The 115,343-nt window shown below is 57.3% G+C and carries 85 protein-coding genes and 1 pseudogene (2 of these 86 cut by a window edge); 65 read left to right on the plus strand and 21 right to left on the minus strand.

What is annotated here, in order from left to right:
* Both CDO73_RS17395 and CDO73_RS17400 read left to right on the plus strand, forming a co-directional pair.
* A protein-coding gene (locus CDO73_RS17395) for a DUF5704 domain-containing protein (RefSeq protein ID WP_088489802.1) crosses the window boundary here: on the plus strand, positions 1-1,776 show its 3' portion. The gene continues 1,683 nt to the left of window position 1, outside the view; only the last 1,776 of its 3,459 coding nucleotides appear in the window; its start codon lies off the left edge, out of view; it ends in the stop codon at positions 1,774-1,776.
* A 79-nt stretch (positions 1,777-1,855) separates the two neighbouring features.
* Positions 1,856-2,770 carry an ATP-grasp domain-containing protein gene (locus CDO73_RS17400; RefSeq protein WP_088489803.1) on the plus strand — a complete coding sequence of 305 codons (915 nt, stop codon included), beginning with the start codon at positions 1,856-1,858 and terminating at the stop codon, positions 2,768-2,770.
* A 434-nt stretch (positions 2,771-3,204) separates the two neighbouring features.
* On the opposite strand, the gene galU is transcribed toward CDO73_RS17400, so the two are convergent.
* From galU to CDO73_RS17415, 3 genes and pseudogenes are all read right to left on the minus strand, one after another.
* The gene (galU, locus tag CDO73_RS17405) at positions 3,205-4,128 is read right to left on the minus strand and encodes a UTP--glucose-1-phosphate uridylyltransferase GalU (protein ID WP_088489804.1); all 924 of its coding nucleotides are present in this window, start codon (positions 4,126-4,128) and stop codon (positions 3,205-3,207) included.
* Positions 4,129-4,388: 260 nt separating this feature from the next.
* A pseudogene (locus tag CDO73_RS17410) lies at positions 4,389-5,378 on the minus strand (glycosyltransferase family 2 protein); the annotation flags it as partial.
* 142 nt (positions 5,379-5,520) lie between these two features.
* Positions 5,521-7,854 (minus strand): glycosyltransferase family 39 protein, encoded by a 2,334-nt coding sequence (locus tag CDO73_RS17415; RefSeq protein ID WP_088489806.1) that lies wholly within the window; start codon positions 7,852-7,854, stop codon positions 5,521-5,523.
* A gap of 193 nt (positions 7,855-8,047) precedes the next feature.
* On the opposite strand from CDO73_RS17415, the gene CDO73_RS17420 reads away from it, so the two are divergent.
* The 15 genes from CDO73_RS17420 (at position 8,048) to CDO73_RS17495 (ending at position 27,296) form a co-directional block, all read left to right on the plus strand.
* Positions 8,048-8,734, plus strand: a complete 687-nt coding sequence (locus tag CDO73_RS17420; RefSeq protein WP_088489807.1) for a response regulator transcription factor — start codon at positions 8,048-8,050, stop codon at positions 8,732-8,734.
* Positions 8,731-10,446 carry a sensor histidine kinase gene (locus CDO73_RS17425; protein ID WP_088489808.1) on the plus strand — a complete coding sequence of 572 codons (1,716 nt, stop codon included), beginning with the start codon at positions 8,731-8,733 and terminating at the stop codon, positions 10,444-10,446. Before CDO73_RS17420 ends, CDO73_RS17425 begins: the two co-directional genes overlap by 4 nt.
* A gap of 697 nt (positions 10,447-11,143) precedes the next feature.
* A complete protein-coding gene (locus tag CDO73_RS17435; protein WP_088489810.1) occupies positions 11,144-11,995 on the plus strand; it encodes a GNAT family N-acetyltransferase in 852 nt (283 codons plus the stop codon).
* Positions 11,996-12,141: 146 nt separating this feature from the next.
* Positions 12,142-14,418, plus strand: coding sequence for an S-layer homology domain-containing protein (locus CDO73_RS17440; protein WP_088489811.1), 2,277 nt, complete (start codon positions 12,142-12,144; stop codon positions 14,416-14,418).
* Between the two features lie 54 nt (positions 14,419-14,472).
* Positions 14,473-15,327 carry a GNAT family N-acetyltransferase gene (locus CDO73_RS17445; protein ID WP_088489812.1) on the plus strand — a complete coding sequence of 285 codons (855 nt, stop codon included), beginning with the start codon at positions 14,473-14,475 and terminating at the stop codon, positions 15,325-15,327.
* Positions 15,328-15,536: 209 nt separating this feature from the next.
* Positions 15,537-16,703 carry an ATP-grasp domain-containing protein gene (locus tag CDO73_RS17450; RefSeq protein ID WP_088489813.1) on the plus strand — a complete coding sequence of 389 codons (1,167 nt, stop codon included), beginning with the start codon at positions 15,537-15,539 and terminating at the stop codon, positions 16,701-16,703.
* A 27-nt stretch (positions 16,704-16,730) separates the two neighbouring features.
* Positions 16,731-17,483, plus strand: coding sequence for an esterase family protein (locus CDO73_RS17455; RefSeq protein ID WP_088489814.1), 753 nt, complete (start codon positions 16,731-16,733; stop codon positions 17,481-17,483).
* 193 nt (positions 17,484-17,676) lie between these two features.
* The gene (locus tag CDO73_RS17460) at positions 17,677-18,606 is read left to right on the plus strand and encodes a DUF4261 domain-containing protein (RefSeq protein ID WP_088489815.1); all 930 of its coding nucleotides are present in this window, start codon (positions 17,677-17,679) and stop codon (positions 18,604-18,606) included.
* Between the two features lie 658 nt (positions 18,607-19,264).
* Positions 19,265-19,510 (plus strand): glycine zipper domain-containing protein, encoded by a 246-nt coding sequence (locus CDO73_RS17465; protein WP_218821632.1) that lies wholly within the window; start codon positions 19,265-19,267, stop codon positions 19,508-19,510.
* A 57-nt stretch (positions 19,511-19,567) separates the two neighbouring features.
* On the plus strand, positions 19,568-20,800 hold the full coding sequence (locus CDO73_RS17470; RefSeq protein WP_179218733.1) for a serine hydrolase domain-containing protein: 1,233 nt from the start codon (positions 19,568-19,570) through the stop codon (positions 20,798-20,800).
* Positions 20,801-20,980: 180 nt separating this feature from the next.
* Positions 20,981-22,000 (plus strand): LacI family DNA-binding transcriptional regulator, encoded by a 1,020-nt coding sequence (locus CDO73_RS17475; protein WP_088489817.1) that lies wholly within the window; start codon positions 20,981-20,983, stop codon positions 21,998-22,000.
* Positions 22,001-22,188: 188 nt separating this feature from the next.
* Entirely contained in the window at positions 22,189-23,172 is a 984-nt protein-coding gene (locus CDO73_RS17480) for an ABC transporter permease (protein WP_088489818.1), read from the plus strand.
* 13 nt (positions 23,173-23,185) lie between these two features.
* Complete coding sequence (locus tag CDO73_RS17485) at positions 23,186-24,085, plus strand: carbohydrate ABC transporter permease (protein ID WP_088489819.1); 900 nt, start codon at positions 23,186-23,188, stop codon at positions 24,083-24,085.
* Positions 24,086-24,169: 84 nt separating this feature from the next.
* Positions 24,170-25,810: a type 2 periplasmic-binding domain-containing protein gene (locus CDO73_RS17490; protein ID WP_088489820.1), complete on the plus strand. Its 1,641-nt coding sequence runs from the start codon at positions 24,170-24,172 to the stop codon at positions 25,808-25,810.
* 70 nt (positions 25,811-25,880) lie between these two features.
* Positions 25,881-27,296 (plus strand): glycoside hydrolase family 30 protein, encoded by a 1,416-nt coding sequence (locus CDO73_RS17495; RefSeq protein ID WP_088489821.1) that lies wholly within the window; start codon positions 25,881-25,883, stop codon positions 27,294-27,296.
* A 112-nt stretch (positions 27,297-27,408) separates the two neighbouring features.
* Here CDO73_RS17495 and CDO73_RS17500 read toward each other — a convergent pair whose 3' ends face one another.
* Positions 27,409-28,416: a LysR family transcriptional regulator gene (locus CDO73_RS17500; protein WP_088489822.1), complete on the minus strand. Its 1,008-nt coding sequence runs from the start codon at positions 28,414-28,416 to the stop codon at positions 27,409-27,411.
* Between the two features lie 124 nt (positions 28,417-28,540).
* Here CDO73_RS17500 and CDO73_RS17505 point away from each other — a divergent pair, with 124 nt between their 5' ends.
* A complete protein-coding gene (locus CDO73_RS17505; RefSeq protein WP_256972743.1) occupies positions 28,541-29,671 on the plus strand; it encodes a YeiH family protein in 1,131 nt (376 codons plus the stop codon).
* Between the two features lie 89 nt (positions 29,672-29,760).
* Positions 29,761-30,807, plus strand: coding sequence for a hypothetical protein (locus tag CDO73_RS17510; protein ID WP_088489823.1), 1,047 nt, complete (start codon positions 29,761-29,763; stop codon positions 30,805-30,807).
* Positions 30,808-30,987: 180 nt separating this feature from the next.
* On the opposite strand, the gene CDO73_RS17515 is transcribed toward CDO73_RS17510, so the two are convergent.
* The 3 genes from CDO73_RS17515 to CDO73_RS17525 form a co-directional block, all read right to left on the minus strand.
* On the minus strand, positions 30,988-31,818 hold the full coding sequence (locus tag CDO73_RS17515) for a carbohydrate ABC transporter permease (RefSeq protein WP_088489824.1): 831 nt from the start codon (positions 31,816-31,818) through the stop codon (positions 30,988-30,990).
* Positions 31,815-32,690, minus strand: a complete 876-nt coding sequence (locus tag CDO73_RS17520) for a carbohydrate ABC transporter permease (RefSeq protein WP_088489825.1) — start codon at positions 32,688-32,690, stop codon at positions 31,815-31,817. The genes CDO73_RS17515 and CDO73_RS17520 overlap by 4 nt, the downstream gene beginning before the upstream one ends.
* 99 nt (positions 32,691-32,789) lie before the next feature.
* The gene (locus CDO73_RS17525) at positions 32,790-34,121 is read right to left on the minus strand and encodes an ABC transporter substrate-binding protein (RefSeq protein WP_088489826.1); all 1,332 of its coding nucleotides are present in this window, start codon (positions 34,119-34,121) and stop codon (positions 32,790-32,792) included.
* A 538-nt stretch (positions 34,122-34,659) separates the two neighbouring features.
* Between CDO73_RS17525 and CDO73_RS17530 the strand changes: the two genes are divergently transcribed.
* The 10 genes from CDO73_RS17530 (at position 34,660) to CDO73_RS26815 (ending at position 47,394) form a co-directional block, all read left to right on the plus strand.
* The gene (locus CDO73_RS17530) at positions 34,660-36,441 is read left to right on the plus strand and encodes a cache domain-containing sensor histidine kinase (protein ID WP_256972744.1); all 1,782 of its coding nucleotides are present in this window, start codon (positions 34,660-34,662) and stop codon (positions 36,439-36,441) included.
* A gap of 49 nt (positions 36,442-36,490) precedes the next feature.
* Positions 36,491-38,065 carry a response regulator gene (locus tag CDO73_RS17535; RefSeq protein WP_088489827.1) on the plus strand — a complete coding sequence of 525 codons (1,575 nt, stop codon included), beginning with the start codon at positions 36,491-36,493 and terminating at the stop codon, positions 38,063-38,065.
* 13 nt (positions 38,066-38,078) lie between these two features.
* Positions 38,079-38,306, plus strand: coding sequence for a hypothetical protein (locus CDO73_RS17540; protein WP_088489828.1), 228 nt, complete (start codon positions 38,079-38,081; stop codon positions 38,304-38,306).
* 196 nt (positions 38,307-38,502) lie between these two features.
* Entirely contained in the window at positions 38,503-38,706 is a 204-nt protein-coding gene (locus tag CDO73_RS17545) for a helix-turn-helix transcriptional regulator (protein WP_088489829.1), read from the plus strand.
* A 3-nt stretch (positions 38,707-38,709) separates the two neighbouring features.
* Positions 38,710-39,150, plus strand: a complete 441-nt coding sequence (locus CDO73_RS17550; RefSeq protein WP_143536148.1) for a hypothetical protein — start codon at positions 38,710-38,712, stop codon at positions 39,148-39,150.
* Between the two features lie 45 nt (positions 39,151-39,195).
* On the plus strand, positions 39,196-39,339 hold the full coding sequence (locus CDO73_RS26810) for a glycine zipper domain-containing protein (RefSeq protein ID WP_179218734.1): 144 nt from the start codon (positions 39,196-39,198) through the stop codon (positions 39,337-39,339).
* A 92-nt stretch (positions 39,340-39,431) separates the two neighbouring features.
* Positions 39,432-40,502, plus strand: coding sequence for a Kiwa anti-phage protein KwaB-like domain-containing protein (locus tag CDO73_RS17555; RefSeq protein ID WP_088489831.1), 1,071 nt, complete (start codon positions 39,432-39,434; stop codon positions 40,500-40,502).
* A 16-nt stretch (positions 40,503-40,518) separates the two neighbouring features.
* Positions 40,519-41,175 (plus strand): hypothetical protein, encoded by a 657-nt coding sequence (locus CDO73_RS17560; protein WP_088489832.1) that lies wholly within the window; start codon positions 40,519-40,521, stop codon positions 41,173-41,175.
* A gap of 83 nt (positions 41,176-41,258) precedes the next feature.
* The gene (locus tag CDO73_RS17565; protein WP_179218735.1) at positions 41,259-47,135 is read left to right on the plus strand and encodes a DUF4011 domain-containing protein; all 5,877 of its coding nucleotides are present in this window, start codon (positions 41,259-41,261) and stop codon (positions 47,133-47,135) included.
* A gap of 82 nt (positions 47,136-47,217) precedes the next feature.
* The gene (locus tag CDO73_RS26815; RefSeq protein ID WP_179218731.1) at positions 47,218-47,394 is read left to right on the plus strand and encodes a hypothetical protein; all 177 of its coding nucleotides are present in this window, start codon (positions 47,218-47,220) and stop codon (positions 47,392-47,394) included.
* 161 nt (positions 47,395-47,555) lie between these two features.
* Here CDO73_RS26815 and CDO73_RS17570 read toward each other — a convergent pair whose 3' ends face one another.
* Positions 47,556-47,945 carry a hypothetical protein gene (locus tag CDO73_RS17570; RefSeq protein ID WP_088489834.1) on the minus strand — a complete coding sequence of 130 codons (390 nt, stop codon included), beginning with the start codon at positions 47,943-47,945 and terminating at the stop codon, positions 47,556-47,558.
* A 130-nt stretch (positions 47,946-48,075) separates the two neighbouring features.
* On the minus strand, positions 48,076-48,498 hold the full coding sequence (locus CDO73_RS17575; protein ID WP_088489835.1) for a hypothetical protein: 423 nt from the start codon (positions 48,496-48,498) through the stop codon (positions 48,076-48,078).
* 129 nt (positions 48,499-48,627) lie between these two features.
* On the opposite strand from CDO73_RS17575, the gene CDO73_RS17580 reads away from it, so the two are divergent.
* The 3 genes from CDO73_RS17580 (at position 48,628) to CDO73_RS17590 (ending at position 52,709) form a co-directional block, all read left to right on the plus strand.
* Entirely contained in the window at positions 48,628-50,010 is a 1,383-nt protein-coding gene (locus tag CDO73_RS17580; protein WP_143536149.1) for a DNA-binding protein, read from the plus strand.
* A 110-nt stretch (positions 50,011-50,120) separates the two neighbouring features.
* The gene (locus tag CDO73_RS17585; protein WP_088489837.1) at positions 50,121-51,296 is read left to right on the plus strand and encodes a hypothetical protein; all 1,176 of its coding nucleotides are present in this window, start codon (positions 50,121-50,123) and stop codon (positions 51,294-51,296) included.
* A gap of 312 nt (positions 51,297-51,608) precedes the next feature.
* On the plus strand, positions 51,609-52,709 hold the full coding sequence (locus tag CDO73_RS17590) for a hypothetical protein (RefSeq protein ID WP_088489838.1): 1,101 nt from the start codon (positions 51,609-51,611) through the stop codon (positions 52,707-52,709).
* A gap of 113 nt (positions 52,710-52,822) precedes the next feature.
* Here the strand turns inward: CDO73_RS17590 and thrS are convergent, their stop codons facing one another.
* Positions 52,823-54,811, minus strand: coding sequence for a threonine--tRNA ligase (thrS, locus tag CDO73_RS17595; RefSeq protein ID WP_088489839.1), 1,989 nt, complete (start codon positions 54,809-54,811; stop codon positions 52,823-52,825).
* A 620-nt stretch (positions 54,812-55,431) separates the two neighbouring features.
* Between thrS and CDO73_RS17600 the strand changes: the two genes are divergently transcribed.
* Positions 55,432-57,264 (plus strand): coiled-coil domain-containing protein, encoded by a 1,833-nt coding sequence (locus tag CDO73_RS17600; protein ID WP_088489840.1) that lies wholly within the window; start codon positions 55,432-55,434, stop codon positions 57,262-57,264.
* Between the two features lie 193 nt (positions 57,265-57,457).
* Here the strand turns inward: CDO73_RS17600 and CDO73_RS17605 are convergent, their stop codons facing one another.
* Positions 57,458-59,083: a choice-of-anchor I domain-containing protein gene (locus tag CDO73_RS17605; protein WP_088489841.1), complete on the minus strand. Its 1,626-nt coding sequence runs from the start codon at positions 59,081-59,083 to the stop codon at positions 57,458-57,460.
* Positions 59,084-59,382: 299 nt separating this feature from the next.
* Between CDO73_RS17605 and CDO73_RS17610 the strand changes: the two genes are divergently transcribed.
* The 3 genes from CDO73_RS17610 (at position 59,383) to CDO73_RS17620 (ending at position 62,541) form a co-directional block, all read left to right on the plus strand.
* Positions 59,383-60,990, plus strand: coding sequence for an amidohydrolase (locus tag CDO73_RS17610; protein ID WP_088489842.1), 1,608 nt, complete (start codon positions 59,383-59,385; stop codon positions 60,988-60,990).
* A gap of 325 nt (positions 60,991-61,315) precedes the next feature.
* Positions 61,316-62,134, plus strand: coding sequence for an AAA family ATPase (locus CDO73_RS17615; protein WP_088489843.1), 819 nt, complete (start codon positions 61,316-61,318; stop codon positions 62,132-62,134).
* Positions 62,131-62,541, plus strand: a complete 411-nt coding sequence (locus CDO73_RS17620) for a NusG domain II-containing protein (protein ID WP_088489844.1) — start codon at positions 62,131-62,133, stop codon at positions 62,539-62,541. The genes CDO73_RS17615 and CDO73_RS17620 overlap by 4 nt, the downstream gene beginning before the upstream one ends.
* A 236-nt stretch (positions 62,542-62,777) precedes the next feature.
* On the opposite strand, the gene CDO73_RS17625 is transcribed toward CDO73_RS17620, so the two are convergent.
* Complete coding sequence (locus tag CDO73_RS17625) at positions 62,778-64,874, minus strand: DUF2325 domain-containing protein (protein WP_143536150.1); 2,097 nt, start codon at positions 64,872-64,874, stop codon at positions 62,778-62,780.
* A gap of 503 nt (positions 64,875-65,377) precedes the next feature.
* Here CDO73_RS17625 and CDO73_RS17630 point away from each other — a divergent pair.
* From CDO73_RS17630 to CDO73_RS17645, 4 genes are all read left to right on the plus strand, one after another.
* The gene (locus CDO73_RS17630) at positions 65,378-68,473 is read left to right on the plus strand and encodes a PAS domain S-box protein (protein ID WP_256972748.1); all 3,096 of its coding nucleotides are present in this window, start codon (positions 65,378-65,380) and stop codon (positions 68,471-68,473) included.
* Positions 68,474-68,895: 422 nt separating this feature from the next.
* On the plus strand, positions 68,896-70,029 hold the full coding sequence (locus CDO73_RS17635) for a serpin family protein (protein ID WP_088489847.1): 1,134 nt from the start codon (positions 68,896-68,898) through the stop codon (positions 70,027-70,029).
* A 60-nt stretch (positions 70,030-70,089) separates the two neighbouring features.
* Positions 70,090-71,376 (plus strand): serpin family protein, encoded by a 1,287-nt coding sequence (locus tag CDO73_RS17640; protein WP_088489848.1) that lies wholly within the window; start codon positions 70,090-70,092, stop codon positions 71,374-71,376.
* Between the two features lie 25 nt (positions 71,377-71,401).
* On the plus strand, positions 71,402-71,605 hold the full coding sequence (locus CDO73_RS17645; RefSeq protein ID WP_088489849.1) for a hypothetical protein: 204 nt from the start codon (positions 71,402-71,404) through the stop codon (positions 71,603-71,605).
* On the opposite strand, the gene CDO73_RS17650 is transcribed toward CDO73_RS17645, so the two are convergent.
* Positions 71,602-72,681 (minus strand): bifunctional 3-deoxy-7-phosphoheptulonate synthase/chorismate mutase, encoded by a 1,080-nt coding sequence (locus CDO73_RS17650; protein WP_088489850.1) that lies wholly within the window; start codon positions 72,679-72,681, stop codon positions 71,602-71,604. The genes CDO73_RS17645 and CDO73_RS17650 overlap by 4 nt on opposite strands.
* A 340-nt stretch (positions 72,682-73,021) precedes the next feature.
* Here CDO73_RS17650 and ald point away from each other — a divergent pair, with 340 nt between their 5' ends.
* From ald to CDO73_RS17695, 9 genes are all read left to right on the plus strand, one after another.
* Complete coding sequence (gene ald / locus CDO73_RS17655) at positions 73,022-74,158, plus strand: alanine dehydrogenase (RefSeq protein WP_088489851.1); 1,137 nt, start codon at positions 73,022-73,024, stop codon at positions 74,156-74,158.
* The gene (locus tag CDO73_RS17660; RefSeq protein ID WP_088489852.1) at positions 74,155-74,607 is read left to right on the plus strand and encodes an OsmC family protein; all 453 of its coding nucleotides are present in this window, start codon (positions 74,155-74,157) and stop codon (positions 74,605-74,607) included. Before ald ends, CDO73_RS17660 begins: the two co-directional genes overlap by 4 nt.
* Positions 74,608-74,789: 182 nt before the next feature.
* The gene (gene aspA, locus CDO73_RS17665) at positions 74,790-76,211 is read left to right on the plus strand and encodes an aspartate ammonia-lyase (protein WP_088489913.1); all 1,422 of its coding nucleotides are present in this window, start codon (positions 74,790-74,792) and stop codon (positions 76,209-76,211) included.
* A 302-nt stretch (positions 76,212-76,513) separates the two neighbouring features.
* Positions 76,514-78,832: a helix-turn-helix domain-containing protein gene (locus tag CDO73_RS17670; RefSeq protein ID WP_088489853.1), complete on the plus strand. Its 2,319-nt coding sequence runs from the start codon at positions 76,514-76,516 to the stop codon at positions 78,830-78,832.
* 382 nt (positions 78,833-79,214) lie between these two features.
* A complete protein-coding gene (locus CDO73_RS17675; RefSeq protein WP_088489854.1) occupies positions 79,215-80,201 on the plus strand; it encodes an ABC transporter permease in 987 nt (328 codons plus the stop codon).
* Positions 80,202-80,218: 17 nt separating this feature from the next.
* Positions 80,219-81,106 (plus strand): carbohydrate ABC transporter permease, encoded by an 888-nt coding sequence (locus CDO73_RS17680; protein WP_088489855.1) that lies wholly within the window; start codon positions 80,219-80,221, stop codon positions 81,104-81,106.
* Positions 81,107-81,163: 57 nt separating this feature from the next.
* Positions 81,164-82,681, plus strand: a complete 1,518-nt coding sequence (locus CDO73_RS17685; RefSeq protein WP_088489856.1) for an ABC transporter substrate-binding protein — start codon at positions 81,164-81,166, stop codon at positions 82,679-82,681.
* A 132-nt stretch (positions 82,682-82,813) separates the two neighbouring features.
* On the plus strand, positions 82,814-86,854 hold the full coding sequence (locus tag CDO73_RS17690) for an Ig-like domain-containing protein (protein ID WP_088489857.1): 4,041 nt from the start codon (positions 82,814-82,816) through the stop codon (positions 86,852-86,854).
* A gap of 126 nt (positions 86,855-86,980) precedes the next feature.
* Positions 86,981-91,222 carry a glycoside hydrolase family 2 protein gene (locus tag CDO73_RS17695; protein WP_088489858.1) on the plus strand — a complete coding sequence of 1,414 codons (4,242 nt, stop codon included), beginning with the start codon at positions 86,981-86,983 and terminating at the stop codon, positions 91,220-91,222.
* A gap of 214 nt (positions 91,223-91,436) precedes the next feature.
* Here CDO73_RS17695 and CDO73_RS17700 read toward each other — a convergent pair whose 3' ends face one another.
* The 3 genes from CDO73_RS17700 to CDO73_RS17710 all read right to left on the minus strand — a co-directional run bounded on the left by CDO73_RS17700 (position 91,437) and on the right by CDO73_RS17710 (position 94,939).
* Positions 91,437-92,354, minus strand: coding sequence for a helix-turn-helix transcriptional regulator (locus CDO73_RS17700; protein WP_088489859.1), 918 nt, complete (start codon positions 92,352-92,354; stop codon positions 91,437-91,439).
* 63 nt (positions 92,355-92,417) lie between these two features.
* On the minus strand, positions 92,418-93,557 hold the full coding sequence (locus tag CDO73_RS17705) for a glycoside hydrolase family 88 protein (RefSeq protein ID WP_088489860.1): 1,140 nt from the start codon (positions 93,555-93,557) through the stop codon (positions 92,418-92,420).
* A gap of 335 nt (positions 93,558-93,892) precedes the next feature.
* Positions 93,893-94,939: an LLM class flavin-dependent oxidoreductase gene (locus CDO73_RS17710; RefSeq protein ID WP_088489861.1), complete on the minus strand. Its 1,047-nt coding sequence runs from the start codon at positions 94,937-94,939 to the stop codon at positions 93,893-93,895.
* Positions 94,940-95,184: 245 nt separating this feature from the next.
* Between CDO73_RS17710 and CDO73_RS17715 the strand changes: the two genes are divergently transcribed.
* The gene (locus tag CDO73_RS17715; protein WP_179218737.1) at positions 95,185-96,615 is read left to right on the plus strand and encodes a serine hydrolase domain-containing protein; all 1,431 of its coding nucleotides are present in this window, start codon (positions 95,185-95,187) and stop codon (positions 96,613-96,615) included.
* A gap of 194 nt (positions 96,616-96,809) precedes the next feature.
* Here CDO73_RS17715 and CDO73_RS17720 read toward each other — a convergent pair whose 3' ends face one another.
* The gene (locus tag CDO73_RS17720) at positions 96,810-97,688 is read right to left on the minus strand and encodes an SDR family oxidoreductase (RefSeq protein WP_088489863.1); all 879 of its coding nucleotides are present in this window, start codon (positions 97,686-97,688) and stop codon (positions 96,810-96,812) included.
* A gap of 132 nt (positions 97,689-97,820) precedes the next feature.
* Between CDO73_RS17720 and CDO73_RS17725 the strand changes: the two genes are divergently transcribed.
* The 3 genes from CDO73_RS17725 to CDO73_RS17735 all read left to right on the plus strand — a co-directional run bounded on the left by CDO73_RS17725 (position 97,821) and on the right by CDO73_RS17735 (position 100,423).
* Positions 97,821-98,807, plus strand: a complete 987-nt coding sequence (locus CDO73_RS17725; protein WP_088489864.1) for a helix-turn-helix transcriptional regulator — start codon at positions 97,821-97,823, stop codon at positions 98,805-98,807.
* 10 nt (positions 98,808-98,817) lie between these two features.
* Positions 98,818-99,318, plus strand: coding sequence for a Crp/Fnr family transcriptional regulator (locus tag CDO73_RS17730; protein WP_179218738.1), 501 nt, complete (start codon positions 98,818-98,820; stop codon positions 99,316-99,318).
* 403 nt (positions 99,319-99,721) lie between these two features.
* The gene (locus CDO73_RS17735) at positions 99,722-100,423 is read left to right on the plus strand and encodes a YitT family protein (protein WP_088489866.1); all 702 of its coding nucleotides are present in this window, start codon (positions 99,722-99,724) and stop codon (positions 100,421-100,423) included.
* Between the two features lie 134 nt (positions 100,424-100,557).
* Here CDO73_RS17735 and CDO73_RS17740 read toward each other — a convergent pair whose 3' ends face one another.
* Entirely contained in the window at positions 100,558-100,743 is a 186-nt protein-coding gene (locus CDO73_RS17740) for a DUF2188 domain-containing protein (protein WP_088489867.1), read from the minus strand.
* Positions 100,744-100,944: 201 nt separating this feature from the next.
* Here CDO73_RS17740 and CDO73_RS17745 point away from each other — a divergent pair, with 201 nt between their 5' ends.
* Positions 100,945-101,484: an NADPH-dependent FMN reductase gene (locus CDO73_RS17745; protein WP_088489868.1), complete on the plus strand. Its 540-nt coding sequence runs from the start codon at positions 100,945-100,947 to the stop codon at positions 101,482-101,484.
* Between the two features lie 87 nt (positions 101,485-101,571).
* On the opposite strand, the gene msrA is transcribed toward CDO73_RS17745, so the two are convergent.
* A complete protein-coding gene (gene msrA, locus CDO73_RS17750; RefSeq protein ID WP_088489869.1) occupies positions 101,572-102,546 on the minus strand; it encodes a peptide-methionine (S)-S-oxide reductase MsrA in 975 nt (324 codons plus the stop codon).
* A gap of 277 nt (positions 102,547-102,823) precedes the next feature.
* Between msrA and CDO73_RS17755 the strand changes: the two genes are divergently transcribed.
* Complete coding sequence (locus tag CDO73_RS17755) at positions 102,824-103,783, plus strand: Gfo/Idh/MocA family protein (protein WP_088489870.1); 960 nt, start codon at positions 102,824-102,826, stop codon at positions 103,781-103,783.
* Positions 103,784-103,936: 153 nt separating this feature from the next.
* Positions 103,937-104,191 (plus strand): hypothetical protein, encoded by a 255-nt coding sequence (locus CDO73_RS17760; protein WP_256972749.1) that lies wholly within the window; start codon positions 103,937-103,939, stop codon positions 104,189-104,191.
* Positions 104,192-104,297: 106 nt separating this feature from the next.
* On the opposite strand, the gene CDO73_RS17765 is transcribed toward CDO73_RS17760, so the two are convergent.
* Complete coding sequence (locus CDO73_RS17765) at positions 104,298-105,122, minus strand: helix-turn-helix domain-containing protein (RefSeq protein ID WP_088489871.1); 825 nt, start codon at positions 105,120-105,122, stop codon at positions 104,298-104,300.
* 181 nt (positions 105,123-105,303) lie between these two features.
* Between CDO73_RS17765 and CDO73_RS17770 the strand changes: the two genes are divergently transcribed.
* The 8 genes from CDO73_RS17770 to CDO73_RS17805 all read left to right on the plus strand — a co-directional run bounded on the left by CDO73_RS17770 (position 105,304) and on the right by CDO73_RS17805 (position 112,412).
* A complete protein-coding gene (locus tag CDO73_RS17770; protein WP_088489872.1) occupies positions 105,304-106,395 on the plus strand; it encodes a Gfo/Idh/MocA family protein in 1,092 nt (363 codons plus the stop codon).
* Positions 106,396-106,419: 24 nt separating this feature from the next.
* On the plus strand, positions 106,420-107,190 hold the full coding sequence (locus CDO73_RS17775) for a sugar phosphate isomerase/epimerase family protein (protein ID WP_088489873.1): 771 nt from the start codon (positions 106,420-106,422) through the stop codon (positions 107,188-107,190).
* Positions 107,183-108,265, plus strand: coding sequence for a Gfo/Idh/MocA family protein (locus tag CDO73_RS17780; RefSeq protein ID WP_088489874.1), 1,083 nt, complete (start codon positions 107,183-107,185; stop codon positions 108,263-108,265). The genes CDO73_RS17775 and CDO73_RS17780 overlap by 8 nt, the downstream gene beginning before the upstream one ends.
* Positions 108,266-108,380: 115 nt before the next feature.
* The gene (locus tag CDO73_RS17785) at positions 108,381-109,349 is read left to right on the plus strand and encodes a sugar phosphate isomerase/epimerase family protein (RefSeq protein ID WP_088489875.1); all 969 of its coding nucleotides are present in this window, start codon (positions 108,381-108,383) and stop codon (positions 109,347-109,349) included.
* Positions 109,350-109,391: 42 nt separating this feature from the next.
* Positions 109,392-110,123: a ThuA domain-containing protein gene (locus CDO73_RS17790; RefSeq protein WP_088489876.1), complete on the plus strand. Its 732-nt coding sequence runs from the start codon at positions 109,392-109,394 to the stop codon at positions 110,121-110,123.
* A 227-nt stretch (positions 110,124-110,350) separates the two neighbouring features.
* The gene (locus CDO73_RS17795; protein WP_088489877.1) at positions 110,351-111,034 is read left to right on the plus strand and encodes a uracil-DNA glycosylase; all 684 of its coding nucleotides are present in this window, start codon (positions 110,351-110,353) and stop codon (positions 111,032-111,034) included.
* Between the two features lie 95 nt (positions 111,035-111,129).
* Positions 111,130-111,459 (plus strand): winged helix-turn-helix transcriptional regulator, encoded by a 330-nt coding sequence (locus CDO73_RS17800; protein ID WP_088489878.1) that lies wholly within the window; start codon positions 111,130-111,132, stop codon positions 111,457-111,459.
* Between the two features lie 200 nt (positions 111,460-111,659).
* A complete protein-coding gene (locus tag CDO73_RS17805) occupies positions 111,660-112,412 on the plus strand; it encodes a hypothetical protein (RefSeq protein ID WP_143536151.1) in 753 nt (250 codons plus the stop codon).
* Positions 112,413-112,471: 59 nt separating this feature from the next.
* Here the strand turns inward: CDO73_RS17805 and CDO73_RS17810 are convergent, their stop codons facing one another.
* Positions 112,472-113,188 carry a Crp/Fnr family transcriptional regulator gene (locus tag CDO73_RS17810; RefSeq protein WP_088489880.1) on the minus strand — a complete coding sequence of 239 codons (717 nt, stop codon included), beginning with the start codon at positions 113,186-113,188 and terminating at the stop codon, positions 112,472-112,474.
* Positions 113,189-113,774: 586 nt separating this feature from the next.
* On the opposite strand from CDO73_RS17810, the gene adhE reads away from it, so the two are divergent.
* Positions 113,775-115,343, plus strand: the 5' portion of a protein-coding gene (gene adhE, locus CDO73_RS17815; RefSeq protein ID WP_088489881.1) for a bifunctional acetaldehyde-CoA/alcohol dehydrogenase. It continues 1,047 nt past the right edge of the window; only the first 1,569 of its 2,616 coding nucleotides appear in the window; the start codon lies at positions 113,775-113,777; its stop codon lies off the right edge, out of view.

Genomic DNA, 115,343 nt, shown 5'->3' on the forward strand with positions numbered 1-115,343 from the left:
GTGGAAGAAAAGGTCGGCAAAATCAAAGGGAAGAACGACAAGGTCGTCTTTAAGGGCCAAACGCTCATGGATGATCGAGAAGTTGAAGCCCAGACCCCGGTACCGACGCCGATCCCAAACGGTACGCCAATCGGTCGAGACGTGCTGTACAGTCCGAATCACATGATCCCAAGCAGTAAAACGAATCGGTACGCCGCGCCAAGCATGGGAACGATCGCTTACTACGGTCTCGATGCCAATTACGAAGCGTCGGACGGCGACACCTACCCGATCGGCGGAATCAACTCCGTCACCGTACATACGCCAGTCGTCAATTATTCGTCCGCCACCGACGACCAAGCCCACAACCAGAAAACGACACCGAACGCGAGTCGAGCGGCTTTCATCTTGGATCGACCGTTTACGATTCGGATGCCGACGAGCGGCCAACACGCGAATTATCCGGGGTATGGCAATCGAGATTATCAGAAATATTTCCGCGCCAAGCAGGTTCGATTCCCGTTTGACACCTATACGGCTGATCGTTCGACTTTCTATCCGGCGCAGACGTGGATCGATATTCCAGTGAGCCGACTCGACACGACGTTCTTCCTGCCGGTGTGGGTGGACGAAGGCGACTATACCGTCGAGTTTCGCAACATCGCGGAAAATGCGCCCGACGTGCAGCCCGGTCAGCCGGACGCCAACTTGGATCTGACGTATCACGTTGCTTCCGATACGGTAGGCGTTGAGGTGATCGGGCGGCTGTACGATTTCCACCTGACGGATATCGTCGATTACAACTGGGAACTCGTTTTCCGCAAGCAAAAAGGCAGTCCGGTGCATACCGGAAATACCTACTGGACGGGACTGTCGGACTTGGACGGCGCGCCGCGCGGAAACGCCTCGCCGTTTACGCTCCCGATTCTGCCCGGCAGCAACCCGCTGCAAGGAATGAAGAACGTGTCGGTGAAGACCGGGTATCACGTGAAGTTCGATCTCAAGACCAAAGGCAATATGTTCGGTAAAACCGACGGAATACGCATCACGCCGAGTTTTACTTTTGTCAGCAAAGACGGCAAAACGAAAACCCCGGTCGATCTGTATTATCACGACGATCACCGGAGCTTCATTCAAGTCGGATCGGAGCAGGACACGGCCGAACGTTACGTGATCTTGAACGAGCGTCTGCGCAACGTACCGGAAGAAGAGCTGACCGATACGGCGCGGTACAAATACGATCACGATTATACGTTTGCCGAAGTCGGCGGCGTGAGCCGGGAGATGTTCGTGCAGGATTATATTCGACGCTTTACCAAGTTGAAAACGCCGGTCGGCGGCTATGATCTTCTTCTGCTGCCGGAGCAGGTGCGAACGTTGATCGGCCCGAAGACCGACCTGACGGCTTCGGTCGATTACAGCCGGGCGAATGCGGCGGTGCAGAAATGGTACGGCGAATACAATCTGCCGGTCGATCCGTATGTCGTCGCGCAGGGCACGAATCTAGCGGAATACGGACGAACGCACCGAGGACTCACCAAACGCGATCCGATCTTCCTGCGGGACGGCTATATCATCTTGAACTTCAATATCGAGAGCATCCGAGGTGGGGATCTGAAACGTCCGCATTTGCAGTATATGAACGCGCCGCTCATGAACCAATGGACGCTGGAAGGGTACAAGCGCAGCGTGAAAGACTCGTGGGGGAATTGGTTTAACCTGCGGGACGGGGATATCGCGTTTTACAACGGCGATAAGTCGTACAAAGACGATTTTCAAGCTCAGGTTCCGCATTAGACGATTTTGGCTTATCATTGGAAGTAGTCCTTGCCCTCAGACTTGAATTCAAATGAGTGTATTGAAGGAGCTTACCATGATGAACCTCTTATTTCCTGCTTCTCCGTTAGACGAGCGAACGCCGGACGAAAGTTATGCGAATGAATACGAAGCGGCCAAAAGCGCGGGGTTTGCAGTCGGATTGATCAATTTGGAAGAGCTTCTGCTGAATGATGATCCGGCTCGCGCGGTACGGCGGATTCGGGCGACAGATGAGCCTGTTCAAGCGATGTATCGGGGTTGGATGTTGAAGCCGAAAGATTACGAGCGTCTCCACGCTGCGCTGAATTCGCGCAATCTCCATCTGATCAACGATCCGCAGTCTTACAAACATACCCACCATTTGCCGGAATCCTACGCGAAGATCGCCTCTTGCACGCCGGATTCGGTATGGCTGCCGGTTGCGGAAATCGATTCATCGTTCGAAGCGGTTCATACGGCCGTTCGCCCATTCGGCGAGAACCCGATCATCGTGAAAGACTATGTCAAATCGCGCAAACATGAATGGTTGGAAGCTTGTTACATACCGAACGCCGCGGACCGGAATCATGTCGAGCAAGTCGTCCGGTTATTTTTGGAGCGGCAGGGTGACGACTTGAACGAAGGATTGGTATTTCGCGAATTCGCAGAGTTGGAGTTTCTGGAAATCCACGAGCGCAGCGGTATGCCGCTGTCTCGCGAAATGCGCGTATTCGTTCTGGACGGCCGTCCGGTCTATGTGTCCAACTACTGGTCCGCCGGACAAGATCAGGAGTTCGAACAGGTCCTGAACGGATTTCTCGAAGTGATCGCTTCCGTAGAGAGCCGATTCTTCACCATTGACTTCGCCAAACGAAAAAACGGCCAGTGGATCGTACTGGAATTGGGCGACGGACAAACGGCCGGATTGCCGGACGATACGGACGAGAAGATCTTTTATGATTGTTTGTATAAGGCCTTGAGTTATGAAAGGTAAAAAAAGAAAACGAGAACTAACCAGCCTCGGCACTATGTGCCGAGGCTGGTTAGTTTGGCTGTTGCTTTCTTAGTGGCAGTTGTTGTTTCAATCCACGCACCCGCACGGGGTGCGACCATGCAGCAGCAGCAACAAAACTGGTACGCTTCCCTGTTTCAATCCACGCACCCGCACGGGGTGCGACTGCTCCCACTTCCAACCCTTACGGGGCGAGGCCTGACGGCCCCAAAAGTGCGAACCTCAAAATCAGCCTATCGAAAACCGGACGAAAACGCAACTGAAAACGTCTAATCCTTTGTGCAGCGCGGGGCGCGAACCTCCCGGGAATTTCATGGGAGCTTGGGGTTCGCACTTTCGGCGGCGGCAAGACCATATGAAAAGCCCGCCGATGAACAAGAATTCTCTGTTCATCGGCGGGCTGAACCCGCAAACGCTTAATCGCCCGACATCTTGCGGAGAATCTCCGCCGGCTGCGGTCTGGCATACTCCGGCCGCGAGATCAGTTCATGCAGGTAATCGAGCAGCATCGGAGACAGTTCGCTGCGCCGAAGGCCGATCTCCAGGATGGCTTTCATATAGCCGAACTTGTCGCCGATATCGTAGCGCGCGCCTTCGAGTTCCAGTGCGAGCAGTCCGCCGTCCGCGCAGACGGCGTGCAGCGCATCGGTGAGTTGATATTCGCCTCCCGCGCCCGGAGCGATCGATTCGAGGACGTCGAAGATCGAAGAATCGAGAATGTAGCGGCCCATGACCGCCATATTGGACGGCGCGTTCTGCGGCGTCGGCTTTTCGATCAGTCCGGCCGCCGTATGCACTCGGCCGTCGACGAAGCCGGGCACGAGAATCCCGTATTTATTCACTTCCGAATACGGGACCGGCTGCACGCCGACGATCTGACGCTCGTTCTGTTCGTACAAATGCGTCATCTGCTTCAGAGCAGGCGGATCGGAGACCATGATATCGTCGCCGAGCAGCACGGCGAACGGTTCGTCTCCGATAAACTGCTTGGCGCACAAAATCGCATGGCCCAGACCGAGCGGTTCGCGTTGACGAATATAATGGATGCTCGCCATCGAGCCGATCGCCCGTACGTTTTCGAGCAGATCCAGCTTGCCTTTGGCTTCGAGCTGCTGTTCGAGTTCCACGGATTTGTCGAAGTGGTCTTCGATCGATTTCTTGTTGCGTCCCGTTACGATGATGATGCTTTCGATTCCTGCCGCGACCGCTTCTTCGACGATATATTGAATCGCGGGTTTATCCACGATCGGGAGCATTTCTTTCGGCTGCGCTTTGGTCGCGGGCAGGAACCGCGTGCCTAGCCCTGCTGCGGGAATGACGGCTTTGCGAATCTTGTTCATCTCGGGCCGTGCTCCTTTCCGAGCGAGTGATGGACCGCGGGACGCGGCGCGACGCTGCTGTTGGCCGAATAAGGAGTCTGCTCCCGAAGCGGTTCGTTTCTAAGCGCGGCAGCAGAAGAAACGGACAACGGAGAACGAACGGGGTTCGGCGAGAAAGGAGCATCTTGAACATGACCCGATTCTTTTTCGCGGTTTTCGCGCTCCGCATCGTGTTGTTCCGCATACGCAGCCGCTTGTTCGTCGGCGAATCTTGCCGAAGCGCTGCCCGGCCGATAAACGGCTGCCCGGCCGCGATCGGCCGCGTTCTGCCGCGCCGGAACATGCTGCATGTTCAGCGTCTCGCGCACGATATACAGCGGGCGGCCTTTAACTTCGTCGTAGATGCGGCCGATATATTCCCCGATCACGCCGAGCATGATCAGCGTGAATCCGTTGAAGATCAGCATTAGGCAGATCGTCGAAGCCCAGCCTCTAATCGTGCTGTCCGTAAACAACGCCATTCCGAGCACGTACAGCATATAGAGGAAGCCGATCGCCGACATGACGCCGCCTGCGTAGCCCGCCATTTTCAGCGGCTTGTGGGAGAAAGAGGTCAGGCCGTCCAAGCACAGTTTGATCATCTTTTTCAGCGGATATTTGGTCTCGCCGGCCAGCCGTTCGTCACGTTCGTATTCGATGGAAGTCTGGCGGAATCCGGTCCAACTGACGAGTCCGCGGACAAAAGGATTCCGTTCGCCGAGCCGGTTCATCTCGTCGCAGACTTTGCGGTCGATCAGGCGGAAATCGCCGGTATCGACAGGGATCGGCACATCGGTCGAAGCGCGCAGAATCCGGTAAAAGAGAGCGGCGGACCATTTTTTGAACAGCGTTTCGCCGTTTCGTTTGATACGCTGCGCATAGACGACGTCGTAGCCTTCCCGCCATTTGTCCAGCATGTCCAGAATCAGATGCGGAGGATCTTGCAGATCCGCGTCGATGATGATTACCGCGTCGCCGGACGCATAATCCATCCCGGCCGTAACGGCGATCTGGTGACCGAAGTTGCGTGAGAAATCGATCAGCTTGACGGATTCGTCTTGAGCGGACAATTCGCGGATGATCGCCGGGGAGCGGTCGACGCCTCCGTCGTTGACGAAGATCAGTTCGTAAGCGTCTCCGGTGCGCCGCATGACGTCCGTCAGTCGACGGTACGTCTCGGCAATCACCGCTTCTTCGTTGTACATAGGGATGATCACGGAAATTCGGGTCATCGTTTTCGCCTCCTCGTAAAATGAAACGGAGCTAGTACCCTTTCAACTCTTAATCACAGGTTTACGTTTCACTGAAACGCACACGCTTCTAGTGCGATTCAGGGTAACGTATTCCTACTTTTAGTGTTGATAAGGTACCCGCTTATTGCGCGGGCAGCGTCACTTCGTACAGCGTTTGGTTATCGTTGGAAAAAGCGTTCCCGGCATTCGTCGACGCGTCGCCTTGCCATTCGGAAGCCGGAATCTCGGTCCCGTTCTTTTTGATCCAGTTCGTGACGTCGGAGCTGCCTTCGCGGCCGCCGCCGCCCATGCCGCCGCCGAGCAGGAAGTATTTCACTTTGCCGCTTCGGACGAGCGCTTCGAGCGTCTGCGGCGTATAGACCTGGTCGGAAGCATTAAAACCGTTCAAGATCACGAGGCTCTCGCCTTCGTCGATCATGTAAGGGGCGGCCGTCGTATAGTTGGTAACCGCCATCAGATACTCTTCGCCGGTATTGTGTTCCCGGAGATAGGTAAGCAGGGTCTGATTAGCCGAAGCGGATTCGTTCATGCCGCCGAAGCCTCCCGTACCTCGGCCTGCGCCGCTCGGCAGGGTCGGCTCGGCATTCGAGAAATCGCCGTTTGTCGCTGTATTCGCGCCGTTTGTGTCTCCGGAAGCTTCCGAACGGTCGGAGCCGCCCGCATTGCCGCCAGGCATGCCGCCGCCCGGGAATCCGCCGTCGAAGCCGGCGCCGCCGGGAAAGCCGCCGCGTCCGCCGAAAGCGGAGTTTGCGCCGTCCGGACCGGCGGCCGGAAGCTGCGAATTCTGTCCGTAGACGATCGGAGTCAGCGACCAGTAGACGGGACCGACGAACATGGCCGCCATAGCGGCGATCAGCGAAGCTCGGCGCAGCGCGGAACGTTCTCCTTGCCTGAAGAGAACCAGCAATCCGGCCGAAACGATTCCGACCGCGAGCACCGCTGCGGACCAGAAACGGCCGATCGTGTCGTCGTAAGGATGAAGGATGAACCAGCCGAACCCGGCCGTCAGCAGCACCGCGATCGGCAGCAGCCATGTCCGGAAGCCGCTGCGGCTGCGGTAAGCGTCCCAGAGTTCGGTAATCGCCGCTGCGGCCAACGCGGATACGGGCGGAGCCAGCATGATCAGATAATATTGGTGGAAGAAGCCGGCGATGCTGAAGAAGCCCGCAACCGGAACCAGCCAAGCCAGCCAGAAAATGATCGCTTTATGCTTGTCCGTGAAATTTTTTCTGCGCCAAGTGGAAAGAATAGCGAACGCGCCGATTAGACCGAGCGGAATGAGCCAACTGGCTTGCCCGGACAGTTCGGATTGGAACAAACGCAGCGGGCCGGCCTCGCCGGTGTTGAACATGCCGCCTCCGCCGCCCGGGAATCCGCCGTTTTGGCCGCCGAAATTGGCGTTCCCGCCATCCGGCATGCCTTGACCGCCGAATCCGCCGTCCGTTCCGGGAGCGTTCGCTTCGCCGAAAGGATTCGTCGCGCCGAATCCGCCGCCGGTTCCGCCCGGAGCGGCGGCCGTCGGCCCGTTTGCGCCGTTCGTTCCGTTTGCGGCGTAGCGAGCACCGTCTCCGAACGGCGGTTGTTCGCTGCCGTTCGCACCGTTCGCGCCGTTCCCGAATCCGCCGAAGCCCGGCATGCCCGATCCGCCCGGCGCTCCGGTGCTGCGTTCCCCGGTCAGACGGGCGACCCCGTTATAGCCGAACGCAAGGTTCAATACGGAGTTGGTGCCGCTGCTGCCGATAAACGGACGTTCGCTTGCCGGAACCGAATCGACGACGACCGCCCAAGAGACGGACACGGCGGCGACGACGACCGTCGCGGCGACCAGCGAGAGGAGCTTCTTTTTCCACCCGTATTTGGCCGCCAATAGATAGAAGAGATAGAAAGCCGGCAGCACCATGTACGCTTGAAGCATCTTCATGTTGAAGCCGATGCCGATGACGGCGAACGCGCCGAGCAGGCTCCAGATTCCGCCTCGGTTTACCGCCCGGAACAGCAGCCAACTTGCCAGCAGCAGCGTGAACACCAGCAGACTGTCGATGTTGTTCGTGCGGCTGACGGCAACGGCGACGGGCGTGAACGCCATCGCGAAAGCGGCGATGCGGGCGGACCAGACTCCGAAAGTCGGTTTGATCAGCAGATAGATCAGGAACACGGAACCGACGCCGGCCAGAGTCTGGGGCAGAATGACGCTCCAACCGTGCAGGCCGAACAGCCAAGCGCTGATCGTCTGAATCCAGAACGCCACCGGCGGCTTATCGACGGTGACCGAACCGGCCGAGTCGAGCGAAGCATAGAAGAAATTGTGAAAACTCTCCAACATGCTGGCGACCGCGACGGTGTAATACGTATTGCCGTATTTCTCGCTCCAGATGTTCCAGCCGTTGAGGAACAGGGCGATCAACGCCGCAGCCAGCAGCCAGAAATCCGGGCGAAGTTTGGCTTGGGATTTCATGAAATCCAATCACTCCTTGCAAAAGGTTAAAAGCCTTAACGGCGCGGAATCCCGGCTGCCGGCCTTGTTGAGTCCCATTGTGCCCGATCTTCCTGAAATCATCCTGAGGCTCAACTGAATGTTTGCTGAAAGACTTTGAATTGGCATGCGGCGAACGATAAAATAGATCAGACAAGAAGCGGAGGAGATGGCTATGGCAGGGGAAAAAGGGATCAAGATTCTGCTGGCGGACGACGAGCCGCATATTCTGCAATTTCTGGAATTGGGGTTGGCGGGCGAAGGATACGAAGTTCGCACGGCGGAGAACGGCATGGAGGCGCTGCGGGAAGCGGAGACGTTCCGGCCGCATATCGTCATCTTGGACATCATGATGCCGGAGATGAACGGATTCGACGTCTGCCGAAGATTAAAAGAAAGCGGAGCGAACACGGCCGTCATCATGCTCAGCGCCAAAGACGCGGTCGACGATCGGGTGGCGGGGCTGACGCTGGGCGCCGACGATTACGTGGTCAAGCCGTTCAGTTTCGAAGAACTGCTGGCCCGGATTCAGGCGCGGCTGCGGAATCAGTTTCCGAATCTGCTCGGAGGCGTGGAACTCGGGCCTTTCCGGATCGACGAGCGGCGCGGCGAGATCTTGTATCGGGGAGAAGCGCTGGCGCTGTCGCCGACCGAGTACGAGCTGCTGAAGTTCCTCGTGCTGAACCACGGCATCGTGTTGAGCAAAATGAAGATTCTCGACAGCGTATGGGGGTATCAATTCGGCGGCGAAGAAAATATCGTCGAAGTCTATATCCGTTCCCTGCGCGAAAAACTCGGCGATAAAGAACATCGGCTGATCCGCACGCTGCGCGGCGCCGGGTATCGGATGGACCTGTCGTGAAGCGGCTTCGGGAGATCGGGGCCAAAGGAAGCAAAACGCTGTACGGACAGCTGCTGTCGCGTTCGTTGTTCGTGCTGGCGGCGCTGCTGCTGCTGATCGGGGCTTTTCAATATTTCTTGATGCGAGGCTTCCTATACCAAAATCAGGCGGAGACGCTGGAAGCGCAGTTTCGTTCGATTCCGCCTATCGAGATGAAATTCCTGCGGGAGGCGGCTGCGGCAAGCGGCAGCGTAAGTTCGAACGGCGCGAGCGGGGAAGCAGGCGGCTCGGAGCCGGACCAAGCGGGAAAAAATGCGGCGAACGTCGAGGACGACTTCGCGAGCGCGTTCGGCGCCGTCGACGACGGGACGTCGACGCCGGCGCCTGCGCCGCCCGCTTCCGGCGGCCCGGCTTCGGCAAGTTCGGATTCGAGCGGTTCTGGCGGCGGCGCTCGGCAGCCGGGCGACGCGGGAGCCGGGAACGCCGCGAAACGCAGGGCGTTCCTGTTCAACGGCTTGTCGCTGGCCGAGATCGGCGCCGACGGCGCGGCGATCGACCTGAACGCCGAATACGGCGTTCCCGCGCCGGTGCTGACGCCGGCGCGGTACGGCGAGCTGCGCGGCGAAGCGGCGCAGCCGGGAGGGCGCGTCCGCTACGTGCTGGCGGCGGACGCGAACGGGACGGAGCAGCTGCTGGTGCTCCGTCCGATCGGCGGCTTGGCCGCCGAAGGGCTGCCGATGCTTCAGATCGGCAGCCCGACCGGGCCGCTGACCGCCATTCTGTGGCGGCAGCTGGCGATCTTCGGCGCGCTGGCGGCGCTGGCGCTGGCCGGCGGACTGGCCTTGTACCGGCCGGTGCTGCGCCGGTCGCTGTCGCCGCTGTCCCGCATGGTCGGGACGGTCGCGGAGATCGATGCCGGCCGGCTCGGCGAGCGCTTTGCGGCGCAGCAGGGACAGGCGGAGATCGACCGTCTGGCGTCGTCGTTCAACGGAATGCTGGAGCGGCTGGAAGAAGCGTTCGCCGCCGAGCGGGAATCGCAGGAGCGGATGCGCCGCTTCATCGCGGACGCTTCGCACGAACTTCGGACGCCGCTGACGTCGATTCGCGGCTTTCTGGAAGTGCTGCTGCGCGGCAGCCGCATCAGCGAAGAGCAGCTTCGCGGCGCGCTGCGCAGCATGCACGGCGAGTCGCAGCGCATGACGAAGCTGGTGGAGGATCTGCTGTCGCTCGTCAAGCTCGACGGCGGTCCGGAACTGCATCTGACGCCGATCCGTCCGGCGGCCTTGCTGGCGGAGCTGGAAGACCATCTGCGCATGTTGGCGGGCGAACGCGAAGTGGCGCTGAATCTCGAAGCCGGCGAATCGGCCGAGGTCTCCGGAGACGCCGACAAACTCAAGCAGATCGTGCTGAACCTGTTCGGCAACGCCGTGCAGCATACGGATGCGCAAGCCGGACGGATCGCGTTGAATTTGTCCGCCGAGGACGGACGGTGCATTCTCGAAGTCCAAGATAACGGTCCCGGCATTCCGCCCGAGCTTCGGCAGAAAGTATTCGAACGTTTCTACCGCAGCGACGAATCGCGTTCGCGCCGCAGCGGCGGCGCGGGGTTGGGCCTCGCGATCTCGCTGGCGATCGCCGAAGCGCACGGCGGCACGATCGAACTGGACAGCGTGCCGGGTCAGGGCAGCTCGTTTCGGTTGGTGCTGCCTACTACGGCCGGTTCGCGTTTATGACCGGGCAGCAGGAGAAAAGATCAAGCAGACTTACGGAGGACGGGAAGCATGGATCATGCGCCTGTCCTTTTTGCCGTCATGGGGAGGTCGTTCCAAGACCGTTCGGACCGACCGGCAGCAGATTTCGACATCCGCCGCAGCCTGAATCGGCTCGCGGGAAGCCTTTCGCGGACGGACCGCCGCGAACCGGATCGATCGGTTTCGCGCTGATTACCGTTCGGAAAGAAAAATCCGTATTTTGACGTCGTTTTGGCATCCGTTCGCCGGAAAAGCTTTTCGCAGCGCCGGTTAAACGTTTAGATTTTCCTTACATTCCCTTACTAAATTTCTTTTTGTCGAACACGTCGAATCTCTATTGCATTTGTCGAAATTTTGTCTATGATGGATATCACAACGAGGGAAAATCAGGATCAAGAGTCCGTACATACAGCCGTCGTTTTTGCATGCCGCACGTTTTGCCGTTCCTCATGATCCGCTCCGAAAAAGCGGCTGCCGAAAGGCCCGATTTTCGTTTTTCCGCCGGGCCTGCTTCTCTGCTCCCGCGTCAGCCGTTTCGTCTAATTTTTGCTTTCCGAATAGGTTTCGTCCGTTCCGCGCAGATCCGGATATTCCGGTCTGCAGCCGTTTGTTTGGCAGAACCCGTGTTTTCGATTCGATACGGAAAACGATCTGCGGATCGCCAATCAGGAGGGACAACATGATCATCATCAAGCCGCTTCCGACGGAAGCCGGGCAGTTCCGGCAGTATCTGCCCGGTCTGCAAAATCCTTTGCCGCCCGGCGCGACCGCTTTGGCCGCCGAATTGAACGGCTTGTTCGCCGGCGCCGCGATCGTGATGGCGCATCCGCGCAGCCGGGCGGGCAGCATCAGCGTGCTGCATACGCCCGAGCTATTCCGCAATCGCGGCGTGGGAAGTCGGCTGCTGGAAGAAGCGGAACGCCTTTTGGCGGAAGCCGGCTGCTTATCCTGCCGCGTCACGCTGACGCTGAGGCTCGGCGTGCCTTCCCCCGAATACGAGTTTCTGAGCAGGCGCGGGTACGACGCGGAGACGCTGCTCCAACGCGATTACGTGATCCGTTCGGCTAGTCTGGCCGAAGCGCCGTGGATGAAGCGCTTGAAGCTGCCGCCGCGCGCGAAGCTCGAACCGCTGCTGCCTGCGGCGGAAGAAGAACGACGCGAGATCGAACGATTGGCGGCCGCGCTGCCGCCGGAGCAGCATCCGTTCGACGAAGAACGCGTGCTGGACGACGAACTCGGCGTCATGCTGAAGATCGGCGGCCGCGTCGCGGGCTGGCTCGGCGTTCAGAAGCTCGGATCGACGCTGCTGGCGATTCGCGCCGTACATGTCGATCCGAATGTCTCGTTGTTCGGCGGCGCTTTCGCGCTGTTCGCGGCGGCCGATCGGGAACTGGAGCTGACGCGCCGGTTCGCGCATCTGATGTTCAGCGTATCGGGGGAATACGCATCCACGCTGCGCGTATGCGCGCGCAAGCTCGGCCCGCACGCGTCGAGCATCAAATCGCTTGTGCGGTTGGAGAAAAAGCTCTGAGATCCCGTCAGGGCGCAGCTCCGTCGCCCGGCATCGCCGCGAAAGCCTCGGCCCGGCGGCTTTTCGAGCTGCAAAAGAACAAAAGCGATCGTCATACATTTTTGCCGTCTCGATATCTTACCAACTAAGGGGTTGCTACTTCTATTATGAAAAAATCTGTCTCTTCCGTTCTTTCCGTCAAAAACGCCGCCGTTTCGGCGATCGCGTTGACGTCTCTTGCCGCGCCGTTCTCCGCGCTGGCCGCTTCCGACGCCGCAGCGCCGGGCAAAGTTTCGTCCGCTCCGGCAGGCGACGTCGAGCGCGCGCAAGCCCGCGGCATTCTGCTCGGCGACGCGCAAGGCCGTCTAGGCGAGAACCAAGCGCTCACGCGCGCCGAATTCGCCGTGCTCATCGCGCGCGCGTTCGATCTCGATACGCCTCAGTTCCCGTACAGCTCGTACAAAGACGTCGCGGTCTCTTCTTGGGCTTCGCCCGCGGCCGAAGCGCTGCGCGCCAAAGGCTGGATGAGCGGCAGCGGCAGCGCTTTCCTGCCGAACGCGCCGGTCACGCAGGAGCAGATGGCGTCCGTGCTGGCCAAAGCATTGGGTCTGAGCGAATCGCCGCTGTCCGTGCCGGGTGCGGGCGTGACGGAAGAAGATCTGGCCGCAGCCAGCGGCTGGGCGCGCGGATCGCTGAAACAGGCCGCTTCGGCCGGACTGCTCGGCGTCTACGCGAACGGAATCAAACCGGGCCAAGCCGTCCTGCGCGGCGAAGCCGCTTCGGCCGTGCTCGCGGCGTCGAACCTGCGGCCGCAAGTCGTCGAAGCGGTCGGCGACGGAACGGTCAAACTGGGCGGAGTGACTTATGCCGCAACAGCCGAACTTGCGGGTCTGTTCTCGGCCGCCAACCAAGACGCGCTGATCGGAGCCAAAGTGCGCGGTTACGCAGCGAACGGCAGCCTTCGGTCCGTATACGGATTGGAATTGAACGCCTCGGGAAAAGAGGCAGCGCAAGGGCAGGCGGAATTCTCCGGCAACGTCGCGTTGAACGGCGGCGGCAGCAAGATCGCCGGCAGCGTGACCGTCAACGGCGACTTCTACACATTGAATAATCTGGCCGTCGCGGGCGACCTGACGATCGGATCGAAAGTCGAACAGGATTTCTCGGGTTCGGGCCTCGAAGTCGCCGGCGCGACGAACGTGCTCGGCGGAGACGAGAACACCGTGGCGTTCTCGGACTCCAAACTGCAAACGGTCGCGGTCGGCAAACCGAATGTGCGCGTGAAGTTCATGTCGGGTACGACGTTAACGGAAATCCATGTGAACGCGAACGCGAATATCGAAAGCGAAGCAGGCGTCCGGATTCCGAAGATGACGGTCGACGAACAGGTCTCGAACCTGAAGCTGAGCGCGGAGGTCGGTTCGCTGCTGTTGACGGGATCGCCTTCGGTAAATCTCGGGACTAACGCGAGCATCGTCAGCTTGAGCCTGCCGTCCGGCGTATCGCCGCTGTCGCTCATCTCGAACTTCTCGGCGTTCGTCGCGAAGATCGGCACCGTCAACGGGCAAACCGCGTCGTCGTTTATTCCTCAGCCTGTCGTCGCGTCGCCTCCGGTATCGAATCCGAATCCGCCGGCGCCGAGCATGCCTTCCGAACCGTCGGTTCCGGCCGATTCGACCGCGCTGAATGCGGCGATCGCCGACGCGGAGCTCGCGCTGACGGAGGCTGCCGGCAATTCGGACGCGATCGGCACTTATCCGCAGCTTAACGTGAAAAAAGCGCAGGCGGCGATTCGAACGGCTCGATCCACGCTTGCTGATCCGGCCGCGACCCAGCAGACGCTGAATCAAGCCGTCAATACGCTGACTGCGGAGACGGCGACGCTGCGCGCGTCGAAGAATTATACGCTTCTGACTCGCCGTCTGGCGCAGTATCAGGCCGATTACGGCCCCGTAACGCCGGGAGCCGGACCGAGACAAGCGGAATCGTCTTTGTATGAAGCGTATCAAGCCAAATTCCGCGAACTGTCCGCCTTGAACACCGATCCGTTCGTCGAACTGCCGGATCAATCCTCGAAGGTCAACGAGCTGGACGCTGTCGTCAACAGCCTGTACGCGAATATCGTCGCTTGGAATACCGCCGATCTGATCGCGGAAATCGCCCAATCGGAGAAAGCGCTGATTCAATACGCGGATACCCGGCATACTAAAGAGAACGTGCTCCGCGATCTGGAGGCGGCCAAAGCGGCGCTGCAAGCTTATCAGAAAGATCCGCTCGGTACGAAGCAGGAGGCGTTGGATACGGCGCGTTCCAACCTGAATATCAGCAACTATCTCTATATCTTGGCCAACGGCGGAGAAGACGACAAAAACGCGGACGCGAGTTCCGGCGGCGCCGACACCCAGCAGTTGGTCTACGACGAAAAAAGCGATTCGATCCGTTAAGGCAGGCCTGATGATGCGCGAAACGGCATTGCACAAAAACGGAGGGAACCTATCGTGATCACGATCCGATCGCTGCCGGCGTCCGACGAGCGCTTCCGAGCGATCCTGCCGGCTTCGCGCGGGCCGCTGCCGTCTGAATCGGCCGGGCTTGAAGCCGATCTGGACGGTTTGTTCGCAGGGCTGGCGCTGGTCGTTCCGGACTGTTCTACCGGAATCGGCCGGATCGAAGCGCTGCATACGCCCGAACTGTTCCGCAATCTCGGCGTGGGCAGCCGGCTGCTGCTGGAAGCCGAACGCCGGCTGCTCGATGCCGGCTGCCGCAGAAGCCGGATCGACGTGACGGTTCGCCGCGGCGGCCCGTCGCCGGAAATGGATTTTCTGCGCAAACGCGGTTACGGCGGCGATACGCTTCGCCGCCGGACGTACACCCTCCGCACGTCCGGCGTCGCAAACGAAGGCTGGTTCGATCGGCTTCGCCTGCCGGAGAGGGCGGCACTTATTCCGCTGCTTTCCGCCGGCGTCGACGAGCGCCGGCAGGTCGCCGAGCTGCTCATGTCCGGCGTTCCTTCGGATCTTGATCCGTTCCGCGAAGAGCGGCGGCTGCACGTCGAATTCAGCCTGCTGCTGAAGCTCGGCGGACAAGTCGCCGGATGGGCGAGCGTTCAGGAAACGGCGTCGAACCTGCTGCTGGTTCGGACGATGTACGCGCGTCCGGAGCTTCGCCTGCCGGGCGGCGGGTTCGCGCTGCTGGCGGAGATCTTGCGCCGTTTCGGATTGCCGGAGCGTTACGCTTATCTGACGTTCAACGTCGCGGGCGACAACGAAGCGATGCTGCGGATCGCGGATCGCAAGTTGACGCGGCACGCGGCGAACGTCAAGTCGCTGATCCGCTTGGAGAAAGAGCTGTAAAGATTGTAAAACCGGGCTGGATCGGGCGGGAAGGCGAGAGTAGCCGACGCGCCCGGGAATCCCCGCTTCAGGTCGGCCCGAGGGCCGACGAACTTCGCCGCCGGGCGGTTGTCCGGCGGCGTTTTTACATAAGAAACGCGATTGCAAATTGACGAAACTTCGGTTGGCTGATAAATTAGGTACAATCTTGCGATGGAGGCGGTCCGGTTATGAATTTTGTGTTTTTCTCTCCCCATTTTCCCGGCAGCAGCGGCGAGTTCGCGATTCGGCTGCACGAAGAAGGCGCGACGGTGCTCGGCATCGGCGACGCTTCGTACGACAGTCTGCCTCCCCGGCTTCAAGCGGCACTAACGGAACACTACCGCGTCGAGAACATGGAAAGCGAAGACGAGACTCTTCGCGCGGTCGGATTCTTCACGCATAAATACGGCAAGATCGACCGTTTCGAGTCCATGAACGAATACTGGCTCGAGAGCGACGCGCGCATGCGCACGGACTTCAATATCGACGGAACCAAAGCCGACTTTGTCGATAACCTTAAACAGAAATCGAAGATGAAAGCCTTTTTCCGCCAGAGCGGCGTGGATACGGTACGTTTTCTCAAAAATCCGGATCATGAAAGCGCAGCGGCCTTCGTGGCGGAGAACGGCTTCCCCGTAGTGGTCAAACCGGATCTGGGATCGGGCGCCAGCCACACGTACAAACTGAGCGATCAGGGCGAGCTGGATTATTTCCTGCATACGAAGCCGGCGGATACCGAGTTTATTATGGAAGAATTTATCGACGGCATCATTCTGACCTACGACGGAATCATCGATCACGAAGGCGTGGTGCGTTTTCAAGCCAGCCACCGTTTCGAGCAGAGCATCATGAAAGTCGTCAGCGACGACGACCATCTGCGCTACTTCTGCCTCAAAAACGTCGATCCGGACGTGGAGCGGGCGGGACGAAGCATTCTCGAAGCGTTCGGCATCCGGGAGCGTTTCTTCCATATCGAGCTGTTCAAATCGAACAAAGACGGCCGCCTGATCGCGCTCGAAGTCAATATGCGGCCGCCCGGCGCTTGGATGACGGACGCGATCAACTACGCCTACGACGTGGACGTGTATTCGCTCTGGGCGAAAACGGTCGTGCACGGCGGCAGCGGCGAACCTCCGGAAGGCCATTATTATACGGGGTACGCCAGCCGCAAAGACCGCAAACATTATCGCCACGGCCATGAAGAGATTCTGCATGCATGGGGCGACGCGATCGTGCGTTACGACGAGATCGAAGCGGTGTTCAGCCGGGCCAGCGGCAATCGGGCGTATCAGTTCCGGACGGATTCGCTCGAACGGGTACGGGAGATCGCGGATTATATTCAAGCGGAATGGTAAAATAAGGGCGAGAGGCGGGACTGCGGCATGGTAACGGTGCAATATCGAAAAGAATACAGTCCGGCGCTCGGCCGGGACATGGAATATAAAGTGTACGGCGACCGGGGCAAACCGATGCTGGTGTTCCCGACGTCGCTCGGACGCTTCTATCAATATGAAGACTCCGGCATGATCGACGAGCTGGCGGAATGGATCGACGCGGGCAAATTGCAGGTATGGGCTTGCGATACGCTCGACGAAGAGACCTTTTTCTCGCCGCATTGGAACATCCAAGACCGGATCGGTCGGCACGAGCAGTACAATGCATACATCGTAAACGAGCTGATTCCGAAGATTTTGTGGGAAAGCAAGCACAATAACGGCGAAGACGAGCAGAAGATTCTGATCAGCGGGTGCTCGATGGGCGCTTACTACAGCGGGAATTTCTTTTTCAGGCATCCGGAGTTCTTCGATTCGCTGCTCGCGCTCAGCGGGGTCTATTCGGTGAACCATTTCTTCGGAGGTTATCGGGACGGCGCGGTCTATTACAACTCGCCGCTCGATTATCTGCCGGGCTTAAACGACGACGGAATCTTGGAGCAGTATCGGCGCAGCCGGATCATCGTCTGCTGCGGTCAAGGCGCGTGGGAAGACGAGATGCGCGAGGAGACGGCACGACTGCGCGAAGTGTTGTACAATAAAGTCGTGCCGGCGCGCGTGGACTTCTGGGGCTACGACGCGGATCACGATTGGATATGGTGGAGACGCCAGATCCGTTATTACATGGGCGAACTGCTGTAGCGCGAAGTCTACGGGATGCGCCGGCGGATTCTGTAAACCGGTACGCGGCTGTTCGGGAGTGCGATCGACGATTGCCGCGGTTCGAGCGGGCGAACGTCGAGGCATGAATCGGAAGCGGCGTATTTAAAGGCGGCTTTCCGGCTTGGATCGGAGAAGACGAGCCGCCGACGGAATAAGGAAGGGGCCGACAACGATGAGCTTTTTGACAAAATGGTTCGGAAAAAAGGACAAAAACGAGCAAGAACGCGAAGAAACGCGCAGCGTGCAGGCGGATCGGGAGCGTCAGGAGCAAACGGCTCCGGCGTCCGACCGCGCGGACCGGAACGCCGAGCCTGACCGTTCGGCAGCGGACGGTCCGCCGGATTGGACCCATATCCCGCAGCAGCGGCCGGGAACGAAAGTCTTGACGCGGTATATCCTGCTGCGTTCTCCCGAATTGGAACTGGGGCAATTCGCGCAGGCGCTGCGCGAGCGGGAACCGAATTCGCGCGGAGGCGTGCATGAAGCGCGGATCATCGTGCATGTTCGGGATATGACGGTGGTCGCGGACGCGGCCGTCGGACCGCTGCCGAACGGCGAGGTCGAGCAGAACGCCAAGTACAACGTGATGTGGCCGAACGCGGAAGAAGCGATTCAAGGTTACGGCGGACATATCCGCGTCACGGCGATCAACGTCGAAGACGGCGTGGAAGGACATAAGCTGTTGACGAACGTCGTCGCGGCGCTGCTTAGCGGCATGCCGAACGCGCTGGCCGTCTACTCCGCGCCGATGCTCGTCAGCCCGGCCGCGTATCTCTCCAGCGCCGATATGCTCAAAGGCGACGGCACGCTGCCGATCAATCTGTGGGTATTCGTCGGTTTGTACGGCAGCGAGCAGGGCGGATCGGCGTATACGCACGGCATGCAGGACTTCGGCGGCGACGAGCTGGAGCTGCTGAATACGCAGCGCTCGCCGAGCGAGACCTTCGAGCTGATGTTCTCGATCGCCGCGTATTCGATCGATCGGCGTCTGCATTTCCAAGGCGGCGAGAACATCGCGTTCAAAGAAGGCCAGTCCTTGGAGCTTGAGCGTTCCCCCGGGGCGGCGCTGGGCGGGACGACGATGAAGATTAAAGGGTTCTGACGTTCGGACGTTAAGATCAGGTGGAAAAAAGAGAAAGCACCGACGGACCGGGAGGTCTGGCGGTGCTTTTTGTGCTGCGGGAATGTGGGCGATGCGTAGGAGTGTGAATGTTCTAACGGAACGTATGACCGTTAGAAGGTGCATTTTTGCGGAAATCAGCGCTTAACGGAAATCAGCGACGCTTAGAAGCGAATGATTAGAGAAAACGGCTAAATTTGCTCTGTTTTTCGCGTCTTAGCGTCACCTCGTTCCGTTAAAATTCCAGATTGTCGAAAAAGGTGTTCTAAGCGTCGTGTCGTTCCGTTAGCGGGAATGGTTGTTGGGTTGGAGCCGTGTAGGGAGCGACTGCTCCCACTTTCAGCCCTTACAGGACAAGGCTTTACGCCCTCAAAAGTGCGAACTTCAAATTCACCCTATTGAAAACCGGACAAAAACACAATCAAAAACGTCAAATCCTTTACGCCGCGCGGGGTGCGAACCTCCCGGGGATTTCATGGGAGCTTCGGGTTCGCACTTTTCATCTTCAGTTTACCCCCACACGCCGACGCACTTCCCTCTGCCAAAATTGCAAAACACCCCCGGGGTCTTTATGATAAACAATAAGGTGACATGACTTTCGTATAGGTTGATCCAATCACTAGCGAAGGAGGAACCGAAAATGAACGAAGACCCTCGCAACAATCGAAGCGGAAACGAAGGTGCAGGAGGCGGAGCGGGAGAGAAAGACGGCTCGCAGCCGATACTCGGTCTCGGAATCGCGCTGGGCACGGCATTCGGAATGTTATTCGGACTCGCGATGCATAATCTTGCCGTCGGATTGCCGATCGGCATCGCGATGGGCGTCGCTTTCGGCGCAGCCATGCAGAATTCGCGCAAAGATCAAAATAAGAATCCCTCGGAATAAACGTTGAATATAGCGAACGCTTCATGCTTAGGATAACCGAGGGAAGGAGGAATGCAGATGGATGCCGTCACACAAATGCTGAACGACCATAAGAAAATCGCCCGTTGGGCGCAGCTTCCGAATCATTCGCCCGCGATCGGCTGGATCGTGCGAGGCGAACGTTTTTACTGGACGCCGAATCATGAAGGAAGCGATCGAACGAATACGCCGAACGAAGCTCAATACGAGATCGGATCGATCACCAAGACGATGACCGCTTTTCGCTTAGCCAAAGGCGAGCAGGACGGTCTCTGGCAGGCTTCCGATACGCTGGCCGATCTGCTGCCCGAACTCGCGGATAGCGAGTTCGCCCGTAATGTCACCCTGCGGCAGTTGGCGACGCACACGTCGGGGTTACCTCGGCTCGCGAAGAATCAGATCCTGATGTCGATGAAGCAGGACAAGACCAACCCTTACGCCGCTTACGCCGAAGAACATTTGCTGCAAGCCGTTCGGGAAGAGACCCTTCGCTCGGGAGCCAAGCACGAGTACTCGAATTACGGATACGGTTTGCTGGGATGGGCGCTCAGCCGGGCTTCCGGCGTACCGGCATCTGCGGCGCTGCATCAGGAACTTTTTACTCGGCTAGGCATGTCCGCAAGCGTGATGGCGATCCTGAACGAAACCGATGCGACAGCAAACAAAGCGGAAACGGAACACGTACAGCACGAGATCGTCGAAAAAGTCTCGGGAGGCGCGACCTTGCGGGTGCAGACGGAAAAGGGAAAGGCGAGAAGTTTCAATACCGCAGGCAATCCGGCTTCGTCGGGCACCTCCGTTTCGCCATCTTCCGAGCTGCTTCCCGGCTACGCTCCGGGCGGTCGCTCCATGCCGCATTGGGATTTTACTTCCGCGATGGCCGGAGCGGGAGCCGTTCGTTCGACGATCGAAGACATGTTGACGTATGCGGAAGCGCAGCTCGGACAGCATTCGGACGCAGCTGAACTCGAGCCGGTTTTTCTGGAATGCCAGAAAGAGCAAGCTTCCGTCGCGCCATCCAAAGGCGTGGGCATCGGATACGCGTGGATGCGTTCCATGCGCAAAGACGGCACGGTGACCCATTGGCATAACGGCGCGACTTACGGCTTCAGCAGCTTTATGGCGTTTAACCGCGATCTGCAATCCGGCTTCGTCGTGTTGTCCAATCGCGGAGTGAGCTTCTCGGGACAGATCAAGCAAATGCTGGGGCTGGGCGAATTAAGCACGGACCGAGCGGCCAAGCTTGTCGGAGAAGCGTTGTTTAGTAACTAATACCTTGTAGTAAACGATAAAGTCAGCCCGTTTTCCCGGCTAACCTTACTTTACCGACAACCTGAGACTTCGCCTCCCGCGAAGTCTTTTTTTCATTTCCCCAAAATTTCTCTTGCTCTAAAATAAACCCTGTGCTATTTTTAAAAATATAAAAACGTTTTTATAAAAGGAACAAAAATTATGGCCAAAATTACGATTCGAGATGTCGCAAGAGAAGCCGGAGTGTCGATCTCCACGGTGTCGAACGCGCTCAATGACGTGGACGTGCTGAACCCGGCGACGAAGATGCATGTGCTGGCGGTGGCGGAACGGCTGAATTACGTGCCGAACCTCAACGGCAAGATGCTCAAATCGGGCAAGACCATGATGCTGGGCTTTTTCACGACAAGCGTATCCGGTCCTTATTTCTATAAGCTGATCGAGACGATGTCGAGACAATGCGAACGCCACGGATATGGGCTGAACGTATTCGTGACGAAAGACAAGCAGGTGATCATGAGCAATATCCTCGGTCGGCGCGTCGACGGGGTCATTATCTACGAAGAGCTGAAGATCGACGAACACGATATCGACGTTATGGAGAAAGACAAGATCAAAACCGTGTTTCTCGACCGGGAATTCAGTAACGACACGATGGGCAGCGTCACGTTCGACTCGTATACGGCGGGCTACGAAGCGGCCAAATACTTGATCGGACTCGGGCATAAGCGGATCGCGTATATCTCCGGCGTGGACACGATGTTCGACAGCGTGCAGCGGAGGGAAGGGTATCTGGCCGCGCTGCGCGAATACGGCCTGCCGCTCGACGAAGATTACATTATTCAAGGGTACTTCGAGGAAGACAGCACGTTCAATGCGATCAAAGCGTTTATTCGCGTGCACGGGCACAAGCTGCCGAGCGCTTTTCTCGCCGGCAACGATTTGAGCGCGATGGGCTGTATCGAAGCGCTGAAAGCGCACGGTTACGAGGTTCCCGGCGACGTCAGCGTCGTAGGGTTCGACGATGTGGATATCGCGCGTTATTTCTCGCCGCCGCTGACGACGGTTCGCAATCCGATCGCCCGGCAGGCGATTCTGACCGTCGACCACCTCGTAAGAATGATTCAAGGCAAAGAAACCGGGCAAAGTCAGACGTTGACGGGGGAATTGATCGTTCGCGGATCGAGCCACGTCCCGCCGGATCATGCGGATCAAGGCTGAAGGCTCAGCCTGACTAAGGTGTATACGTGATCGCGTTTCGAAGCAGCCGCGTAAACACCTTACGATCCGCCGTTTTTTAGCTTCTTGATGTAAACGCTCGCAAAACGCAGCACAAATTTTTTTGCCGTTTAATAAAAACGTTTTAAGTAAAAAGAGCGGCAACTCAACGAAAGAAAGGGGCATATCCAATGGCTAAATCCGCGCTGACCTCGTCCGGTCGGCCTTCGAGCGGAAGCGGCAAACCGTCGATCGGACAGCGAATCAAGAACTTTACCGTCGACTATTTCCGTCAGTGGGAACTGCAAAGCATGGTCCTGCCCGGCATATTGTTCATGATCGTATTCAGCTTCGTGCCGATCTACGGGCTGACGATCGCGTTCAAGAGCTACACCGTCATCGATACGTTAGACAGCGCGCCGTGGGTGGGACTCGACAACTTCAAGATCATTTTGTCGGACCGGTACTTCTGGGATTCCGTCGTCAATACGCTCGCGATCAGCTTCCTGAAGCTGGCGATCGGATTTGTGCTGCCGATTATCCTCGGCGTCATGATCTACGAAGTCCGCTACAGCCGCTTCAAGAAATTCGTGCAGACCGTCTCTTACCTTCCGCACTTCCTGTCTTGGATCGTGCTCGGCGGCATGATGATCACTTGGTTCGCGACGACGGGATTATTCAACCAACTGCTGCTGGACCTCGGGCTGATCTCGCAGGCGCAGAACATCCTGCTCGACGCCAGCAAATACTGGTGGATCGCGACGCTGTCGGATATCTGGAAAGAAGCCGGCTGGGGCACGATCTTGTATCTGGCGATTATGGCGAAGATCGATCCGACGTATTACGAAGCGGCCAAGATCGACGGCGCGAGCCGGCTGCGGCAGATCTGGCATATTACGCTGCCCAATATGAAGATGATCATCAGCTTGAACCTGATCTTGACGATCAGCGGCCTGTTCGGTTCCAATCTCGATCAGACGTTGGTGCTCATGAACTCGCAGAACCGGGAAAAAGCCGAAGTCATCAACTCGTACGTCTACCGCATGGGTCTCGCGCAAGGCGATTTCTCGTACGCGACGGCCGTCGGGCTGGGCGTCTCGATCGTTTCCGTCATTCTGTTGATCACCGCGAACAAAGTCACGAGCAAACTGAACGACAATCAATCCGTGCTGTAAGGAGGAACCGGACATGGCAATACTGGCAAAGCCGAGATCGATGAAAGGGGATAGGGACAGCCGGTTCTTCGATACGGTCAACATGACGCTGCTGCTGCTGTTCGCGGTGGCGATTCTCGTTCCGTTGTGGAACGTGCTCGTCTCGTCGTTCAGTTCCGGACAGGCGCTGGCCGAAGGCGGTTTCGTGTTCTGGCCGACCGAACTGTCGCTGGAGAATTACCGGGCGGTGTTCCGCGACGCGAGCATCTGGCAGGCGTTCTTCATCTCCGTATCCAAAACGGGCCTCGGCGTCGTCACCCACGTGTTCTTCTGCGCGATGGTCGCTTACGGCCTGAGCAAAAAGAATCTGCGGGGACGCAAACTGTACGTGGCGATGGGCGTCATTACGATGTTTTTCTCCGGCGGCATGATCCCGACGTACCTGCTGATCAAATCGCTGGGCCTGCTCAACAGCTTCTGGGTGTATATCATTCCCGCGCTGTTCAGCTATTACGACGTCGTGATCCTTATGAACTTTTTCCGCAACGTTCCCGACGCGCTGGAAGAATCGGCGAAGATCGACGGAGCGGGCGACTGGCGCATTTTCTTGAGTTTGTTTATCCCGCTGTCGATGCCGGCATTGGCGACGATCGCGCTGTTCAACGGCGTGGGACAGTGGAACGACTTCATGACGACCAAGCTGTATATCACCGATCAATCGTTATATCCGCTTCAGATGATGCTCTACGACATTATCGTGCAGTCCCAGACCCAATCGATGCAAAATATCGGCGGTTCTGTGGTAATCGAGACGACGACCAAAGGCGTTCAGCTCGCGACCATCGTCATTACGACGCTTCCGATTCTGGTCATCTACCCGCTGCTTCAGCGGTATTTCATCTCCGGCATGATGCTGGGCGCGGTCAAAGAGTAACGGCAGTCCGCAATTTATATTCGCTGAGCACAAGCTTCTTCACACATAAGGTTCATCCATTTCGAATACACGGGGGTACATCGTATGGGCCAAAATAAAAACGTTTTAAGAAAAAGCGCGTTCAAGTTCGGAGCGGCGGTATTGACGACGGCGCTGCTGCTGACCGGCTGCGGAGGCGGCTCCGATAGCGGCAAAACGGCGAAAGTATCGCTCGAAGGCCGTTACGCGCTCGATCCGGAGACCCCGGCGTGGAAGTCGGACAAAAAAGAAGAACCGACCCAGCTGACATGGTACGTCAACGCGGATTGGTGGAACACCGATTTCGGCAAAGATCTGGTTACGAAGAAGATCAAGGAAGACCTCAATATCGATATCAAGTTCATCACCGGCGACGACACGAAGCTGAACACGTTCTTCGCGGGCGGCGATATGCCGGATATGATCACCGTGTTCGACGCCAACTCCGCCGTCGCGCAGAAAGCCGCCACTTGGGCGCTTCCGCTGAACGATCTGGCCGAGCAGTACGATCCGTATTTCAACAAAGTCGCGGCGCAGGATACGTTGAACTGGTTCCAGCTCAAAGACGGCAAAACCTACGGGTATCCGAACTATTCCAACACGCAGGCGGATTACGACAGCGGCGCGATCCCGGCCAAGACGGCTTTCGTGATCCGCAAAGACGTCTACGAAGCGCTCGGCAGTCCGGAGATCGGCACGCCGGAGCAGTTCCTGAGCGTCATGCAGGAGATCAAACAGAAATATCCGAATCTGGTTCCGTTCGGCTTCAACTCGATCGGCGAAGGTACCGGCTCGCTGGGCGACACGCTTCAAGATTTCCTCGGCGTACCGCTTCAGACGGAAGACGGAAAGTTCTATAACCGCAATCTGGACGAAGATTATATGGCCTGGCTGAAAACGCTGAACCAAGCTTACCGCGCCGGCGATTTGAGCGACGACAGCTTCGCGGACGACGGGACGGCGTTCGAAGAAAAGGTCAAATCCGGCAAATACGCCACGATGCTGCTCGACGGCACGCCGCAGCAGAGCGGCAACCTTCAGATCTTCATGAACGCGCACCCGGACCAAGCCTATATGGCGATCGACGGCCCGCAGAGCACGGTCGGCAATAAGCCGACGCTGAACCAGTCCGGCATCACCGGTTGGATGGTCACTTACGTCACGAAAAAAGTCAAAGATCCGGCCAAAGCGATCCAGATCTACACGTACCTGCTGGACGAACCGGGCCAACTGCTGATGAACTACGGCATCGAAGGCGAGACGTACAAGAAGAACGCGGAAGGCAAGATCGAACTGCTGCCGGAGATCAAGAAACTCCAACAGACGGATGCCGACCGTTACAAAAAAGATTACCGGATGGGCGAGTTCATGTTCTTCGGTCACGACAAACACAAAGCGCTGAGCGACGACGCGTTCCCGGAATCGATCAAACAGATGCAGGAATGGGGCAAAGGCAAACTGGTGCCTCACTTCATTCTGGAAAACATCAATCCGGATCAAGGCACGCCGCAGGCCCGTTCGCTTACCGCGATCAACACCAAATGGAACACGACGCTGGTCAGCTTGATCCGCGCCAAAGACGACGCGGCGTTCGATGCCGTACTGAACGAATACAAAGCTTTCCTCGAACAAAACGGTTCGGCGGACATCGATAAGATTCGCGACGAGAAGATGGCGGCGAACAAAGAAAAGCTCGGATTGAAATAATAAGCAGGGAACCGGCAGGCACGACTTGCCGCCGGTTCCCGCTTCATTGCCGAATAAGGAGGGATGCGACATGGCCACAACCAAGCCGGAATGGACGATTTACCGGTCGCGGGGCGAACACGAATTATTTCAAGAAGTCGGCATGGAGGCGCTGACGGCCGGACCGGTCACGGAGCTTGAGAAGACTTCGCCGCAGACCGGAATCGCGGAAGTCGCGTTGGACGCGAGCGAACGCGGGCAGATCATGGACGGATTCGGCGCTTCGTTTACCGATTCGTCGGCTTATCTGATGCATCAAGTGCTGGACGAAGCGAAGCGCGAGGAAGCGATGGTCAAGCTGTTCGATCCGGAGCGAGGCATCGGATTGTCCGTGCTCCGGAATCCGATGGGCGCGTCCGATTATGCGCGCAGCATCTACAGCTACGACGATCTGCCGGAAGGCGAGGCGGATCCCGAACTTGCGCGGTTCTCGATCGCGCATGAAGAAGCCGACATCATCCCGCTGCTCAAGCGGGCGATGGAGCTGAATCCCGACGTCAAGCTCATGGCGTCGCCGTGGAGCGCGCCGGGCTGGATGAAGACCGGCGGCTCGATGTTGGGCGGGCGGCTGAAGCCCGAATATTACGAAGCTTATGCGGACTATTTCGTCCGCTACGTGCAGGCTTACGGCGAGCACGGCCTGCCGATCTATGCGGTGACGCCGCAGAACGAAGCGCTCTACGAGCCGCTGCATTACCCGAGCATGCTCATGCCGGCGGACGTGCAGACGGTGTTCGTCCGCGATCATCTCAAGCCCGCGTTCGTGCGGGCGGGCATCGACACGAAGATTCTCTGTTACGATCACAACTGGGACCGGCCGGATTATCCGCTCGAAGTGCTGGAAGGAGCCGGAGACGCCGTGGACGGCGTCGCATGGCACTGGTACGGCGGCGAACCTGCCGCACAGTCGGAAGTCCGGCGGGCATTCCCCGGCAAAGAAGTACATTTTACCGAAGGTTCCGGCGGCGATTGGATTCCGCCGTTCGAGCAGGCGTTCTCGAACGTGATGCGGACCGGCATCGAGATTCTGCGAAACGACAGCCAATCGTTCGTTCTGTGGAACATGGCGCTCGACGAACACAAAGGCCCGACCGTGCCGGGCTTCGGACGAAGCACCTGCCGAGGCATCGTGCAGGTCAACCAATCGGACGGCGAGCTGACGTATACGCTCGACTACTACGCGCTGGCCCACTTCAGCAAAGTGATCCGCCCCGGCGCGGTGCGGATCGGTTCGGCCGGCGCGGAGCGGGAGATCCGCTCCGCCGCGTTCCTCAACCCGGACGGCTCGCTTGCCGTCGTGCTGTTCAACGACGGCGACGAAGACCGCCGAATCGCGCTGCGGCTGCCTGCGGAAGCGGCAGCCGAACAGCCCGAACCGGAGCAGCAGGAAGAACTCGTTTTCCTGCTCGAAGCCAAAAGCGCGATGTCGCTGCTTCGCCGGGCGTAGGCTCAAAGGCAGCCGCATTTTTGCGATCACGATCTGAACCGTATCCGCAGCTCATTCAAAAGAGGCGTTTTCCTTACACAAGGAAGAACGCCTTTTTTCTATTTCTCAATACTCAAACGTCCAATCCCGTCAACTCGCGCCGTTCCCGCAGCAGTTCGATAAACACGTCCACGGCCCGCGTGCGAAAAGACGAAGCGGTTACCAGCGAGAACTGCCGCACATGCGGCAGGCCCGGAATCTCGATCAGGCGCAGCTCGCCGCTGTGCAGTTCGCGCCGGATCGCCCAATGGGACAATAAGCTGATGCCGAGACCGGCGATCACCGCTTCTTTGACCGCCTGCGTGCTGCTGAACACCAAGATTTCCGCAGGGACGACGCCGAGCCGATCCAGCGCGTCGTCCGCGGCTTCGCGGGTTCCCGAACCCGATTCGCGCAGAACCCAAGCATAAGGGCTTAACGCTTCCGGCACGGTCGGGATCGGCTGCGGCAAACCGTTCAGGCGGTTCAGCTGCTTCAAGTCTTCTCGAGATCGAATCTCGTCCGGATCGCTTGGCGGATTAGTCCATTTGCCCTGCCGTTCAGCAGCAATCCGGACGAGCGGATGATCCGGAGCGGCCACCAGCACCATCCGATCTTCCGCCAATTCTTCCGCATGCAGTTCTTTCATGTCGCGGGGATGGCCTTCGACGATGCCGACATCCAACTCTCCGCTGCGCACTTTGTCCGCGATTGCCGACGTATTCCCGATCGTCGCGGCAGGCGCGATATCGGGATATTCCTGTCTCAGCGCCGCGACGACCCGAGGCAAAATATATTCGCCGAACGTATAACTCGCTCCGATCGCCAGCGGCCCTCCGGCATGCCTGCTGAGATCGTCGACCAACTTCTGCATTCTGGCATACGAACCGAGAATTTCCCGGGCATGCGCATAGACGATCTCGCCCGCGCGCGTCATGCGCACTTGTTTGTTTCCGCGTTCCAACAGCTGCACGCCGAGCGATTGCTCCAATGCGCGGACATGCTGGCTGACGGCAGGCTGGCTCATATAGAGCAGCGCGGCGGCTCGGGAAAAATGTCCTTTTTCCGCGACCGTTACGAAAACTCGAAGCTGTTGATCCATCCGGACCTCCCCTTTCTTGAAGCGAAATCATGTCAGGTATATAAGTTTGCTTATGATGATCATTATAATTCGGTATTTCACTTATATACAGCCTGAATATAGGATAAAGGCAGGAGGCGGTAGCATGACGACCACAGAGATCGAAACGAAAAGAAGTCCGACGACGAATCGATTTTCTTTCTATAACTTCAAAGGCAAAGGAGGGCGCGTTCTTCCGTTAGCGCTCGGCGTATTGTTTACGTTCGCGATCGCGCTGCTCGGTTACGGATGGGCCAGGATTCCCGGCTTCGACCGGATCGGACAGATGGCGTGCGCGATTCTGTTGGCGGTGGCCTACCGACACTTCTTCGGATATCCGCAGGCGCTGCGAAGCGGCATCGTGTTCTCGTCCCAACGTCTGCTGCGTCTGGCGATCGTGCTGTACGGGCTGAAGCTGAATATCGGACTCGTATTGGGCGAAGGGTTGGGGCTGCTGGCCAAAGACGCGCTGGTCATCGGCTTCGCGATCGGCCTGACGCTGCTGCTGGCCCGGCTGATGAAAGCGGACCGCGATCTGTCGCTGCTGCTCGGGATCGGCACCGGGATCTGCGGAGCGGCGGCGGTAGCGGCGATCGCGCCGATCGTGGATGCAAAAGAAGAAGATACGGCGGCGGGCGTGGGCATGATCGCGCTGCTCGGTACGATCTGGGCGATCGGATATACGCTGCTTCGGCCGCTGCTGCCGCTGAGCGATCTGCAATACGGCGCGTGGACCGGCATGAGTCTGCATGAAGTGGCGCATGTCGCGTTGGCCGGAACGGCGGGAGGCGCGGACGGACTGGCGATAGCGCTGTTGGCGAAGCTGGGACGCGTGTTTCTGCTGCTGCCGGTGAGCTTAATCTTCTTGTTTATAATGAAGCGAAAAAATCGTGCGGCCTCCGCGCGAAGATTAGACGACGCGAACGGACCGATTTCGGCGAACGGATCGGAGTCTGCGGAAAAGTCGAAAGCGAGTGCCGCGCCGTTCCCGTGGTTTCTGGTCGGATTTCTGCTGATGAGCCTGTTGGGGAGCTTTCTTTCGGGGCATTCGATTCCTGCGGTCGACGGATGGCTCGCCCAAGCCGGAACGCTGACGACTTGGCTGCTGACGGCGGCGATGGTCGGTCTCGGCCTGAACGTGAACCTTCGCGATCTGCGTACCCGCGCGCTGCGTCCTCTGGCGGTGATGACGATCGTATCGACGGCGCTTTCGATCTTCACTTTCTGTATGATTTAGGAACATGTCGGAGTTTCCAATTTCTCTAGATTGTGTAATGAGTGGGGGGGCTTAATACGCTTACACCATACATAGGGAGGAATTTGGATATGACGCAAGCAGGACGCAAGTCATGGAAGAAGCTGCCGGCTGCCGTATTGGCTTCGGTTGTGGTATTGGGCACGGGGGCATCGACTTTGCCTTTCGCATCTTCTGTACAGGCCGAAGAATATACGGCGGCTGCGACGACCGCTCCGAACGTGAGCGATCCGGCGAAGATGGAACTGATTTATCTGGTGGGCGCTTCGATCACTTCGCAGAACCGCTTTGCCCAGACGTCGGACCATATGGAATATTGGGCGGTGGAAGCCGCTCAAAACCAAGCGATGGATGTCGTGTCTAATCCGGATCCGAACTCCGCCCAGTTGTTTGCGGCTCGTCAGAAGATCGAGAAAGCGTGGGAGGATTACGCGTATCGTTACGTGCATGACAAACAAGACGTTCAGCAGATTCTCGGACGCGACGGCAGAGCCATTCATTCTTCCGATCCCGCCGAGTTGAGCCCTTGGGAACAAGGCGTCGTGAACCTGATCGACGAAACGTATGATCTGATGGCAACGATGGGCGACAGCCATGCCGAAGCGGCCAAAGCTTATCAATATTATGAATTGAGACTCGCCAAACTGTCGCGTCTGTCGAACTTCAATCTGGATTTCTATAGCAGCTCGTTAAGCGATAATCAGCAGAATATCCTGCCGTCTCTCGCGCAGCTTCAGCAATTAGGGATTGACGTGACCGATCGGAAAGCGAACTTCGACCGTTCGGTCGCTTTCATGCAGGCTCTTCTGAACAACGGGCCTTATGAAAAAGCCGTCTACAGCGCGGCGCTGAACGATGTGCAAAACGACCGTTACGCGATCATGAGCTCGGCCGAGTTGGCCGGCCAGATTGCCCGCCTGCAAAAGCTCGCCGATACCGCTCCGCGCGGAACGGCGTCCGGTCAATATCCGGCTTCTTCATTCGGCACCCTAAACCGAGCAATCAATGAAGCCAAACGCGTGCTGAAGAACGCCGATTCTTCCGAAGAGCTCAACTATCAGTACCAATTCGTATTGGAACGGGCGGAATATTATTTCAAAAAGAGCGTCAAGCCTTAATCGCAAGCAGATCCACGCTATCCAGCGAGTTGACCGAATGTTCGGTCAGCCTATTATCGGCAGAATGCCGAATAAACGGACTCCCGGGCAATCCGGAAGTCCGTTTTCTGTTTACCGCGGATTTTGTCGTGCCGGATAAACCGGATGTCGATTCTGCCGCAGCCCGTTCGTCACGCGTCGTCAGCCTTTGACCGCTCCGGCCGTCAGACCGCTGACGATATACTTCTGGCAGAACAGATACAGAATGAATACCGGCAGCGAAGTCAGCACCAGATCGGCGAAGATCAGGTTCCAGTCGCGGCTGAACTTGCCGTAGAAATTATAGACGGACAGCGGCATCGTCCAATCGGAGCTGTCGGTCAAGAAATACAGCGGAATCGTGATATCGTTCCAGACGGACATGAACACCATGATCGCGACCGTCGCGTTGACCGGCAGGATCAGCGGCGTGATGATCCGCAGGAAGACGGTCACCGTGCCCGCGCCTTCCAGAAAAGCCACTTCGTCGAGCGATTTCGGAATCGAACGGATAAATCCGCTGTACAAGAAAACGCTGAACGCCGTGTTGAGCGACGCGTAGATCAAGATGACGCTGGAGATGCTGCCGTAGAAACCGAGCCACTGCACGACGCGAATCGTGGTGATCGTCGACATCGGCGCGATCAGGCCCATGAAGAAGAACATGTAGAGGAAGTTCGAGACTTTCGTCTCGCGCCGGGTCAAAATAAACGCGGCGGCGGACGAAGTGAAAATGTTCAGCGTGCAGGAGACGCCGGTGATCAAGATTCCGTTCCAGAACGCGCGGGCCAGCCCGCCTTCCCGGAACACGGTGACGTAGTTGGAGAAATGCCATTCGGTCGGCAGACGCAGCGAGAACTTCATGACCTGCACGCTGTCCATGAAGCTGCCGAAGATCATGATCAGCATCGGCAGGATGATGATCAGCGAAGCCAGAATCAGAAAGCCTTCGACGAGGTAATTGCGCCAGGCCATTTTGCGGGTATAACTCATTGTTCGGATACCTCCTTGCGGCGCATGAAGATCAGCAGCGGAATCGCGATCACGGTCACGGCCGCGAACAGCAGCGTATTGACCGCGGTGCCGAGACCCCAGCTTCCTTCGCCGAACGAACGCAGGATGATCGTGCCGACGACCTGCGAAGCGTTACCCGGTCCGCCGCCGGTGAGCACGAACACTTCGGAGAAGACTTTCAGCCCGCCGATCAACGTCAGCATCAAATTGATATTCAGCGCCGGAAGCAGCAGCGGCAGCGTAATGCTGCGGAAGCTGGTCCATGCGCCGGCTCCGTCGATGGTCGCGGCTTCGTAATAGTCTTTGGAAATGGATTGCAGCCCCGCAAGATAAATCGCCATCTGAAAACCGGCATGCTGCCAGATCGCGATCGCGGCGACCGTCCAGATGACCACATGCGGATTGGTGAGCCAATTTTGCGCCAGAAAGCCCAAGCCGACCGATTCGAAAATACGGTTGATCGCGCCGTCCGAACGCAGCATCGGAGTAAACACGATACTGATGACCAGCACGCTCAAAATCGAGGGGGAATAGAACACGGCCCGCAGAATGTTGCGCGTCTTCAGCCGCATGTTCAACCCGATCGCCAGCGCAAGGCCGAGCAGGTTTTTGCCGATAACGGTCACAACGGCGAAGATCAGCGTATTCTTGATCGCGAGCAGCAGCGTCTTGTCGGTAAAAATGCGCTCGAAATTGTCCCAACCGATAAACTTGAGGCCGACCCGATCGAGGCGCCAGTCCGTGAACGAATAGAACAAACCGGCGACCGCCGGTGCGACGAAGAAGATGCAGTAGATCAGCAGAGCAGGCAGAACCAGATAGTACGAGTATAGTTTTCTGGATATTTTCATCTCTTCACACTCCGTCGCGCACGGGGAAAAGGGACCGGAAAGCCGATCCCCGCCCTCCCGGACGCGTTGATTAATCGTAATTGCGGCGTTCGGTTCGGCTTAGAAACCTTCGGCGCCTTTGTCTTTCATCAACTGCGCGAATTTCTCGTCCCAAGCGGTCAGCACGCCTTGGGCGTCCGTGCCGCCGGCGAATTCGTCCTGCAGCAGACGATACAATTCGCTGCGGTCGACCAGCATATGGGCGTCTACCGTCAGCACCGTTTTCTTAGGCGTGATGTAGTTGTCCACGATGTCTTGTTTCCAAGCCGGCAGTTCCGGCGTCTTGACGTCGTTGAAGTTCGAAACGAACTTTTGCTCGTCGACGATCTTTTGCGCTACGTCTTTGCGGGCCACGTAATCGAGGAACTGCTTCGCTTCGGCCATATGTTTGGCTTTCTTCGGAATGAAGAGTTGGCCGCCGAGCGGGCTTGCGCCGAGCTTCGAGTCTTTGGCGTAAGGGATCGGGAACAGCCCCAGATTCATCTTCGGATCTTTGTCGGCCACGTTCTGGATCAGCCAATCGCCCATGAACATCATCGCGACTTCTTTGTTCAGGAATTTGCCGACGGCCATATCGTAGCTGTCGCTGAGAATGTCGCCGTTGGTATAGCCTTTCTCGTACACCTCGTACTGCTGCTGCAGGATATCGGCGAAAGCGGGGATATCCGCCCATTTCTTTTTGCCCGCGTTGATGTCTTCGAACAAAGTCGGCTCGTTCTTGTCCGCGTAATCGGCGAACGCCGCGCCCGGCCAGATGTTGGCGGCCCAGTTGTCTTTGAACGGCATGAATACCGGCGTGATGCCCGCGGCTTTGATCTTCTCGCAGGCCGCGAGGAATTCGTCGAAGTCGGTCGGGATCTCGATCCCCAGCTCTTTGAAAAGGTCTTTGTTGTACACGACGCCCTGCATGCCGGTATCTTGGCTGAGCTGGAAGCTGTAGATATGGCCGTAAGCGGACAGCACGTCTTTGTTCAGCAGGCGGCTGGCCCACGCTTCGTTATCCAGAATCTCGAAGTTGCGTTCCAGATTGAGGTCCGTCGTCGCGCTGGCCAGATTGTACTGCACGATATCCGGCGTCTCGTCGACCGCGAGCTTCGTTTGCAGCACCGTCGCCGTCTGCTCCGCAGGCAGCAACTGCAGATTGACTTTGATGCCCGATTCTTTTTCGAACGCGTCCAGCAGGCTCTGCTGAACGAAGATGGAATCCTGCGAACTTTTGGAGATCGCCAGCTCGATCGTCGTTCCTTTGCCGCCGGAACTTCCGGTGCTCGCAGCGCCGCCCGAAGCCGCCGAACTTCCGGTCGAAGCGTTTCCTCCTCCGCAAGCCGCCAGCGAGACCGCCAGCAGTCCTCCCATAATGCCCGTCGCGATTTTTTTCGTTTTGTGTCTCATACCTTCGCCCCCTCGGTTGATGTTCGAACGGTAAGATCGCCCGCTTCATTCGCGGTAGACCGGACCGAATTTGCTGCACGATTGAATCCGTTTACATTTTTAGATTATAGAGAGTGGAGAAGAGAAGATACATGTCTGTGATTTACTTTTAGGGGGTAAAATACTGAACAAAGCTCGAACTTCACCGAATCCGATCACGCCGTGATCGAATTTGGTGAAGAACTCATTCGAGCGACAGCAACCCGCCCAACGCGTGAAAGTGTGCGAAGCACAACGGACGCATTGGGCTATCTGTCCGGCGTTTATACCTAAACGCTCTCTAAAAAATCAAAAAACCAAGCCCCGGCTCGACAACGTCCGAGCCCCCGCTTGCAAGGAACGGACACCGTCCCGTTCCTTCCGCCTTTAAATCTTGCTCTCTTAAGCCTTCCCGCCCTCATACGCAAATGTCGTTTTTTCCCCGCCCCGCCCCCGTTCCCTTGTCGATTTCGACATTTCGCTGTACAGTAGGAGCATCAAATCTCCGGGAGGACGAAAGGTGCCTTTGCTCCAAAAATTCAAAATCGACGGCGGGCAGATCAGTCTCCAAACCAAATTTCTTTTAGCCTTCGCCTTGCTTTTGCTTATCGTGATGGGCAGTTTCGCCGTCTACGTCAACCGGGTCGTCGTGCATCCGCTGCGCGAGTCGACGGAAAGCGAGATGCGGCAGACCGCGGCGAAGATCGGCGATCAGCTCGATCTGTACGTGGATCGGCAGAATCAGCTTTCGCAGCGAATTTTGTCGAGTCAGGATATTTTTACGCTGATGCCGTCGGGCAATTATTCGAAGCTGACCGTGGAAGGCTTGGCGCGCAGCCGCAAACTGCGGCAGATCATGTTCCAAGCGATCGGGCCGAGCATGGATATCGAAGACGTCGCGATCTACGATCTGCGCGGCGTGCTGCTGACCACGTTTATCAGCACGACCGGCAATCCTTCGTCGCTGCTGCCTTTTCTGGAAGGGCTGGGCCATGACGCGAGCTGGATTGAAAACGGTTACTCGTTGTATCGGCCGAACGCGAACCGCGTGTTCTTCATCCGTTCGATCATCAATCAGAACGGCAAGATCTTCGGATATATGGCGATTCAGCTTCAGCAGGAGATGCTGGAACGTTCCGCGAGCGCGGGCAGTTCCGACAGCGACGTGTACGTGCTCGATTCGCAGCAGCGGGTGATCTATGCGTCGAATCCGCCGGGTGACGGCAAAGCGCCGGAGTTCGCGGAGACGGGGGAGAATGCGAGCGAGGTTTATCAGAAAGACAACGGCGATTACGTCGCGTATTACCGCTCCGACGCGACCGGGTGGACGACGTACACGATCACGCCCAAAAAAGTGGTGCTCGGTCCGGTCAATTCGATCACCAATCTGTCCCTGCTGCTGATGGCGGCGCTGTTCCTGTTCTCCGCGGCTTATATTTATTTCTCGGCCCGCGGATTTCTGCTGCCGGTCCGCCGGCTGCGCAGCCAGATTCTGCGGATCAATTACAGCAATATGGACACCAAAGTGGAAGCGCCTTCTTCGAACAACGAACTGCTGCTGCTCAGCGAAGCGTTTCAAGGGATGCTGGAGAGGCTTCAAGTCTCGATCGAACGGGAGAAACTGGCGGTCCACGAGGAAGCGGTCGCGCGCAACTCCGCGCTGCAAGCGCAGATCGCGCCGCATTTTATTCACAACACGCTCTATCTGATCAGCATCGCGTCGCAGGAAGGCAAAAACGAAGTCGTATCGGAGATGTGCAAAAATCTCTCGGATAGCCTGCGTTATATCGTGTCTTCGCCGTACGAACATGTCAGTCTCACGCAGGAATTGGAACATGCCAAAGATTATCTGGCTTTGCTGAGGCATAATTACGAAGACGATTTGCAGTGGACGATGGACGAAGATCCGGTATTCGACGAGATTCGCCTGCCGAGACTGGTCATTCAACCTTTTGTGGAAAACTGTATCGAACACGCGTTCAAAGAAGCGGATACGCCGTGGCGCATCGAGATCCGGGTGAAGCTGTATAACGGATTATGGGCGCTGGAAATCCGGGATAACGGCGACGGATTCGACGAAGACACGATCCGGGACATTCTGGGATTGGTGCGGACGGCGGAAACGGCGGACGGCGAACCGTCTCACGAAACCGGTTTTGGTCGCATGGGCATCGTCAATACGGTGCATCGTTTGCAATTGATGTATAAGAACCGGCTGTTCTTCAATATGTACAATCATTCGGACGACGGCGGCGGAGCGGCGATTCAGATCATCGCTTCGCTGACGGAAGATTTTTATTAACAGGATTTTGGCAGGGCGAACAGCGAATAAGATAAGGGGGCGAAGCGGCATGTATCACGCCATCATCGCGGAAGACAGCAAACCGATCCTGCGGAATATCCGCATGTTGATCGAAGCTTCCGGTCTGCCGGTGCAGGTGACGGCTACCGCGTCCAACGGCCAAGAAGCGCTGGAACGGTTGGAAACGCAGCATGCGGATATTCTGCTGACCGATATCCGCATGCCGAAGCTGGACGGACTCGGGTTGATCGAACAGGCGAAGCTCTTGAACCCGCGGCTGCAAACCGTGCTGATCAGCGGCTACAGCGATTTCGAATACGCGCGCCGCGCGGTGAACTTGCAGGCGTTCGATTATCTGCTGAAACCGGTGGAACAGGCGCAGCTCACGGACGTGCTGACCCGGCTGCTGAAGCAGCTTCGGGAACAAGAACGCAGCGACCGGCGGCTGCTCGAAGGCGTGGTGGCGCCGGAGGTTCTGGCGGCGATGCCGCTGGATGCCGGGCTGCTGGCCGGAGAGCGGATCTCGCTGCTGATTCGGCGGCAGCCGTTCGCGCCGGAGCCGCAAGGCGGACGGGAATGGACGGCGGACGCAGTCGCCGATGCGCTTCGCGCGCGGTCTTGGGCAGCCGGACTGCGCGTGCTGCCGACGCCGCAGGCGGGTCAATGGCTCGCGCTGCCGGAAGCGCGGGCGGACTTGTCCGCCGAGGAACTGGCGGACGAGGCGCGGCAGGCGCTGGCGGACGGCGGACTGCCGGCCGCGGTGCTCGCCGCGCCGCAGCCGGCGGAGCTTCGCGCGCTGGCTGGCATTTACGGGAAGCTGGATCGAGCGATGCGCGATCGGCTGACCGTGGACGGGCGGCTGGCTTCGCCCGGCGCGGGCGAGGCGGAGAGCGGGGCTTCGCCGCAGGGCGGCGAAGCGGCCAAGCTCGCGCTGCAAGCGCAGCTCGCCGAGCTGATCGCGCAGCGGCAGAAGGAGCGTTTCCTTCTGCTGCTGCGCCGGAGCCTGCCGCATTGGCTGGCCGGCTCGGCCCGCTACGCCGGGCTGGAGCGTTTCGTCCGCTGGCTGGCGGACGAGCTTGCGCCGCAGAGCTTCGCGCCTGCGGCGGGCGGCGGCCATGCCGCCGCCGGAGAGTCGGCGCGGCAGGCAAGCGCCGACCAGGCAGGGCCGTCCGCCGCGGACTCGGCGGACGCGGAGGTCTCCGCGCTGCTGGCGCGGAGCGGCGCGGCTGCGTTCGCGGACGCGCTGCACGATTGGTGCGCGTCAAGATTCGACGCGCTGCAAGAGCCGAGCCGGCGCGGCGGGGAAGAGCTGTTCGAACAGCTCGACCGCTATCTGCGGCAGAACCTGTCCGCGCAGCTCTCCGTCGCGGATGCCGCGCAGCAGTTCCATGTCAGCCCGTCGTATATCAGCCGAGTGGTGAAGCGTTATACCGGAAGCACGTTCGTCCATCATTATATGGGCCTCAAGATCGACGAGGCGCGCCGGATGCTGGCTTCCGGTCCGGAAATCAAAGTCAAACATGTCGCGGACGCGCTGGGATTCGTCGATCCGCATTATTTTTCCAAAGTGTTCAAAGAGTACGAGGGCAGCAGCCCGACCGAATTCAAAGAAAAATGGGGATAAGGAGTGAGCGCGCATGGAACAATCGCCCCGCGACGAAGCGGTCAGACAAGGCGCCGAAGCGATCGCCGGAATCATGCATTATTTCAGTCTGGGCATGGGGATCGTGCTGATCGCTTTCGGCGTCTATGTGATCTGGCCCAAACAGTACGACCGACGCCGCAGCCGCGCCAAGACCGTCGGCGGCGTGTTATGCGCGGGCTTCGGATTGATTTTGCTGGTGAACGGGTTGATCCAGTTGTGACGTTGCGGATACGGTACATGAGGCGAACAATCGAACGACAACGAGACGGACTTGAAAACGAGCTGCGGAGCGCATTCCGGAGGCTCGTTTTTTATTTGAATAGATTCTGATTTGCAAAGCAGACTTGACACTTTTTGCAAAGTTAACTATACTGAATTTGCAAAGCAGACATTGCAAGTGTAAGGGAGGAGTACGGTTGAAAACGCGTATCCCGGAATTGCGGAAGCAGCGGAAGCTGTCGCAAGAGGAATTGGGACTGGCCGTCGGCGTAACCCGGCAAACGATCACGTCGCTCGAAGTCGGCAAGTATACGGCGTCTTTGGTGTTGGCTTACAAGATCGCTCGCTTTTTCGGACTGACGATCGAAGAGGTATTTGATTTCAGCGAAGTGGAGGAATAGCTTATGGATACATTTCAGCAAAAGGTACGGACCCGTATTCGCCTATTGGCCGTATTGGCGGTAGGGGTAGCATTGATCTATACGGGCTTTATGCTCTACCGCTCGGAACTGCCGATTCTGAACAGCTTCACGAAAGGGTTCCACCAAGGCATTTTCTTCGGGCTGGAGCTGGTCATTTTGGGATTCCTGGTACAAAACATCAGAGGCTCCAGGAGCGACGCCGCGCTTAAAAAGATGCATATCGAAGAAAACGACGAACGGTTCAGCCTGATTATTCAAAAAACGGCTTCCATGACGGCGTTGGCGATGTTTGCCGCGTTGGGCGTAGCGACGGTGATTGCGGGATTTTTGGATGCGGCGGTGTTCTTTGCGCTTTTGGGGGCTCTGCTGTTCATGGTGATTTTGTTCTACGTACTGTGGATCTATTTCGCGAAACGGAATTGATCGGGAGGCGTAATAAAAAGAAAATGGAAAAAGGAGGGTGCGACGATGAAAACGAAAGAGCAGTCGATGGGCATCGGGATCGCGCTTGGTACTTCGTTCGGTCTTTTGTTCGGATTGATGATGGACAATATTGCTTTGGGGCTTCCGATCGGCATGGCAGTAGGCATAGCGTTGGGTGCAGCATTCTGAAATTCCAAGCATGATCAGCAGGAAGAATAGAAGTAGATTCTTCGTCAAGCAGGATGCTTGCCTAACTTTTTGCCAAAGGAGCCAGCCTATCCATGAGCTTAGCGATCAACGACCCGAAGCATCCGCTGACTAAAATCAGCCGTCTATCCGCTCCTGAAGAGCTGCGTGAAATCAACGTGGCTTTTTCCCTTGTACGCAAGCAAAAAGAAGCCGATCGTTATTATCGCGCCAAATCGCTCTCCCTGTCCGAAAGTCTGAGCGCATGGCTCAAGCAGCAGATCCTTCGCGAGACCCGTGCGCTGCAAATTGCGGAATCGGACGGAACCCGGAGATTCGCGGTGGGCGATTACCATTTGGAAGTCCAAAAGCATGACCGGTTAGCTCGACTGGCATTGGACGAAACGATCGGAATCCCGTATGAACGCAAAAAACGTCTTCTTCAAGCACTGGCGCACCCGGACAGCCTGCTGGAAACGAAAAATACGGAGTTCCAAGTCGTTCAACTGGAAGTTGACGGTCATCGACTGTATTTCTTTTTCTACCGCATACCCAAACAAAGCGCGTCCCGCAAAAAGTGGGCTTTCGGCAGCTCGAACGAACTGACGGAGGCTTCCGAAGAATTGATCGAATTGGGCGGGAAGATCGAATTTATTTTGTTCGAAAACGAGCTGTACATCTCCCGGCTTCAGTCGTTTGAATATGTGTTCGATTACCGCGATCATATCGTTCAAGCCCGGGATCGCAATCTCGACACGCTCACGAATATGCCCTTTTTTGCGATCGCAGCAGCCGATAAAGAGCGCTTTAAGCACGATTGCGCGGCTTTTTTCCATACAAGAACGGTAGCGCAAATAGGCGAGGAGCAAATGGATGCGTTGGAGCAGAACTTCAAAGAACGCTGCAGCGAATTACGCATGATCCGAAACGGCATTCCGACCCGTGCAGATCGTGAAAGCGAATACCGTCAAGTTTACGCGCCGCTATGGGAGCTATACGATTTTCTGGACTTGGACAAAGAGCAGGTGATCTATCCCGAAGGAAGCCGTCCCACGGTGCTGCTGCGCTTTTTCGGGAACAAAATCGTCCAATCCTTTTTGACGAAAGAATTCGGCCTGACCGACTCTATCGAGAGTGCCGAGCAGCGGGCGGATACGGACGTATGAAGGAGGCGTTTCGGGAATGTGGAGCAAAAAAGAACCGATCATCCTCTGGACGACCGCCTATGCACCGTTGTTGATGCTGATGATCGGCGGGTTTCTGTATCGTAACGATCTGCTGCCGCAGGCGATTCGGGAGGAACGGTTGTCGGAGATGTTCGGAGGGCGTCTTTGGATCGCGGAAGCGTGTTTCCTGTTAGCCGTATTGGGCGGTTCGCTGCTGCTGTACCGTCTGGTCATCGTAGGGCTGCTGCATGATGTCGGAAAAAAGGTTCATTCGGCAAGCGGCGGTCTAAGCTACGCGGTTCGGCGTTTCGAAAAACTGCCGGCGAGCGATTATACGTTTTTCCTGATGACCCTGCTGCTTCCGCGTCTTGCGCTCGATTACTCGTCGATCACCAACTTCGCCGTTTCGCTGCTGATGATCGTCTTCATTATCGCGGTATTCGTGCAGACCGATACGATCGCGACCTGCCCGCTTTTTTTCGTGTCGGGTTATCAGGTGTACAAAGGTACGATCTCGCAGCACACGCCGGAAGAAGAGAAAGCGGACAAGGAGTTGCGGAAAGAAGTCGTGCTGCTGGCGCGGGAGAAAGATCTGGATCTTGCGGAAAAGTATCGGGGCGAGTGGGTGACGGGGAAAATCTATGTGATAAGTCGCAATAATGCGGAGAAATGACAGGTTCTAAAATACCAAGTGACCAATGACTAAAGGAGGGGTATAATGGCAATTATCAGGGTCTAATGGAAGGTGTTGTACAGATGAATACGACAGAAGCCAAGCAGAAGATGGACAAGAAAATCGAGAAATGGAAATCGGATTTAATCGATATCAGCGGAAGAAATCCTTTGCTCAATTTCAAACCGAAAAAAACAAACAGCTTAAGACTGTTGGAAAACCTTTCTTGGCTTGCCGAGCAGCTGCAGGACGAGCAGTATTTGAATCTCGAAGAATTGGAAACGCCTTTTCTTGAAGAAGTTCGGCGGCTGCAAAGCAAGACTTACGAGATCACTTCGGCTGAAAGCGATAAGATGAGTCCTACGCAAAGACGAAAGCATCAGGAAGATTGGGAACGTAACATTCAGAATCGGATCAATGAGCAATATAACGAATTGAAGAAGGCTTTGACTAAACTTCGCAATAGTGCGCGTACCGCAATGAACGAGCAGGGCATAAACATCGCTTACCTTACTTTCGGCCTATTGAAATGGAAACCTGGCACAGGAACCAACTCTGCGCAAACGAGCAGTGCGCCTCTGCTTCTGCTTCCGGTAATGATCAAGAAGGCCTCCGCTAATTCTCCTTTTACGATGAATATTTATGAACAGGAAATGATCGTGAATCCGTTCATGAATCATGTGCTGGAAGAACAGTTCGGATTGACATTAAGCGATCTGATCTTCGAAGCGGATAACCCGGATTTTACGGATATTTTTGAACAAGTATACGATAAAATCGAAAATTTGCAGGATTGGGCAGTTGAAGAGGACTGTTATTTGTCGTTGTTCTCTTTCAACAAATTGGTCATGTATAAAGATCTTGAGCAATATCGCGGTCTGCTCGAGAGTCATCCTCTAATTCGCGAGATTGTCGGCACCGCCGGAGAAGACACAATCAGACAGAACTTCGATGCGGGTCTTATCCCTTCGGAAAGCCGCATGGATAAAGAAGTCCCGGCCGAACAAAACTTCAATGTCGTCGATGCCGATTCCAGTCAGCAGCGCGCGATTATCGCAGCCAAGAAAGGTATGAGCTTCGTTCTTCAAGGCCCGCCGGGAACAGGGAAAAGCCAGACGATCACGAATATTGTCGCGGAATGCTTGGCAGCAAGTAAAAAAGTTCTGTTCGTCAGCGAAAAAATGGCGGCTCTAAACGTCGTTAAAGACCGTCTCGAAGAACGGGGACTAGGCGAATTCTGTCTGGAAATGCACAGTCATAAAGCGGGCAAACGTCAGGTGCTCGATTCGCTTGCGGATACGATTAACAAGCCGCCTGCAGCTAAAAAGGTCCCGGAAGAAATCTATCAGCAGATGAATTATTTGCGCGACCGTCTGAATACGTATTCGGAAAAATTGCACGAAGTACGTCAACCCTACGGAAAAAGCGTCTACGAAGTGCAAGGGCTGCTTAACCCGTTAAAAGATATTCCCGAAATTTTATCGGCCGTACATCTTTCTGCGGATCAGAACTTGGAAGAAATTTATCGCCTGCTGGCCGATCTGGATCGTTACCGGAATCAAACTTTGCAGGAAGACTTGCGACCTTGGGAAGCTTTGTCGGCAGGTCGGTTTTCGTTTGAGCTGCAGGCCAACGTCCAAAAATTGCTTCAGCATACGGCCGAAATCACCCGAAATGCTCTTGCTCTTGCGGAAACCCTTTCTGTAGAGACGGGACTTCGAGTTTCTCGGACGGAAGAATTGGACCGGATCGTTTCCATTCTGGAATTGGCTTCCGTTTCGCCTCGTCCTCCGCAATCATGGTTAACTTCGCTGGACGTTTCGGAACTGATGCGTGAAGCACGGGAGCATCAAGAACAGGTAGGTGAATTTTTTGCGCTGCGCGGCGAATTGCTTCAAAGTTTCGACGAACAGATTTTGGCACTGCCTTTGCAAGACTTGCGAGGAACTCTTTTCGGCGATTCGAATTTCCTCAATCAGGTTCCGGAAAAAGACCGTTTAAACGTTCTGGACGATCAGGCCGAAAAGATTGAACAGGCGGCGGAAAACTTCGGACGTGTAAGGGAGCAACTTCGACTGTTTGACGATACGGCCAAAGCGGCCGGGCAGCAGGAGGTGTCGAGCTTAAACGATTACCGCCGACTATCGCGCTATATGAAGCTTTTTAATCTAAAAGCACAGCCGGCATTCGCGTGGTTTGTCAAAAGCAGTTGGAATACCACGACCCAACAGGCCCACTTGGCGAAAAGCGATCATGAACGGATGTCGCAGATGCGGCAGCAGCTGCTTTCGGCGTACGAAACTTCTTTTATCGAGCAAGACGCGGGAACACTGATCGAACAGATTAACGAGAGCACCGCAGGCGTTCAAATTTTTGCAAGCCCGGACTACTCGCTGCTTCGAGAAACGCTGTACGATAACCGGACTCAAATTCTGACGACATCGGAAGAGTTATTCGGATGGTACAAGCAGTGGGGTGAGCTTAAGATCGAGTTCGAAGAATTGTTCCAGCTCGAACTGACGCGGGCATCCGACGTCCAACGACTAAGCCGAATCATGGAACTTGTGGCCGTGAATCCGCAGCCGGAACGCGAATGGTTCGATTCCTCGCACAGCCGCCAAGTACGTCAAGAACTGGAGAACACCAAAGAGTTGCTCGAGAAGTTCGAAAAAGATCGCCAAGAACTGCTTGCTGTCTATGTAGATGAACTGCTGGATGAGCCGGGGCTGGAAGAGCGAATCGAGCAGATGCACAATCGCTGCTTGAACGAATATCAATCTCCGGTTAAACGGGCGTTAGGCGGAGGATACCGCAAAGATGCGCGTTGGCTCTCCGCACAGCTTAAAGAATCGAAGAAACTGGATTTTCAGGCTTTCTTAAAAGATATTCGCGCTATCAGGCGGACATTGAATTACCGTTCGCAATTAAAGAAACAGGAATCGCATTGGGCTGCCTTGATGGGACGTCATTATCTGGGACTTCGTTCGGATTGGAAGGCTATCGAACATTCGATCGCGACGACCGAAAAAATCGTGGATTGGCATCAGGGCAAACCGATCTCTTCGGCTCTTCAAGAACTTCTTGTGTCTCCTTCGGGAAGAACGGAAGAACTGTTAAGCCGCTATCGGCAGCTTAAGCGGAATTCGGAAGCTTTGATCCGCTGTCTGTTAGGTTTGAAGACGTCTTTCCCGCAGATCTGGAACGCTTCGCTCGCTCCAGAATTAGAAAGTTGGAACTTGGATCAGATGATCTCGCGTTTGTTGGAAGATAGCGGGAATATTCAATCTTTGATTTCACGAATAAAGCCGATTGTCGATTTACGTATCGGTTACGGGGAGCCTCGATATCGTGAACTGATGGAGGATTTAGTCGGGCTGCAGTCTTTCCGTGAGCTGCAAAATTCGCTGAAAGACAAAGAAGCGTACTATCGCCATACGTTCGGCAAAGCATTTCAAGGAGAAGATACGCCTTGGGAAGATTTGCAGGAGGCGTTAGAAGAAATCGGGCGCCTTCATACGGAGAACATCATGATTCCGACCCGAATCGCGCAGTTTGCGATTGATAATACCGAAGATTACCGTGAACGGCAAAAGTCTCTTGAACAGTACGTTCATACTATGGAACGTTCTATTCAAACGCTGGATACCGAGATTCCGATCGTCATGCAAGACCAAGAAAGCATTCACGTAATGAATCGATCTTTGACACGGATAGGCGAACGTCTAAACGGATTTATAAGCAGCATGCAGCGTTGGCGTACCGCATACTTGTCGATTCGATCTACGGTCAAACTTTCCTTTGCCGACTTTGGCGAACTGCAGGCTAAACTGGAACTGGCGTTGCAGGTTCAGCGGCAGCAATCGGCGTTGGAAGATCAAATGGAGCATTTGCAGCAGATATTCGGTTCACGCATTCAAGGATTTTCGACAGATTGGCCGTTGATCTTCGATGCGCTCGCATGGACTGAAGAATGGAAAGAACTGTTGGGCGAAGATACTGCGTTAAATCCGCTACTTCAGTTTGTTTGCGCAGAAGGTATAGAAAATAAACCGCTCTTGCAGGGACTGACCGAAAATATTCGACAATCGAAGACGGTTTTAACAGACATGACGAGCCGTTTCAGCGCACAGTTTGATCTTTCCGCAGCTTTTAAAGAGCAATCCGAAGCCGACCTCACTTGGGAAATGCTAAATGGCTATGCGAATTCCAGACTGCCGCATTTGGAGCTGATGGAGAGCTGGATTCGTTATCGTAATCTGCAAAAGCAGGCGTACGAGAGCGGGCTGAGAGATTTTGTCGATCAGGCTATGCGCGAGAGCAGCGAATATTCGCTGAAAGATCTGTTCCAGAAAAGGATGTTCAAACAGTGGCTCGACCGCGTATACGAGCAGGAAGATCTGCTGGCGGAGTTTGACGCGCATCAAGCGAGCGAAGATCTGAAGCAGTTCCGCAAATTGGACGGCGGCAGCCAGAATCTGAACGTGATTCGGATTAAAGAGAAGCTGGAAAGCGAAAGGGCACATGCTTTATCCGCTCCCGCCTTCCTGCGCGAAAAGCAGCTGGTACTGCATGAAATCGGTAAGAAAAAGCGGCATATTCCGATTCGTCAACTGATGCAAGGATCGGCGGATTTCGTTCAGTCGCTCAAACCTTGCTTCCTGATGAGTCCGCTGTCGGTCAGTCAATATATCGATGCGCACAAAATCAAATTCGATCTGGTCATCTTCGATGAAGCGTCCCAGATTTTCTCGGAAGACGCGATCGGAGCCATGATTCGGGGCAAGCAGGTCATTATCGTCGGCGATACGAAGCAGCTGCCGCCGACGAATTTTTTCCAGAGCAGCGGCATCGAAGAAGATTATGATACGGACGAAGAGCAGGAAGAGGAAGTGAATTACGAGAGTATTCTGGACGAATGCGCCAACATCCTGCCTCCGCTGGATTTGCGTTGGCATTATCGGAGCAAGCACGAGTCGCTGATCACGTTCTCCAACGAAGCTTTCTACTATAATAATCTAGTCACTTTCCCGAGTGCGGATAACGGAAACTATCTGGGTACCGACTTCGTGCATGTCCAAGACGGCATCTACGACCGCGGAGGCAGCAGCACCAACCGACCGGAAGCTCGCAGAGTCGCCGAGCTGGTGTTCGAACATTATCGGGATCACGGCCATCAATCGCTCGGCGTTATCGCGTTCAGCCAGAAGCAGGCTGCTGCGATCGAAGAAGAACTGCAGATTATGCGCCGTCAGCAGCCGGAGTTCGAGCAGTACTTCCAAGAAGGCTCGCGCGAAGAGTTCTTCGTGAAAAGTTTGGAAAATGTGCAGGGCGACGAACGCGATGTCATCTTCCTAAGCGTCGGATACGGACGGGCCGCCGACGGATCGATCTACTACAACTTCGGACCGTTATCCAAAGCCAAAGGCGAGCGAAGACTGAACGTGGCTGTGACCCGGGCGAAGTATCATATGAAGCTGGTCAGTTCTATTACGCCGGACGATCTGCCGGAGGCTAAGGTGGACGGCAACTCGGGCTTGAAGCATCTGAAGCAGTATATGCAAAACGTCATGTACGGATACCAGCCGATGATTCGCGGAGCAGGCGGGATTCCCGAATTCGACTCTCCATTCGAAGAAGACGTGTATCAGGTACTCACCGATATGGGGTACTCCGTCGATACGCAGGTCGGCTGTTCCGGCTATCGGATCGATCTGGGGATCGTTGATCCCGATGACAAGACCAAATATCTGATCGGCATCGAATGCGACGGAGCCAATTATCATAGCTCCAAGGTCGCAAGAGACCGGGATCGCCTGCGGCAGCAGGTATTGGAAGGACTAGGCTGGAAGATCTACCGGATCTGGTCGCAGGAATGGTTCAAGAACCGGCGGCATGAGGTGGAGCGGTTAAAGTTGTATTTGGAAGAAGAGACGAAGCGGGAGATATATTTGGGGATTTGAAATGATTTTTGTTACCAACTTCCTGTTTCCCCGTCCTCCATTCCGGTTACTGCTTCCTTATAACCCACGGGAGGTGAGAGCCATGTCCGACAACCATGACGGCAAGCATTCTTCCAAGAAAATGACGAAGCTCGCATCCAAAGTGCTGCACGACAAAGAAGCCGAGAAGCAGTCGAAGTCGCTGGCGGGTTCGGTGCTGTCGCAGGCCGAGTCGCATCATGACGAAGACGAGCAGAAGAACGAGGAAACGAATAAGTGAAGTTATCTTTTAAAGCCGAACAAGAACCCTGCTCCTTCACGCGAAGGGCAGGGTTCTTTGTGATCCGTAACGAATCCTTCATGCACCCGTCAAGTCATAGACCTCTCGTTCATCTGTGGGAATTGCCAGTGATCCGTCGCGAGTTCTTCGGCCAAAAAGCTTCAATCGTCGATCGAATTGTCGCTCCATTGAATCTTCACGATCTCCGGCTGCTGGCTGTTGTAGCGAACGGTATGTACCGACCGCGTGCTGCTGTAGATGCTGAGCTTATACGTGTCGCCGCTCTTGTCGGTAAAGGCCAGATAGCCCGAACCCGATCCGAAGCCCGACGGCCCTTGCGCATCGACGTTCAGCACGTAATCGTAGGTCCCCGGAGAACCGGTTAGCGTAATGCTGTAAACGCAGCCGTTGCCGTTGAATTTAACCATGTCGTACAGATTCGAAGAGCCGTTGATCGAGACTTCGGAGTTGACGGTCATGCCGTCGCGTCGTTCCGCGCTGGAATTCTCGCCGATGTTCTGAGCGGTGAAATCGGAAATCGGATAAGCCATAGTAAATCCTCCTCTAATAATTATATTTTTTAGGACAAAAATTCCAAATGCATCCCTCAGTCATTATACTACTGGAACAAGATAATAATAAATGGTTTTTTTTGTCCATTTGAGAAATTTTATCGAACGCTTATTTTCTCGGAGCCAGCCCGATCTTCTCGCCGCTCGTCGAATCGAGATAAACGACAATTTCGCCGAGCATCATATCCTGCGTGGTCGGGAAGGTAACTTGCACCAGCCGATCCGGAATTTCTTCTTGTTCCGCCATCGAATCCATCAGCGGAAACGGAACCTGGTCGCCGCGGATTTCCGCGACTTCCGCCTGTTTCCAATCGATCTTCACGGTTTCTTGCGAGGCTGCGGAAATGCTGTTCCACGCGAGCTCGCGCATCTTCGTCGTTCGGTTTGCGGCTTCTTGCTGCACGGTCTGCGACGCAGCGGACGGTTCGGAAGAACGCGTGTCCGAGACCGTTTGATGTTCCTCGCATCCCGCGATGAGCAGGGGAAGAGACAAGAGTAAGGTTAAGCCGATTTTAGTGCCGATAATCTTCATATGGAAATCCTCCTTAATAGTGAGAGCGTAACGAACCTTGCTTTTCGGACGTTCATGAGGGTGCGGATGTTGCAAAGACTACGAAACGGAAAAAAGAAAAAGGAAAAAAGAAAAGGGGCAAGGGAAGAAATGCCAAACATGCAAGGAACGACCCTACTGCGTAACGAAATCGAAAAAGGGATCGCCGCAAGCGGCATGACGCTTGCGGAATTCAGCGTGCGTTCGGGGGTCAACAGAGGCATTTTCAGCGCGATCTTGAGAACGGATTCGCCTAAGCCGATCTCGTTGAATCAGTTGGAGAAGATCGGAGAAGGGTTGGCAAAACCGCCGGACTGGATGTTCGAATGCTACGCGGAGGAATGTTTTTTCGGCGGGAAACCGAATCGGCGGCGCGTCGAACCGTTTCTGGTCCGCTGCGCCGAACTGGATCGGACGGACTGCGTCGAAGCCGTATTGGAACGTTGGATGGAAGATCCTCGCCAGCTTGAGCATGTATTCGAATTGGCGGAAGATCTCTATGCGCGGGGCAGGAAGAGGCAGTCGCTTATTTTCTACCGGCGGGTGGTGCGAGGCGAGAAGTACCATCAGTCGCAGCGGCTTGCGGTCAGCCAATACCGGCTGTTCGTCGCCGCGATCGGCGAAGACAACGAGCGGAATCTCTGCGCGGCGATCGAATTCGAGCCGTTCTGCGACAAACTGCCCGACCGTTACCGGATCGACGGAATCATGCGGCTGTACGACGTGTATCTGACGCTGGGCAAAATAAACAAAGCCGAATATTACGCGCTGGAACTCGGCGAATTCGCGCATCGATTGCATAAAGAGCAAACGGCTTATTTTCTGGAGAAAGGCATGTATCCGGATCTGGGATTGGTCAAGCCGCTGGTCGTGTATTACGGTTATTCGTACCTGAGCATGGAGAACGTTCAGTTTCGCAAAGGGCAGTTGGACGAAGCGTTGGCATCGATTCAAGCTTACGCGGACTTGAGCTGGTTTCCGAATCAGGACGATTTTGCCCATACCCAGATTGCCAAGTTCGCCCAATACGCCCGCCAGAACGAGACGCATCTCAAACTGCTGATCGGTCGCGAAGCCGAAGAGACGATAAGACGCTGCGTCGGCATTCTCGAGAACGATCCGCCCGAGACGCTGGTCAGCCTTTTTTTCTTGGTAAAAGCGGCGAACCGGCACGGTTGGGACGTCGACGGGATTCTGGATCGCTTCGAAAAACAGTTCGAGCGCGCGTTAGAAGAAGAAGGACGTTATCCGAGAAACAATCTGCTCAATCGGTACGAGAACGTTTGTTACCAAATGGCTTTATACTTTTTCGCGAGAAACGCATGGGACAAAGGGCATGACCGGCTGCTGGACGGATTGGACGTGGCGATCGCGATCAACGATCGGGACATGTTCGCGAAATGCGTTCCGTTGTTCGAAAAAAATCGCTTAGCGGCTTCCGAAGCGCAGCTTCGACGTTACGGCGAGCTGTTGGCGAAAGTCAAAACCGAATGATAAATTTTCAAGGCTTTCTGAAAATGGGGGCTTTTTTACGATTCGGAGGGGCTTTTTTGGTTTAAAGGACTTAAGATCCTAACTGCGTACATACCAAGGAGGCATTCATCATGAAAAACGGACCGTCGGGCAAGGGCAAGATGAAGTGGTCGGCCGCGGTGCTGGCAACGGCTGTAGCGGCGGGCGGCGTTTATGCGCTGCCGAGCGTGTTTGCGGACGGATCGTCCGAGCCTCAAGCGGAATCGACGCAAGGGAAAATTCCGAGTTCGGTTACGACGTCGACGAACGCCGCAAGCGTGCCGATCGCGGCCCGCGCGGTAGCGGCTTCGGCGCCGGCCGCGAAAAAAGGCGATGCTCAAGTCGTGCAGCCAGTAATATCAGCCGATCCGAAAAAGACTTCGGCGGGAACGTCGCGTTCGGCGCTGACCGCGCTCGAAGGAATGAGCATGGAAACGGTCAAACGCTTCGCGCTCGCTTCGTCGGAGAAAGAATATGCCAAGTTAGTGGAAGTGCGGAATCGCGCGGTCGAAGTGTCCAACGATCCGAATGCGCCGGCGGACCGCGTATTCGCGACGTCGCGCAAATTGGAAGAAGCGATCGACCGTTACAACGATAAAGCGATCGGCGGCGCTAACGCAGTGTCGAAAGTATTGGCTCAATCCAAGTCGGATACGCTGAACGGGCGAAACGAAAGTCAACTCGACTCGGCCGGAAAGCTCGTGCTGCTCGGCGTTCAGGAAGCGCAGAACAAGCTTGCCGCCGATTCGTCGAAAGCCGGCGCGCTGTCGGCGTACAAGTATTTCCTGCTTCGCGTCTCGGAAGCCAACGATCTTCAACCGTACCAGCCGGCCGACTATTCGGCCGTGTTGAACCAATATGAAGCGAATATCAACGCCCGGATGGAAAGCGCGGGCAGCTATGCCAAGAAAACGGATAAGCTTCAGAAAGCCTATGCCGTTTCCGCGCAGGCTTTAAAAGAAGCGATCGACCGTTCCGCGGGCAAAAATGCGTTGGATGCCGCAAAACTCGGCGTAGAAACGACGTATGCCGCGCTGACGGAAGGACTGACGTTGGCCGAAGCGCTGCTCCAAGCGGAGCCGCTGCTCGAATCGACGACCGGCAAAGAGAAAGGGCAGTATCCGCCGTCGGCCGTAGGCACGCTGAGACGCGATCTGCACAAAGCCGAACGGGCGCTCGAAACCGCCAAAACGGTCGAACCTCTGACGCAAGCGCGGGCGGATCTGGCCAAAGCGATTACCGATTTCAAAGCGAAGCGCAACGCGTAAGCGTTAAGCATCGGATACTTTCCATAAGACTTCCTTATCCCGGTTTTTCTCGGCGGATAAGGAAGTTTTTTCGTTGTGCGGCGGCGGACGAGTACGTCCGATTGCGGCATGGCAGCGGAATCGATAAGCCGATGCGCCAAGTTATTTCGAATATGGGGCTTTTTAGGGTGTCGCTAAGCAAGCATACCGTTTATATAAGAAATTGTACGCCAATCGACCTATTACATAAGCGTCGCGCGCATAGTCGTCGATGAACGTCGTCCGTTTCGCAGCATCTTATTCCCGTACATCCCAAGGAGGAATTCATCGATCATGCCCACAAAGAAACCGTTCGTTCGCGTCTCCGCCGCCGCTCTTGCCGTGGCCGTCAGCTTGGGAGGTTTCGGCTTCCAGCCGTCCGCCATGCAGGCTGCCGAAAACGTTTCGACTTCGCAAACCGCCATCTCGCCGTCATTCCTGAACGATCCGCTGCGGCTCGATCTGGCCCGGATCAATGGAAAAAAAGACCGCGTGTTCGGCATCACCGGCTCGTACAGTTACAATCCCGATTCGTACGAATATTACGATCTGATCGCGGTCGAGAAGCAGGCGTACGAGGTCGCGCTTGATCCGAATTCTTCCGCGGCGTTGTTGGCCCAAGTCGCGCAGAATTATGATCAGAGACTGAATGCTTACATGGATCGTTATCTGGATAAACAGAACGTGACGAAAAGTCTGGCGACCTTATATTACATTTTGTATTATAACGTGGCCAAGGAAAACATCGATAATCTGGACCCGCAGGATCGCGCTCTGTTCCAACTCGTGTTGGATACGCAAGCATATTGGGATAACACGAACGCGACCACGAATCAAGAACATGTGGACGGTTACAAAATATATTTGAACGCCGTCGTAAAGTTGGATGATACCGAAACGTACAAAGCGCAATCCTATCAGGATACGGTGAACAGATATCGGACCGGCATACAATCGCAATTAGCGAATACGCCGGGCGGAACGGACGGACACGAAACTTCGCTTGCTCTGTTCGAACGATCTGCTTCGCTGCTGGAGCAGTCGGCGTCCGCCGGTTACAACTATAATATGGTCGAAATGATCAAGGACGACCTGGAACGCCGGTATTACGAACTGCTCGACGAGCTAAAAAAAGATACGACGCCGGCTCCGACTCCCGTGCAGAACGATAAAGTTCAATTGCAGAACCGTATCGATTATGCTTGGACGCTGATGGAGCTTCCGGCCGGCATCCGTTCCGGTCAGACGCCGCAGTCGGCGTTCGGCGACCTACGCCGCGCGATCCGCAAAGCGGAATCGGTCTACGAAAAAGGCTCGACCGCGGCCGAGTTCAAAGCGGCTCGCGAAGAACTGGACGGGTCGATCCAAGTGTTCGTTTCGCGCAAAAAGCCCTGATTCGGACAGACTTCGGAAAAGCATAGAAAAAGAGCAGAAAGAAGCCTTCCTTTAGGGGAGGCTTCTTTCATGGCGTATTCGTATTTCAGAAGCCGGAAGCAGAGAGCGAAACTTTAACGCCGTGCCCCAACTTCTTCGTCCAACCTCGCGATCATCTCGTCCAGCGGAGTCAAGACCTGCTCTTCGCTATCGTATCGACGCACGTTCACGCTGCCGGATTCCTGCTCTTTTTGCCCGACGACGAAGATGTACGGAACTTTGTCCTGCTGAGCTGCCCGCATCTTGTATCCCAACTTGTTGCCGCTAATGTCCGCTTCGGCCCGCAGGCCCGCTTCGCGCAGCATGCGCCGGACTTCGAACGCGTAATCGTCGTAATGCGCGCTGACCGGCAGCACGCGAACTTGCGACGGAGCCAGCCAGAGCGGGAAAGCTCCGGCATAATGCTCGATCAAGATGCCGAGGAAACGGTCGATCGAGCCGTAGATCGCGCGATGGATCACGACCGGACGGTGTTTGGCGCCGTCTTCGCCGACGTAAGTCAGATCGAACTTCTCGGGCATCTGGAAATCGAGTTGGATCGTGCCGCACTGCCAGCTCCGTCCGAGCGCGTCCAGCACGTGATAATCGATCTTCGGCCCGTAGAACGCGCCGTCGCCTTCGTTCAGCCGGTAATCCGCGCCGCGTTCTTCGAGTACGTTTCGCAGCGCGTTTTCCGCTTTGTTCCACAGTTCTTCCGAACCCATCGAATCTTCGGGACGAGTCGACAATTCGATCCGATAGTCGAAGCCGAAGACGCGGTACATGCCGTCGATCAAGTCCATGACTTTCCCGATCTCGTCTTCGATCTGATTCGGCAGAACGAACAGATGCGCGTCGTCTTGGCAGAAAGTCCGCACCCGCATCATGCCGCTGAGCGCGCCCGAATATTCGTGCCGGTGCACCTGTCCGAATTCCATCATGCGGATCGGCAGATCGCGGTAAGAACGGAGTTCGTTTTTGTACATCAGCATATGGCCCGGGCAGTTCATCGGTTTGAGCGCGAATGCTTCGTCGTCCACTTCGGAGAAATACATGTTGTCTTTGTAATGGTCCCAGTGGCCGGAAGCTTCCCACAAGCGGCGGTTCATCATCAGCGGCGAACGCACCTCGTCGTAACCGCCGCGAAGCTGTACGCCGCGCGAGAAGTTCTCCAACTCCGTCCGCAGCGTCATGCCGTTCGGCAGATAGAACGGCATACCCGGCGCTTCTTCGGAAAACATGAACAGTTTCAGCTCGCGGCCCAGTTTGCGGTGATCGCGTTTCTTCGCTTCTTCCAGCAGGAGCAGATGTTCCTCGAGCTGCTCTTTGCGGGGGAACGCCGCGCCGTAGATGCGCTGAAGCACCGGACGGTTCGAATCGCCCCGCCAGTAAGCGCCGGCGACGCTCAGCAGCTTGAAGACTTTGAGACGGCCTGTCGACGGCAAATGCGGGCCGCGGTCCAGATCGACGAATTCGCCTTGTTCATACAGCGAGAAGTCTTCGTGTTCCGGCGCGTCTTCGATCATCTCGATCTTGTACGGTTCGTTACGTTCGCGGTAAAAATCCAAAGCTTCGTCGCGGTTCATCATCCGGCGGCGGATCGGCAGATTTTCTTCGGCGATTCGCCGCATCTCTTTTTCGATCGCGGGCAGATCTTCGGCGGAAAGGGCGGACGGCAGTTCGAAGTCGTAATAAAATCCGTCTTTCGTCGCCAGGCCGATCCCGAGCTTCGCGTCGGAACCGTCCACGCCGCCGAACAGCCGTTTGACGGCTTGAGCGAGCAGATGGGCGGCGCTTAGCCGGTAGATCGGCAGGCTGTCTGCGTCGCCGGCCAGCAGAAGATCGAGAGACGAGTCTTCCCGCGCGGCTTCGCTCAGATCGACGAGACGGCCGTCCAACCTTGCGGCGACGGCGTTTTTGCCGACGGAAGTGCCGAGAGAACGGGCGATCTCGAGCAGCGGAGTACCCGGACGGACCGAACGGACGTCGCCGTTCGGCAGACGAAGCTGCACGGATTCGTTTTCGCGGCGATCGGAAGAAGCAGGAGCGGCGGATACGGAACGGTCGTTAAAGGATTGAGACATGATGATTTCCTCCAAGCGTAGTGAGTTGGCGAGCGCAGAATCTCTTCCGGAGACGGCAAAAAGCGCACTCTCCCCGGAAAGGGACGAGTGCGCTCGGCTCGTGGTTCCACCCTCATTCGGTCACGGCCCGAAGCGAACACGCTTCGGCTGCACGCCGCGACCCTTACTTGGAATCCGTTAACGGGGATCAGGCGGCGAAAGCTACCGGCCGACGTGCCGGGTCCACTCAGGACGGGCACGATGCGACGTTCGCGTTCGCGGCTGCGAAGGGGTAATTCCGGGCCGCTCTCCGAAGAAGCTCTCAGCAAACGCTTCTCTCTCTGGGCGGGGCCAGCCGGGAATCTTGTCTTCGGTCAAAGCCGAATGTTTCGTTGATTCTGGATTATAGACGCCGAAAAAGGAAAGGTCAAGCGTTAAAAAACAGAAACCGAATATAAAATCAGGATATGAAAAATTCACTATAGAAAAATGGAACGGCGCGCGGGCATCGCGTTCCCGCATGCGAAAAAGGGAAGAAAAAGGCGGCCGAACGGACTTTTTTGCAGCCGCCTATTTGAAGAAACCCTATGCGTGAGGTTATCATGGACATACGACGATATCGGCGAAAAGAGGTGCTGGAGATGTATGGACATACTTTTGCTCAAGCCTTATGCAAATTGCGCGGAGACGAACTCAGATTGATGTACGTGCTCTGCTGCGATACGGCGGTTCAGGAAGTGCTCGTGTCGAAACTGCGCGATTGGATCAAACGGGAACCCGAGCGTTTCGCGCGGCAGTTGGAAGAGAAAGCGCTGGCTTACCGCGACTGGAACGACGACGAACTTCGGCTCGGCATTCTGCTGGAATTGGCCAAAAGAGCCAAACTGCGCGGAACGACGCTGACGACGGCCGCCGAATTGGAAGAGTTCGCGGGCGACATCGTGCAGCGGATCGAAGAAGACGCGGCGAAAGACGATCGCGCGTATGCGCTGTACCGCGACGAGCATCCGGATTCCGGCGAATTGGAAGCGCTGCTCGATTACCAGATCCGCTCGTTGACGCAGGCGCTCGGCCGGATGCTCGACGCCGCTTCGCAGGCGGATTGGGACGAATACATGCGGCGGATCGAGCCGCTGATCCGAGACCTGCCGGAGCTGCGGGAGAACGAGGTTCCCGCAGCGGAGGCGGAGCAGGCGCGCTCGCTGCGCGCGCCGGAAGAACTGCCGCCCGGACCGCTGGATCAAGCGGAAACGGGCGGCTCGGACGGTTGGCGCTTCGAGGCCGCTTCGCCGGCCGACCGCGCGCCGGAATTCGGGCCGCCGCCGGAGCTTGCGGCGGCCGAAGAGCTGGGCGGCCCGAGCGAAGGGGCCGCCTTCGCCGCCGACGAAGCCGCGCCTCATGCGGCTTCGGCCCCCGCGCCGGACGAAGTCGGCGCGGAAGAGCCGGCTGCCGCGCAGCCGGCCGAGCCGCCGCGGCCCGGCGGCGCGAAGCTGCTGCTCGCGGCGCTGGAGCGGCAGCAGGGCTTCGCCTACTACGAGACCGCGATGACGCTGGTCTCGTCGGCGGAAGGGCTGCTCGGCTTCGGAAGCCTGCGCGAGCTGTACGGGCGCCGTGCCGGCTTTCTGGCGGCCTCGGGCAGTCCGGCCTTTCTTCAAATGCTGCCCGGCGGTACGGCAAGCGATCCGCGCGCGCTCTACCGCAGCCTGAATCCGCAGCGCAGACGTCTGCCGCTGCTGCTCGCGCAGCTCTTCCTGCCGGAACTGGTATCCGAAGACGCGCTGGAAGCGGACTACGAACCGCTGCTCGCGCTCTGGCGCGCCCGCGCGGCCGAATACGAAGAACTGCTGAACAAGATCGCCGAGCAGGATGCGCGGATCGCGTACGACGAACGGGAATCGGCAAGCTGCGCGCAGCAGCTCGAGACCGCGCGGAGCGAACGAAGCGCTTCGCAGCAGCGGATCGCCGATATCCGCGGCGCGCTGGCGGACAAGCTGCGGGTCAGCAGCATGCAGCTTCCGCATATTTCCGAATCGTTCGATCGGCTGCTGGCGGAGTACGGAGACAATCAGCGGCGGATCGGCGATGCCCAATCGTCCCGTCAGGAGCGGGGACAAGGCTTCGCCGGTCTGGTCAAATATACGCTGAACTATGCGGCTTCCGGCGTGACGCTGATCGATCTGCGGCGCAAACAGGAACGCCTGCTTGAGCGCATGGCCGACGAAGCGCTGCGGACCGACGGCGAATGGGGACAAGGCGAACGCTACGTGGTCGCGGCCGAGAACGAACGGATCGGCCATCTCGATTCGGAGATCGCCCGTCTCGAGAAGCTCCAAGCCGATTATCGCGGCGACCTGCGTCTGGCCGAACAAGTGCGCAAAGCGCTCGAACAGGACAAAAAGAAGCTGGAGAAGCGGGTATACGGTTTGTCCGATCTCGCGGTCGAATCGGCTTCGTCCGAATCGGAACCGGAGTAAAGCCGCGTCGCTCGCCGTGCAGCCCCAAAATCAGGCAAAAAGCGAGTCTGCGTTGATTTTTCGTCAGCGGCAGTCGGCAAGCGAGTCGATAAGGCCGAGCTGCGCGGCTTGATCGTCATCGCAACCTGCCCTGCAGCAAAAAAGACGCTTCGGCTGCTTTGCGGCGGTCGAAGCGTCTTTTTTTCGCGATTCTTTATTTGCCTGTCTTCAAATCCGGCGCATAGAAACTGATCGTTCCCGTACCTTCGTCCGCGCTGACGAACAGGTCGCGGCCGTTGACGCGGTGGATGCCTTCCGGCGATTCGCCCGCGGTCCGGATCAACCCCAGATAGGCCGGCTTGGCCGCGTCGGTCAGATCGAAGAATAAGACGGCATCGGCCCGCTCGGCGGCGACCGCCAATAGAGGTCGTCCTCCTACGGTGGACACGGTGAGGTTTTCGACTTCGCTTCCTTTGTTCGGGCTGCGGCCTTCCGGGTAGATGCCCGCTTCGGCGGCGGCTTCGTCGATCAGATTCAGGCTGTCGTAGATCTTTTTGCCGTTCAGATCCCACACCGCGATATTTCGGCCGCCCGCTTTGACGCCGTCGTCGAATTCGTTTTTGCCCAGGTCGCCTTCATTCGCCGTAATCACGTATTGTCCGTCCGGAGAGAACGCGATGCCGTCCGGTTCGAAGCGCCCGGTCATGGTGTCCGCGAACGCGACCCGCCCGTCGTCTCGGAGATCGGCGGCGTGTTTCGTCGTGCCGAGCGCGAACATTTCGGTAATCGTTTTACTCGGGAGATCGACCAGCGCGATCACGTTGTTTTCTTGCAGCGTTACGGCCGCCGTCGTGCCGGCTTCGTTGATCGCGACGTATTCCGGCTGCGGCTCGTGCGGATAGACGGCGCCCCGAACGCCGGACAGGTCGACGGGAAGATCGGTCAACTTGCCTTTTAACGCGTCGCCTCCGTCGAATTCCATCACCGCGATGCTGCCCGGACGTTCGGCGTTCGGATAATCGAATTCTTCCGTCTCCGGGTCAAGCTCTTCGTCTTCGATCGCGATGACGGCGTAACGCCCGTCTTTCGACACGGCGATCGAATCCGGCCCGATGCCGAGCTCGTAGGTCTTGGCAACGGTATAGCTCGACAGATCGACCACGGCCAGAATGCCGGGATTCGCCGCCTGCATCGTATCGCCGGTCCGGATTACCGCCAGCGCGTATTTGCCGTCCGGCGTCGCCGCGACGCTGGTCACTTCGGCGGCCTGCGACAGCGCCTTGAAGCTGACCGACTTCAGCAGGGAAGTCCGTTTGACGTCGGAGATATCCAGCACGGCGATACTGCCCGCGTCCGCTTCGGTCACGATCAGACGTTGTCCGTCGGGAGTGGACGATGCGATCTCGGCTTTGCCCGACGGCATAGCGAAGGAAGCAACAAGCGAGAAGCCCGTTTTATTCTGCGCGGATGCCGCCGCATCGAGCAGAAGCTTCAGCGTAGATTCGGACACGTACGCGCGGCCTTCTTTTACTCGAGGAGCGGAATCCAATGTCAGCTGCTGCCCGTTCAGGGTCATGGAGGTTTGCCCGATATGCAGCGATCCGCTCAGCGTGTCCGATCGGAACGCGATGCGGCCGGTCCCGGATTCCCAGTGAATCTCGCCCTGCATATTTTCGATGATCGTTCGCAGCGAAGGCGACGGATCGGCAGCGGCGGCAGCGGCCGGAGCGGCGTTCGGATTCAGCGACAGCAGACCGGAGGCGAGCGACGCTCCGGCGAGGCTTAAAATCAAGCGTCGGATTTTCTTTTGTTTGACTTTTTTGCGGCGTTTCAGATTCATGGGAACACTCCTTTGATCGAAATTCGGATGGAAGCTTGGGGGATCGTCCGCTTGCGAATATGTAAAAGATTGCGTAAAGATTCCGGCCGGTTTGTAAACGCAAAGCGGCCGGAAAAGCCATGCCTCTGCCATTGTAGGCAGCCCGTGTATGAAGTGTGTTAAGCCGGATCGCGAATTTCGTAAACGACGCGCGGCGAAAAAGACCGTGCTTGTGATACACTGAGCGGGGCGACGCGGCGAGCCGAATCGAAACCGCGCAGAAGAATAGAAGAATAGAAGGATAGAAGGGACGGCGGAACATGAACGCGACGCGAGGAATATTGTTCAAGCACGGCAAACTGGGTCTCGGGGCGGCGGATGGAGGAGCCGACGCCGTTTATACGGAGAACGGCATCATCCGGGCGATCGGCGAATCCCGCGAGTTGGAGCTGCAATTGACGGGCCGTTCTTACGAAACGGTCGATTGGGCGGGAGCTTGCGTGCTGCCGGGACTGACCGATTCGCATCTGCATCTCTCCATGCAGGGCGTGAAGCTGGAAGCGCTCGATTTCTCCGAGACATCGTCGGCGCAGCAAATGCTGGCGCAGATTCGCGAACGGGCGGAGGCGACGCCGCGGGGCGAATGGATCTTCGGACTGAACTGGAACGAAAACGCGTTTACTCCTGCGGCCGCGCCGACGCTTGCCGAATTGGACGAAGCGGCCGGCGATCATCCGATGTATCTGACGCGAACCTGTTTCCATGCTTTTCTGGCGAACAGCGAAGCGTTTCGGCGCGCGGGACTGTCCGCCGAGACGCCCGATCCGCCGTCCGGCGCTTTCGGCCGGGACGAAGCGGGGCAGTTGAACGGTTGGGTGTACGAAGAAGCGTCGAAACTGCTGACGCGCGTGCAGCCGGAGCCGGACTATGCCGCCCGAAAAGCCGCGATCCGCAGAGCCTGCGAATACGCGCTGAGTCTGGGATTGACCGCCGCGCATACGGAAGATCTGCGTTATTTGGGCGGAATCGACGTCATGCGCCGCATTCACCGCGAACTTCGCGAAGAAGGGCTCTTTTTCCGCTCGCATCAACTGATTTTCCATGATTATCTGGACGAAGCCGAGGCGCTGGGGCTGCGGGCGGGCGAAGGCGACGAATGGCTGCGCATCGGAGCGGTCAAGATCTTCTCCGACGGCGCGATCGGCGGACGGACGGCCATGCTGAACGCTCCGTATCACGACGCGCCGGAAACGAGCGGGATGGCGATCCATCCGAGAAACGAACTTCATGCGCTGACGGCTCGCGTCCGCGCGCTCGGATTCCCGATCGCCGTGCACGCGATCGGCGACGGCGCGGCGGATCTGACGCTCGGCGCGATGGAAGCTTATCCGCTTGCGGGGATCACGGAACTTCCGGACCGCTTTATTCATGCGCAGGTGCTCGACGCGAAGCTGCTGGAACGCATGACGAAACTGCCGCTCATCGCCGATATTCAGCCGCGTTTCGTCGTCAGCGATTTTCCGTGGGTGTTGGAGCGGGTAGGGCCGCTTCGGACGGAGTATCTGTACGCGTGGAAAAAGCTGATCGACGCGGGCGTGGTCTGCGCCGGCGGCAGCGACGCGCCGATCGAACCGCTGAATCCGCTGCTCGGACTGCATGCGGCGGTGACGCGCAGACGTCCCGATTCCGCCGTTCCGGCCGAAGGTTATCTGCCGCAGGAACGATTGAGCTTGAAGCAGGCGTTATGGCTGTTTACCGAAGGCAGCGCGTTGGCGGCGGCCGAATCTCGGGAACGCGGACGGCTGCAAGAAGGGTTCGCGGCCGATTTTACGGTGTTGGATCGCGATATCGCGGAGAGCGAGGAAGCGCTGCTGCGGGCCAAAGCCGTGATGACGGTCGTTAACGGCCGGGTCGCGTATCGCTTGTAGAGAATCGGGCGAGAAGCCTGACGCAAGGGGACACGCCGAAAAGTACGTCAATAAACGAAGAAGCTGCTGCGCCTTTCGGCGAAACGGCTTCTTTTTTCGTACGGCTGCGCATGATCGGTTCGGCCTCTTTTTCTCCAAGCGGTTAGAGGTCGAGAAGGAGGTCGAACATGTCTTGGCGACCCGTCCCGATCCGCTTGCCGCGCCGCAGCTGAATCGGGTTTTACGATTGACAGTGTTCGTTTCCCGTAGTTAAATAGTAATGATTACTATTAATTTTTGTTCAAGCGGGCTCATAGGGGAGCGCAGCGAGAGGAGCAACAGCAAAATGGCGAAAAATACAGCCGCCGCGCGGCTTCCGAGATCCAAAGGAACCGATATGGCGACCGTTTACGAAGCGAAAGATTGCGCGCGCAAAGTCAAATATTTGGTTCTGCCTGAGCGGAATCGGCGAATCGTGGAAGAGTTCATGACCATTCTGGATCGCAAAGAAGAGTTCGAGCAGCACGGCGTTCCGATTCCGAACAAAGTGGTGATGTACGGGCCGCCGGGAACCGGCAAGACGCTGACCGCTTTTCATGTCGCCGCTTCGCTCGGGCTGCCGCTGATCGTCGTCCGGCTCGATTCGCTGATCCACAGTCACCTCGGCGAGACGGGCAGCAATATCCGCAAGATCTTCGATTTCGCTCGTGCCGTGCCCTGCGTGTTGTTTCTCGACGAGTTCGATGCGGTAGCCCGGACGCGCGAGAGCGGCGACGAGGTCAAAGAGATGGCCCGCGCGGTCAATACCCTGCTGCAATGTCTGGACGAGTTCGGCGACGGCAGCATCTTTATGGCGGCGACCAATCTGGAGACGGAGCTGGACCCGGCGATCTGGCGGCGTTTCGATACGCGCATGACGTACGAGCTGCCGGACGAAGCCGATCGCCGACGTTATATCCGGCTGTTGATCGGCGAATTCGCGTGCGCGTCCGGTGCCGAAGCGGAAGCCTGCCGTTTGCTCGGCGGATGCAGCTTCGCGGACATCGAGCAGATCGTGCTCAAAGCCAAACGCAAAGCGATCATCGAACGAAATCCGCTCGGCGGCTCGCATATCCGTTTATCGTTCGAAGAATACGCTCCGGTACCGATGGCCGCTCTGACATGACGAAGCGGAAAACGAAGGTCGGCCGCGCCGACTTGTTCTTGATCGCGTCGATTATGGTGCTGGCGGCAGGCGTCATGGGCTGGCAGCAATGGAGAGAAGCGCGGATCGCGAACGCCGGAGAGACGCTGGTGGCGGTCATTACGGTGAACGGCGAAGAGTATCGGCGCGTGCCGCTGGACGGAAGCGAGCAGGTGATCGATATCCGCACGGAATTCGGACATAATACGCTCAAAGCGTACGATCGGGGAATCCGAATGACCTATTCCGACGCGCCGAAGTCGATCGCGCTCGATATGGGATTTATTTCGCGCCCTTATCAGCAGATCGTCTGCGTGCCGACCCGGGTGCAGGTGGAAGTACTGCCGCCGGAGAACGAAGAGGACGGACTGGATGCGGTAGTCGGCTAGAATTTACGTACGGGTCGAAGCGTACGCGTTCGGCCGCACAAGTCGGCACGCTTTCGCCCATACAACGAGTACGCAAAAACTATGCAAAAAGCCCCGCGTTTGACGAAGATCGGCTCGCCGATTCGTCGGACACGGGGCTTTTTGGCTGTGCATCATGGAGCGGAAACGATTATCGAACGGAAAGGATCATCGAACGGCCGAACCGCCTTTATGCCGAAACGCAGAACGAAAAACGCTCAAGCGCCGTCTCCGCGATTGGATTGCGCGATCAGCTCGCGATTCTCCCACAGCATGCCGCGCAGATTCGATTTGGAACCTTGAATGATAAAAAACGGCACGCCGGACGCTTTGGCCAGCTCGACGCCTTCCCAATACGCGCGGTGCGAAGTGGACGTGATCAGCAGGAACAGCGCCTGCGCTTTGCGCAGGTCGGAAGCGATCAAATCCGGGCGTTCGCCGTTCTCGTGCACGTAATTCGCGCCGCTCTCGACGACCACGTCTTCGAACCATTTGCGCTGCCCGCCCAGCACGACGATCGTGCTGCCTTGCAGGAACGGTTCCGGCTTGGCTTTGCGGCCTTCTTTTTTGGTTTTGCCCGTCGAAGACGCCGGACGCGCGGGGAGAGGATCGCGGCGGGGCATGGACGCAGGGTCGGAGAAATCCCGATAGACCCGCGCGAGCCTGGCCACATTCTCTTCTTCGCCCACGTTGAAAATGCAAGGCGCGCCTTCGGCCGGACGTTGGATCTCCAGATCGCGCAGATGGATGGGATAACGCCGCTGCGGATCGTTCATGTCGACGGCGTACCAGACGCCTTGTTCGTCGACTTCCGCATATCCGTTATACTGGCGAACCGGGGAGAACGTATCGTCGCCTTGAAACAGCAGTTCGATCTCGTACTGCACGACGCCGTGCGAGTCTTCGCGCGGCGTGCACCACACTTCTGCTTCGTGCTGAAGCTGAAGCTTGTAGACGAGCGACTCCGTGATATTGAACGTCTCGCCGTTATCCAGTCTGATATAGCCGCCGTGATCGCGGCGATAGAACGTCCCTTCTTGACCGGCGGTCACCGACGCGGCTTCGTCCGCTTCGAACTGCCGAAGCGCTTCCGCCATGCCGCTTTGCTCGCGCTCGGTTTCCTCCGGACGCTCCGCTTCGTCCGGAGACCAACCCCCGGACGCCGGCTTCGCGTCCGGCAGGGCCGCCGGGCCGCCGCGCAGCAGGCGGCGCCCCGCGGCATACGCGTCGACCGCGTCCAGCAGGTCGAGCGCGCGGCGCAGATGCGTCCGCGCCTCCAGATCGCCCGGCTCGTCGTCGCCGGGCAGTCCCGCTCCCGCCGCGCGGAGGTCGCGCCGCAGCAGCGCCGTAAACCGGCGGATCGCCGTATCCGCGTCTTCCTCGCCCGGTTCGGCGGCCGGGCGAGGCGGAGCGGGCGGAAGTTCCGCCCGCTTCGTCGCTTCCGGCGGCGCGGAAGCGACCGTTTGCGCGGCGCTACGCGCGCTTTCGGCCGCGAGCTTCGACGCGGCCTCCTCGGCGGCTTCCTGCGCCGCCGCCAGCTCCGCTTCCAACCGGCCCCGTTCCTGCCGGTGCTGGCGCTTCAGTTCCGCGAGGCGGCCGGCGGCCGCTTCGCGTTCTTCGAGCAGGCTTGCGCCGCGCCGCCGCTCGGCTTCCAGTTCGCGCTCCAACGACGCGGACCGTTCCGCTTGCCGAACCGCTTCGCGCCGGGCATCGGCGGCTTCCTTGTCCAGCCGCTTGGCCCGTTCTTCTTCGCGGCGGCCGCGCTCCTCCAGCGCTTCGATCCGGCGGTTAAGCTTCTCGATGCGGCGCTGTTCGGCCGCTTCGCTTCGTTCTTTCCGTTCTTCCGCATGCGGCGCGGGGAACGCCGCCGCGTCGGCGCCGGGATTTTGCGTCTCGGATGCCGACGCTTCGCGGCTCTTCGCGCCGGCCTCATCGGCTTCGTTCTCGGCCGCCAGCCGTTCCAGACGAACGCGATATGATTGTTCGGTCTGTCCGTCTTCCGTTTCTTCGCCGGCCGGAGCAGAGAAATACAGCGCCCAGTAACAATGCCATTTGCCGTAACGGGCCGTCCAAGCCGATACGTCGGCATCGAACGATTCGAACGTAAGAGCGGATTCGCCGTCTTCCGGCGCGGGAACCGACTCGGCCGCCAGCGCTTCCGCCAGTTTGCGGCGAAGCTCCCGATTGCTTTTGGCATGGGCGATCAGGTCCCGCATCGATTTGACGAACAAAGCTTCGGGCCAACTTCGCGTGCCTCGCCGAACGAAAGGCAGTTCTAATCGCTGCGCCAGCTTGCGTTTGGCGGCTTCGTTCATCTCGCGTATAAGAGGGCCTATATGCTGAAGCGGGAGAGCCGAAAGGAGATCTTCGCTTAATGGTCCGACAGACCTTCCGTCCGAATTCTCGGATATCGGCGCTGTCGATGTTTTCTTGGGTACGGTAGGTTTGATTCGTTTCATAAGCTCCTCCTTTGCGGGATCGACGACAAACTCTATTCGAAAAGAAATGACGGTATGTAAAAAATCGATTAAATTAAGAATTGACTTTACTATATCGGACTTATCGTCGATTTGCACGGACATAAAAATCTAAAATACGACATCTTTTTACAAATTGCGATTTTTATTTCGAACGAACCGGTCAGAAGACAAGAACCGCGAATTTTTGCCGATTAATGAAGCAAAGTCTATAATGAAGCGATAGAAGAGCGGAAAAATTGGGTAAACGATAAGAATAGAGTTTTCGTGCAGAAACGTTTGATCAAAGGAGAATGAATGTGACACCGTCTTATAAGCTGAATATATCTGCATACATGCGCATGTACAATAAAATATCGACGGGTGTCTTGATTCTTGACCCGAGCGGGCAGTGTTTGGATGCCAACCCGGCCATGAATCGCATATTCGGTTACGATCGGGAAGAATATCTGGGGGAAGGCTATCAGCGCCTGTTAAGCGCGGAAAGGGATAGCGCCTTGGATCTGCTCGACTGGTTCGCCCAGTGGCAGCATGAACCGCGTTCGTTCGGACCGATCGAGGTTCGGCTTGTGCGACGCGACGGCTCGGCCGTATGGGTGGACGTAGAATGCGAACTTCCGCAGGAAGGAGAAGAGCCGCTGGTGCTGCTCTACGTAAACGACGTATCGAAGCGGAGCATTGCCGGCGATGATCAGCATGACCGGACTCGGGAAATTTATAAGCTGATCACGCAAAACACGCCCGACATGATCTCTTTCAGTAAGCCGGACGGCACGATCCTGTACGTATCCCCGTCGGTCGAACGGACGCTGGGCTATAAGCCCGAAGAAATGTTGGGACGCAATCGCACGAAGTTCTACCACTCGGGAGACGCGACCAAGATGAAGATCGAAGGCACGCTGTACGCCGAGAACGAAAAATTCGAACGACGCGTGATCCATAAAGACGGCAGCGTGCGTTGGGTCGATACTTCGTTCCGCCTTATTCGCGATTCGGACGGAACCGTCAGCCGGGTGCTCGTCATCGCCCGCGACATCACGGAACGCAAGATGAACGACATCGTGCTCGCCAAAGCCCAACAGATGGCCAGTATCGGTTCCTGGCATTGGGACGTTCCGCAGAACAAGCTCGTGTTTTCGCGCGAACTTCGGGAGATCTTCGATTATACGCTCCAACCTGTCGTCAAAGACGTTCAGGAATTCGTGCAGATCATTCATCCCGATGATCGGCAGAAAGTGGCCCAGAGTATCGGAGGCGCCACGAAAAGCGGCCGAGCGGGGGAATTGACGTACCGAATCTGTTTGCCGGGCGGCAAAGAGAAGACCATTTTCGGGGTCTGGGAAGTATCCAAAGACAGCATGACCGGCGAACCGCTTCAAGTGATCGGAATCGTGCAGGACGTCAGTGAGCGCGTGCGGATCGACGAGAAGCTGCGCAGCAGCGAAAGCCGGTATCGCTCGTTGTTCCTGAACCATAATTCCGGCATCATCTCGATGGACATGAAAGGGCGCATTCTGGACGTAAACCCGGCTATGGAAGCCTTGAGCGGTTACACGCGGGAACAGATGCACCGATTGCGCGTCGGCATGCTTCAACCCAAAGAGTTTACCGGCATGTCGCGCAAACATTTCCAAGCCGCCCGACACGGCGAGTCGCGGGTATTCGAGACCTCGTTCTACCGCCGAGACGGTCAACTTCGCCATATCAGCGTCGCTTACGTGCCGATCGGTTCGAAGAAAGCGCAGACCGGCGTCTACTCCATCATCACCGACATCACCGAACGCAAACAATATATCGCGCAGATCGAAGCGTTGAGTTATCAACATTCCCTGCTGCTCAATACGGTATCCGAAGGCATTATGGGCTTCGATCCGGAAGGGCGGATCATGTTCACCAATCCGGCCGCTTCTTCGATGTTGGGTTACGAAGGCGGCGAAGCGATCGGCCGTTCGTACAAAGAATTGATGCGTCAGGCGCAAACACAGGACAGCGTGTACCAGCCGGGAGGCATGGAGATGTTGGACGCGCTGGTCTCCGGTACGTCGCATGCGCAGCCCGAAGCCGTGTTCTGGAGAAAAGACGGAGGCACGTTCCTCGCTTCGTATCAGATCACGCCGATTCTGGATCGGGGGGAACGGCGCGGGGCGGTATTGGTCTTCCGCGACGTGACGGGCGAGAAAGAGATCATTCGGGCCAAAGAATCGGCGGAGCGCGCCGATCGCGCCAAGTCGGAGTTCTTGTCGATCGTCAGCCATGAACTTCGCACGCCGATGAACGGAATCATCGGCATGACCGAACTGCTTCGGGAAATGGAACTTGCCGAAGAACAGCGGCAGTACGTGAACATCATTCAAGAAAGCAGCCATGCGCTGCTCAAGATCTTGAACGAAATTCTCGATATCAGCAAGATCGAAGCGGGACGGATGGAGATCGAACCTCAGCCGGTCGAGCTGAGAGAGATGCTGAACAACGTGATACAGCTCTTTTTGCCCCGCGCCGCGGAGAAGAAACTCGCGCTCAAATTTTCGGCCGACGAGAACGTGCATCCGATTCCGGACGTCGTGATCGCGGACAGCGAACGTTTGCGTCAGGTATTGATCAACTTGATCGGAAACGCGATCAAGTTTACGGAGCGAGGCAGCGTAACCTTGTCCGTCACGCCGAAAGCTTTCCGCGCGCCCGACGAGATCTGGCTCGAATTCGCGGTAAGCGATACCGGGATCGGCATCGCCGGAGACAAACAGCATCAACTTTTCCAACCGTTCTCGCAGCTGCATCCGATTCTGAACCGGAAATACGGAGGAACGGGTCTGGGCTTGTCGATCAGCCGCAAATTGGTCGAATTGATGGGCGGCACGATCTCGGTCGACAGCGAAGAAGGCGAAGGCGCGACATTCCGCTTCCTGCTGCGTTTCCTGCTGCCGGAAGTCGAAGGAGAACGTTTTGCCGATCTGGCTGCTTCGAGCGAAACGGACGAGCGCAAACCGATTTCTTCGGGAACTCCGATTCCTTCGGACGACCACAAAGATCTTCGGATTTTGGTTGCCGAGGATCATCCGGTTAACCGAAGAGTGCTCGAAGCCATGCTCGGACGTTTCGGACTGCGGGCGGATACGGCGGAGAACGGCGAGCAGGCCGTTCGTCTGGCGCTCACTCATCGTTACGATTTGATCTTTATGGACGTGCAGATGCCGGAAGTCGACGGGATCGAAGCCGCCTCGCGGATTCGTACTCAACTTCCGCCGGGAAGCACTCCGCTCATCGTAGGCGTCAGCGCATTCGTGCGCCGGGAAGACGTAGAGCGCTGCCTGCTCGGCGGCATGAACGATTTTATCGGCAAGCCGGTAGTGGCTTCCGAAGTCGAGCGGGTACTGGAAGACGCCAAGCTGTTGGCTCGTACCCGCAAAGCCGAACGTTCCGACTCGGAGAGCGGATAACCGATCGCCCGGCGGATCGCGGATCTGCGTGCGGCATCGTCGAGCCGAAGCTTCGAATCCGGCGATCATACGGAAAAAGCAGAAAAGACCCTTGTTTTCGCGGCATACGGCGAAAGCAAGGTTTTTTGCGTTTCGGCAGCGCGATTTTTCCGATTCAAGCAACATTCATGCGGCTGTTTCCGTTGTTATAGAAAAAGGGAAGGGGGTTTTAAAGATCGATACGGCAAACGAATCTATCGAAACGGCGGCGAAAAAAAGAAGACGCGTTGCCAAGACTCGAATCCTGCTCGGAGGTCTGGCGTTAACCTCGCTGCTGGCGGCCGCGTCCGGCTGCTCGGGCGGCGGAAGCGGCCGAACGCCGAAGCCGAACGCCGAAGCCGAACCCGGCTGCGCAGAGTGCCGACCCTGCACTGATCGCGGCGATGAACGGCTTCGCGCTGGATTTCTATGCTCGCTTGGCCGAAGACTCCTCGCCATCCGGGCCGAGCGATAACCGCATGATTTCGCCGGCCGGCTTGACTTTTGCTTTGTCCATGCTCAGAGGCGGGGCCGCAGGCGAGACGGCCGAAGAGATGGATCGAGCGATGAAACGAAGCGGAATCTCCGGCGAAGAATGGGACAAAGGGCAGCGCCTCCTGTTGGACCGTCTTCGCGCTTCCGATCCTTCTTTGAAGATGGAGATCGCCGACTCCGTCTGGAGCCGGGAAGGCTTCAAGCTGGACGCGGATTATGTGAACCTCGCGGAGAAACGGTACGACGCTCAAGTCCGGTCGCTGGATTTCGCTTCGCCCGACGCGGTCGCGACGATCAATCGATGGGCAGCCGATCATACCGCCGGGAAGATCGATAAGGTCTTCGACGATCCGCTGCCTGAAAGCGCGAAGCTGATCTTGATGAACGCCATGTACTTCAAAGGCGATTGGAGCGAACCGTTCGATCCGAATCTGACGGTCGAGCAGGATTTCCGGGCAGCGGACGGAGCCGCTCTTCGCGTGCCTACGATGGGCCGATCGGGTCTCTACGATTATCTCGACGCCGACGGCTTCGCGGCGGTGCGCCTGCCTTACGGCGAATCCGGGAACTTCGGCATGGTGCTCGCGCTGCCGGACCAAGACCGCTCGTTGGACGAGTTCTTGAAGACGCAGCTTCCGCGTTTCGGCGAGTGGAACGCGGAATTGAGCGAAAGGCCGGGATGGGTCGGACTGCCGAAGTTCCGGCTGAAGAACAGTCTCGAACTTACCGATCCGCTTCGCCGGCAGGGTCTGTCCTTGATGTTCGATCCCGCTCGGGCCGATCTGAGCAGAGTCGCTCCCGAAGCCCGGCCCGGCGAACTGAACGTCGGTTCCGTGAAGCAGGATACGTATATCGACGTGAACGAAGAAGGGACCGAAGCGGCCGCCGTCACCACGGCCGTCATGGCCGGGGCTGCGCCTCCGACCGATGCGCCCGAACCGTTCGAGCTGAAGCTGAACCGGCCGTTTTTCTTCGCGATCACGGACCGGGAGACCGGATTGATTCTGTTCATGGGAGAAGTCGGCAATCCTGCCGAGAAGTAATCCGGGATATCGGATAACCGACAAACGCGCTCGACCGACAAATAAGGGGGTCTATCGAAGATGCGTACAACAAAATGGAGCGGCCTGATTCTGGCCGCCGTGCTGACAGTAACGGCCGGCTGCTCGATCGGCAGCGACCGCCAAGAAGAAGAATCGCGCAAGAAGACGTCTTATACCGCCGAAGACGCCGATCCGAAACTGGCAGCCGCGATGAACGAATTCGCGCTGAATTTCTACGCGCAGTTCAAAAGCGATCCGGGCGAAGAAACGCCGGGACCGAACCGCATGGTCTCGCCGGCCGGATTGGCCGTCGCGCTGTCGATGCTCAAAGGAGGCGCCGCGGGCGAAACGGCTCGAGAGATGCAGCAGACGCTTCGGCTCGGCGGGATCGACGACGGGCAGTTGGATCAAGGGCAGAAGATTCTGCGCGAACTGCTGACCGCTTCCGATTCTTCGGTCCGCATGGAGATGGCCAATTCGATCTGGAGCCGCAGCGACTTTAAGCTCGACAACGATTATGTAGGCCGGATGGAGAAAAGCTATGACGCGCAGATTCAAGCGTTGGATTTCGCTTCGCCGAAAGCGGCCGAAACGATGAACGAATGGGCTTCCGATCATACGGCCGGCAAGATCACGGAAGTGGTCCAGAATCCGATCAGTCCCGATGCGGTGCTGTTCCTGATGAACGCGATGTATTTCAAAGGCGATTGGAGCGAACCGTTCGAGAAATCGCTGACGGAAGACAAACCGTTCTATCCGGCTTCCGGGTCGAAAGTGCAGGCTCCGACGATGAAGCAGTCGGGCGACTATGATTATCTGGACGGCGACGGGTTCCGAGCCGTGCGTCTGCCGTACGGCAAGTCCGAGAATTTCGGCATGATCCTCGCGCTGCCCGACGAAAGCAGCTCGTTGGAGCGATTTTTGGACGCGCAGCTGCCGAAATTCGGACAGTGGAGCCGAGAACTCTCGGATGCACCGGGGGCGGTCGAGCTGCCCAAGTTCAAACTCGGCGACAGCCTTCAACTGGAGAACGCGCTCGCTTCTCTGGGCATGCCGACCGTCTTCGATCCGTTAAGCGCCGATCTGAGCGGGCTGTCGCCGGGAGTCGAACCGGGCGATCTGTTCGTCAGCTACGTGAAGCAGGATACGTATATCGACGTGAACGAAGAAGGCACCGAAGCGGCCGCCGTGACCAGCGTCGCCGTCGAAGAGACGATGGCCGCGCCGCCCGAACCGGACAAGCCGTTCGAGCTGAAGCTGAACCGGCCGTTCTTCTTCGCGATCACGGACAAGTCGACGGGATTGATCGTATTCATGGGCGAAGTCGGCAATCCGCTGGAAGATTAAGCCGGATTCCGAAGAGGCGTGACGCATGGCGATCGACAGCAGCGGCGCGGGACGCGAACCGCGCGCGAAGCCTACCGGGCCTCACGCAAAAAAAGCCTCGAAGACCGTTCTTTCGGTCTTCGAGGCTTTTCGGCTGTACGAACGTGGATCGCGCTGCGTTTTCAGGACCGGTCGGCGCATTAGCGCCGGCCGAACCTTGCGCCGCAAGACCGTCTCGGGTTCGAATTAAGCGCGCGGTCCGAACAGGCCAGAGTTTTTCAGGCCGTCCCAGAACGCGTTGAACTGCGGGATATCGAGCTGCTGAGCCGCATCGGACAGCGCCGTTTGCGGGTCCGGATGCACTTCGATCATGATGCCGTCCGCGCCTGCGGCGAGAGCGGCTTTGGCGCAAGGCAGCATGATGTCTTTGCGGCCCGTGGAGTGGGTCACGTCGACCATGACCGGAAGATGCGTTTCTTGCTTGAGCAGCGGAACCGCCGAGATATCGAGCGTGTTGCGCGTCGCTTTCTCGTACGTGCGGATGCCGCGTTCGATCAGCATGATCTGTTCGTTGCCGCTGACCATGATGTATTCGGCCGCGTGGATGAACTCGTCCAGCGTCGCGGACAGGCCGCGTTTCAGCAGAACCGGAATTTTCGCTCCGCCCACTTCTTTGAGCAGTTCGAAGTTGTGCATGTTGCGCGCGCCGATCTGGATCACGTCGATGTAATCGGCCGCGATGTCGATATGCGACGGATGCACGATCTCGCTGATCGTCGCCAGACCGAATTCGTCCGCGACTTCTTTGAGCAGCTTCAGGCCGTCGAGACCCATGCCTTGGAAGTCGTAAGGCGACGTTCTCGGTTTGAACGCGCCGCCGCGCATGACGGTAATGCCGGCGTCTTTAAGCGCTTTGGCGACCGTGCGCAGTTGTTCGCGCGATTCGATCGAGCAAGGACCGGCCACGAGGATCGGGCTCGGCGTGCCGACTTCTACGCCTTTGAACTTGACGATGGTGTCTTCCGGGCGTTTTTTGCGGCTGACCAGCAGTTGGCGCTTGTGGTCTTCCTGCTGAATGTTCAGCGACGCTTTGAAGATTTCTTTGAACAGATGTTTGAGGGTGCTGTCCGAGAAAGGACCTTTGTTCAGTCCCGTTACGCGGTCCAGAATTTCTTTTTCGCGTTCCGGATCGAATTTAGGCACGCCTTGATTTTCTTTGGCTTGGCCGATTTGGTGGACCAGTTCGGCGCGTTGGCTGAGCAGTTCGAGCAGTTGCGAGTCGATCTGGTCGACGCTCGCCCGCAGTTGTTCCAAGGTTTCGTTCATGTCGGTAGAGTCTCCTTTAGGCTGTCATCTAGTGTTGACAAGGTACTAAGCTTTTCCTCCGTCCTTCGCCGACGTAATCGCGCAGGAGCGTCAATACTCTCTTCGCTTTACCGCGTTGTTTCGGAACAGGAGTAAAAAGCGTATTTCTCACATTCTAATCCGGTTAGCGCATACATAGCAAGACGTGAGAGCTTTTTCTCGAAAAAAACGCAAGAAAAAGGCGGATTTCTTTTCCTTCAAGGCATGTTAGAATAGAGTTGGGAACTTTAACCATCTAATCGAACGGTGGTCAAAGTCGCCTTCGACGGATAGACCAGCCTATTCATTGGGAGGAACCAGCATGATCATCGGAGTACCGAAAGAAATCAAGAACAACGAGAACCGCGTAGGCATGACGCCGGCTTCGGCCCGGGCTTATATCGCCGAGGGCCACGAAGTCCGGGTAGAGAGCGGCGCGGGTCTGGGTATCGGATTTTCGGACGAAGATTACGAAGCGGCAGGCGCCAAGATCGCGGCCGGAGCGAAGGAAGCTTGGGAAGCGGACATGGTCGTCAAGATCAAAGAGCCGCTGGAGAGCGAATACGGATTTTTCCGCGAAGGATTGATTCTGTACACGTACCTGCATCTGGCCCCCGAACCGGCTCTGACGAAAGCGCTGGTGGAGAAAAGCGTGACCGGCATCGCGTACGAGACGATTCAAGCGCCGAACGGAAGCCTGCCGCTGCTGACTCCGATGAGCGAAGTCGCCGGCCGCATGTCGATCCAGATCGGCGCGCATTTTCTGGAAAAACCGTTCGGCGGCAAAGGCGTGCTGCTCGGCGGCGTGCCGGGAGTGGAGCCGGGCAAAGTCACGATCGTCGGCGGCGGCATCGTCGGCACGAACGCGGCGAAGATGGCGATCGGACTCGGCGCGGACGTGACGCTGCTGGATATCAACGCCGACCGGCTGCGGCAGCTCGACGATCAGTTCGGCGGACGCCTCAAGACGCTGATCTCCGATAAACATAATCTCGAGACCGCCGTCGAACGCGCCGATCTGCTGGTCGGAGCCGTATTGATTCCGGGCGCGCGGGCGCCGAAACTCGTCACGGAAGAGATGGTGCAGCGCATGGCGGCCGGTTCGGTCATCGTGGACGTGGCGATCGATCAAGGCGGCTCGATCGAGACGATCGACCGGATCACGACGCACGACGATCCCGTCTACGTCAAGCACGGAGTGCTGCATTACGCGGTCGCGAACATGCCGGGCGCGGTGGCGCGCACGTCGACGCTGGCGCTGACCATGGTCACGACGCCGTACGGGTTGCAGATCGCCCGCAAAGGATTCCGGCAGGCGGCGCTCGATAATCCGGCGATCGCCAAAGGCATCAATACCTGCGAAGGACGGGTGACGTATCGCGCGGTCGCGGAAGCGCACGGATTGGCGTATACTGAGGTGGAAGCCATTCTAAGCGCAAAGGGAGAGAGCATCGCATGAATCATATTTTCCGGCTGACGGCGGTCTGGAACGGCGGTCGCAACAGCACCGGCACCATCGAGAGCGGACAGCTCAAGACCGAGATCTCGATTCCCGAACCGATGGGCGGACCGGGCGTCGGCACCAATCCGGACGAGATGCTGCTCGGCGCGGCCTCGACGTGCTATATCATCACGTTGGCGGCCATGCTGGAACGTTCGTCGATCGCCGTGGACAGCCTGACGCTGGATTCGGAAGGCATCGTGGACGTCACGGATAACGTGTTTACGTATAAAAGCATCACGCATCGTCCGCGGCTCGTGCTGGCTGCCGGTCAAGGCGAAGACGCATCGGCGAAAGCGGAACGATTGGCGCATAAAGCCGAGAGTTCCTGCATGATCACGCGGGCGCTTCAAGGCAACGTGACCGTTTCGGCGGAACCGACGATCGCGATCGCGGAGAAAGCCTGAGCCGATCGCAAGGCGTCGGACAAGGAAGAAGAACGATCTTCTTCCTTGTTTTTCGCGCGCCGCTTCGGATACTAAATCTCAAGTTTGAAATATCCGATATAGGGATATAGGATAGAAGATAAGAAAGCGGATTCATGAATCCCAAATACACAGCTTATACAGCGTTGAGAGGACGGAATGCGATGCAACCGCAGTTTCGGATTGAAAAAGATTTCCTGGGAGCCAAGCAAGTTCCTGCCGATGCCTATTACGGCGTACAGACGATGCGAGCGATCGAGAACTTCCCGATTACCGGATACCGGATTCACGAGTCGATGGTGCATGCCCTCGGCATCGTGAAAAAAGCGGCCGCGTTGGCTAACATGGAAGTCGGCCGTCTGCCGGCCCATCTGGGCGCGCCGATCGTCGAAGCGGCCGGAGAAGTGATGGACGGCGTATGGGACAGTCAGTTTATCGTCGACCCGATTCAAGGCGGCGCGGGAACGTCGATCAACATGAACGCGAACGAAGTCATCGCGAATCGGGCGCTGGAATTGATGGGCAAGGCCAAAGGCGATTATTTCCATCTGAATCCGAACGTGCACGTCAATATGGCCCAATCGACCAACGACGTCTTCCCGACGGCGATCCATATCGCCGCGCTGACGCTCGTGCAGAAGCTGGAAGATACCATGGAGCGCCTCCAACGTTCCTTCGAAAACAAAGCCCGCGAGTTCGACCACGTGATCAAGATGGGACGCACGCATCTTCAAGACGCGGTCCCGATCCGTCTGGGTCAAGAATTCGCCGCTTACGCCCGCGTTCTCGGACGCGACCTGCATCGGGTACGCCGTTCCAAAGAACTGCTGCACGAGATCAATATGGGGGCGACCGCGATCGGTACCGGACTCAACGCCGACGTCGATTATATGGAGAAAGTCGTCGTCAAGCTGGCCGAGATCAGCGGCATGCCGCTGCGCCACGCGGAAGATCTAGTCGACGCCACGCAGAATACGGACGCTTATACCGAGCTGTCCGGAGCGCTCAAGATCTGCATGATCAACTTGTCGAAAGTCGCCAACGATATCCGTCTGCTGGCGTCGGGACCGCGCGCGGGACTGGCCGAGCTGAAGCTGCCGGAACGCCAACCGGGTTCGTCGATCATGCCGGGCAAAGTCAATCCGGTCATGTGCGAAGTCGTCAACCAGACGGCGTTCCAAGTCATCGGCAACGACCATACGATCTCGCTCGCGTCCGAAGCCGGCCAGCTCGAACTGAACGTCATGGAGCCGGTACTCGTATTCAACCTGCTGCAATCGATCAGCATCATGAACCAATCGCTGACCGTGTTCCGTACGCACTGCATCGACGGCATCGAAGCCAACGAAGCGAACTGCGCGGAGTACGTCGAACGCAGCGTCGGCGTCATTACGGCGCTCAGCCCGTATCTGGGCTACGAGATCTGCGCCCGCATCGCACGCGAAGCGATGACCACGGGACGTTCCGTGCGCGATCTGTGCCTGATGCACAACGTCTTGAGCGAAGAGGAACTGGACATCATCTTGAATCCGTTCGAGATGACCAAGCCGGGAATCGCGGGTTCTTCGCAGTTGACGCGGGACTGACCGTTTGCCGCCGCGCCGGAGTCGGCGCGGGAACCGAGCGAGTCGAACAGCCGTTTCCGAGCCATGCCGATGGCCGCGGAAGCGGCTTTTTTCTTGCGGGCCGCAGCGGGATTTTTCTTAAGTCGAGATCGTCCTAGAGATGGTCGGAATCGGAGACACCCGAAATCGCTTCGCGGGGATACGATGTAGAAGAGGCAGATCGGCGGCACGCGTGCCGCGAATCGTAAATGGCAAGTATTGACAATTAATATGCTCGGGCTTATAGTTAGGTCACCGAGAAAGGGAACCGGAGGAGGGGTCGCATGAACGCACTGCAAAATTTTCGCGCGCGCAAATATTTGCAGCGAATCCTGCTGAGCTTTATGCTGGTCGTCGCCATGCTGGCGATCGCTTCGCTGCTGCTCAACTCGAATGCGCGGGGACGGGTGCTGGGCATGCAGGAAGACGCGGACCGCAAGCTGTTGACGCAGATCAATTACAACATCGAGAACATGAACGGCATCGTCACGAATCAAGCGGTCGCCCTCTACAACGACGAAGAAATGATCGCGCTCAAATCGGGCGGCGATTACAAGCAGAGCATCTTGAAGATCCAGCGTCTGAACCGTACGGTTGCCGCTTCGCCTTATCTGCATGCCGCCGTGTTCTATAACGGGGCGCAGCATCGGTTTTTCTCGTCGATCAACCACAATCTGGCCAGCAACGATATCTTGTACGACGCGCTGCGCAGCTATATGGACGCCGACGCCAACGTGCCCAAATTGCAGTTGGTGCCGATCAATCTGCAAGGCAAAAGCGGAGGGATCGACGTGTTCGCCATGTTCGTGTACGACGGACCGACTCTGGGTTCGGTCAACGACAACGTGCTGATTCTGACCGTCAAACCGGAATGGATACTCGATAATATGAAAGCGCTTAATCTTGTTTCGGCGGACGAAGGCGATCAATTGTTCATCACGGACGGCAGCGGAGAGATCGTGCTGTCGGCAGCCGGAGCCACGCCGGAAGGGCTGGACGTGAACCGGGACCTGCTGCCGAAGATCGCCGAATCCAAGCCTTCGCTCGGTTCGTTCAATTACGATCAAGGCAAACTGCATTACAAAGTCACCTATCTGAACCGGGCGACGAACAATTGGCAGATCGTCAGCTTGAAAGATTCCAATAAAGTGCTCGGAAACGTTCGGCAGATGCGCTGGACGGAAGCCGCCGTATTGTTCTCCGCCGTGATCTTCGCGGTGCTGCTGTCGGTTCTGCTGGCTCTGCGATTGTATAAGCCGGTCGGTCAACTGCTGACGCTCGTGCCGCAAGACGGGAACGGGCGTCCGAAATCCGGGAGCGGCGACGAATTGTCCCTGATCGCCGCCAACGTGACCGAGATGGCCGGCAAGCTCAAAGGATTGGAACAAGAACGCGCTTCGCAGTTCAACATCGCGCGCAGCTATCAGCTGCGCAGCTTGATCGGTTCCAGCGAAGGCATCGGTCCGGAAGAATTCGCGCGGCTGCGCGAGCAGCACGGACTGGATATTCCGGGCGATATGCCGATGCGGCTCGCGCTCGTGCAGATCGACGATCTTCAAGGCTTGTCCGGGCAGCCCGGATCGCGGATGGAAGCGCTGCTGGCTTTTGCCGTCGCCAACGTCGGCGAAGAACTGCTGCGATCTTCCGGTTCTTGCGAAGCCGCCGAGCTGAAAAGCGGTCATCTGCTCTTTATCGTCGGAGGCGAGCCGGCCGAGCTGTCGCGGCTCGGCGAGCGTCTGCGCGAGCTTCAAGAAACGATCCGCAAGTATTACCGGACTTCGTTCACGGTTACGCTCAGCGAGGTCTTCTCGGATTATCGGCGGATCACGCCGATGTACCAGACGGCCGTCCGCCATTCCGGATACCGGATGATCTTCGGACGCGGCGCGGTGATCGAACCGGCGAATATCGCGGCCAACGAACGCGGCGAAGCGCTGGAGATTCCGCAGGAATTGGAGCGGCAGTTAAGCGAAGGCCTCAAAAGCGGACGGATCGAAGAAGCGGAGCAGGCCGTTCGCGCTTGGCGCGAAACGTTGTCCGGGTTCGGCGCGGATCGGATCTTCTCCGCCGTGCTGCATTTGACGGTCAGCTTGAGCGGCACGCTCGGCGAACTCAGCCGCAACAACCTGAATCCGCTGCCGGTCAATATCCAGACCGTCAATCGGCGCATTCTGGAGAAAGAGACGTTGGAAGAGATCGAGGAGACGCTGCTCGACATCGTGCGCGAAGTCTGCGGACGCAGCCGCAGCGGGCGCGAAGACAAGAGCCGGCTGCTGGCCGATACGGTCAAAGAGATCATCGACAAACATTATGCCGATCCCGATCTCAACGTGCAGCGGATCGCGGACATGCTCAAGGTCAGCACGATCTATCTCGGACAGGTATTCAAGACGGAAGAAGGCCAGACCGTGGTCGATCGGATCAACGCGACCCGGCTGCTGCATGCCAAAGAATATTTGGAGCAGCAGACGTTGACCGTCTCGGAGATCATGCAGAAAGTCGGCTTCGGCAACGAAAGTTATTTCTACCGTCTGTTCAAACGGCGTTACGGAGCGACTCCGAAAGAATACCGGCTCAAGTCGGCGATCGAACGAAGCACGTAGAGCCGAATAGACAAGCCTGTTTGTTCGCTGATCGTTCCGCGCAGTTTGGATAGGATTTGGACGAAGGCCCGAGACGCCGATGGCGGATACGGGCCTTTGTCGCGTCCGTTCGGCTTCGGCGATCGGTTCGCGGATAGCCGGAAGTTACGCCGCCGCACTGCCCGCATCCGTTCGGCATACCTGTACTGTACAGTCCGACAACCCGCGCCGTTACAGCTTTCGTGCAACTGTACAGCCTCGAAGTACAGCAATCCTGCGATTGTACAGTACCGCCGTAAGCGCTTACGTACTATCGTGGGAAGTGCCAGGAAGCGGGGCCGGCACCCAGCCGGACCGCACCGGGAGAACAAGAGACGAGAGAAGTGGAAAGGAGCCGGAATTTATGTCGGACAAAGTATCGCTTGCCGCAAAAGCCCCTTCGGATACGCAAGGGAATACGCGGCGGCGCAAATCGTGGCTTGGGCGGGAGATGCGGCATTTTCGCAACAATAAAGAATTGTTCCTGCTGTCGCTGCCGGGCATCCTGTACAAATTGATCTTCGCTTACATTCCGATGGTCGGCGTGATTATCGCATTCAAGAATTACAGGTACGATCTGGGCATCTTCGGCAGCAAATGGGTAGGGTTCGACAATTTCCGTTATTTATTCTCGACGGACACCGCTTGGCGGATCACGCGCAATACCGTCCTTTATAACGTCGCTTATATTCTCGTCACGCTGGTCGCGGCGCTTCTGTTGGCCGTGCTGCTCAACGAGGTCAAAGCCAAATGGAGCCGCTTCTATCAGACCGCGCTGTTCCTGCCGCACTTCTTGTCGTGGGTGCTGGTCGGCTATATCGCTTACGCTTTCCTGAATCACGCCGACGGCTTCATCAACCGGACGCTCATGGCGATGGGCTTCGATCCGGTGAGCTGGTACCAGAACGCGGGAGCTTGGCCGTTCATTCTGGTCATCGTGCATCTATGGAAAGTCATCGGGTTCAATACGCTGATCTACTTCGCCGGCATCATGGGCATCAACAGCGAATATTACGAAGCGGCGAAGATCGACGGGGCGACCAAGTCGCAGATGGCGCTTAAGATCACCATCCCGCTGCTCAGCCCGCTCATCGTCATCCTGCTCATCTTGTCGATCGGCAGCATGTTCCGCGGCGACTTCGGTCTGCATTACTTCATCCCGAACAACTCCGGCTTCTTGTACGGTTCGACGGATATCATCGATACGTACGTATACCGGGCGCTTCGCGAAGTAGGCAACGTCGGCATGTCGGCGGCAACCGGCTTGTATCAATCCATCGTGGGCTTGATTCTGGTCTTGTCGGCCAACGCGATCGTCAAGAAAATCAACCCCGACCATTCCCTTTGGTAGGAGACAGGAGGAACATCATGGCCGTACGCAAATTCGAATTTTCCAAGATCGCCATCAATGTCATGTTCACCGTGTTATCGTTAATCGTGATCCTGCCGTTCCTGCTCGTTATCGCGGTCTCGTTGACCGACGAAGAATCGATCACGAAGAACGGTTATCAATTCATTCCGGATCATATCAGCTTCGACGCTTACCGCTATCTGCTGGATTCGCCGGACGTTCTGGTGCGGGCTTACGGTGTGACGATCACCATCACGGTGGTCGGCGCGGCGCTCGGGCTGCTGCTCACCGCGATGACCGCTTACGTGATCTCGCGGCCCGATTACCGCTATAACCGGGTCACCACGTTCTACGTCTTTTTCACGATGCTGTTCAGCGGCGGTCTGGTTCCGACTTACATCCTGATCACCCAATACCTGCATCTCAAAGACAGCCTGCTCGCGCTCATTCTGCCGATCCTGCTGTCGCCGTTCAACATCATGGTCATGAAAGGGTTCATGTCGAAGATTCCGCTGGAGATCATCGAATCGGCGAAGATCGACGGAGCGCGGGAATTCCGGATCTTTTTCCGGATCGTGCTGCCGCTCTCGCTCCCGGCGCTCGCTACGCTGGGCCTGCTGATCTCGTTTACCTATTGGAACGACTGGTTCAACGCGATGCTCTATATCGACGATCCGAGCAAGGTTCCGCTTCAGCTTCTGCTCGTGCGAACGCTCAACAGCATCGAATTCTTGACCACCAATTCGGAATTCACCCAGACGCTCGGCATCGATCTGACTTCGTTCCCGAACAACTCGGCACGGATGGCGATCGCGGTGTTGGCCGGCGGCCCGATGCTCGTGATCTTCCCGTTCTTCCAACGTTTCTTCGTCAAGGGGCTTACGGTCGGTTCCCTCAAGGGCTGATCGAGACATAGAACACATGCCTTTCCATTTCAAGACAATAATCGGGAGGTCGTACACATGGGAAAAAGAATGAGTAAATGGCTCGGGCTGATCGGCGCGATCGGACTGACAGGTTCGCTGCTCGCCGGATGCGGCGGGAACGCGGGCGGCGGAAACAGCAGCGCGGCTTCGGGAGAAACGGACGAAAACGGGCTCAAGCCCGTGACGTTGACTTGGTATTATCCGCTCTCGCAGCTTCAGCCCGATCAAGAGAAAGTGCAGGCGGCCGTCAACAAGATCACGCAGGAGAAGATCAACGCGACGATCAAGCTGACTCCGGTGCCGATCGGCGATTACGTGCAGAAGATGAACACGGTGCTGGCCGCCGGCGAGAAATTCGATATCCTCTGGACCGGATACATGCTCAAACCGGAAGAACTGGTGCGCAAAGGCGCGATTCAACCGATGACCGCGCTGCTTGACCAATACGCGCCGGAACTCAAAAAAGACGTGCCGCAGGTGATGTGGGACGGCCTGTCGGTCGACGGGGAAATCTACGGCATTCCGAACCAGCAGATCAACGGTTCGCGTTACGGCTTCATCATTCAGAAACGACTGCTCGACAAGTACAAATTCGACGCCGCTTCAATCAAGAAAGTCGAAGACATCGAACCGCTGTACGCCGATATCGTCAAAGGCGATCCGGACATCATTCCTTACGGAAACTTCGGCGGCAACTTCGATTTCAACGCGCAGATGTACGGCAAAGGATACTGGACGGTGCCGGGGCTGGACGAACACTTTTACATCAAAAAAGACGATCCTACTTACCAGCTTCAGCGCTATCCGGAAGACGAGCTGGACATCTACCGCCTCATGAACAAATGGTACGACGCCGGCTATCTGTACAAAGACGCCGCAACGGCGAAAAATACCGACTTCATGGCCAAAGGCCAGATCGGTTCCGAATTCCACACGGTATTGAAACCGGGTCTGGAAGCGGAAGTGAAAGTCAAAAACGGCGGCAACGACGTCGTGCTGGCGCCGCTCAGCGGCTGGTTCTCCAACGGCTATTCCGCGACGACCAACCAATCCCTCAGCCGCACGTCGGAGAATCCGGAACGGGCCATGATGTTCCTCAATCTGGTCAACACGGACAAAGAACTGTACAACCTGCTGTGCAACGGCATCGAAGGCGAGCACTACAAGAAACTGGAAGGCGATTATATCGAAGCTCTGCCGGATTCCCGTTACCGCCCGAATATGGACTGGGTTTTCGGAAGCGTATTCAATTCGTACCTGAAAGAAGGACAACCGGAAAACGTCTGGGAAGAAACGAAGAAGATCAACGAAAGCGCGGAAGTCAATCCGGTCGGCGCGTTCAAATTCAACTCCGAACCGGTCAGCACGGAGATCGCCAACCTGAACGCGGTCTGGGACGAATACAAACGCGGCATTCTCACCGGTACGCTGAATTTCGACGAAACGTGGCCGGGATTCTACAACAAACTGAAAGAAGCGGGCGAAGACCGTTACGTGGAGGAGGTGACGAAGCAGTTCGACCAGTTCTTGCAGGACAAGGGCCTGAAGAAATAAGACAAGCGACGTCCGATCCCGAAGATGAAGATCCCAATCGAAGCATGAGCATTTGACCGAAAAAAAGCGGCTTTCTCCGGGCGCGAGCCTCGGGGAAAGCCGCTATACTTCAAGCCGAGAGGAAGAGATCGAATGGGGAAGAAGGGTCTGTTGGCGGTTCTGGCTGCCGGTTTGTTGTTGACGATGACTCCGGTAAGTCCTGCCGTTAACACCGCCGCCGCGGAAGAAACGACGGCCGCGCCGGGCAAAACCTTTTATGTAGCGACAAATGGAAGCGATACCAATTCCGGCACGGAGCAAGCTCCGTTCCAAACGCTCGAAAAAGCGCGCAGCGCGATCCGGGAACTGAAAAGCGGCGCAGGCCTGCCGGCCGGCGGCGTAGCCGTTTATCTTCGGGAAGGGCGATACGAGAGGCCGCTGAGCTTCGATCTGAAAGAGCAGGATTCGGGCGAAGCGGGGAAGCCGATCGTCTATGCGGCTTATCCGAACGAAGAGGTCGTGTTATCCGGTTCGCATAAGCTAAGCAAAAGCGATTTCGGCGCGGTGACCGATCCCGCGATCTTGAATCGTATCATCAGCCCGGAAGCGCGGACCGAAGTGCAGGTCGCCGATCTGCAAGCGCTCGGTATCACGGATTACGGCGTGCAGAGTCGTCACGGTTATTATCTGGCGAACGATCTCAGTCAGGTGCCGCCGATGGAACTGTACGTCAACGGGCAGGGCATGACGCTGGCGCGCTGGCCGAACGAAGGCACGGTGCAGATGGACACGATCGTCGACGCCGGTCCGACGCGCAAAGAGAAAGACCAATTGGCGCTTCGAGGCGGCACCTTCTCTTATACTTACGACCGTCCGCAGTATTGGACGCAGGCGAACGATATCTGGCTGGACGGCATCTTCGGACACAGTTGGGAATGGTCGTACAACAAGATCCAGTCGATCGATACGCAGGCCAAGACCATTACGCTGCGTTACGGCGAGATGAGCGGACTGCTCATGAACGGCACGTATCCCGATTTCCATTTCGCGCAGAACCTGCTCGAAGAGATCGACATGCCGGGCGAATATTATATCGATCGGCAGGCGGGCAAGCTGTATTTCCTGCCGAACGCCGAGTTCGAGCAGAGCACGCCCGATATCGAAGTCACGATGCTCAAGACGCCGATGATCAACGCATTGAACGCTTCGTATATCGACTTCTCGGGACTCGTGCTCGAGAACGGACGCGATTCCGCCGCCGTGCTGATGGGCGGAGACCATATGCGCATCCTCGACAGCGAGATCCGCAACTTCTCCAACAGCGGCGTGCTCGTCAATACGCAGAGCCGATTCTATTACGATACGTTCACCGGCGGTCCCGGGCACGACAACGCGATCGCGAATACGCATATCCACCATATCGGCGGCACGGCCGTCACGTTGGTGGGCGGCGATCCGGCCACGCTGGAACCGGGCAACAATATCGTGCAGAATTCGCATATCCACGACTTTGCTTATTATCACAAAGCCTATAACCCCGGCGTCATGATGGCCGGCGTCGGCAACAAGATGATCGGCAACGAACTGCATGACGCGCCCCATCCGGGCGTGCTCGTATTCGGCAACGATCACCTGATCGAATACAACGAGATCTACGACGTGTGCAAGAACTTCTCCGATCTCGGCGCGATCTACATGAACGCCGGAGAAACGCCGCAGCAGCGGGGCACGGTCATTCGCCGCAACTACTTCCACAACATCGGGGAGAAAAAAGCGGGCGTGCAGGGCATCTACCCGGACAACTTCACGATGGGACTCAAGATCGAAGAGAACGTGTTCTACAAGATGGGCAACTCCGCCATTTTGAACAACGGCGGGTCGCATATCCAGACGAAAAACAATATTTTCGTGGACAGCAAAGTCCCGTACGAGTATTCCGAACAGTTCCTCGGCGACAAGCCGGAAGGTCAGATCGCGAAGAACTACATGCCGAAATGGCAGGCGTTGTTCGCGGCCAACAACAATTTCGTGGGTACGCCTTACCTGGCCAAGTATCCGGAATTGGCGGATTTCTTTACGGAAAATCGCTACTATCCCGATACGAATACGCTGAACGGAAATCTGATCTACAATCCGACGATAGCGCGGAGCAGTCTGGTGAACGCGAACGGTGCCAAAGACACGCTGAACCTTGTGCAGTACGCGAACAACTGGATCGCGTCGCAAGACCCGGGGTTCGTCGATCTCGCCGGCGGCGACTTGTCGCTTGCGCCTAACGCGGCCGTGTTCGCGCAGATCCCGAACTTCCCGGATATTCCGTTCGACCAGATGGGAACGAGCGGCCAAGTCGGCACGGGATTGGACCCGGCCGTGCGACCGGTCACGCAGGTCGTCGCTTATGACGCCGCGCTTACGCTCGGCCGCTGGAAAACGGCGAAGCTGCACGCGACCGTGCTGCCGTGGAACGCCGACGATACGAAGCTGACGTACGTATCGGCGAATCCCGAGATCGCGTCGGTGGACGAAGCCGGCGTCGTGACCGGAGGCAAAACGATCGGACAGACGACGATCACGATCTCTTCCGCGAGCCAGCCGCAGTTGAGCGCGACCGTTCCGGTCACGGTGGAAGACAGCGACGGCATCATTCACTATACCGATTTCGAGACCGGGCGGAACGGCTGGGCCAAAGACGCTTACCGGCCGGTCGATATCATCGACGGCAATCATTGGTATCGGGTGAAGAACGGCGTGACCGCGATGAGCCCGATCACGCTTACGGACTACGAGCTGACGTTCAAACTCAAGACGCCGGAAGTGCTGGCCGACGCGATGACGCTGTACGTCTTCGATAAGCAGTCCGGAAGCACCTCCACGCGGATCGGTTACAAGGCGCGTGCGGACGGCACGTCTTCTTGGCTGCTGTACGATACGGCTTGGGGCGTGAAAAAAGAAGAAAAGCTGCCGACGCACGATCTGCAGCCCGATACGGAATACACGGTCAAAGTGCGCGTGAAAGGCGGAGACGTCACCGTTTACGTGGACGGCGCGTTCCGCTTGAAAGGTACCGATCCGCTGCACAATCCGCAGGGTACGGTCGGCTTCTACGTCAGCGGCGCGACCCATCTCTGGTTCGACGATATCCGATTCAAAGCGCTCGAATCGGATAACGGTCTCGCGGGCATCGTGCCGGCTTCGCGTTCGGCCCGCGTCTCGCCGGGCGAGCAGCAGACGCTGAACGTGACGTTCGATCCGGTCGATACGACCGACACCGCGGCGACTTGGACCTCCGCCGATCCGACTATCGCCGAGGTGGACGCTTCCGGCGTGATTACAGGCGTCGCCGAAGGACAGACGACGGTGACGGTCGCGTCGGCGACCGATCCGCAGATCCGCGCCGAGATCGCGGTGACCGTCTCGAATATCATGCACGAGACGAATTTCGAAAACGGCGGCAACGGCTGGCCGGTCGATCCGAATCGGAGCATCGCCGCCGATGCGGACGGCAACCATCGGTATAAGATTCTGAACGGCGCGACGGCGCTGCTCAATCGGGAATTCACCGATTACGAGCTGGCCTTCAAGCTCAAGACGCCGGCCGAACTTCCGGCGGGCGGAGGCACGCTCTATATTTTCGACCGCCAAGACGCTTCGGGTTCGACCCGAATCGGCTACAAAGCCAAAGCCGACGGCACGTCCGCTTGGATTCTGTACAACACGGCTTGGCAGCCGATTCTCCAGAACGCGCTGCCGAATCTCGATTTGCAGGCGAATACGGAGTACGACGTCAAAGTCACGGTCATCGGCGGCAGCATCGCGGTCGACGTGAACGGCGTCAACAAGCTGACCGGAACGGCACCGAATTATCGGCCTTCGGGCAAAGTCGGCTTCTATGTCAGCGGCTTCTCGCATCTGCTCTTCGACAACGTCGTCTTCTCCGTGCCGACCGGCGGAACCGCCGGTACGGCAGGCCGAATGATGCCGGAGAACGAAGCCGAATTCGATCCCGAGATTCCGGCCGACGTACCGTCCGATATACCGGACGAAATCTCGGAAGAAACTCCGGCAGCGGGCGAAGGAAGCGAGACTCCGGTTAGTCCGGGCGAAGAAGAAGGCACGCCGGCCGATCCGTCCGACGTTCCGGACCAGAACGGGACGCCTGTCGTGCCGGACGTTCCGGCAGACGCGCAGGGCTGAGAAGTCGCAAACGGATAAACAACGAAACAAGAAACGAAACGAACAGGACCGCCGACGGACAATCGTTCGTCGGCGGTCTGTTTGGCGGAGAATGGCCGACAGGAAACAGGAGGAAGGAGCATACAGATGCGGGAGATATACAGCTTGAACGGAGAATGGGATTTCATGCCCTTCTACGACGATCCGATACGTCGGCGGCTGCCGGAACGGGAGGTCTACGAAAAGCGGAAAGTGCGGGTGCCTTCCAGTTGGCGGATCAGTTATCCGCAGCCGAACGGCAACACGTTCGGCCGGATTCCCGAATACGGGTACGCGCCGTACGATCTGCACGATTATCCGCCGGAATGGGACCGGGCCGAAGCGGGCGTGCTGCGCCGGACGTTCCGCGTGCCCGAGCAAATGCAGGGACAGCGGATCGTGCTGCGGCTGGACGGCATCATGCAGAAAGCGGCGATCTATCTCGATCGGCAGGAGATCGCGGTGTGGGAAGACGGATATCTGCCGCTGCGAATCGATCTGGGTTCGATGGTCCGTCCCGGCGAAGAACACGAACTTCATGTCGTCTGCGGCGGATTCGACCGGACGACGCTCGATAACGGAACATCCAAGCTGACCGGGCTGATGGGCTCTTGGTACGGACGGATCGCGCGGGGAATCTGGCAGGACGTTTATCTGGAGAGCTACCCGACGGCCGCGCTCGAAAATGCGGGAATCCGCACGTCGGTGCGGCAGGGGAAATTGGAAGCGGAAGTGCTGGTCGGAACGTCGGGGAACGATCTCGACGCCGACGGCCTTGCCGCTCTGACCGTACGGCTGACGATCCGGGAAAAAGGCGTGCGGGCAGAAACGGAGAGCTGCGACGACGGCTCGCCGAAGCTGGATCATTCGGAAACGGGTACGACCGTCATGACCTGCGAACGGCCGCTTCGGCCTGCCGATCCCGACAAGACGCTGCCGCTTCGTCTATGCGAAGACGAGAATCAGGGAACGGTCTGCCGCGCCGATTGGACGTTGAACTGGGAAGACGCCGAACTGTGGTCGCCGGATTCGCCGTTCTTGTACGAAGCCGAGTTCGAACTGCTGGACGGCGAACGGACGGTCGACCGCCTGTTCGAGGCTTTCGGTTTCCGCGAATTTTGGTGCGAAGGACCGAATTTCGTGCTGAACGGCATTCCGATCAATCTGCGCGGGGATTCGTGGCATTTTCAAGGGGAGATTCAGCAGACGGACGATTATGTTCGTACATGGTACCGCATGTGCCGCGAGGTCGGCGTCAACGTCGTTCGGCTGCATGCCGAACCGCATCCGGTCAACTATCTGCGGATCGCCGACGAAGAAGGCATGCTGATCGTGGACGAGACGGCCATCTACGGTTCGAGCAGCGTCATGAAAGCGGACCATCCCGATTATCTGGAAGCCTGCTTGAAACACGTGCGCCGTCTGGCGCGCCGGGACCGCAACCATCCGTCGATCGTCATGTGGAGCGTGCAGAACGAGATGCGTTGGGTGGTCGGGCGCGACGGCTTCAAGCCGCATATTCCGATCCTGATGGACGCGATCCGTGCGCTGGACCCGACCCGGCCGATTCTGGCCGAAGGCGATAATCGTCTGCTGCCTCCGGAACATACGGAAGTCGAAAGCCGCCATTACAACATCGACGGCACGATCGACCAATGGGACCGCAGCGTGCCGCTTACTTTCGGCGAGCACGGAGGTTGGTGGTACATCTGTCCGCAGAACAGCAGTCCTTATATCGGACTTCGCGCGTACCGGGGAACGGACGAGAGCACGGAGGGGCTTGCGCTCGGCGAACGTTTGTTTATCGAGTACGCCAGACGCAGCGGCGTGGCGAGCATCTCGACGTTCAATTTCGCCCATTACTTCATGCGGGCGATGCCGGAAGAAGACGTTCGGCTGACGAGTCCGGGCGGCGGATCGGCCGATACGGAAAGCGCGGACGAAGCGTCGGATCAAGCAGGGACTCCGGGCGTGCGGCCGGACAAGATCCCGGCGTATTCGCTGACGCTCAACAACGGGCTTCTGCCGAAGGAATATCCGGCTTACCGGCCGAATCCGGCTTTTGCGATCCTGCAAGAAGCTTTCCGGCCCGTCACGATAATCGCGGCGGAATACGACCGCTGCTTCTACGACAACGAAAGGATCTCGCGCAGTTTCGACGTCTATAACGATACGCTGCAAGCGCGCCGGGTGCGGATCGATTGGACGATCCGGCAGGGCGAAGAGACGCTCCGCGAAGAGTCGGTCCGATTCGTGCAGCAGCCGGCCGAGCGTCGGCCGGTCGCCTTGAATTGGATGCCGCTGACCGCAGCGGCGGGCGGCGAAACGACGCTGAGCGCCGTCTTGTCGCACGACGAACAGCGCGTGCACCGGTTCGAATGGACGTACCGCATCGTCTCGGCGGACGCCAAACGAACGCCGGTCGAGCTCGGCCGACCGGCCGCTTATTGGGGCCGGGACGCCGAATACGAGAGGATTCGGCGTCTGGTTCCGGCCTGCGAGCGGACGCGGGCGGAACGAATTGCGTCTTTGCCGGGCGGAACGCTGCTGATCGTCGGCAGCCATTTGTCCGATCCGGGCGGCGAGGTTGAAGCGGCGCTGGCGGGCTTTGTCGACCGGGGAGGACGTCTGCTGCTGCTGGAGCAGAGTCAGTGGGCGCCCGGAGGATTGGTGCTGTCGCGCCGGCCGTTCCTGCGGGCGCACGGCGGAGATTACGGCCATCCGGCGCTGGAAGGCTTAGGCGACGACGATCTGATGTTCTGGCATGAGGAACTGCGCGAGCAGGGACCGCTGCCGATCATTCGAGCGGCGTACGAGAAGCCGGTCTCCGGCGACTTGACGCTGCTGCTGGAATGCGGGGCCGGCGACTTCGGCGACGGAGGCGACCTGTGGTCCCCGCTGCTGGAATACCGCAGCGGCCAAGGCCTGCTCCTCGCCAATCAGCTGGAGCTGATGGCCAATCTGGAGCAGGTCCCGCAGGCCGCGCTGCTGCTGCGCGGCCTTCTGGCCTACGCCGGCCGGATCGAGGCCGGCGCAGATCTTGCAGGCGCGGCTTCCGCCGCCGCGCCTCGGGAAGCCGCCGTCTTCGCGGCGGACGGCGGCCCGGCCGCAGCTTTCCTCGCGAAGCTGCGGCTCCGCGCCGCGACGCGCGAAGCCGCGGCGCTGCCGGCGGGCGCGGCGCCGGCTTCCGCGCCGACGAATCCGGCGCGGGAACCTTTCGGCTTCGGCCTCTTGGTGGCCGAAGCGGCAGCCCTTGAGGCGCCCGGGACGCTCGAAGACGTCCGGCGCCATGCCGAAGCCGGCGGACGCGTGCTCGTCCTGCCGGCGGAGCCGGGCGCGCAGCAGCAGGCGCTCGCCCGGCTGCTGGGCCGCCCCGTCTCGATCGAAGCGCACGAGACGTACGAACTCGAAGCGGTAAGTTCCGCCGCTGCCGTGCGCGGCTTCAGTCCGGTGGATCTGTTCGGCTTCGACAAGCCGTTCTTGTCGCCGCGCGATACCGTCAATCGCCCGCTCGCGGCGTATCGGATCGAGGCCGAAGGCGCGGACGTTCTTTGCCGCAGCATCGAAGGCACGGCGTGGAAAGACTTTTTCGTGCATGAACAGACCGCCGAATACAGCCGTCTGGCGCTGGTCGAACTGAATCGCAAGAACGCCCGGAAACCCGGGGATTTCGTAATCGAAGTTCCGCTCGGCGAAGGTTCGGTCGTCTGCTCGCAGCTTCTTCCCGATCCTTCCAGCGACAAAGCGCTTCGTCTCTACGCGCGCATGCTCGCCAATCTGGGCGCGTCGCTGGACGACGGCCTGCTGCAAGCCGCGGACGAAAAGGCCAAATGGGCGGTCGAGACCGTGATGGCGCTGCCTTGCGCGCCGCATATCGATTACGAGACGATGAAAGCTTATTATATCGATCCCGAGTTCTCGCTGAACAATCTGGGCGAAGGCTTGTACGGCTGGATGAAAAAGCGGGAACGTCGCCGCGAAGACGGCATGCTGACGATTCTCGCCGAAGGCGAAGAACCGTGGTTCCTCAGCGTCTTTGTCGAAGTTCCGGAAGGAGAACAAGTTCGGAAAAACGCTTCGGCCGACGAATGCGGATTGCCGGCGGTACGCGCGGGCCGGCTCGCTTTGCGTACCCGCGGCGTGCAGGAATTCGAGCTGTACCTTAACGGCGAAAAAGTTCCGCGTCCCGAACGGGCGTTGACGCTGCGAACCGGTCTGAACCGGCTGATCGCCGTCGTGCGCGGAACCCGCGGGCCTCTTGAAGTCGGTCTGAACCTTTTGCACGAAAACGGACGGCCGATGAAAGATCTTGCGTACCGTTTGACGTTGGACGAGGTAGAACCGAAATGATCGGGATCCTCGCTAGGTCGAAAGCGGGAGATCCGGCAATAAGCCCGCAATAAACTCGCAATAACCGAAAAAAAGCCGCCGAACGCGCAATTTCGCGTTTTCGGCGGCTTTTCGGCGTGCGAGACAGCAGAAGCGCGGAACAAGCACGACGGCCGCTGCTCTTCCGTACATTTGAAGACACGCCCTAAACGCCGACAGACCCGAATACTCCCTATCAGCGGATGCTGCTCCGATATTCTTCCGGCGTCATTCCTTTGATTCGGCGGAACATCTGGCTGAAATACGAAGGCGACAGACCGCCGATCTCGGCCGCGATCCGGCGGACCGGCCGATCGGTGTTGGCCAGCAGCACGCAAGCTTCGCGCACGCGGCGGCGGATCAGATAATCCGTCAGCGTGATGCCCGCATAAGCTTTGAACACGTGCGAGACGTGGTAAGGCGACAAATGCAGCTCGTCCGCCAGACGCTCCAAACGGAACGGTTCTTTGTAATGGCGATCCAGCCAACGCTCGATCTTCTCTCCGTGCTGTTCGCCGCGAAGGCGAGGCTCCGGCGAATCCGCCTTGATCGTCGCCTGCTGCTGCATGGCGCGCAGCAGGCGAAGCAGCAGCAGCCCGGCCTGCTCTTCGGCGTGTTCGTCCGGCCCGACTCCGCTCAGCGTCAGTACGCCGCTTAATTCTTCCAAAATGCCGGGAACATCGGTCTGCCGCATGTCGTAGAACACCTGCTGCGCCGCTCCGTGCCGATGCAGACTGCGGAAAAAGGCGGACAGCGACGGAAACGGAGCCAGATAAACGTCGAGCCTTTCGGGATCGAACGTCAGATTGGTCCGGATATACGAACGGCCCGGCGCGGCAGGCACGGCTACCCGGTGAAGCTGATACGGCTGGAAGCAGACGAGCATATGGTCGCGGATCGGATAGACGCGGTTCTCCGCCATGATTTCTCCGCTTCCGCTGTAGATGTACAGCATTTCGATCCCGCGATGCGCATGGAACCAATGGGCTTCTTTATCTTCGTAACGGTAATTGTACACGAGCGAGTCCGAATCCGGCGCGGTTATCCGGCGAGGCGCTTCGTTCGCCCGCTTCGCGCCGATCGCCCGTTCCTTTCGAGTCGTCTGTTCCGGCATAGTCTCCGCCTCCGTTCTACCGGATCGAGTTGAGTCCAGTATACGGGGGCTCAAGACCGGAAATCAACGTTCGTACCAGTATCCGGGCGTTCCTTGATGCAGACGCATCAGCGCTTCGAGGAAGAAATAATCGCCCCAGATCATGAAGTCGTCCGGAGAAGAACCGCCTCTGACCGAATACGATCCGTGACGCAGCAGACCTTCTTCGTTGTCCGCGCCCGCCGTGAAATAATCGTCCGCGAGCAGCGAACGGACGGCGGATCGCGCCGACTGTTCGAGCGAATCGCGCGCCGGATAAGAATCGGGCAGAAGGGAGAGCAGTTCGAATACGCCGCAGGCGAAGATCGCCGAAGCGGAGCTGTCGCGAGGCGTTCCGGGCTGCTGCGGCGCATCGAAGTCCCAATAAGCGACGCCGTCTTCCGGCAGCCGCTCGGCGAAATGCCGCGCCATCCGTTCGGACGCTTCCAAGAACCGCGGATCGCCGAAATTGCGGTAGGCCAGCGCGAATCCGTATACGCCCCAAGCTTGTCCGCGCGTCCAAGTCGAACCGTCCCGATAGCCTTGATGCGTGCCGCCGCGCAGCGCGTCGCCCGTTTGCTGATCGAAGTAGAACGTATGGTAAGAAGAATCGTCGCCGCGCACGAGAAAACGCAGACTCTTCTCCGCATGGATGCGCGCGCATTCCGCATACCGTTCGTCTCCGGTCTGCCGCGTCGCCCAGCAGAGCAGAGGGAGGTTCATCAAACAGTCGATGATCATCCGTCCGCCGTTCTCCGGATCGCCTTCGGGTCCCCAAGCTTGGAAAATGCCCAGCGACGGACGCCAGCGGCGCATCAGCGCATCGGCGGCGCGCAGAGCGACCCGGCGGGCTTCCTCGCTGCCGTCTACCGTCCAACGGGCTTGGGCGGACAGCGAATACAGGAAGCCGATATCGTGATGGTCCAAAGCCTGATTCGCGTCGAGCCGGCGTTCCAGCAGGTCGGTAGCGCGAACGGCCGCTTCGTGCAGCTTCGAATCTCCGCCGTATTCGTAACCGAGCCACAACATCCCCGCCCAGAATCCTTCCGTCCAGTCGGTCGAATCGGTCAGATGATATTTCCCGTCGCCTCGGCTGACATGCGGGAACTTTTCTGTACCGGCGTAAAGGTCGACGTTTCGGCGCACCGTATTCAATGCTTGTTCGATCGCGCTTTGAATCTCCATTCTATCCCTCCGTTGTGAATAGGTTTGTCTTATCTACAGCATAACGCCGCATTGATGGAGGTTTGTTGTGGACTGCTGTCGCTATGTTGCGGAAATAGGATCGGTCTTCGAAAATACGAATCCGCGAACGGAGCAAGGGGGAGCGCCCGATGCATGCTCAAAACAAAAAAGACCTCTTTCGCCGCTCGATCGCGGCGGAAGAGGTCTTGCGTTTGAACGAATATCGGCCGTCGGCGGATTCGGATCTCGGCCGACCGGCATTCCCGAGCGCCGATTCGTCGTCATGCGGCCGACCGTCCGGAAAACGGACCCGGAAAGCGGAAACGAAATCCGTTTTACGAACGGACTTCGTCTTTTTCGGCAGGAGCTGTTTCGGCACGGTCCAGACCGAAAGCTTCGGCAACGAGCCGAATCGATTTCAATCGGGCGTCGAAGTCGTGGATCGACGAGACGATCATCAATTCGTCGGTCCGGTATTCGTCGGCGAGTTCCAACAGCCGGGATTTGACGAGGTCCGGCGTGCCGACGACCCGATAAGCGCGGGTAGCCGCGATCTGCTCGCGATCGTAAGGCGTGTACGGATAATCCTGCGCCGTCTGAACGGACGGGAGATAAGGCAGTTCCATGCCTTTGTACATGGCGAGGAAGAACAGGTCGGAACTGGACGCGAGCCGTTCCGCTTCTTCCTGCGTGTCCGCGCAGACGACGGTGATCGCCGCCAGCGATTTCGGCGTCGGCGACATCAGCGACGGTTCGAACGTTTCGTGATACAAGTTCGTCGCTTCTTTGCCGCCCGGCGTGCCGAAGAACTGCGCGAACGCGTACGAAGCGCCCGTCTGCGCCGCCAGACGCGCCGTGCCGCCGCTCGAACCGAGCAGCCACAATTCGGGTTTCGTATCGACCGAAGGCGACACGCTCAGTCCCGCGAAGCGATGGTCGCCCGGAACCGCGTCGTTCAGATAAGCGATCAAGTCGATGATCTGCTGCGGGTAAGGGTCCGTGCCGTGATAATGGCCTTCTTGCAGCGCGCGGGTCGACAAAGGCCGTCCGCCCGGAGCGCGTCCTACGCCGAGATCGATCCGGTTCGGGTACAAAGCTTCGAGCAGCCGGAAGTTCTCCGCCACTTTATAAGCGCTGTAGTGAGGCAGCATGATGCCGCCGGAACCCAAGCGAATGCGCGAAGTGCGGGAAGCCAGATGCGCGATCAGGACTTCGGGGCTGGAATGGGCCAGCGCTTTGGAACTATGGTGTTCGGATACCCAGAAACGGCTGTAGCCGAGTTTGTCGGCTTCGATCGCGAGTTTTGTCGTCGCTTGCAGCGCTTCTTTAGGACCGGAGCCTTCCGTGATGGTCGATTGATCGAGCATGCCGAGTTTAAGCATATCTATTTCCCCTCTCGAAGCGTCATGTCCGTAGAGCGATGACGCCGATTAAACGAATATGAAATGAACGTATTAAGCATATCAGATTCGTAAATAAACGTCAAAAGAATACTTACTATATAAAATATAGTTATATTCGAACACAACTATTTCCTGCCCGAAAGGGTATACTTACGTAGACACCGGGCATGACCCGCGCCAAACAATCGACAACAGAGAGATCCGCAGGGAGGGCTTATCGAAAAATGATCACCGGAAACAAAAAAAGATTCGGACGCATCTGGCTGAGCACGGGGCTGGCATTCGCGATCGCCGCCGGAACGGTTCCGGCTTACGCCGCGGAAGCTGCCGTTCCGGCAGCCGCCGGCACGTCCGTTACCGCGCAAATCGACGGACAACCGGCACAATGGGGAAGCAGCGTCTACACGTACCGTTCTCTAACCTACGTGCCCGTGCGCGAAGGCGCCGTATCGCTCGGAGCCGAAGTCAAATGGGACAAAACGCGCCGCGCCGCCGTCGTGAAATCGAACGGCGACGAGCTGCTGTACCGGCCGGGAGCGGATACCGTTTCCGTCAACGGGTTCGAGCTGCGCATGCCGGGAACGACCCGTTACGTAAACGGAATCTTGACCGTGCCTTTGCGCGGATTGACGGAGCCGCTCAAAGCGGACATCGGCATCGCTTCCGCAAACGGAACGTCGAATCTGTCGCTCAGCACGGATCGCGAGACGCTGGTGCGTCCGAATCTGCAATCCGTGGACGATTATTTGAAAAAAGAAGGGTTCTCCGGTAACGCGCTGGTCGCCAAAGACGGCGAAGTGCTGATGCGCAAAAGTTACGGACTCGCTTCGGATACGACGCTGCTTCGGCCGACCGATCCGATGCGTTTGGGATCGCTGACCAAAGCGTTCACCGCCGCCTCGATTCTTCAGTTGGAGGAAGAAGGCAAACTCAGCACCGACGATCCGCTCTCGAAATTCATTCCGGATTATCCGCGAGGAGACGAGATCAAGCTGTCGATGCTGCTGTCGCATACGTCGGGCATCGCGCTGAATTTTAAACGCGAAGAAGGCATCCCGCTGGCCGACACGGTCGCGGAGATCAAAGCCAGCGCGCTCAAGTTCGAACCGGGCACGAGTTATAAGTACAGCAACAGCGGTTACGTGCTGTTGGCGTACATCATCGAACAGACTTCCGGCATGAGTTATCCGGATTACATTCGCACCCGCATCATGGAGCCGCTGGGCATGGATCATAGCGGAACGGCGACGCGCGATACGAAGGTGTCCCGAGGTTACGAATACGACTGGCAGGAGAAAGCTTGGCGGGCGGTCGATTATTATTTCTTTTCGCCTTCCGGCACGGGCAGTCTCTATTCGACGCTCGACGATATGTTGACTTGGTCGCAAGCTCTGAGTTCCGGCAAACTATTGTCGCAAGAAACGATGGATCGCATGTATACGCCTAACCGCTTCACGCAATACGCGTATGCTTGGGCGGTCGACGGCGAAGGCGACGATAAAGTCGCTTACCATAACGGCGGCGGCGACGGATACACGACCGGCATCCGACGCGGGTTGAACGACGGGACCGTCGTGATCCTGCTGGGCAACTACGGAGGTCTGGATACCAACAAGATGACCGCCGATATCCGCAAGCTCGCTTTCGGCAAATAAGGGGGAACGGGCGCCGGTTCCAAGCGTCTTCGTATCTCGAAAGGTCATCGCGGCAAAAAAAAGGATCGTTCGCCTAGTGGCGGACGATCCTTTTTTGTTTTGGAACGGTTCGGACCTCGCATGCTGTTCGATCACGATGCGGGATTGACGGCGCATGATCCCCGTTTTTCAATCGGGCCACGCCCGCCGTTCGCTCACAAGCCTTGCGATTCCGCGTAGCGTCCCCAATGCGGCCTTGCTCCGTCGGCGTCGACGAAGCCGTAACGATCCGACAGTTCCCACGAACTCAATGCTCGGCCCGTAAACGTCATGACTTCCGGATCGGCCGCGAGCCGCGCCGCCGCTTGACCGACGTAAGCCGGCGTCTCCGAAGCGATAAAATGCGGTTCGATCTTCGCGCCGTCCCGCCAATTCTGCTCCGTTACGCCGAAAAGGTCCAGCATGGCTTCGGAACGCAGAAATCCGGGAGTCAGCGCGATCGCCGCGATCTCGTGCGGACGGAGCTCTTCCGCCATCGCCGCCGCCAGATGAATGCCGGAGACTTTCGCCAAACTGTAAAAGACGTTGCCCCGGAACTTATAATCGACGCCGTCCGTGATCTCCAGCACCAAGCCGCCGGGACGCTCCAGCATCAGAGGAAGCAGCGTATGCGAGGTAATCAGATGCGTATGCACCGCGCGGCGCTGAATCAACAGCCCGTCTTCGAGCGAATGCTCCCACAGCTTTTGTCCCCATTTCGTCAGATCGTCTCCGCCCCAGATGTCGTTGACCAGAATGTCCAACCCGCCGTGCTCAGTTCGAATGGTCTCCGCTAAATGCCTGACCTGTTCGAGGTCGGAGTGGTCCGTACGGATCGCCGAAGCGGTACCGCCGCGCGCTTCGATCAGCTCCGCCGTTTCTTCGAGCGTTTCCCGGCGATTCAGGTCCGATGCCTGTTCTCTCGTGGTGCGACCGGTCGCGTAGACATGAGCGCCGAGCGCTCCCAATTCGACCGCGATTCCTCTTCCCGCGCCTCTTGTCGCTCCCGCGACCAGCGCGATCTTGCCTGTCAACGGTTTGTCGGTTGCCGGCATGAATGCCACCTCTTCGTTAGGTTGTCGGGGAACGAGCGATCCGCGGATTCGCCGTTGCCCGCATTTCGAATATAAGCGATAATAGATGACAACCTTTGTCTTATTTGAAAAAGAAAAAAGGAGGCGCTCTGTATGAGAGGCGATCGTCTGCTGAAAATCGTGCTTCTGCTGCAAAGCCGGGGCAGAATGTCGACGCGCGAACTGGCGGAGGAGCTGGAAGTGACCGCCCGAACCGTCAGCCGGGATCTGGAAGCGCTCGGGCAATCGGGCATTCCGATCGTCGCTTATCGGGGACGGTTCGGCGGGTGGAGCCTGATGGAAGGATACCGAAGCGGCCTGACCGGCATGACGCCGGACGAGACCGCCGCGCTGCTGCTTCGCGCTTCTTCCGGTCCGCTTGACGACGTCGGATTGGGCGTTCATTACGAGACGGCGCTTCAGAAGCTTCGGGCGGCGTATCCCGAACCGGAACGCCGAACGGCCGAGTTCGTCCGCCGCCGTCTGCTGATCGACGAATCCGACTGGAACGGAAGCCGCAGCGGCGTTCCGGAAGCGCTGTCGGTCTGTCAGGAAGCGATCTGGGCCGAGAAGCGCTTGCTGTTCGAATACGCGAAGCAACCCGGCGGGACACGGCGGGTACGCAGCGTCGAACCGTTAGGATTGGTCGTCAAGCAGGGAGTGTGGTATTTGGCGGCGCAAGACGGCGAGACCGTCAAGACGTTCCGCGTTTCGAAAATGGAAGCCGCTCGGGCATCGGACGATTTTTTCCGTTATCCCGAGTCGTTCGAGCTCTCCGCTTATTGGGCGGAATTCGTACGGACGTTTCCGGCTCATCTGCCGCGTTACGAAACGGAACTGACGGCGAACGAAGAAGCGCTGCGCGCGCTGCGCGAAGAACGCTTCGCGCATATTCGGCGATGCGAACGGATATCGGACGGCGAGTATGCGGTCCGGGCCGATCTGGAAACGCCGGAATTCGCGCAGCGTTTCGTTCTCGGTCTGGGAACGTCGGTCCGAGTGCTCGAACCGGCGGAGTTGGCTTCGGCAGTCGCCGAACAAGCGAGCCGCGTCACCGAGCGGTACCGGGCCGAAGCGGGCATGAACGAACATCGAAAATAGGGGGATACGCATGATTTTGCATAAAGGAGAAATCTTGTTCCGGCAGGGCGACGAAGGCAAATATTTGTACCGCGTACACAGCGGCTTGTTCAAGGTCACCCGCCTGCACGAGAACGGAAACATGATCTTGTTCAACGTGTTCTATGCCGGAGAAGTCGTGCCGCACCACTCGCTGATCAGTCCCAAAGAAACGCACGGCACCGCTACGGCGCTCGTACGAAGCGAAGTGGAGCCGATCTTGGCGGCGGATTGGTACAAAACGCTCGCGGAAGATTCCCAAAAAGCGCTGGAGATCGCTTTGCTTCTTCAAGAAAAAGTCCGTTTCATGCAGCAGCGCATCGACCATCTGACGGCAGGCACGCCGAGCGAGCGGCTTCAGCTGCTTCGGCATTGGATGAGTACTTATACGTACGGGCAGCCGCTGACCGATCTGTTGACGCAGGAAGAAATCGGCCAATTGATCGGACTGCGGCGGGAGACGGTCAATCGCCTGCTTCGCGCTTCGAAATAGCGTTTCGGATGAAAAATTTACACAAAAAATCGTTATTTTTTACATTTTTCAACCCTTCGTCGAGCTTATCCGGTCGAATGAAGGGTTGTTTTGTGGTATAATGGTTTAGAAAAGTGGAGCTGCCGGGTAAGTAAATCTCAGGCTAGCCTCACTATACAACCACAGAAAGGATCAGGATACCATGAGTCCCCGAAGGAGTATTCCCCAAAGGACAATCTGGAAACGTTACGATCTCTCCTATACTTAGCGCCTTTCGTAGAAAGTTTGTCGCACCATTTCCGATGACAAACGCTGCGAAAGGAAGGGAACATCCATGCGAAGGATGAACGCCTCGCGGTTTTCCCCTCTGGCTCGCAGTTTATTGTCGTTCTGACAAATACTACGAGAACGAGGAGAATATCGTATGAAGGCAAAAGGGAAAAGGATGAAGCGGTCCGCGCAGGCGGCCGCGATCTTAACAGGCACGTTCGTTATGGCATTCGCGTATTACCACATTAATTTTCAGAACCATCTTTCGGAAGGCGGGTTCGTCGGAATCTCGCTGCTCGGCGAGTACGCGTTCGGGTTATCGCCCGCGCTGACGATTCTGCTGCTGGACATCCCGTTCATGCTGCTGTTCGCCCTCAAAAAAGGGTGGAGAAACATGGGACCGGCCGTATTGGCCGCCGGTTCGTTTACGGTGTTCTACGCCGTGATCGAGCATTTCTCCGTACTGAACTTCGATCTGCACGGACAGCTCTGGCTGGCCGCTCTGCTGTCGGGTCTGTTGACCGGCATCGGCGGAGGCTTGGTGCTTCGCTGCGGCGGAGCGACGGGAGGCGACGATTGCGCGGCGATCTGGCTGCACGAGAAAACGGGGCTTAAGATCGGTACGGTGTTCATCTTGATGGACGCGTCGGTCTTGATGCTGTCGCTGTTCTATCTGCCGCTGGCCGAGACGCTGTATACGGTAGCCGCCGTCTGCATCGGAGGCAAAGTCATCACATGGACCGTGGAACCGCAGATTCTGCGCCGCGGATTGGCTTCGATCCCGCACATGTTTGCATCGTCCAAGCGTCATGCGACTCCGGTTGCGCCCGAAGTGAAAGGTTTGAATAGAGTGTAAAGATAGAGGGCCGCAGGGGAAGGCCCGAAGCCGCAAACTTCCCCGTCCGTTTCAATAAAAAACCGTTCCGATTTTCTCCCGCGATGGAGAAAGCCGAAACGGTTTTTTTGTCGGTTCGCGAAACTCTTCGTCGATTATTTGCCGCCGTGTTCCGGATGGTTTTCGTCCCATTCTTCCGCTTTCGAAGTCGCGATCGCAATCGCGCGCCCTTCTTCGTAGCCTTCGTCGAGCAGCGCGTTGGCGATCTCGATCGCTTTGTCGCGCACGCGTTCGTCCAGATTTTTCATCGATTGCGGGTAATCTTTTTTGTTCCAAGGCATCGGGGGTTCCTCCTGTCGAAAAGATAAATGGCGCAACGGTCATGTGTATGTTCTAACCGTTTGCGCGCAGGATCAATCAATATCGACATCGGATTTGTTTTCAGCAACTTTCAGACAAAGAATGTTCAAATTTAAAAGGACCTGCTATGATAACAAACATGGTTCTCAAATCGAATAAGAAAAGCGGAAGGAGCTTGTTCCATGAAAGTGACATTGATTGCCGGAAGCAACCGCGCGCAGGCCAGCAGCACGCAGTTGACTCATTATATCGCCAAGCTGCTCGAAGAACAGGGATACGAAACCGAGGTCTTCAGCCTGCACGAACATCAACTGCCGATGTACGGTCCGGGCGAAGCTTACGGACACGAAGAAGTGCTGAAGCTTTCCCAGAGCGTCAAATCGGCGCAGGCCGTCGTCTTGGCGACGCCGGAATACCACTCTTCGATCTCGGGCGTGCTCAAGAACGCGCTCGATTTCCTGAACAGCGAATATTTCGAAGGCAAGCCGGTGCTGTCCGCGAGTTCGGCGGGAGGAGCAGTCGGCGTTTCTTCGCTGGGCGCCCTGCAAGCGATCGTGCGCAATCTGCACGGCCTGAACTGCCCGGAATGGATCTCGATCGGCGGCGATCAGCGCAAGTTCGACGACAACGGCGAACCGGCCGATCAAGCGACCGAGCTTCGCATTCGCAAAGCCGTCGATACGTTCGTGCATCTGATCGAACGCATTCATGTCCGCGCTTGATTTTCGCGAATAAGCAAAACCCCCGATTTCCGCTTTGCGGCGGAAGTCGGGGGTTTCTTTTCGAACGCGGTTCATTCAGCAGCGGAATTACGATTGCGCGAACATCGCGCGGTATTCGCCGTAGCCTTCTTCTTCGAGCTTCTCGGCCGGAACGAAACGCAGCGCCGCGGAATTGATGCAGTAGCGCAGGCCGTCCGGTCCCGGTCCGTCGTCGAAGACGTGGCCCAGATGCGAGTCGGCTTCTTTGCTGCGCACTTCGGTACGGATCATGAAGTGGCTGAGATCGACTTTCTCTTTGACGTGATAATCGCGGATCGGACGGGTGAAGCTCGGCCAGCCGCAGCCGGAATCGTATTTGTCGAGGGAACTGAACAGCGGTTCGCCCGATACGATATCGACGTAGATGCCTTCGCCGTGATGATCCCAGAACTCGTTGTGGAAAGCCGGTTCCGTTCCGTTATTTTGCGTGACGTTGAACTGCATATCGCTCAACCGTTGTTTCAGCTCGTTTTTGTCGAAAGACTTTTTCCAGTGGTTTTCGATAAACGCTTCGCGTCCGGACGCTTTTTTGTAACGGTTGTAGTGCGCGGGATTTTTCTTGTGATAGTCCTGATGGTAGTCTTCGGCTTCGTAGAACGTTTCGGCCGGGCGGATCGGCGTCACGATCGGCTTATCGAAACGTCCGCTCTCTCCGAGCGCTTTCTTGGAAGCTTCGGCTTTGATGCGCTGTTCTTCGGTATGATAGAAGATCGCCGTGCCGTAAGACGAACCGCGATCGTGGAATTGTCCGCCCGCGTCGGTCGGGTCGATCTGCTGCCAGAACAGCTCCAGCAGTTTCTCGTAAGGGAACAGTTCCGGATTATACGTAATCTGGACGGCTTCCACGTGGCCCGTGGTTTCGGAACAAACTTCTTTGTAAGTCGGATTTTCCGTATGTCCGCCAGTGTAGCCCGAGACGACCTTGACGATGCCCGGCAGATCTTCGAACGGGGTGACCATGCACCAGAAGCAGCCTCCCGCAAACGTTGCTTTTTCGATCATGGAAGATGGATAATCGGCCATGTTAGTGATCCCTCCGTTGGTTTTATTTGAATCGATTATTTGATGCACAATTTAATGGAACATATACTTTAAATTATAAACTTTTTCGGCCGATGTGCAAGTGTCCCGCTTTCTTGGCTGCCGAGGCTCTTCACAGCTAGATACACGTTATGACGGCAGTCGAATCAGCGCGAAAAGCGTTTTGCCAACCGGAACCGCGCCGGGTATACTCAAAAAGGGAACGGCGTCGGGCAAAAGATCGCCCGCCGAACGAAAGCGAACGAAGCGGAGGAACAAGATGGAAACGAAAGCGGATCGAGGAGCAAGCAAACGGAGAAAACGCGTCGCTCTGGTCGGAATCGGAGGCATCGCGGAGAAAGTGTACCTGCCGCTGCTCGCCGGACATGCGGATGCGCAAATCGCGGGAATCGTCAGCCGCAGCGAAGCTCGAATCCGGACGACGGCGGAGCGGTACCGGATTCCGAACGCGTCGACGAAGATCGGCGATCTGGCGAATTGGGATCTGGACGCCGTCTTCGTGCACAGCGCCACGGAATCCCATTCCGCCATCGTTCTGAGCTGCCTCGAAGCCGACCTGCCGGTCTATGTGGACAAGCCGTTGTCGACGGAGCTCGCGGAGAGCCGCGCGATGGCGGCCGCGGCGGAAGCCCGAGGCCTGCTGCTCGCCGTAGGGTTCAACCGCCGGTTCGCGCCGCTGTACAGGCAAGCCAAACAGTGGATCGAAGAAGCCGGCGAACTCGCGCAGGTCCATGCGGCCAAGCATCGCATCGCTCTTCATAACCGGCCGGCGCGCGATACGGTCTACGACGATTTGATTCATATGCTCGATCTGCTGTTCTGGCTGAGCGGAGGGAAAGGGCGAGCGCTGTCGGGCGTGCTGGATACGGACGCCGAAGGCCGGATGCTTCAGGCGTTCGGCACGCTGCGGTTCGGCGGCGGAATCGGCAGTTACGGCATGGCGCGTTCGGCCGGCCGCGACTTCGAACGCTTGGAGCTGCACGGCGCGGGCCGCACGGCGGTCGTGGAGGATCTGGAGCGCGCTTCGTTCGCCGAAGCCGGCGGCCGGCCGCAGGAACGCGGTTTCGGCAGTTGGGATACCGTGCTGCGGCGGCGCGGTTTCGAAGGCGTCGTGCAGCATTTTCTGGACACGCTGGATACGCCCGAGCTCTGCGAAGTACGGGCCGATCGGGTGCTCGGATCGCACGAATGGGCGGAACGGGCCGCGAAGTCTTTTTGACGGGAAAATCAAACAGGGAGGTTCGTCATCATGAACGATTACGACGAGAACCGGGACGTCGATTACGAGCGCTACGACAGCGCCGAAGGACGCCGGGAGATCGAGAAAGAAACGCAGGAGAAGATCGTGCAGGTCTATCGGCAGGAAGAGGATATGATGATTCTCGTCTATGCCCAGTGGTGCATCAACAACGATCTGGATCCGGTCGAGCTCTACGGCCGAGCGTATCCCGAGCAGATCGCGAACGAGCGTCTTGCGCGGGTGATGGAATTGACCGTATCCAAAGAAGAAGCCGGCGATATCACGGACGATACGCTGCTCGGCGTGCTCACGATGTTCGGCAACGAAGATCTGGGCATGGTCGTGTCCGAAGCGATCGAGCAGCGCGAGCGCGACAAGCGGAAGTAACCGCCTGCCGGAATATGCTTGTTCGTTTTGGCGGCAAACAGCCCGCGAACCTGCCGGAAGGTCGGCGGCGTTCGCGGGCTGTTCGTCATGCCGGCAGGGAGTCGGTTTACATTTTTTCCTGCCGCGTATGCCGGAACTCTTTGGGAGACATTCCGAATTTGCTGCGGAACACGCGGTGGAAGTAAGTATAGTTCGCGAAACCGGAAGTCTCGGCGACTTGTTCGAGCGGCATCGGGCTGAACACGATCCGTTCTTTGGCCATGTCGAGCCGGACTTCGAGCGCGTACTGCATGATGCTGATGCCGAACGTATCTTTGAACAGATGCACGCAGCGCGACACGCTGGTATCCACGTGCGCGGCGACGTCTTCGAGCTTGAACAGCGAAGAGGCGTTTTCTTCGATGTAATGCTTGATGCGATGGGCCAAGAACGTTTTGCCCGAGGAAATCGGTTGTTCGTTGATCAAGCGGTCCATTTCGAGGCACAGGATACGCAGATAATAATCGGAGATTCGCGGATCGGGATTGGAAATGCGCCGCTGTTCGATCACGATCTGGCGGAACAGGCCGATCAAGCCTTCGCTGAGCGGAATGTTGATCTTGGTCGGACGCTTGCGTTCGTTCCACCAACGGTCGATCCATTCGCCGTCGAAAAAGATGTGATAATCGCCGCTCTCCATAGGACGCTCGCGGCTGCCCGACGGAGCGGGCGGGAAAATCTTCAGTTCGTACGTATCGTCGGGTCCGTACAGCAGCAGGTCTCCGGCTTCGACCAACTGCATGCGTCCGTCGACGAGCGCTTCGGAAGTTCCGTCGGTCTGAAGGCGAAACAGGTAGCTGCCGAGTCCCTCGGTCCGATGGACATGGAACGGCGTTCGATGGAAGGAAAATCCTGCCATGAGAACCTGGCAGGCGGGTTCGGTCGTATGCATATCGGCTGCTCCTTGAGAAAATAAAATAATGACCAGATTGTTCATGTTTCGATTATATTCTTCATTTTAATACAAAACGATTTGTAATACCATGAGTTCGAGCCAACCACGAGCAAGCGAAAGCGAGAGAGTTTCCGAGAGGAAAGCGACTCGGCAATCGACACGAAGGAGTGGTGTTCTCATGACACGCATGAAGGCCGGAATCGTAGGATGCGGCAATATCAGTGCCATATACTTACAGAATCTCGCGGCAAGCGAATGGGTCGAGGTCGTCGCCGTAGCTGACCGTTTCATCGAGAAGGCGCAAGAACGGGCTTCCGAATTCGGCATTGGAACCGCTTGCACGGTAGAAGAGCTTCTGGCCGACGAATCGATCGAGGTGGTCATCAACCTGACGATCCCTGCCAGCCACGCTCCGGTGCATCTGGCCGCTCTCGAAGCCGGCAAGCACGTCTACGGCGAGAAGCCTCTTGCCGTTTCGCTCGAAGACGCGCGCCTTATCCTCGACGAAGCGAATCGGCGGAACCTCAGGGTCGGCTGCGCGCCGGATACGTTCCTCGGAGCCGGCGTCACCACGGCCCGGCGGGCGATCACGGAAGGCTTGATCGGCCGGCCGGTCGCCGGTACGGCGTTCATGCTGGGCGGAGGACCGGAAGGTTGGCATACCGACCCCGAATTTTTCTACGCTTACGGCGGAGGTCCGATGTTCGACATGGGACCGTATTATCTCACGGCGCTCGTGAATCTGCTCGGCCCGATTCAGCGGATCGGCTCGTCGACGGGGATTCAGATTCCCGACCGCGTCGTCGGTTCCGGACCCAAAGCGGGCACGCCCATTTCCGTCCAGACGCCTACGCATCTGGCGGGCACGCTGGATTTCGCGGGCGGTCCGATCGTCACGATGATCATGAGCTTCGACGTGCGGGGCGCGACCGAACTGCCGAGAATGGAGATCTACGGGACGGCCGGAACGTTGTCTTTGCCCGATCCCAACTTCTTCGGCGGAGACGTCAGGCTGCGCCGGGCGGGTTCGGAGAGTTGGGAAACGTTGAAGCCGGTATTCGACAGCGCGCGGAACGAACGGGGCCTCGGCGTCGAAGACATGGTGAAGAGCATCCGGGAAGACCGGAGGCACCGGGCCGGCGGAGAACTGGCGTATCATGTGCTGGAAGCGATGCACGCCTTTATGCGCTCCTCGGCGGAGAGTCGGCATATCACGCTGGAGAGCTCGTACAAAGTTCCGGCCGCAAGACACGATTCGCTCAAATTATAATTCGAAGAAAAGGTGGATCTCACAATGGCTAAAGTAGGATTGCAGCTGTACACCGTACGCGAAGAGATGGAGAAAGACTTCCGCGGAACGCTCGAAAAAGTAGCCGCTCTGGGTTATAAAGGCGTGGAATTCCATACCTTTTTCGGTCGCGGCGCGGAAGAAGTCAAATCGATCCTCGACGAGCTGGGGCTTGTCGCGCTCGGTACGCATACCGGTTATCGGCAGCTGCTGGAACACCTGGACGAAGAACTGGCTTACAACAAACAAATCGGCAACGACACCCTGATCGTTCCTTACATGGTCGAAGAAGACCGCGCATGGGGCGAAGTGTTCGAGAACCTCAAAAAGCTCGGCGCCCGCACCCGCGAACAGGGAGGCGTGCTGTGCTACCATAACCACGACTTCGAAATGACCGAAGAAGTCGACGGCAAACCGGTATTCGACGCGATGTACGAAGCGGTTCCGGCCGAAGACCTGAAAGTCGAAATGGATACCTGTTGGGTGCATTACGGCGGTTACGATCCGGTCGAATACATCGAGCGTTACAAAGGACGCCTGCCGATCATCCACCTGAAAGACATGACCCGCGACGCCGACGGCAAAGCGATCACGGCCGAACTCGGCACGGGCGAAGTGAACCTCGCGGACATCGCGGACGCCGCGATCGAAGCCGGCGTGGACTGGATCGTCGTGGAGCAGGATTACTGCGCGGGCGGCAAGCCGCTCGAGAGTATCGCCGTCAGCATGGAATGGATCAAAAAATACGCAGCTGAAGGAGCAAAATTGAATGTCTAAAACGCTTAACGTCGCCGTAATCGGATGCGGAGGCATCGCCAACGGAAAACACCTGCCCGCCCTGTCGAGACAAGACAAAGCCGTACTGGTCGCTTTCTGCGATCTGATCGAAACCCGCGCCCAAGAAGCCGCCGATCAATACGGCGCCGAAGGAGCCAAAGTTTACACCGACTATACGGAACTGCTGAAAGACGAAAGCATCGAAGTCGTTCACGTCTGCACGCCGAACGATTCCCATGCCGAGATCACGATCGCGGCGCTGGAAGCCGGCAAGCACGTTCTGTGCGAGAAACCGATGGCCAAGACGACGGAAGAAGCGCGTTCGATGATCGAAGCGGCGAACCGTACCGGCAAAAAGCTGTCCATCGCGTATCAGAACCGTTTCCGCGACGACAGCCTGCATCTGAAAGACATGTGCGAAAAAGGCGAGCTCGGCGACATCTATTTCGGCAAAGCCATCGCGCTTCGCCGCCGCGCCGTTCCGACTTGGGGCGTATTCCTCGACGAAGAAAAACAAGGCGGAGGACCGCTGATCGATATCGGCACGCACGCGCTTGACCTGACGCTCTGGTTGATGGACAATTACAAACCGCAGAGCGTCATGGGTTCGACGTTCCACAAACTCGGCAGCCGGGAAAATGCGGCCAACGCGTTCGGACCTTGGGATCCGGAACAATTCAAAGTCGAAGATTCCGCGTTCGGTTTCGTCAAGATGGAGAACGGCGCGACGATCGTGCTCGAATCGAGCTGGGCGCTGAACGTGCGCAAATTCGGCGAAGCGCAGACGCTGCTCTGCGGAACCGAAGGCGGCGCCGACATGATGGACGGCCTGCATATCAACGGCGAGAACCGCAGCCGCCTGATCGAGACGAAAGTCGATTTCGGCTCCGGCGGCGTGGCGTTCTACGACGGCGGTTCGGAGAAAGCGGAAGACCGCGAAGCGCGTCAATGGCTCGAAGCGATCTTGGAAGACAAAGATCCGGTCGTCAAGCCGGAACAAGCCCTCGTGGTCACGCAGATTCTCGAAGCGATCTACGAATCGGCGAAGACTGGGAAAGCCGTATACTTCGACTAAGAAAATGGGTACAATTCGCTAGTCGGAATAAAAAGGAAAGAGGGGCTTTTTCGCACCTCTTTCCTATTCAGATCAGCGTCAAAATACGGATATAATAATCAGGGAGGTTCGGTTAGTGAAGCTTGGAGTATTCATGGTCCTGTTCAACGAACGGGGATTCGAAGAGGCACTCGATTATGTGGCGGAAAAAGGGCTTAAAGCGGTAGAAATCCCTACGGGAGGCCATCCCGGCAACGTACACTGCAAACCGGAAGAACTGCTCGCCGACAAGTCCAAATTGGACGCGTTCAAAAAGGCGGTCGAATCGCGCGGACTCATCATCAGCGCGCTGAGCTGCCACGGCAACCCGCTTCATCCGCAAAAAGCTCTTGCTCAAGCCGATCACGACGTGTTCCTGAAAAGCGTCGAGTTGGCGCAGCGTCTGGAAGTGCCGGTCGTCAACACGTTCTCCGGCTGCCCGGGCGATCACGAAGACGCGAAATACCCGAACTGGCCGGTCGCGCCGTGGCCGAACGACTACCAAGACATCTTGAAATGGCAGTGGGAAAACAAAGTCATTCCTTACTGGAAAGAAGCGGGTAAGTTCGCGCAAGACCGCGGCGTCAAAGTCGGCATCGAGCTGCACGGCGGTTTCTCGGCCCATACGCCGGCCACGCTGCTGCGACTTCGCGAAGCGACTTGCGAAGCCGTAGGCGCCAACCTCGACCCGAGCCATATGTGGTGGCAGGGCATCGATCCGGTCCAAGCGATCCGCATTCTGGGACGCGCGGGCGCTATTCACCACTTCCATGCCAAAGACATCACGATCGACCAAAATAACGTGAACATGCACGGTTTGACCGATATGCAATCTTATACATTGATGCAAGACCGCGCTTGGAACTTCCGCAGCGTCGGCTACGGTCACGACCTCAAAGTCTGGTCGGACATGATCAGCGAACTGCGTTTGCAAAATTACGATTACGTCGTCAGCATCGAACACGAAGACGGCTTGATGTCCGTAGACGAAGGCTTCGGCAAAGCCGTCCGCAATCTCCAGCAGATTCTTATCGAAGAGCCTGCGGGAGAAATGTGGTGGGTCTAAGATAAGCCAAACTAAACAGTCATAACTAAGGGGATACCGACAATGATCAACGTAACCATCTGGAACGAATTCGTACACGAAGTCAGAGACGAAGAAGTCAAAGCCGTATATCCGGACGGAATCCATAAACAACTCGAACGCGCCCTGATGCCCGAAGGATTCAACATCCGCACCTGCACGCTCGATCAAGACGATCACGGCTTGACGCGCGAAGTGCTGGAATCGACCGACGTCATGCTCTGGTGGGGCCATATGGCGCACGAGCTGGTCGACGATTCGATCGCCGAAGCCGTGGCGCAAAGAGTACGCGAAGGCATGGGCTTGATCGTGCTGCACTCCGGGCACTTCTCCAAGCCTTTCAAAAAGCTGATGGGCACGGGCTGCGATCTGAAATGGCGCGAAGCCGGCGAACAGGAAATTCTGTGGGCCGTCAATCCTTCGCACCCGATCGTAGAAGGAATCGGCGAGAACATCATCTTGGAACACGAAGAAATGTACGGCGAATTCTTCGATATTCCGACGCCGGACGAGATCGTCTTCATCAGCAACTTCTCGGGCGGCGAAGTCTTCCGCAGCGGTTGCACGTTCCGTCGCGGTTCGGGCAAAATCTTCTACTTCCGTCCGGGACACGAGACGTACCCGACTTATTACAATCCGGAGATCATTCGCGTCATCGCGAATTCCGTTCGTTGGGCTTATCCGTCGACTGCCGCAAAACCGGTATACGGCCATTCCCAACCTCTGCGTCCGCTGCACGCTCCGGAATTGGTCTGATTCGCAAAGGCTGTTCTACGGCAATCGTACACGGAAGAATACGTTGATCGAGGTAACCCGAAGTCGGACAAAAGACGCCGCTTTTTCGCTTTTAGCGAAAAAGCGGTTTTCTATTTATAATGAAAGAAAGCGTTCTCAAAAGCGAGGTTGCGCATTATCGCATTTGGGGTAAAATAAGAATAATACCGGTTAACAAGAAGGTAACGAGCGAAAAAGGGGGGATGGTTATGGAAGTCACGTTCGGCAGCGCGCCGGTGGCGGAAGAGATCATCAAGGAATGTCTGCATCGAGCCGAAGGTTATGACCTGGAAGGTTTTCTGCTCGGTCAGGGAGCCATCCCGGCCAAGATCATGCTTGTCGGAGAAGCGCCCGGAGCGACGGAGATCGTTGAAGGACGGCCTTTTACCGGGCAGGCGGGCAAGGTATTGGAGGAATATCTGGAGAAGTTGGGATTGACGAGAGAAGATCTCTATATCTCCAGCGCGGTACGAAGCCGTCCGTTCAAGGACAAAGTAGCGGCGGGCACGCCGGCCGGAAGCGCGCCGCGGATCAGCCGCTCGAACCGGACGCCGACCAAGAACGAAGTGCGGGCGCACGCCGCCATATTGGACGCGGAGATCGAGCTTGTCCAACCTCGTGTGATCGTTCCGATGGGCAATATCGGGCTGCATCGACTGATCGGCAGTCACGAGACCATCTCTTCGCTGCACGGCAAAGTCATCGAAGGACCGATTCTGCGGCTGGAAGATCCGAGCGATCCGCGTTCGGACTACGTATTCGGAGAACGCACGTATTCGATTTTTCCGCTGTATCACCCGGCCGCGGTCATTTATAACCGTTCGCTGGAGGCGGTTATCGAACGCGATTTGACGACGCTTCGGGATTTTTTGGCGACAAAAAATAATTCTTAAAAGCATTTTCTTTTTCTTGGAAATGTGTTAATATGAAATAAACTAACAAAACGTAAGCTTCTCTTCAGAGGGAATCTTCTAAGAGGTGATCATCTATGATAGAGCAAAAAAACGAGATTCAAATGCAGTTGTGTCCACGGTTCGAGAGCGCCTTTTCTTTCTTGGGCAAACGTTGGAACGGTCTGATCATTCAGACATTGATGAGCGGTCCTAAGCGCTTCAAAGATATTTCGAACCAAATCCCGATGATGAGCGATAAAATGCTGTCGGAACGGATGAAAGATCTGGAAGCCGAAGGCATTCTGGTGCGTCACGTTTATCCGGAGACTCCGGTTCGCATCGAATACGAATTGACGGAGAAAGGCCGTGCTCTTCAGCCGGTTATGCAGCAGATTCAACAATGGGCGGAGAGCTGGGTCGAATAGACGAAGCGGCATTCGCGGAGAACCCCTTTTGACAGGGGTTCTTTTTTTGCGCTCGATCCTCGATCGCCCTGCCGGATTCGTCTTCGCTTATTTGAGAAAAGCCGGTCGGATTTGTTACAATGAAGAAGATCGTGTTCAAGCAAGAACATCTGCCCGAAGCCGATACGCGGCTTGATTCGGGAAGGAAGGAACCGAAGCTTATGCGGACAAAAATCAGGCTTCCCGATCAGCGCATCCTGCTGTTCGCGCTTGCCGTTCTGCTTGTCGTTGCGGCAGCCGCGACAGCGCTGCTCGTTCGGCATCAAGACTCCGGAACGGCAGCCGGCAGCGATACCGAAGCGGGCAGCGGCCAAAACTTCAGATTGGTCGTTGACGGAGGCATCTATATGCCTAACGAGAACCGCTCGCTGGTCAGCGTCTACCGGACGGAGGATACGATTCGCGACGCTCTGGAGCGCAGCGGAATCGTCCAGTTCGATAATTACGGGCATATCGCTTCGGTTGACGATACGGAACTGCATTCCGAACTGGTCTGGGCGGTCAAGCAGAACGGAAAAGCGGTCGCGAACAACAATTACAGCTTGCGCGTGCAGCCCGGAGACGAGATCCTGCTCTACATCGAAGCGCCGGGGAACGAAGGGGAACCGGTCAATACGCTGCTGATCAGCGGCGGCGACGAACATGCCGGATTGGGAGGTTCGTATGCGCATCCTTACAAAGAAGGCACGATGGTTCGCGACGTTCTCAAAGCCAGCGGATTGGTGACGATGTCGGAGAACGATCGGGCGATTCGTCTCGTCAAGCCGAGTCCCGACGCGCAAGAAGGATACATGACGAAGCCTCAAGAACGCTGGGTTCTGAAGGTGAACGGGAAAGAATTGAATCCGGATCGCGGGTTGGATATGCAGCTTCAGCCGGGAGATTACGTGGAATTGACGCTGGAGAAATCCTGATCGACGGAAAAGAAAGATATGCGCTAATCGAACAGCAAAACGCCAAAAAGCCGGATCGCTCAGATCCGGCAAATTTCGTTGGGGCAAAGTTCGCAGTGGCACACTTCTTGCAGCATGCCGAGGTCGGTGATGACGATCATGCCGTTTTCGTATTCGACCGCGCCTTTTTTGCGCAGATCGCTGAGCATCCGATTGACGCTCTCGCGAGTGGCGCCGATCATGTTCGACAGGTCGGTGTGCGTAATTTTCTTGTTGATCAGGACGGTATCGCCGTGCTTCTCGCCGTACGTATTGCCCAGACGAATCAGCGTCGAGCAGAGTGCGCCCGGTTTGCCGTACATCATGAGATCGCGGAATTTGGTCTGCGTCAAACGGTGGTGAATGCCCATCCATTTCATGAAATCGATCGCGAAATCGCAATGTTGGCAGATCAACACTTCGAGATCTTTGTGTTCGATCACGCCGACTTCCGTGTCTTCGATGACTTCGGCCGTGAAACTGTGCTTGCTGCTGAAGAAAGGATCGGCCTGTCCGACCATGTCGTCGGACTGGTACATGTAAAGGATGAGCTCTTTGCCTTCGTCGGTCGATTTGGTCAGCTTAACCCGGCCTCTTTTGATGTAATACAATTTATCGGCAAGATCTCCTTCCCAGAACAAATGCGAACCTTCCGGAATATGACGGTCTTTCATCACGACTTCCAGACGTTTCATGTTTTGGTCCGAGAAGCAGCCGGTGTTCCCTCTATGATCGGTGGCATGGTGGTACTGGCTCATCGTTAACATCTCCTTTGCGCGAGCGCACACTTCGAATCGGTATTTATCGGACGTACAAAGCAACGCTTTTCGTTAATCAAATTTTAAATTAATTATAACCGAAAATTTCAAGTTTTTGGAGTATTCTGATCCGCAAAATAGTGTCGAAATATCAAACTTTGTGACTTTTTTCACTTTACATCTTTATCATGCAGGATGGAGGAGGTTTTGTCAATTGATATTACGCAATTTTTTGTATAAATTTTTAGACTTCTTTTCGGAGACTTTCGGCAAGTCCGTACGTCGCGGATTCGGCAAAAGAAAACGGAGCCGCGGAAGGCATTCGGCAGCATAAACGGGGTTTTTGGATCGAACGATTTCGAGGAAAAGCATCCGTAACACAGAATTTGAACTTTTTTTGTAGGGCGTGTTCCGCCTTGTTCCGGACGCCATTAATGAAGGGAAAAGAGGACAAACGCAAGCTCGCGGAAAAGGGAAATAGACGAAAAATATTTTGTGAAAATTTTCACTTCCCAAACCAAAAACGGTGTGCTATGATCAGTGGCGTAGAGAAAACAACGCAAACATCTCGAGGAGGATGAGGGAAATGGCAGTGAAAAATGAAGCCGCCCGTACTGTTGAACTTACCGCTGAACAAGAAATTCAAAAGCTGATCGATAAGGCGAAAAAAGCGCAAGAAGCATTCATGCAAATGGATCAAGCGCAAATCGATACGATCGTGCAAGCGATGGCCCTGGCCGGCCTGGACAAGCACATGTATCTCGCCAAGATCGCGATCGAAGAAACGAAACGCGGCGTGTACGAAGACAAGATCACCAAGAATCTCTTCGCAACGGAATACATCTACCACAGCATCAAAAACGATAAGACTGTAGGCGTCATCGAAGACAACGAATACGATAGCTTCCAGAAGATCGCGGAGCCGGTCGGCATCGTAATGGGCATCACTCCAGTCACCAACCCGACCTCCACAACGATGTTCAAATCGCTGATCTCGATCAAAACGCGTAACCCTATTATATTCGGATTCCACCCGTCGGCGCAATACTGCAGTTCGGAAGCCGCAAGAATCCTTCACGAAGCCGCAGTCAAAGCGGGCGCGCCGGAAGGCTGCATCCAATGGATCGACAAACCTTCGATGGACAAAACGAACATCCTGATGAATCACGACGAGGTAGCGTTGATCCTGGCGACAGGCGGCGGCGCAATGGTCCGTGCGGCTTACAGCTGCGGCAAACCGGCGCTCGGCGTAGGCCCGGGCAACGTACCGGCCTTCATCGAAAAAACGGCCGATATCGATCAAGCGGTAACCGACCTGATCCTGTCCAAATCGTTCGACAACGGCATGATCTGCGCGTCGGAACAAGCGGTGATCATCGAAGAACCTATTTTCGATCAAGTTAAAAAGAAAATGATTGCAAACGGCTGTTACTTCCTGAATAAAGAAGAAATCGCCAAACTGACGCCGAGTGCGATGAACGTGGAAAAATGCGCGGTCAACCCGGCGATCGTCGGACAATCGGCTGTCAAAATTGCCGAAATGGCCGGCATCACCGTTCCGGCTACCACGAAAATTCTGGTTGCCGAAATCGAAGGGGTAGGCACGAAATATCCGCTGTCCGCCGAAAAATTGAGCCCGGTTCTGGCTTGCTATAAAGTAAAAACGGCTGACGAAGGTATCGCTCGCGCGGCTGAAGTCGTCGAATTCGGCGGCATGGGCCACTCGTCGGCGATCCACTCGAACGACGACGCCGTGATCCAACGCTTCGCGAACCGCCTGCAAACCGGCCGCATTATCGTCAACTCGCCTTCGACGCACGGCGCGATCGGCGACATCTACAACACGAACCTGCCTTCGCTGACGCTGGGCTGCGGATCGTACGGCCGCAACTCGACTTCGTCGAACGTAACCGCAGTGAACCTGATTAACGTGAAAAGGGTGGCGCGTCGTACCGTGAATATGCAATGGTTCAAAGTACCGGATAAGATCTATTTCGAGAAGAACGCGACGCAATATCTGGCTAAAATGCCGGACATCACTCGTGTAGCAATCGTAACCGACCCTATGATGGTACAACTGGGCTATGTCGAAAGAGTGCAGCACTTCCTGCGTCAACGCCAAACTCCGGTCGCGATCGAAGTCTTCTCGGAAGTC

This window comes from Saccharibacillus sp. O23 (assembly GCF_002205895.1).
GTDB lineage: Bacteria > Bacillota > Bacilli > Paenibacillales > Paenibacillaceae > Saccharibacillus.

Coding starts and splice junctions, on each gene's coding strand:
- CDO73_RS17400 (WP_088489803.1), top strand. CDS start 1,856: ATGAACCTCTTATTTCCTGCTTCTCCGTTAGACGAGCGAACGCCGGAC.
- galU (WP_088489804.1), bottom strand. CDS start 4,128: ATGAACAAGATTCGCAAAGCCGTCATTCCCGCAGCAGGGCTAGGCACG.
- CDO73_RS17415 (WP_088489806.1), bottom strand. CDS start 7,854: ATGAAATCCCAAGCCAAACTTCGCCCGGATTTCTGGCTGCTGGCTGCG.
- CDO73_RS17420 (WP_088489807.1), top strand. CDS start 8,048: ATGGCAGGGGAAAAAGGGATCAAGATTCTGCTGGCGGACGACGAGCCG.
- CDO73_RS17435 (WP_088489810.1), top strand. CDS start 11,144: ATGATCATCATCAAGCCGCTTCCGACGGAAGCCGGGCAGTTCCGGCAG.
- CDO73_RS17440 (WP_088489811.1), top strand. CDS start 12,142: ATGAAAAAATCTGTCTCTTCCGTTCTTTCCGTCAAAAACGCCGCCGTT.
- CDO73_RS17450 (WP_088489813.1), top strand. CDS start 15,537: ATGAATTTTGTGTTTTTCTCTCCCCATTTTCCCGGCAGCAGCGGCGAG.
- CDO73_RS17455 (WP_088489814.1), top strand. CDS start 16,731: ATGGTAACGGTGCAATATCGAAAAGAATACAGTCCGGCGCTCGGCCGG.
- CDO73_RS17460 (WP_088489815.1), top strand. CDS start 17,677: ATGAGCTTTTTGACAAAATGGTTCGGAAAAAAGGACAAAAACGAGCAA.
- CDO73_RS17465 (WP_218821632.1), top strand. CDS start 19,265: ATGAACGAAGACCCTCGCAACAATCGAAGCGGAAACGAAGGTGCAGGA.
- CDO73_RS17470 (WP_179218733.1), top strand. CDS start 19,568: ATGGATGCCGTCACACAAATGCTGAACGACCATAAGAAAATCGCCCGT.
- CDO73_RS17475 (WP_088489817.1), top strand. CDS start 20,981: ATGGCCAAAATTACGATTCGAGATGTCGCAAGAGAAGCCGGAGTGTCG.
- CDO73_RS17480 (WP_088489818.1), top strand. CDS start 22,189: ATGGCTAAATCCGCGCTGACCTCGTCCGGTCGGCCTTCGAGCGGAAGC.
- CDO73_RS17485 (WP_088489819.1), top strand. CDS start 23,186: ATGGCAATACTGGCAAAGCCGAGATCGATGAAAGGGGATAGGGACAGC.
- CDO73_RS17490 (WP_088489820.1), top strand. CDS start 24,170: ATGGGCCAAAATAAAAACGTTTTAAGAAAAAGCGCGTTCAAGTTCGGA.
- CDO73_RS17495 (WP_088489821.1), top strand. CDS start 25,881: ATGGCCACAACCAAGCCGGAATGGACGATTTACCGGTCGCGGGGCGAA.
- CDO73_RS17500 (WP_088489822.1), bottom strand. CDS start 28,416: ATGGATCAACAGCTTCGAGTTTTCGTAACGGTCGCGGAAAAAGGACAT.
- CDO73_RS17505 (WP_256972743.1), top strand. CDS start 28,541: ATGACGACCACAGAGATCGAAACGAAAAGAAGTCCGACGACGAATCGA.
- CDO73_RS17510 (WP_088489823.1), top strand. CDS start 29,761: ATGACGCAAGCAGGACGCAAGTCATGGAAGAAGCTGCCGGCTGCCGTA.
- CDO73_RS17515 (WP_088489824.1), bottom strand. CDS start 31,818: ATGAGTTATACCCGCAAAATGGCCTGGCGCAATTACCTCGTCGAAGGC.
- CDO73_RS17520 (WP_088489825.1), bottom strand. CDS start 32,690: ATGAAAATATCCAGAAAACTATACTCGTACTATCTGGTTCTGCCTGCT.
- CDO73_RS17525 (WP_088489826.1), bottom strand. CDS start 34,121: ATGAGACACAAAACGAAAAAAATCGCGACGGGCATTATGGGAGGACTG.
- CDO73_RS17535 (WP_088489827.1), top strand. CDS start 36,491: ATGTATCACGCCATCATCGCGGAAGACAGCAAACCGATCCTGCGGAAT.
- CDO73_RS17540 (WP_088489828.1), top strand. CDS start 38,079: ATGGAACAATCGCCCCGCGACGAAGCGGTCAGACAAGGCGCCGAAGCG.
- CDO73_RS17550 (WP_143536148.1), top strand. CDS start 38,710: ATGGATACATTTCAGCAAAAGGTACGGACCCGTATTCGCCTATTGGCC.
- CDO73_RS26810 (WP_179218734.1), top strand. CDS start 39,196: ATGAAAACGAAAGAGCAGTCGATGGGCATCGGGATCGCGCTTGGTACT.
- CDO73_RS17555 (WP_088489831.1), top strand. CDS start 39,432: ATGAGCTTAGCGATCAACGACCCGAAGCATCCGCTGACTAAAATCAGC.
- CDO73_RS17560 (WP_088489832.1), top strand. CDS start 40,519: ATGTGGAGCAAAAAAGAACCGATCATCCTCTGGACGACCGCCTATGCA.
- CDO73_RS17565 (WP_179218735.1), top strand. CDS start 41,259: ATGAATACGACAGAAGCCAAGCAGAAGATGGACAAGAAAATCGAGAAA.
- CDO73_RS26815 (WP_179218731.1), top strand. CDS start 47,218: ATGTCCGACAACCATGACGGCAAGCATTCTTCCAAGAAAATGACGAAG.
- CDO73_RS17570 (WP_088489834.1), bottom strand. CDS start 47,945: ATGGCTTATCCGATTTCCGATTTCACCGCTCAGAACATCGGCGAGAAT.
- CDO73_RS17575 (WP_088489835.1), bottom strand. CDS start 48,498: ATGAAGATTATCGGCACTAAAATCGGCTTAACCTTACTCTTGTCTCTT.
- CDO73_RS17580 (WP_143536149.1), top strand. CDS start 48,628: ATGCCAAACATGCAAGGAACGACCCTACTGCGTAACGAAATCGAAAAA.
- CDO73_RS17585 (WP_088489837.1), top strand. CDS start 50,121: ATGAAAAACGGACCGTCGGGCAAGGGCAAGATGAAGTGGTCGGCCGCG.
- CDO73_RS17590 (WP_088489838.1), top strand. CDS start 51,609: ATGCCCACAAAGAAACCGTTCGTTCGCGTCTCCGCCGCCGCTCTTGCC.
- thrS (WP_088489839.1), bottom strand. CDS start 54,811: ATGTCTCAATCCTTTAACGACCGTTCCGTATCCGCCGCTCCTGCTTCT.
- CDO73_RS17600 (WP_088489840.1), top strand. CDS start 55,432: ATGTATGGACATACTTTTGCTCAAGCCTTATGCAAATTGCGCGGAGAC.
- CDO73_RS17605 (WP_088489841.1), bottom strand. CDS start 59,083: ATGAATCTGAAACGCCGCAAAAAAGTCAAACAAAAGAAAATCCGACGC.
- CDO73_RS17610 (WP_088489842.1), top strand. CDS start 59,383: ATGAACGCGACGCGAGGAATATTGTTCAAGCACGGCAAACTGGGTCTC.
- CDO73_RS17615 (WP_088489843.1), top strand. CDS start 61,316: ATGGCGAAAAATACAGCCGCCGCGCGGCTTCCGAGATCCAAAGGAACC.
- CDO73_RS17620 (WP_088489844.1), top strand. CDS start 62,131: ATGACGAAGCGGAAAACGAAGGTCGGCCGCGCCGACTTGTTCTTGATC.
- CDO73_RS17625 (WP_143536150.1), bottom strand. CDS start 64,874: ATGAACGAAGCCGCCAAACGCAAGCTGGCGCAGCGATTAGAACTGCCT.
- CDO73_RS17630 (WP_256972748.1), top strand. CDS start 65,378: ATGTACAATAAAATATCGACGGGTGTCTTGATTCTTGACCCGAGCGGG.
- CDO73_RS17635 (WP_088489847.1), top strand. CDS start 68,896: ATGAACGGCTTCGCGCTGGATTTCTATGCTCGCTTGGCCGAAGACTCC.
- CDO73_RS17640 (WP_088489848.1), top strand. CDS start 70,090: ATGCGTACAACAAAATGGAGCGGCCTGATTCTGGCCGCCGTGCTGACA.
- CDO73_RS17645 (WP_088489849.1), top strand. CDS start 71,402: ATGGCGATCGACAGCAGCGGCGCGGGACGCGAACCGCGCGCGAAGCCT.
- CDO73_RS17650 (WP_088489850.1), bottom strand. CDS start 72,681: ATGAACGAAACCTTGGAACAACTGCGGGCGAGCGTCGACCAGATCGAC.
- ald (WP_088489851.1), top strand. CDS start 73,022: ATGATCATCGGAGTACCGAAAGAAATCAAGAACAACGAGAACCGCGTA.
- CDO73_RS17660 (WP_088489852.1), top strand. CDS start 74,155: ATGAATCATATTTTCCGGCTGACGGCGGTCTGGAACGGCGGTCGCAAC.
- aspA (WP_088489913.1), top strand. CDS start 74,790: ATGCAACCGCAGTTTCGGATTGAAAAAGATTTCCTGGGAGCCAAGCAA.
- CDO73_RS17670 (WP_088489853.1), top strand. CDS start 76,514: ATGAACGCACTGCAAAATTTTCGCGCGCGCAAATATTTGCAGCGAATC.
- CDO73_RS17675 (WP_088489854.1), top strand. CDS start 79,215: ATGTCGGACAAAGTATCGCTTGCCGCAAAAGCCCCTTCGGATACGCAA.
- CDO73_RS17680 (WP_088489855.1), top strand. CDS start 80,219: ATGGCCGTACGCAAATTCGAATTTTCCAAGATCGCCATCAATGTCATG.
- CDO73_RS17685 (WP_088489856.1), top strand. CDS start 81,164: ATGGGAAAAAGAATGAGTAAATGGCTCGGGCTGATCGGCGCGATCGGA.
- CDO73_RS17690 (WP_088489857.1), top strand. CDS start 82,814: ATGGGGAAGAAGGGTCTGTTGGCGGTTCTGGCTGCCGGTTTGTTGTTG.
- CDO73_RS17695 (WP_088489858.1), top strand. CDS start 86,981: ATGCGGGAGATATACAGCTTGAACGGAGAATGGGATTTCATGCCCTTC.
- CDO73_RS17700 (WP_088489859.1), bottom strand. CDS start 92,354: ATGCCGGAACAGACGACTCGAAAGGAACGGGCGATCGGCGCGAAGCGG.
- CDO73_RS17705 (WP_088489860.1), bottom strand. CDS start 93,557: ATGGAGATTCAAAGCGCGATCGAACAAGCATTGAATACGGTGCGCCGA.
- CDO73_RS17710 (WP_088489861.1), bottom strand. CDS start 94,939: ATGCTTAAACTCGGCATGCTCGATCAATCGACCATCACGGAAGGCTCC.
- CDO73_RS17715 (WP_179218737.1), top strand. CDS start 95,185: ATGATCACCGGAAACAAAAAAAGATTCGGACGCATCTGGCTGAGCACG.
- CDO73_RS17720 (WP_088489863.1), bottom strand. CDS start 97,688: ATGCCGGCAACCGACAAACCGTTGACAGGCAAGATCGCGCTGGTCGCG.
- CDO73_RS17725 (WP_088489864.1), top strand. CDS start 97,821: ATGAGAGGCGATCGTCTGCTGAAAATCGTGCTTCTGCTGCAAAGCCGG.
- CDO73_RS17730 (WP_179218738.1), top strand. CDS start 98,818: ATGATTTTGCATAAAGGAGAAATCTTGTTCCGGCAGGGCGACGAAGGC.
- CDO73_RS17735 (WP_088489866.1), top strand. CDS start 99,722: ATGAAGGCAAAAGGGAAAAGGATGAAGCGGTCCGCGCAGGCGGCCGCG.
- CDO73_RS17740 (WP_088489867.1), bottom strand. CDS start 100,743: ATGCCTTGGAACAAAAAAGATTACCCGCAATCGATGAAAAATCTGGAC.
- CDO73_RS17745 (WP_088489868.1), top strand. CDS start 100,945: ATGAAAGTGACATTGATTGCCGGAAGCAACCGCGCGCAGGCCAGCAGC.
- msrA (WP_088489869.1), bottom strand. CDS start 102,546: ATGGCCGATTATCCATCTTCCATGATCGAAAAAGCAACGTTTGCGGGA.
- CDO73_RS17755 (WP_088489870.1), top strand. CDS start 102,824: ATGGAAACGAAAGCGGATCGAGGAGCAAGCAAACGGAGAAAACGCGTC.
- CDO73_RS17760 (WP_256972749.1), top strand. CDS start 103,937: ATGATGATTCTCGTCTATGCCCAGTGGTGCATCAACAACGATCTGGAT.
- CDO73_RS17765 (WP_088489871.1), bottom strand. CDS start 105,122: ATGCATACGACCGAACCCGCCTGCCAGGTTCTCATGGCAGGATTTTCC.
- CDO73_RS17770 (WP_088489872.1), top strand. CDS start 105,304: ATGACACGCATGAAGGCCGGAATCGTAGGATGCGGCAATATCAGTGCC.
- CDO73_RS17775 (WP_088489873.1), top strand. CDS start 106,420: ATGGCTAAAGTAGGATTGCAGCTGTACACCGTACGCGAAGAGATGGAG.
- CDO73_RS17780 (WP_088489874.1), top strand. CDS start 107,183: ATGTCTAAAACGCTTAACGTCGCCGTAATCGGATGCGGAGGCATCGCC.
- CDO73_RS17790 (WP_088489876.1), top strand. CDS start 109,392: ATGATCAACGTAACCATCTGGAACGAATTCGTACACGAAGTCAGAGAC.
- CDO73_RS17795 (WP_088489877.1), top strand. CDS start 110,351: ATGGAAGTCACGTTCGGCAGCGCGCCGGTGGCGGAAGAGATCATCAAG.
- CDO73_RS17800 (WP_088489878.1), top strand. CDS start 111,130: ATGATAGAGCAAAAAAACGAGATTCAAATGCAGTTGTGTCCACGGTTC.
- CDO73_RS17805 (WP_143536151.1), top strand. CDS start 111,660: ATGCGGACAAAAATCAGGCTTCCCGATCAGCGCATCCTGCTGTTCGCG.
- CDO73_RS17810 (WP_088489880.1), bottom strand. CDS start 113,188: ATGAGCCAGTACCACCATGCCACCGATCATAGAGGGAACACCGGCTGC.